The following is a 115,343-nucleotide window of genomic DNA, read 5'->3' as shown; positions in this document are numbered from 1 at the left end:
GACAGGAATATTTTGAGATACAGGCCGTAAAGATTCATAATAAAGACACCCCTTATAATATTCTGGTGGGTTTTCATCACATCGACGATATCGTCAATCAGGAGCTGCGCCAGCAGAAGGAACTGGAGTCTGCCCTGGCTGAGGCAAGGCTGAACAGCGAGATTGTATCCGCCATCAGTAAGATTTATTTTTCCATTTACCGCATCAATTTGGAGGCAGATATCTATGACGAAATTTCCAGTGAGGATGAGTTTCACCGTCTGACGGGTCTTTCCGGAAAAGCCTCCTCGAAAATGAAGGAGCTCTGCAACGCTTTTGTTACACATGAGTATTATGACCGGGTGATGCAGTTCCTTGATCTGTCCACCTTAAAAGAGCGTCTGGCCAATGATGAATCCATCGGCATCGAGTATCTGGCCAAGGACGGCAACTGGCATCTGGCCCGCTTTATCGTTAAAAAACGGGCTTCTGACGGGCACGTCACACATGTACTGTACACCACCCGTCTGATCAGCGACACCAAGCACCGGGAGCAGAACTGGATCGTTATCACAGAAGCCGCCAACAAGGCCAATGCGGCAAAAACCGATTTTCTGTCCCGTATGGCCCACGATATCCGTACGCCCATGAACGCTGTTATGGGCTTCACCGCCATTGCGCGAAACCAGCTGGATAATCCCAAACGCATAGAGGACGCGCTGGATAAGATTCAGATTGCAGGCCATTATCTGCAGCAAATCGTAGACGATGTGCTGGATATCAGCTACATTGAAAGCGGTTCCCTGAAGCTGGACAATGTGGATACCTGTATCACAAAGCTGTTCCACGAGACACTGGAAACCGCAAAACAGATACAGCCCGAAAAGCATCTGCATTTTTCCTGCTCCATCCACGATATCGCATATGAGCATCTCTTTACGGATCCGCTGCGGCTTCAGCAGCTCTATATGAATCTGCTGTCCAACGCAGTGAAATACACTCCCGAGGGCGGCGAAATCCACTTCGAGATTTATGAGGAATTGCAGCCTCACAACCATCAACTGAACCTGATTTCCATTATTCAGGATACCGGCATCGGTATGTCGCCGGAGTTTTTAAAGGAAATGTACGCGAAATTCTCCCGGGCTGTGGACACCCGGGTCAATAAGGTGCGCGGAAGCGGACTGGGTCTGACCATCGTGCGGGAGCTGATGGAGCTGATGCAGGGCACCATCCATGTACAGAGTACGCCGGGCGAGGGAACCTGCTTTAAGCTCACCATTCCGCTTACCTATCTGGATCCCGACGAAGAGCCTGACAAAATCGGACAGAAAAAAGCCCCGGCCGGAGAACTCTGCAGAGGTATGCATCTTCTCATAGCCGAGGACAATGATTTGAATTATGAAGTGGCGTCCGAGCTTCTGGCTCTCCACGACGTCACCTGCGACCGGGCCGAAGACGGCGCCATCTGTGTGGAGCGGTTCAACACAGCCCAGCCCTTTACCTACAACGCGATTCTCATGGATATTCAGATGCCTGTCATGGACGGGCTGGAAGCCACCATGGCTATCCGCACACTGGAGCATCCCCAGGCCAAGTCCATTCCCATCATCGCCATGACGGCCAACGCCTTTACCGATGATGTGAACAGCTGCCTGGCGGCCGGTATGAACCGGCATATGTCCAAGCCGCTGAATATCGATGATTTACTGGAAGTTCTTGCTTCCTACCGCAATTAAATCAAAAATAATTAAAGCACTTCCACCTGACACATTTTCATGGTGGTCAACGCCGCCTCGTGGCTTGCGGGTGTCACGCCCGCACAGCAGGCGGCGATTACTTTCACCGGAGTCTCCGGCAGATAAGCCTTGATGAGCAGCGCGTTGGATACCACGCAAATATCTGTACACAGGCCAATCAGGGTCACTTCCAGTTCTTCCTTTTCCGTCAGCTTTCTGGAGCCGAAGGTGGGCTTGTCGATAATCTCTGCTTCGCCCAGCGCCTTCGCCACCTTTTCGTTAATCTCCCAGCCCTTTGTTCCCTTTACGCAGTGAACCACCGGAAGCTTTTTACCTTCCTGAGTCTCCAGATAGTTCTCCGGATGGGTATCTCTGGTGGCAAATACATCTTTCACGTCGTATTTTCCAATTTCTTCCACTACGTTATCTACGATCTGAACGGCTTCCGCTGTTCCCAGACTTCCGTCGATGAAATCATTCTGCATATCTACTACAACCAGTAATTTCCGCATGCTAAATTCCTCCAAAATACAGTTTTTCATATCCAAGCAGGCTGCACAGCCGGGTCATATAGGGCTGCTCAATCCGCGCTTTCTTCAATACCTCTTCCTGGGCGAAGACCTCTTCCCGGGTTCCGTCAGCCAGCACCCCGCCGTGGGCCATGACAATGACGCGCTCGAAATTCTCCGCCACGAAATCCATATCGTGAAGAATGGCCAGCACGGTCCGTCCCTCTGCCCGAAGCTTCCGGATAATGCCGCCGATGATCTGCCGTCCCTGGTAATCCTGGGCAATGGTCGGCTCGTCCAGAATCAGCACCTTCGTATCCATGGCCAGCACCGACGCAATGGCCACCAGCTTCCGCTCAGACATCTCCAGATCGTAAGGATTCTCATTCGCCAGCTGTTCCAGTCCTACGGTCTTCAGAGCCGCGAGGGCCTTTTTCTTCGCCTCATCCTTACTCATACCGATATTCTCCGGACCAAACATGACCTCGTCCAGCACATGGTATTTGAAAATCTGATCGTCCGGGTTCTGGAACACATAGCCCACCTGGCCTGCCAGCATGGCTACGGTTTTGCCCGCAATGTCCTCACCGCCGTACCAGATGGTACCCCCCACCGGACGCAGCAGTCCTTTTAACAGCTTCACCAGCGTGGTCTTACCGGCTCCATTCTGCCCTACGATGGCGGTGGAGCGTCCATCCAGTGTCAGATTCACACGTTCCAGCACCGGAACCTCCGGCAGATACCGGAACTTCAGATCCTGGATTCGAAAGACCTCCGCTCCTGCTGCCTTGGCCGCTTCCCTCTCTCCACAGCGTTTCGCAAACTCTGTTTCTTCCGGGAAGGCGCTCTTTAATTCCAGCGCGTCCCGCAGCGCCGCCGGATAGCAGCCATTTGCCTTCTTCACGCCAAAGGCCTTACAGATACGCGTATAGGCCGGCGGATTTACGCCATACTCTGCCAGATCCTCCCGGGAAAAGATCCGCTCCGGCGTATCGAACGCAATCTGCTTTCCCTTATGCAACAGCAGGATCTGATCGCAGTACTCCGCCAGCTTTTCCAGTTTCTGCTCCGCCATGATAATGGTAATTCCAGATTTTGCCAGCTTGTCCACCGCTGCAAAGACCTCTTCGCTTCCGGCCGGATCCAGCTGCGATGTGGGCTCGTCCAGCACGATAACCTCCGGCTCCATGGCCAGAATTCCGGCCAGGGCCACCCGCTGCATCTGCCCGCCGGACAGGTCAAAGGGATTGCGCTCCCGGTATTCCCAGATATCCAGAAGCTTCATAACCTCCTCCACGCGGCGGATCATTTCATCCGCCGGTACGCCGTAGTTCTGAAGTCCAAAGGCTATTTCCTCGAAAACGGTTTCTTTGGCTCCGGACAGCTGATTGAAGGGATTCTGAAAGACCAGTCCCACTTTCCGGCACAGCTTCGAAACCGGCGTTTTTCCCGTCTCGATTCCATCCACCAGAAGCTTTCCTCCATACGCGCCCTTGAAAAATCCGGGTACCAGGCCGCTGAAAGCCTGACAGAGCGTGCTCTTGCCGGCTCCGTTCTCGCCCACCAGACCGATGAAGGCTCCCTTTTCTATCTCGAAATTCAGATCGTCCAGCGCCAGACGCTTCGTATTCGGATAACGATATTTTACATGTTCTGCTTTGATATATGTCATAGTATTACCCTCACTGCCACGGAAGCCAGAATCACCGCCGCCATACACAGGCAGAGAATCCGGTCGGAGCCTTTCATTTTATCCTCGCGCAGATAGGTTTTCTTTCCGCCTGCCTCAAAGCCCCGGATTTCCAGCGCGATGGCACGCTCTCTGGTATTGATAAGAGAACTCATAACCACCGGGGAGATAAGCGGCAGGAAGGATTTGGCGCGGGTCACAAGGTTCCCCTCGGTCTCCAGGCCGCGGCTTCTCTGGGCGTCCAGAATCGTATTCATGGTGCCGCTCATCTGCGGTACGATCTGGAATACCGAACTGATAACGTAGCCGATCTTCGGGGAGAAACCGATGCGTTCCATGTCCTCCACCAGCTCCGCGGGCCGGGTGGTCAGCACGAACACCGCAAAGGCAAGCAGCATGTTCAGCACGTTGAGACTGATTCTCACTGCGTACAGAATGCCCTCCCGGTAGAATTTCAGGGGGCCTGCCGCCAGCAGCAAGGTAGCATTTTCATGGTTAAATAATCCGTGGATCAGAAAAATCGTAATCAGAATTGTAAAAGAAAACGCAATCAGTGGAAAAACCTTGCGAATGATTTTTCCACTGAGCAGCATAACAAGACTGATTCCGATGAAGACGCCGAACACCGTAAGCTTTCCTGATATCAGGGAAGCCGCGATGGCTGTGACGATATAGCACAGTTTCGTAAACGGATGCATCCGGGTCAGATAAGTATCCTTGTCCACGTACAGACTGATACTTTTCATCTCATCACTCCTATGTAGTTTTTCATTAATCCAGGCTTTCGATGCCCTCGTTCACATCGTAAAGCGCCGTCAGCTTCTTCGGAAGTCCCTTCAGAATCGCGTAGACGATGAGAACGGTAATGATCTTATCCGGCACATCCACAACCACCTCGTCCAGGAAGGAGCCCAGCGCTACCGGCATACCGCCTGCCTGTGTCGCCGCGAATACAGCGTCGCCCCATACATTTCCGGTGGTGCCGCCCCAGAATATAACGTTCAGCGGAGTGGAAATGCAGACTGCCACCAGACCTGCCACAACAGAAGTCAGGAGCGCTCCGCTGAGCTTTCCCATTCTGCCAAGACGGGCCATAATACCAACTGCGATACCGATGCCAAGACTGGTCAGCGCGTAAATCAGGGTAATGGAATCGCCTGTGGTAAAGCCATAGATCAGGTTATTGGCCGCGCCGCAGATACCGCCGATGATGGGGCCGCCCAGGGCTCCGCCGATACAGGTTCCGATGGAATCCAGCCAGAGCGGAAGCTTCAGTACGGAAGCGAACAGCTTACCCAGATAATTGATTCCGATGCAGGCCGGGATCAGCACCAGGCTTGCGGTTGACAGTTTTGTCTTAAATACGTTACTCATAACACATATCCTCCATTTTCTGACAGGCGCTTAATCCGCCTGTGATATTCTGTAGCATGCTTCCAGCGCTGTGTGAATCTCGTTATGTTCACCCTGCATCATTTTGGAAGCGCCGTCGGTGTAGCTGTTGATATTGTCCTCCAGGCTGTCCTCGTATTCCACGACGGTATTGAGAATCGAAGCGGTATGAACGCCGCGCAGCCGCCCGATGACAAATAAGGCAGCCGTCTCCATGTCTGCTCCCAGCACACCCTTCCCGGACCAGAACGCGTCGATTTCATCCTCCCGATCCGTATAAAAGCTGTCATGGCTGCGGGCCAGTCCCACATGGGCCGGAATTCCTTCCTCCTTCGCTGCCGCCGCGCAGGCACACAGCAGGTCAAAATCCGGAACTGCAGGATAAATCGGATCCAGATAGGTCTTTGACGCGCCCTCGTCGCGCACAGCGCCCTGTACCAGGATCAGATCGCCCAGGCGGATATTCTTCTGCAAGGCTCCGCAGCTGCCGATACGGATGAGATGGGTCACACCCATACGAGTCAGCTCCTCCACGGCGATTCCCATGGACGGACCGCCGATGCCGGTGGACACCGCCAGTACCGGAAGTCCCTTATAGGTTCCCCGGATGCTCTTATATTCCCGGTTAAACGCAAGCTCCTGCACATCCTCCAGCTGCTCTCCGATACGGTCCACCCTGGCCGGATCTCCCGGCAGAATCCCGTAATGGATACCCAGATTATCCGGAAGCTTCAGATGTGGCATCAGTTCCATATGATACGCCCTCTTTCTTCTCTGTCTGTTGTCTGAAACAGTTTTTGCATTGAACATAAAAATAGCACTTTACATGTGTCTTGTCAACTGTAAAGTGCTATTTAAAAGGGCTGCCCGGAATTGGACAGCCCCTTTTCTTTATCTCTCAAGACATTTTTTCAATTCTTCCACGGTCGCCGCAATCTGCGCTGCGCCTGCTTCCGTGAGCTCCTCCCGGCTGCCATAGCCGTAAAGCACGCCGATGCAGGGAAGGCCGTTTTCTCTGGCTCCACGGACGTCATTTTCCCGATCGCCGACCATCACGGCCCCGGACAGGTCATAGCCGCCCGCCTCTATGGCATAGCGGAGCACATCCGCCTTCTCCACCCGGTTTTCGTCCATACTGGCTCCCGCAATCCGATCGAAATACTGTGCCAGCCCGAAATGTTCCATAATCTGAACCGCAAACGCTTCCGGCTTGGAGGTAGCAACGACCAGCTTCCGTCCGGCATCCTTCAGATACGCCGCCAGTTCCCTGATGCCGGGATACACGGAGTTCTCAAACATTCCCTTTTCCACGTAGTATTCCCGGTAATATTCAATACTTTTTTGGCACTGCTCCGGCGTAAAGTTATAATATTTCGCAAAGGATTCCGCCAGCGGCGGACCTACAAATGTATTTAACACGCTGTAGTCCCCCACCTTGATATTCCATTTATTCAGGGCATACGCCACTGAACGAGTGATACCCGGGCCGGAATCTGTCAAGGTTCCATCCAAATCAAAGAAAATCGTCTGATACATGTTATTCTCCTGTGTCGATCTCATCCGTGTCTCCACTGTCTCCGGCATCAATCTCGCCAATTGCCGCAGAACCGTCTGTGGGCGGCTGATTTACCGCGCCGATTACATTGCCCGGATGCAGGCTGCAGGGCTTCGCTACCAGCGGGGAACCGGATACGCTGTTATCCTCCGGAACCAGGGTAATAACCCGGAACTCATGTACCGGGCACGCGTCTGTGGCCAGAGCGCCGCTCTCCACGCAGGCCTCACCGGTTACATGAACGTCACAGTACTCCGTAGGCACAGTTCCCTCCGCAAAGTATTCTGTTTTCACCATACCGTCACAGATGCCGGGAATCGGAAGCTTACCGGACGCCGCGCATACCGTGGCGCTGGTTACGGAGGACGTTTTCGGAAATCCGATATCGGACTGTCCCTCGCTTAATCTGGACATCACTGCCTTCCAGATCTTTTTGTGGTAACTGGTCTCTCCCTTCTTACTGGAGAGCTCGTGGTTATTGTCATAGCCGGCCCAGATACCCGCCGTGTAGTACGGCGTGTAGCCTACGAACCAAACGTCGCGGTTATCCGATGTCGTACCGGTCTTGCCGGCAACGCTCATGCCGCCGAAGTTCACGGCTTTACCGGTACCCGTGGTCACTACATCCTGCATGGCGCTGGTCAGAAGCCATGCGGTACTGTCCTTCAGGACAGTTCTGCTGTAAGCTTCCGTATTATCAATCAGGACATTGCCGTCGTGATCGGTAATCTTTGTGTAGAAAACTGGCTTTTCATAGACTCCGCCGTTGGCGATGGTTGCGTAGGCAGCAGTCAGTTCCACGTTCTTGACGCCATTCGTGATACCACCCAATACCATAGCCTGGGTGTAATCGTTCTTGCCATCCTTCAGCTCTTTCTGCATGGTGGTGATACCCATATTTTCCAGGTAATTGATGCCAAGCGCCGGAGTGATATCCGTAATCGTCTTCACAGCTACGATATTCATAGACTGCTCAATACCTTTCCGGAGAGAAGTCCAGCCCTGATAATTCTCGCCGTTCCAGTTCCGGACCGGACGTCCCTTGCCACCGTCGTAATTATAGGGCGCGTCATACTGGGTAGTCGCCAGCGTCATACCTGCGGAATCCAGCGCTGCCGCGTAGGCCGCCACCACCTTGAAGGTAGAACCGGGCTGACGGGTCGTATCTGTGGCACGGTTCAGGGACAGGCTCTCGGTCTTCTCGCCGCGGCCACCTACAATTCCCTTTACATAGCCTGTGGACTGATCCATCACAACCATGGAAACCTGCGGCTGGATGGTCATATTGATGGTCTCGTAAATCTTGTCGTCGTCCTCCACGATGGATTCTTTGTAGGCGTCGATGTGCGCCTGCGCGTCCTCCTCGCTGTCAAACAGCAGCTCAAACTTCGAGGATTCATTTTCCTTGAAATACTTCTCCATCATCTCTTTGCTGTAGTTGGTCTGCGTGCCGTCCGGCTTCACCACAGTCAGCGCATACTCCAGGCCTATCTTGGCACCTGCCGGATAGTTATCCTCATTGGATGTCTCCTCGTCCATAATCTTCTGGACCTCCGGATCCTGCGCGGTCTCGATGGTCAGGCCGCCGTTGTATACCAGATTATAAGCCTGCTGGGATGTGTATCCCTTGACCTCCTGCAGATCGTTGATCACCTGCGCAATGGTCGCGTCCACATAATAGGAATAGACGCTTGCGCTGCTCTTGGTCTCATTGGTGGTCTGAATGCGGTCATAGACGTCATCCGCCATGGCCTCCTGATATTCTTCCTCGCTGATATCACCGCATTTCTTCATATCCTCCAGTACAATATCCCGCCGCTTGGCATTCTCCTCCGGATCCGTAACCGGATTGTACTTGGTGGGGCTCTTGGTGATACCCGCGATAACCGCAGCTTCAGAGATAGTCAGTTCGCTGACGTCCTTATTGAAATAGCGGTTGGCTGCCGCCTGAATACCCAGAGTATTCTGTCCTAAATTGATCGTATTCAGATAGGCCTCCAGAATTTCATCCTTGGTCATGATCTTCTCAAGCTCCAGAGCCAGATACTGCTCCTGCAGCTTACGCTCAATCTTCTCCACCAGCGTATCCTCGCTCATGAAGTCAAAGACACTGTTCTTCAGAAGCTGCTGGGTAATGGTGCTGGCGCCCTCGGTTTTCTTGAAGCCGCTGGCGATGCCCTTCACGCCCGCTCTGACAATACCCTTCAGGTCAATGCCGTTATGCTCATAAAAGCGCTCGTCCTCTACATCTACAAAAGCTTTCTGCACATGCTCCGGAATATTGTCAATATCCACCCAGACACGATTGGAGCCCGCTGTGATAAGCTCTGCCATTTTATTTCCATCAGAGTCTACCATGACGGACTTGTATCCTCTCGGAATTACACTGGTGCTGTCAATATCCGGCGCATTGTCGATGACTCCCTTGACAATTCCGATTCCGGCGCACAGACCGATCACGCCTGCTGCCAGCAGGCAAACCAGAAATGCTTTTATAAAAATTACGCTGGCCTTTTTACCGGCCTTCGCGGACTTGGAGTGCATAGACTTCTGCTTTTTCGAAGTACTGCGTTTCCCGTAATTCATGTTTTATCCTCCTATACATCCAATCATTATATCAAAAAGTAATGTCAGAATAAAGAGTTATTTGAGAAATTCACAGTTTCTTAAGCATTTCCCCGCGTCTGTCCCTTGTGCGGAGATGCCTGTTTATATTATAATAATATACACTGTAAAAATTTAATATCTGTGACAGCTTTCGACATTCTTTTTTCAGGTATTCCTGTATAATTTTTGAAAACCCGGCACAGCCCGACGCAAAGGAGATTATCATGCAAAAAGAATACCTGATTGAAACCCGTTCTGTCACAGACGAAAAAGGAAACCTGCTGCACCTGAAATATTATCTGATAGAGGAAGAACGGCCCGTATCACCCGCCCCGCTCTATCGGATCTGCATTAAAAAATCACTGACGGAGTCTCCCGGAGTGGAGGAAGCGGAAAGCACGCCGCCCGTATCAGCTTCAGAAAGCCGGGCCCGGGAAATGCTCCGAAGTCTGATAAAAAATGCAGTGACGCCCGTATGTCTTCTGGAAATCGTAGACGATATGATGTCTCTGGAGAGCGGACAGGCTTCCTGAAAGGAAGTAACATGTCAGAAGCATACCGTTTTGCATATGAGGGCGGTGTAGGTGAGCTTGTGGAAAAAAAATCCCGTTTTATCGCCACAGTAACCCCCGTCACCTCTGAAGAAGAAGCCCTTCGCTTCATCGAACAGACAAAGAAAAAATACTGGGATGCCCGTCATAACTGCACAGCCTTTACCATCGGCAGCCGCCACCAGCTGACCCGCTGCAGTGACGATGGTGAACCGGCCGGAACCGCAGGCCGTCCCATGCTGGACGTCCTCTTAAAAGAAGATATTCACAATGTAGCCGTTGTCGTAACCCGCTATTTCGGCGGCACCCTGCTGGGCACCGGCGGACTGGTGCGCGCCTATTCCGGGGCAGTTCAGGAGGGACTTCGAAGCTCCGTGATTCTTACCCGTCAGTCCGGCGTACGACTGGAGATCCGCACCGATTACACAGATCTGGGTAAAATTCAGTATCTGATGGGACAGGAACAAATTCCGACCCTCGCTTCCGATTATACCGATTCCGTCTATCTCGAAGCCCTGGTGCCTGTCAGACAGCTGGAGCCTTTTTGCAATGCCCTGACGGAAGGAACTGCCGGAAAAGTATCGCTCACAAAAGGAGACCCCTGTGATTACGCCCTGAATGGCAGCGAATTACTTCTGCTTAATGAGGGGGAGCCTGTATGAAGACTTGTTCCCCACGGTTCCGAAAAACACTCCCGGTTTTTCTAATCACTGCCGCCCTGGCGCTCTCCCTCTCTGCCTGGGGACTCCGGAAATACCGCTTCTCCCGGCTTGAAGCTCCTCTGAAACCGCTCTGTATCAATGAGCTCTCGGTTTCCAGTCTCGCCACGCAGGTCGGCGGTTCCACGATATACGAGGATTACATCGAGCTCTACAATCCCAATAATAATACAATTTCCCTGGACGGACTGTATCTGTCTGATACCTCCGACTACACGCTGGCCCCGCTGCCCGACGTCACCATAGGACCCGGCGCTCATCTCTGCATCTACGCCGCAGGGCAGGATGGCTCCGTGCCTGAAGGGCAGCTTTCTGTCCCTTTCAGTCTCTCTGAAAACGAAACTATCTCACTGACACGTTTAGAGGAAAATACAGCCGGTACAGCATCCACCATTTTGCTAGATACCGTCTACATCCCCGATTCTATGAAAATCGGAGCTGTCTACGCACGCACGGAAGACGGCGGAGAAACCTTTGCCCAGATGAGACCCTCACCCGGGACTGCCAATCAGGAAGCTGCCCTTGTACTCGAAGATCCCATATTTTCCCAGCCAGGTGGTTTTTATGAAGACACGGTTTCCCTGCAAATCAGTTCTTCCAGCGGCACTACGGTTCATTATACGCTGGACGGAAGCGACCCGACGACGGACTCTCCCCTCTACAGCGGCTCGTTGACACTGATGGATCCCAGCTCTCATTCCGATCGCTATGCCTCCCGCACTGATATCACCGAAGAAGATAGCGGATACCTGCCACCGGATTCTCCGGTCGATAAGGCTGTGGTGCTGCGCGCCGTCGCTTTTGACGCCGCCGGTAATTCCAGCAATATCACTACGGCCACCTATTTTATCGACTTTGATCAGAAGGATGGGTATGAAAATGCTGCTGTGCTTTCTCTCGTGACGGATCCGGACAACCTTTTTTCTTCTGAAACCGGTATTTACGTCCGCGGCGCCCTGTATGATGACGCCATGGAAGCCGGACTCATTTACAACGGCCTTCCATGGACCTATCTGACCGAATACACCAACTATTATCTGGAAGGCGCAGAAGCTGAACGCCCGGTCTATATCCAATTCTTTAACGCCTCCCGGGAAGAGACGCTGGCTCAGGACTGCGGTATACGGATTCGCGGCAATGAATCCCGTCATTTCCCGCAGAAAAGCTTCTCCCTGTACGCCAGAAGCCGCTATGGTTCCTCTTCCTTTTCGCCTGTTTTCTTTGATACGGGCATTTCCTATCCGAATCTGATACTGAACTCCGGCCGTCAGCTAAAGAAGATCTTTTTCTTTTCCCTGGTGGAAGACCGCGATACGGCCATTCAGCAATATACTCCCTGCCAGGTCTTTCTGAACGGCGAGTATTGGGGCATGTATTACCTGATGGAAAAATATTCCTCCGAATATCTTGCAGGACATTACGACGTAGCTCCCGACAATACCCTGCTCGTCAAGGATACCCGCTATGTGGAAAATGGCAGCCCTCAGGATATTGCCCGCTACAAAGAACTCCGCACCTTTCTCGCGGAGCAGAATCTGGCTGATCCGGACGTCTATCAGGAGCTTCTCACCAAAATGGATATGCAGAGCTTCATCGACTGGATGTGTACCAACATCTACATCGCCAACACCGATACCAAGCCTCTGGGTGGAAATGTCCTCACCTGGCAGACACTCACACCGGAAAACGATGCCGAGGGCGACGGACGCTTCCGCTGGATGCTCTACGACCTGGACGACTCCCTGGCTGTCGGAACGGATCTGGCTGCTACCCCAGCCTACGCCTTCGACTCCTTCACCGGACATTCCGCTTACTCCGAGCTGGGTTTTCTGGACGATGATCCCTTGCCCGCCCTCATGAAAAATGAGGACTTCCGCCGCCAGTTTGTCCTGACCTTCCTGGACATGGCCAACGAGAGCTTCCGCTGGGAGCACGTAAAAGCGCTTCTGGAAAATCTTGAAGAACAGCATGCCTGGGCTGACACAGGCTGGATGCGCTGGAACACAGCTCCCCAGACAGGCACCTTCGAAGAACAGACCGCGGAGCTCCACACATTCTTCGAGCACCGTGCCGAATACATCATCCCGATGCTGGCCGAACATTTTGGCCTGCAAGGGCCATTAGTTGACACAACTTTATCTTCTGTTCCGGACAAGCAGGGCAGCATCAAACTGAATACCATCTCCCCGGATCTTTCCGAAACCGACTGGAACGGACAGTATTACACGGATTATCCCATGACCGTAAGGGCGGACTCCGCCAAAGGATATCGGTTTGTACGCTGGGAAGTAGATGGCGGAGAGATTGTTTCCGGTGATGTAAATGATCCGGAAATCCAGGTTCATCTGTCCGGAGACGTCCGCATCACCGCCCATTTTAAGAAAGAAATCAAACTTTTACATGCTAAGGAGTAATGACTTTGAAACAACTATCCCCCCGCCGGAAAACGATCGTCTCCATACAACTCGCCGGTATTACGCTCGGTCTGGCTCTGCTTGTCGTTCTGGGCTTCAAATACCGCACCGTCAGCTACACGGAGCCGGTTCTCTCCCTGAAAATCAATGAAATCTGTGTCGCTAATCCGGGAACTCCGGTCAGCCACGGCGTCACCTACCAGAACTATCTTGAGCTGTACAATCCCACCCGGAAAACCATTTCCCTGGCAGGGCTTCGCGTCGGCACCGATTCCGAAACATCAGATATGCTGCTTGTGGGGGAAATCGCGCCGCATGGCTATGCCTGTATCTATGCTTTGAGCGGAGACGCTCCCGCCCCGGAAGGCAGTCTTGGCATCTCCCTTGATCTCTCCAACGCCAAAACCGTCACAGTCACCTGGGAAGAAATCACTATTCTGACAACCCTGAAGACCGAACCGGCTCTTCCGGTGGATTCCGTCACGCTGCCTGCCTCTCTGACAGCCGGGACCGTTTACGCCCGCACGGAAGACGGCGGAGATGATTTTGCTGAACTGCGCCCCACCCCCGGCTCCTCCAACACAGAGGCACACCGGCTTCTGTCAGAGCAGCCGGTCATCGAGACGCCCAGCGGCTTCTATCAAAACTCCGTCACCGTCTCTATGTCCGTCCCGGATGGGCTCACCATCCGCTATACCCTGGATGGCAGTGTGCCCGATGAAACCTCGCCGGTCTATGACGGCTCTCTGACTTTTACCGATCCCGGCAGTCAGCCCAATGTCTACTCCGCACGGACCGATATCGCAGCCGAGACCACCGCCTATCTTCCGCCCACAGAAGCCGTAGACAAAGCAGTCATCCTCCGCGCCGCAGCCTTTGACGCAGACGGCAATCAGAGCAATCCGGTGACTGCCACCTACTTCATCAATCTGGACCGGAAAGAGGGCTACCAGAATGCCTGGATCGTCTCCCTGATTTCTGAGCCCGACAACCTTTTCTCCGACGAACGTGGTATCTATGTCCGTGGATCTGTCTATGAGCAGGCTCTGCAGGATGGCATCATCTATGAAGAATTCCCCTGGATTGATCTGATGGATTACATGAACTACCACCGGGAAGGCTCTGAGTCCGAGCGGCGCGCGCAGCTGACCATTTTCGACAGCGAGAGCACTGTCCGCATCGATCAGGAATGCGGCATCCGCATACGCGGCAACGCCTCCCGCAGCTTTCCGCAGAAAAGTTTCACCCTGTTTGCCCGCAAACGCTACGGGAACAATACCTTCGCCTCGGTTTTCAGCGATCCGGACGAGACCTGTCCGACCCTGATTCTGAACAACAGCCGTACCCTGACTAAGACCTTTTTCTTCCGTCTGGTGGATGACCGCAACACCGCCGTACAGGAATACCGGCCCTGTCAGCTCTTCCTGAACGGAGAATACTGGGGCATGTACTATCTGATGGAAAAATACTCCGCTGAATATCTGGAAAATCATTATCAGGTACCGGCGTCTGATATTCTGCTCATCAAAGACAGCGAAGAAATCCAATCCGGCAACGCCGAAGACTACACCTGCTGGCAGGAAGTCCTGGACCTCTTCCGGACGGATCTGTCTGATCCGGATAACTACACAGCGCTCCTGGAAAAAGTAGACATCCAGAGCCTCATCGACTGGCTCTGCACCAACATCTACATTGCCAACACCGACACCCGCCCTCTGGGCGGCAATGTCTACACCTGGCGAAGCATAGGCCCCACCGGCGAAGATTACAACGATGGCAAATGGCGCTGGATCCTCTACGACCTGGACGACGCCCTGGCCGTGGGAACCGAATATGAAAATAACGAGCCCTGGAAGATGGACGCCTTCACTGACCACGCAGGCTACTACCCGGCAGGACTTCTGGACACGGAGCCCCTGCCAGGTCTCATGCGGAACGAAGACTTCCGCCGTCAGTTCGTTCAGACCTTTCTGGACATGACCAACGAAAACTTCGATGCAGACCGCGTCAGCACCCTTCTGGACGAACAGAAAGCCAGCACCTCCGACCAGGCAGCCATCAGCTGGCAGCGCTGGAACGCGGAGCTCTGGCATGATACCTACGACGCCCAGATCGAGACCCTGCGCACCTATTTCGAGAACCGCCGCGAAGTCGTCCTCGCCCAGCTGGCCGACCACTTTGACCTGAACGGCGAATTAGTTGACATAACTTTAAATGTTCGCACCGAAGGGAGCGAAGATGAACCCGGCGGCACCGTCACCCTGAATACCCTCACTCCCGACCTGACCACATCCGACTGGACCGGCCAGTACTACACCGATTATCCGGTGTCCTTACAGGCTCTGCATGCCAAGGGGGATCGGTTTGTGCGCTGGGAGATAGAAAATGGGGAGATTGTGTCGGGGGATTCGGAACACAAGAAGATAGAGGTGCAGTTGAACGCGGATACGCGGATCACTGCGGTATTTGAAAAGAAATAATTTAGGTTATGAGGCCCGAGGGGCAGGACAGGGACTTTGTAATTTCCAGTGTACAGCGTTTTATCGGACTGCGTGGGGCACCTGCGGACCTCAAGTCCGTGGGTGGCACACACTGTCCGATAAACGATGAACACGGAAATCACAAAGTCCCTGCCCGTCCGTCTTCTATACCTTACTTCACATTAAACGCCTTAATTCCCGGATAAACCGCTGATTTACCCAATGCCTCCTCGATACGCAGCAGCTGATTGTACTTCGCCACACGCTCACTTCTGCTCGGCGCACCCGTCTTAATCTGGCAGGTATTCAGCGCAACCGCCAGATCTGCGATCGTCGTATCCGCAGTCTCGCCGGAACGATGGGAGGTAACAGCCGTATAACCAGCCTTATGAGCCATCTTGATAGCTTCCAGCGTCTCAGACACAGAACCAATCTGGTTCAGTTTGATCAGAATAGAGTTACCGCAGCCCATCTCAATTCCCTTAGACAGACGCTCCGTATTAGTCACAAACAGGTCATCGCCAACCAGCTGTACCTTGTCGCCCAGACGGGCCGTCAGCTTCTGCCAGCCTTCCCAATCCTCCTCATCCAGACCATCCTCGATCGAAATAATCGGATACTTTTCGCAAAGGTCAGCCCAGTGCTCAATCAGCTGCTCCGCCGTAAATTCTGTACCGGCCTTCGGCAGCTTGTAAAAGCCCCTGCCCTTCTCGCTCTTCCACTCAGAAGAAGCCGCATCCATTGCAATCATGAAATCCTTACCCGGCTCGTATCCGGCCTTCTTTACGGCCTCCAGAATCGTCTCAATAGCCTCTGCGTCAGATTTAAGTGCCGGAGCAAAACCACCCTCGTCACCGACGGATGTGGCCAGCCCTCTCTCTTTCAGGATAGACGCCAGCGCATGGAATACCTCCGCACACCATCTTAGGCACTCCTTAAAGGAAGGCGCGCCCACCGGCATGATCATGAACTCCTGTACATCCAGTCCGGAGGACAGTGCATGGCAGCCACCATTTACAATATTCATCATCGGCACCGGCAGGCGATTGCCATTGATGCCGCCCAGGAAACGATACAGCGGCATATCCAGAGCTGCTGCTGACGCACGGCAGGTCGCGATGGATACGGCCAGAATCGCGTTTGCACCCAGCTTGGACTTGTCCTTCGTGCCGTCCGCCTCGATCATGGCACGGTCTACGGCGTAGATGTCAGAAGCATCCAGGCCTTTGACTGCCTCATTGATAATGGTATTGATGTTCTCTACGGCCTTTGTAACGCCCTTTCCCAGATATCGGCTTTTGTCACCGTCACGCAGCTCCAGCGCCTCAAATTCACCTGTAGAAGCGCCGCTGGGAGCGGTTCCGCGCGCTACGGTGCCATCTGCCAGAGTTACCTCAGCCTCTACCGTCGGATTTCCTCTGGAATCCAGAATCTCTCTTCCCACAACCTTCTCAATCTGTAAAAAATCCATTTTGATAATCTCCTTTCAATATGAATCTCTTTTCGGGCAGAACACCGGAAGATGCAAGGGAGCCACCCGATACATCTTCCCAGTCTCATGGACACAGGAAGGATAATCCAATTCTTCCCAAAGGAGTCTGCCTGATTTATTCACATGCAGTTAGTGTTATCTAACTTCCTGTATCGTAACAGATTCCATTTTTTAAGTCAATGCGCGGATGCCCTTTTCTCATAGTATTGACAAAGATTATCAAATTATTTACTTTGAAAACATCGATTCAAATTTCTGAAACGAAAGCAGCTGCGTGAACAAATAAAAAACAGCAGTCGAATCACATGGGATCCGGCTGCTGCTTTCTTATCTCTCTTTCTTTATCTCTTAATCTGTCCGTAGTAAGCATTCGCACCGTGCTTTCTCAGGAAATGCTTGTCCTGGATAACCTGCGGTGCAGGCTGTACTCTGGCATTCAGGATCTCGGTGCGGCATGCCATCTTGGCAACCTCCTCGAGAACCACTGCGTTGTGAACTGCGTTGGCTGCATCAGTTCCCCAGGTGAACGGTCCATGGTTGGTGCACAGAACACCCGGTACGTGCATCGGATCGATGCCTCTCTCGTTGAAGGTCTCGATGACAACAAGGCCTGTGTTCTTCTCATACTCGCCGTTGATCTCGTCAGCGGTCAGGCTTCTTGCGCAGGGAATCTCGCCGTAGAAGTAGTCTGCGTGAGTGGTTCCGTAGCAGGGAATGCTGCGGCCTGCCTGTGCCCATGAGGTAGCCCACGGAGAATGGGTATGTACCACGCCTCCAATCTTCGGAAATGCTTTGTACAGCTCCAGATGGGTCGGTGTATCGGAAGACGGATTGTAATCGCCCTCTACTTTATTACCGTTCAGGTCGATAACTACCATATCTTCCGGCTTCAGCAGATCGTACTCAACTCCGCTGGGTTTGATTACGAAAAGTCCTTTTTCACGGTCAATTCCGCTGACATTTCCCCATGTATAGGTGATGAGTCCTCTTCTCGGAAGCTCCATATTTGCTTCGTATACCTGTTTTTTCAGTTCCTCTAACACGATTTTTCCTCCTTGAAAATGATACTGCGGACCGCGCTTAGTCGTTTTCTTTCTGATCCAGAAGCTTACGCATGGCAGAATTTGCAAAATGCAGGTCTGCCTTCCAGTCTTCCTTGCCCAGATACCAGAACTCCGTTACATAACGGCGTACGCCCATCTCCCATGCGGTGTCAATCATCGCCGGAAAATCTACCTGTCCCTCTCCGTACATCATGTCGCGAAATTTACCCGGAACAGTTTCTTTCAGATGCATAGCAACCACATGACCGTCACAGCTTCGAAGATCTGCAAGTACATCGGTTCCGTAAGTGATTGCTGCATTATTGATGTTACCACAATCCGGATATACATTCAAGTAAGTGGAATTAATCTTGTCCACATATTTCATGGACTTTTCGCAGGTATTCATGAACTCGGTCTCCATGGTCTCAAAGCCCATGAGTACGCCTGCTCTGGCTGCCATCCGGGCAGCCTTCTTAAGGTTCCGTCCGAAACGCTCTACGGTCTCCGGTGTGGACTCGTCATAATATACGTCGTAGCCTGCCAGCTGAATGATGCGGACGCCCAGGTCGTCTGCCAGCTGAATAGCCTTCTCCATGATCTCCAGGCTTCTGGCCTCTGTCGCCGGGTCGCTGCTTCCCAGCGGGTATTTCCGGTGACCGGACAGACACATGCTGCGAATGGGCAGACCCACCTCATACATGGTCTTTACCAGTTCCAGGCGTTCTTCCTTCGACCAGTCCAGACGGGCCAGCTTCGCGTCGGTCTCATCGATACTGATTTCCACGAAATCGTAGCCTGCCTCTTTGGCCGCCTCCAGCTTCTCTTTCCAGGTCAGCGTGTTCGGCATGGCTTTCTCGTATAATCCAATGCTATATGCTTTCATAATATTTCCTCTCATAGGGAGAGCCCTTACAGGCTCTCAATCTCATAAAACGCGATTTCGTCAATCTCACGGTTGGTGGACAGGATACCCAGCTTGTTGCCCGGTTTCTTGTATACACGGGTATTTGCCGGTCCTACGTTATGATCCAGCACTTCCAGAACATAATCCTTGCCGTCATAGTAGCATGCCATCAGGTCGCGGTCGCCCTTACGGTTGCCGATGATCGCCATGCCCTTGCCCAGGATCTCTGCACCCCAGATACCGTGCAGAAACTCATAGGAGCCCTCAAAGGTTTTCACGCAGGTATACTTGCCGTCTGCCTTCTTGTAAATCTTGATGGTGTCGCCGTGGAACGGTGTCATTACCAGCATCTCATCCTCGCCGTCTCCGTCGAAATCGGCGAAGGTCATATCGCTGGCCGGATCCTCTGTCAGAGTTTCTACGGTCCACTCGCCGCCTTTTTCAGCAGGCGGTGTTACCTTGAAGATGCCGTTCTCGGTTCCCACGATACCGCTCATGACGCCGTCCTTCTCTACGCGGCAATAGCCATGATTCTTCAGCAGATCCTCCTTCAGCGGAACCAGCTTGATCTGGTTGTTCTCGTTGATATCGCTTAAGTCATTCGGAAGCTCGCCGACCCATACCTTACCCGGCATACTCCAGTCGTCCTTGAACTCATGACCAGACTTCAGCGCGCAGGCAATGATGTAGTTTACGCCGCCTCTAGTCAGGATATCGAAACGATGTACGAAGGGCAGGTCTACGATGGTCTTTACTACCCAGTCATTCTTTCCCTTCGGGGAAGCCAGAATGATCTTTGCCTCCTTGGAATCATTCGGTGAATAGAATTTATGGGTAGCAAGGAACTCGCCGTTGCTTCCCGGAATCTGAACCATAGTCATAACTCCGCCCGGCTCGTCCCATACGGTCTCCTCCAGGTTTCCATCCAGGTCAAACAGCAGGCACTTGTTTACCTTCTCTGCTGCTACCAGCATATGCTCTGTTCCGTTGTAGGTCAGCGGACAGATAGAATAGCATTTCTCAAGCTCATGTGTTTTAATCTTATTTACCTTCATTGTCACAATCTCCTAATCTGTAACTGTTCAGTACCTGACCAGTTACCTAATCTACTTGATATACCCAGGTTCCCATTTCTCGAAATTCACAGACCATCTGCGCCGGGGCATTTACGTCCGTGATAATATTTTCTATCTTCTCCGGCGGACAGGATACGCCTCCGGTTCTGACACCGAATTTGGAGCTGTCTGCCAATATATAGGTCGTTCCAGTTACTCTCTGAAACATCATCTGATTCAGATTTACCTCGCTCATCATCTCTGTCACCATACCGATATCCGGACTGATACCCGTACATCCGACAAAGCACTTTTTCGCGGCCACATAAGCCAGACTGTTCTTGGTGAAATCGCCCACCATGGCGCCCTTCTGATAACGGAGTTCTCCGCCCAGAAGCACAATGGTTGCATGGGAAGGATTTTCCTCGTTGATGATATTCCCATTATTGGTGATAATAGTCACATTCCGGCTGGTGATATATTTTACCATCGCAAGGGCTGTGGTGCTGGTGTTCAGAAGAATACTGTCACCGTCTTCCACCAGGCTGGCCGCGTACCTGGCGATCCGTTCCTTTCGAAGCTCCCGGCTGTTCTGGCGCGGAACCTCCGCATTTCCTGTACGCGCTCCTCCATAGAAACGCTCCAGCAATTTATGTTCTTCCAGATACTGGAGATCGCGTCGAATCGTCAGAGGCGATACCTGCAGCTGCTCCGATAAGCTGTTTACAGATACATCTCCGCCATTCCTCACGGTCTCCAGGATTCTCTCTCTTCGACTGTTTACAATTAAACGGCTTGTTTTCACGACGCCACACTCCTTCTCTCTTATTTACCCAAAACTCAAAAGCGCCTCCCCGCGGCCTTCCAGCCACAGGGACGCGCCCTCGTTTTAGTTATTACTCAAGCGGCACTCCGGATGCTTTCAGTTTCTCTTCCATCTCTGCCTGAGACATGACGTTCTTCAGACCGATTACATGGACACCCTTTGCTTCTGCTTCCTTGAACATGGAGATGAAGTTCAGCGGGCAGAATACTACATCAAACTGGGTTGCGGAGCTCTTTCCTTCAGAAAGAGAGCAGTGATGCAGCTTTCCAACCTTGATACCCAGAGACTTTACAACCTTCTCTGTAGTCATCTTCATCATCAGACTTGTTCCGGCGCCGTTTGCGCAGCAAACCAAAATGTTCAACATTGTCGTTTCCTCCTATCGGATTAACTAGTGTATATTTGACGAATCTTTATTCAGCCTTCTTAGCCTTCAGTTCTTTGTATGCTTCCCAGTCCTCAGTCATCAGGAAGTAGCCTTCCTTGTCAGCTCTGTACTGCAGCTGCGGGATAGCCAGCAGGGCAACAATAACGATTGCCAGACCTGCGTAGCTTAAGTACTTCATCAGAACTGTGAATACCGGCCATACAACTGCCCAGTCCCACATACCAAGGTATCCGCCGTATGCTGCCATACCTACCCAGCCTGCGATTAACGCAGAACCGAATACCTGGCACAGACCGGAGATAAACGGCAGGATAAGCGCTGCCTTCAGACCGCCCTTGTTATTAGCATACACCGCGATGGTCGCATTGTCAAAGAAAACAGGTACGAATCCGGCAATTACCAGTACCGGGCTCTTCAGAAGAATCAGAGCGCCGATGGCAAGGAACTGTCCAAGAGCACCAGCCAGGAATCCAAGCGGTACTGCGTTCGGAGAACCGAAACCGTAAGATACTGCACAGTCTACTGCCGGTACGGAACCCGGGAGCCACTTATTGGCAATACCCTGGAAGGAATTGGTCAGCTCTGTTACGAAGGTACGAACACCCAGCTGCAGGATTGCCAGATATACTGCGAAGTTCAGGCAGACAGTCAGGATATAGAACAGGAAGCTCTGTCCTTCCTTCATGAATCCGGCCTCAGTCAGATAATCTCTGCCAAGAACCAGAAGGATTGCTCCAAAGAATACAGTCATCAGAATTGCGGTACATACCATGTTCTCGTTGAAGATGGACATAAAGCCCGGAAGCTCGATATCCTCCAGCTTCTTGGAAGCCTCTTTGCCCTTCTTTACGTCGCGCTCATGCATCTTGCCTGCGATCCAGGAGAACAGTGCTACTCCCATGATCTGCTGATGTCCAAGACAGAAGCCTGCGCCGTCTGTCAGCTCCTGGGTCGGCTTGATGGTCAGGTTGGAGCCTACTGCCCAGTACAGACCAAGTACGATTGCCATTACTACCAGAAGCGCTGTGTTATTGGTAGCCAGTCCCGGCAGTGCGAACAGGATCAGCCAGTAAGCTGTGGAAGCCTGCTGTACCTGTACGTGACCTGTGGTAAACAGGGAACGAAGCTTTGTCACCTTACTGAAACGAACCAGTAAAATGTTGATGATAAACGCAATCAGAAGAAGCATCATAACCTGTGAAAACGGCTTTCCAAATACTTCCTCCACGCCTGCGGTTACCGCGTTCTGTCCGAAATACGGGTCGATAACCATAGCGTCCAGATTGAAACGGTCCTTCAGACCTACCAGCACCGGACGGAAGTTGCTTACCAGTCCGCCGGAACCTGCTGCCAGGATCATGTAACCTACGACTGCCTTGATGGTTCCGCCAAGTACATCATACCACGGTTTCTTCAGCAGAATGTAACCGATCAGTACGATCAGGCCGATCATCCACGCCGGCTGCTGCAGAATGTTCGTAGCAAAATACGACCATGCTCTCATTAAAATATCCATAACTCTTTTCCTCCTACATTTTCCCCTTTATGATAACCGCAGCCCGACCTCACGGGCCGCAGTCAGGTTCTTACTTGTCCAGATACTTCTCCTGAAGCTTCAGCAGATCCTCGGGCCCCTCAGCCTTCAGAAGCTCTGCTACCAGTTCCTCGTTCATCAGCATCTCTGACAGACGCATCATATTATTCAGATGCTGATCCGGATTGCAGGATGCCAGTGTGAAGAACAGCTGAGCGTCCTTTTCCGGGTCGTTCGGGTCAAAGCTGACCGGCTTCTCCAGCTTCATGAAGCCGATGGCTGTCTTATTGACTCCGACTGCACCCTCCTGGGAATGCGGCATCGCAATGTTCGGCATGATTACAATATACGGACCGTACTTGCGGACACACTCTACGATGTCATGGGCATAATTGGATTCTACCGTTCCGTCTGCCTCCAGAGACTTGCAGCTCATGATGATAGCGTCTTCCCAATCCTTCGCTTCCTTGGCAAACAGATAATGCTTCTTTTCTACAAACTCTCTTAACATAATCCTCTTCTCCCTTATTCCAAAGCTTACAGACAGGAACGGAACGGAATGTTCTGGGGATGCTCGAAGCAGTCCTCAAAGCCTCTTCTGTGATGATAGTAAATCTTATCCTTGTCCTGGGGATAGGTGTACTTTCCGCCTACCTGCCAGAAGAACGGATGGAACTTGTACTCGTTTCTGTCCTTCTTGAAATCATACAGCAGCTTAATCTCGTCGCAGTCAGCCTGGAAGTTGGTCCATACGTCCCAGTGAATCGGAACAACAACTTTACACTGCAGGTTCTCTGCCATACGAAGGATATCTACGGAACTCATCTTATCCTGCATACCGATGGGGTTCTCACCGAAGGAACCAAAGGCAACATCGATATCATAATCCTTACCATGCTTTGCAAAGTAAATGGAGAAGTGAGAGTCACCGGAGTGATAGATGTTTCCGCCCGGAGTCTTAACCAGGTAGTTTACTGCCTTATCATCCATATCGGTGGGGCAAACGCCTGTCAGCTCTTCTCTGTTCTCACTGGTATCGTCTGTGGTAACGATACAGGTACGGTCGAAGCTGTCCAGCGCGATAATCTCAAGGTCTTTGATCTTGATGGTGTCGCCCGGTTTTACAGTAATGCAACGGTCTTCCGGAACGCCCCATTTTACCCAGGTCTCTACAGACTTCTTCGGTCCGATGAACGGTACCGGAATCTCTTTTCCGTTCTCATCTGTAGTAGTCATTCCGCTCTGGATAACGTGTGCTGCCCACTCTGCAGACATATGATCCTGATGGTAATGAGTTGCCAGAACTGCATCTACATGCTTGAAAGCGAACGGGTCGATAACGAACGGTACGTTACGAAGGTTCGGCTGCATCAGACGTCCGCCGCACATATTTGCCATCTGATGGCCTGGCTTCATCTTGTTGTCGCCATGGGTTCTCTTACCGTTTCCGCACCACAGGTCGATGGTGATATTGGTGTCAGCCGGTGTCTTAAACCATACGCCGGTACATCCCAGCCACCACATAGCCACGTTTCCGGGAGCTACAACCTCGTTCTCGATATCTTCTACGAGCCAGGTTCCCCACTCCGGGAAGGTGCTTTTGATCCAGCTGTCTCTTGTCATTTCGCTAATCTTGGACATTTTTCAAATCTCCCTTTCTTTGCTTAACTTTATGTTTTTTGGTTCCTTATTTCCTATGGGGTTATCTTACATGACGGTGAAATTTCTTTCAAGTATTTTTATGAATATTTTGCATATTTTATGCTCATTTTATGTCTGTTTTGATACTTTTGTCGTATTGAACAATTTTTATATGTCTATTGTACAGTTATGTAAACATAGATTTGGCACTTTGCATAGAATATTGATAATTTATGAATTTTTTGAACGTTTTAGTTTTATGTATTTCCTCCTGTTTATCTATTTTTACCTATTTTCGAAAGCTTTCACACATTTTTACGACAAATTTGAACGCAAAAAACCCGGTCGTAAAAATCCGACCGGGTTTCGCTTTGCAATTTATTTCACTTTTCTGTCAGGATCTCCATCGCCTTCTGCAGCTGATTGTCCTTCTCCTCCGGTATCACCACTTCATTGGCTACAGCCGGATCCAGTTCCACCTCCACGTCTGGCGCAATGCCGATTCCGTGGATGTTGTTGCCGTTTGGCGTGTAGTACTTGGAGACGGTCAGTTTCACGGCGGTGCCGTCGCTTAAGGGGTAGATCTTCTGGACAATACCTTTGCCGAAGGTCTGAGTGCCCACCAGGGTACCGATGCCATAATCTTTGATGGCTCCGGCAAAGATCTCCGAAGCGCTGGCGCTGTTGCCGTTTACCAGGAGAACCAGCGGTTTGTCGAAATAGTTTTCCACATCAGATTTCATCTCATCCCGGTTGCCGTATTTATCCTCCGTGTATACAATCAGGCCCTCCGGAAGCAGACGATCCAGCATGCTGCAGGCACTGGATACCAGGCCGCCGCCATTATTACGGAGATCGATGATGAGAGCGGTCTCACCCTGATTTTCCAGGTCATCCAGGGCGGCCAGAAACTGATTTACTGTCACGTCGTCGAAGCTGGTCACGGAGATATAACCAATATTGCCATCCAGCAGCTTATGAGTTACGGTAGATATCTCGATCATTCTGCGCTCCACATCGAAGGTCAGATAATCGCTCTCCCCTTCCCGGGCCACAGAGATCGGTATGGTCGTGCCCTCGGCTCCTTTTACTTTGGAGACCACCTTGGTCAGATCCTCACCGGTTACCTCCTCATCATCCACCCTATAGATCACGTCGCCCGGAAGCAGCCCCGCTTCCTCCGCAGGCGATCCCTCGAAGACACGGGTAATGGTAATGATACCGGTGGTCATGTTCTGGCTCATTTCCACGCCAATGCCATAATAGCTGCCATTAGTGGAGTCCATCAGACTCTGGTACTCTTCCTTCGTATAATAAGCGGCATAGGGGTCGTCAAGCCCCACGATCATGCCTTTATACAGATAGTTCTCTACCTGATCCGTGTCGATGTCATTCAGATAATAATTCTGAACCAGTGTCTCAATCTCGGTGATTTTATCCTCTACCTGACTGCTGGTCAGATTCAGTTCGCCACTCTCTGCTTTCTTTTCATCAGATGCTTTGGTAAGTGCATTGCTTCCGGCAAAGATACCGCCCGCCAACAGCACGGTGACGAGTATGCCCACGGCAAAGCCTTTGATAAACTGCTTTTTATTTTCCATAATTCCAGTATACGTCCTTATCTTTTGTCCCATGCATGCCAAAACGTCTCACGAGACGTTGCCTGCAAACAGTCATGATCATCCGCCCACGTATGCCGTTGGGTTTACATAACTTCCGTTCTTAATTACGCCGAAATGCAGGTGGTTGCCGGTGGAATAACCGGTGGAACCCACTGCCGCGATTGCCTGGCCTGCGCTGACGGTCTGGCCTGCGCTCACATACAGCGCAGAACAATGCATATATACGGTAGACAGACTGTTTCCATGGGAAATGACGATGTAATTGCCGGCAGAACTACTATAGGCCGCCGTGGTCACACGCCCGGAGGCTGCCGCTACGATCGAAGCTCCGTAGGATGCTCCGATATCAATGCCCTTGTGGTTGGTCGACGCGCCTGCTGTAGGCTGGGCACGATTGCCAAATCCACTGGTAATTCTCCGACTGCTGGGACAGGGCCATACGAAGCCGGAGGCTCCTCCATCACCGTCACTGGCCTGAGCGTTGGCTGCTGCCGCCGCCGCGATCTGCTGCTCAATCTGATCCAGAAGCTTCTGCTGCTTTGCCAAATCGGCTTTATACTCTTCTGCATTGCTGTTCTCGCTGTCGATCTGATCCTGATAGCTCTGAATCTGGGCTGTCTTGGTCTTGATCAGAGCGTCTACGGTCTTCTTCTGCTCGGAAGCCGCGCCCGCCATGGCGTCCAGCTCTTCTTTTTCAGATTCCAGCTCCTTTTTCTTCTCTTCCACCGCCTGTTTCTGGGCAATGTACTCCTCCAGCATATTCCGGTCGTAGGCCGTCATCTGCTCCGCATAGCTGGACTTATTCAGAAAATCCGCCATACTTTCGGAGGTAAGAAGCAGCTCCAGATAAGAAGGATTTCCATTTTCGTAAAGATACTGAATCCGTTTCTTCATATCCTCATACTGCCGGGCAGCTGTAGCTTCCGCTTCGTCAAGCTCTGCCTCAGCGGTCGAAATCTCTTCTTTTTTCACTTCAATATCCTTATTCAGCTTATCGATCTGCTTCGCCAGATCATTTGCCTCCTGATCAAGCTTGGAAATATAGGTTTCCAGATTACTCTTGCTATTTTCCAGATCAGAAATCTTTTTTTTCGTATTGCTGATGTCAGATTTGATATCCTTGATTTTATCCAGCGTATCCTGCTTCTTATCTTCCAGATCGCCGGTATCGATCTGGTTCGCCGTAGCGGACACCCGCAGGTTCTCATTTGTGAAAATACAGCCAGCTGTAAGCGCAACCACAAGCAGCGCGCTTACCATACGCGTTCTTTTCATTCTATTCTTTATCCTTTTCTATGAGGCATTGTAACGGTTCAGTACCTGACCAGTTACGGAGCACTTACACCTTCAGATGCTTCCGAATCGTAAAGAAGCTACCGAAGAAACCAATGCCTACACCAAGCGCCAAGCCTACCGGAAGCAGAATCCGGAACATATCATTTACCGGAAGGAACTGCAGAAGTCCCGTCAGGGCATTAAATTTGTCTCCCACAAAACCCACCAGCTGTGTATACAGATAATACAGCAGCGTCAGCGGGAAGGCCGCGCCCAGAATACCGATGACAATACCCTCTACCACAAAGGGCGCCTTGACAAAACCGTTGGTGGCGCCGATCAGCTTCATGATCGCGATTTCTTCCTTGCGGACCGCGATACCGATAGTGACCGTGTTGCTGATCAGGAAGACCGATACACACAAAAGCAATATAATCACCGCGATGGAAATATATCCAATCAGCATATTGAAGTTTGTCAGAATATCCGCCACCTGCGCGGACTGGTTAATCTTGCGGACGCCTTCTACACTGCCCAGCCAGTCTACCAGGCTCTGCTGTTCCTCCACATCATTTAAGTAAATCTCATAGTGAGCCTGGTTGGCCAGCGGATTATCGTCCGCAAAGCCCTCCGCCAGCTGAGGATTGTCCTTAAAGTAAATCGCCTTATACTGTTCCCAGGATTCCTCCGCGGATACAAAGACCGCCTCAGATACCTCATCCCGGGCCTGAATCTTCTCACCGATGGCCTGAATCTCCTCATCGGACAGACCTTCATCAAAGAACACAGTTACAGCCACGGATTTCTCCGCCTCCCGCACCATGTACTGGAAGTTCTCTACCACGCAGAAAAAGATTCCGAACAGGAAAATGCAGGCGGACATGGTCGCGATGGACGCAAGAGAGAACATTTTGTTACGCCAGATATTTTTCATGCCCTGCTTCAGGCAGTAGCCGATAGAACTAATTCGCATTCTGTTTGTACCCAGCGTTGCGCTCGTCACTGATAATGACGCCTTTGTTCATAACAATTACCCGCTTCTTCATCTGATCTACAATCTCCTGGTTGTGGGTCACCACCAGAACGGTGGTACCGCGCTCATTGATAGTCTCCAGAAGCTTCATGATTTCCCTGGAATTCTTCGGGTCCAGATTACCGGTGGGCTCGTCGGCCAGAAGAATATTGGGCCGGTTCACCAGGGCTCTCGCCAGAGCCACACGCTGCTGCTCGCCGCCGGAAAGCTGCTTCGGGAATGACTTATACTTCTCCGCCAGTCCCACCAGGGACAGCATCTTCGGCACATTCTTGCGGATATCCTTGCTTGGGGTCGCGATAACCCGCTGGGCGAACGCGATATTTTCATAGACATTCCGGTCCTTCAGAAGACGGAAATCCTGGAACACCACGCCCAGCTTTCTGCGGTACTTGGGGATGGCCTGCGCTTTCATCTTATTCAGATTAATTCCATTTACCTTAATGGTTCCGGAACTGGGCTCCAGCTCCTTCAGAAGCAGCTTAATCAGCGTAGACTTACCGGAACCGCTGTTTCCTACGATAAAAACAAATTCGCCCTTGTCAATATGCAGCGTCACGCCGTTTAAGGCCTGCACGCCCGTGGCATAGGACTTTGTCACATTTTGCATGTCAATCATTTTTTCACTCCTCAGCCGAAGCTTAATAATCCATAGATTCCATGTACTTCATATACTTTACAACCATCAACGCGATCTTGAAGGTAATCGCGTCCTCAAAAACCCGCAGGTCAAGGCCCGTACTCTTCTGCAGCTTGTCAAGCCTGTACACCAGTGTATTGCGGTGGATATACAGCTGTCTGGATGTCTCAGACACATTCAGGCTGTTCTCAAAAAACTTATTGATGGTGGTCAGAGTCTCCTCGTCAAAATCATCGGGAGACTTGCCATCAAAAATTTCCCGGATAAACATCTTGCACAGCGGAATCGGCAGCTGATAAATCAGACGGCCGATACCCAGCGTACTGTAGGCAATAATATCCTTATCATCAAAGAAAATCTTGCCCACGTCAAGAGCCATCCGCGCTTCCTTGTAGGAACGGGACACTTCTTTAATTTCATTCACAATGGTGCCGTAAGCGATATGAACGTGCTCGTCGCCCTCGCTGTTCAGCAGATCACAGATCACCCTGGCCGTACGGTTCAGCTCCGGATACCCCTCATTATCTGCCAACTCCTTGACCACAATGATATTCTTCTCGTCCACAGCTGTGATAAAATCATGGGACTTGGTGCCAAACAGTGTCCGCACATTTTCCAGAGAAGCCGTATCCTTCTCCCGCCCCGTCTCAATGATAAAGACAGCTCTGCGCACCTCAGTCTGGATATGCAGCTTCTTGGCGCGGTTGTAGATATCCACCAGAAGCAGATTGTCCAGAAGCAGGTTCTTGATAAAATTATCTTTATCGAAACGCTCCTTATATGCAACCAGTAAATTCTGGATCTGGAAGACCACCAGCTTGCCAATCATATACGCATCCTCACTTCCGCCGTTCAGCAGAAGAATATATTCCAACTGCGTATCGTCAAAAATCTTAAAAAACTGGAAGCCCTGAATCACCTGGCTGTCCGCCGGAGAATCAATGAAAGCAAGCACAGACCCTGTATAAGCGTCCGCCTCCGGAAAAGTAGACGCAAGAACTTTACCCTCGGTATCAATCACACAAAGATCGATCCGGGTAATTCCTTTGAGACCGTCAATCGTATTCTGCAGTACCTGATTCGAAATCATAACTCTCTCCGCTCCTTTTTTGCATATAGTTTTTGTATTTGTGCATATCGCCAGTCCTTCTCTCATCGCATATCTGGCAAAATTCACAAAAAAACACCCCTGTTTTCTCTAAAACACTAAATACCTAATCTATATATTAATGCAAAACTACAAAATTGAAAAGAGGAAATGCAAAATTTTTATGCATTTCCGCAATTTACCTTCATAAAATCCCCCAGAAATCCCCTATGCATAGTTCACAAAGAAGTATCCGGCAGTTCCCCCTTGCTTTTTCTTACTTCCTATGATAGTTTGAATCGTGGAAAGATCATATTGAAAGGGAATTAAAAAAATGACTGTAACTAGAAAAATGAAATTGCGGGACATTCTGCTCATCACCATCGGAACTGCCCTGATGGCCTTCGCCGTAGCGTCCGTCTTCGACCCGGCAAGCCTCGTCACCGGTGGCTTCTCCGGTCTGGCCATTATCATCCGCCAGCTCACCGAAAAACTGGTGCCCGGCGGCGTCCCGCTGTCCGTCACCAACCTGATCCTGAACGTGCCGTTCCTGCTGCTGGCTGTGAAGCTCAAAGGCTTCCGCTACCTGCTGCGCACCGGCTTCGCCACCGTCATGCTGTCATTCTGGCTGTCCGTCCTTCCGGTCATCCCCATCGCCGAAGGCGACCTGCTGCTGTCAGCCCTCTACGGCGGCCTCATCATGGGTGCCGGCATCGGCCTTGTCTTCGTAGTCCAGGCCACCACCGGCGGCACGGACCTCATCGCCGCCCTGATCCAGCACTTTCTGCCCCACTACAGCACCGCCACCATCATGTGGCTGCTGGACACCTTGATCGTCCTGTTCGGCGCATACCTGTTCGGCATCCAGATGGCCCTCTACGCCATCATTGCCATCTATCTGACTTCCCGCATCGCCGACGGCCTGATAGACGGTCTGAAATTCTCCAAAGCCGCCTTCATCATCACCGAAAAACCCGACGAGCTGTCCCGGATCCTCATGACCGATCTGGACCGCGGCGTCACCGGCATCTCCGCCACCGGCATGTACTCCGGAGACGCCAAGAACATGCTTTTTTGCGTAGTCGCAAAAAAGCAGATTGTCTACCTGAAAGAGCTGACAAAAGAATGCGACCCGAACGCCTTTGTTATCGTGACAGATGTTCGGGAAGTACTCGGAGAGGGCTTCATTGAGCGATAGTGCAATCAAAATCAGGGGCGGGACTTTGTAATTTCCCAGTGTACAGCGTTTTAGCGGACGCTGTGAGACACCTGCGAACCTCGCGTCCGTGGGTGGCACACCGTGTCCGATAAACGATGAACACAGATAACTACAAAGCCCCCCCGTCCGTCATAGATCCCTCCCCTCCCGCATATCCTATAACAATCGAATCCCCCGCAGGAGGGCTTCCCATGAGTTCAAAAACCAAAATCGTCGTGCTCCGCATGAAGGAGCTCATCTACACCGGCATCTTCGTAGCACTGGGCATCCTTCTGATTCTGCTGCTGGTCTACATGTTCGCTCCAAAGGATAAAAAGAACACCGCCACCGCTGACGCTGCATACACCCCCGGCGTCTACACCTCGTCCATCACCCTGGGAGGCAACGCCGTAGACGTAGCCGTCACCGTAAGCGAGACCCGCATCGAAGCCATCGCCTTCAACAACCTAGACGAAACCATCGAAACCATGTACCCTCTGATGCAGCCCGCCCTCGACAACCTGGCGGACCAGATTTGTGAAACCCAGTCCCTGGACGGTCTGGACTACTCCGAAGAAACCCAGTACACCTCCCAGGTAATCCTCGGAGCCGTGGAGCGGGCGCTGGAGAAGGCGAAGTTTCCGTCCGAAGAATAATAATGAATTATGTAAATCATTTATTCTAAAAAAAGAGTGCGCATCTTTGCAAACTCTGCTTGCTTTTATGGAATAGGGAATTCTATCGGAATTTCCTATTCCATAAAAAGGCTGCTGCAGACAGATTCTCTTAAATCTGTCCGCAGCAGCCTTTCCAATATTTCATTCCAATTTAAAACTCAAACACAGCCACTCCATACCCCGGAAGCGGATAAGCAATCGAATAGGGCTGGCCGTCGCACTCGCCGGCCTCGGCCTTGTAGACGGTCGGCTTCTCTACGCCGCTGCCGCCAAACTCTGCCGCGTCGCTGTCCAGAACCAGCTTGTACTGCTTCTTCTTCGGTACGCCCACCCGGTAATCAGGGCGCTCCACCGGCGTGAAGTTGCAGACAAAGAGCAGGTTCTTCTTCCGCGCCTTGTCGAAGCGCATGAAGGAGAAGATACTGCGGTAGCCGTCGTTGGCATTGATCCACTGAAAGCCCTCAGGATGGGTATCCAGCTCGTAGAGAGCCGGATGCTTCTGGTAGAGATGCAGCAGCGCCTTCACAAAGGCCTGAAGCTCCCTGTGCTCGTCCTGTTCCAGCAGATACCAGTCAAGCTCTCTGGCCTCGCTCCACTCCTGAAGCTGGGCGAATTCCTGCCCCATGAACAGCAGCTTCTTGCCCGGGTGACCCAGCATGAACGCGTAAGCCGCCTTCAGGTTCGCGAATTTTTCCTCGTACTCGCCCGGCATCTTATTGATCATGGAGCGCTTCAGATGCACCACCTCGTCGTGGGACAGCACCAGAATATAATTCTCGCTGTAGGCATAGGTCATGGCAAAGGTCATCAGATTATGCGCGCCCTTCCGGAAATAGGGGTCGAGCTTCATATATTCCAGGAAATCGTTCATCCAACCCATATTCCATTTGAAGGAGAAGCCCAGACCGTCGTCCTCGGGTCTGCCCGTCACCATGGGCCATGCGGTAGATTCCTCAGCAATGGTCACCACACCCGGATTGCGGCCCAGCAGCACGGAATTCAGATGCTTGAAGAACTCGATGGCCTCCAGGTTCTTATTGCCGCCGAACTTATTCGGAATCCACTGGCCGGACTCTCTGCCGTAATCCAGGTACAGCATGGAAGCCACCGCGTCCACGCGCAGTCCATCCACATGGAACTCCTCGACCCAGTACAGGGCATTGGCAATCAGGAAGTTCTTCACTTCGTTCATCTCGTAGTTAAATACCTTGGTGCCCCAGTCGGGATGCTCGCCCTTTCTGGGATCCGGATACTCATACAACGGCTGGCCGTCGAAGTCCGCCAGACCATGGGCGTCCTTGGGAAAATGGGCCGGAACCCAATCCAGGACGACGCCAATCTTCTTCTGATGCAGATAATTGATCAGATACATAAAATCCTTCGGGCTGCCGTGGCGGGAGGTGGGCGCATAGTAGCCGGTCACCTGATAGCCCCAGGAGCCGTCGAAGGGATGTTCCGCGATGCCCATCAGCTCCACATGGGTGTACCCCATCTCCAGCACATAATCTGCCAGCTCATGGGCCAGCTCCCGGTAATTATAATACCCGTCCTCATCGGGACCATGGGGATGCTTCTTCCAGGAACCCGGATGCACCTCATAGATGGCCATGGGCTCTTCCTTCGGATCCTTCTTTTTCCGCTTCTCCATCCAGTCCTTGTCCGACCAACGGAAATCCGAAATATCGGATACCTTCGACGCGGTACCCGGACGCCTCTCCGCCTCGGTAGCATAAGGATCGGCCTTGTAAAGCAGACTGTGATCCTGCGCCTCAATCAGATATTTATAGAGGCAGCCAAGCTGTACGCCCGGCACGAACACCTCCCAGATTCCTAATGGATCCAGCCGGCTCATGGGATGGCTTGTCTCATTCCAGCCGTTGAATTCGCCGATGACGTGTACTGTCACCGCATGGGGCGCCCAGACTGCGAAATGCACGCCCTTCTGTCCCTCATGCTCCGTCAGATGCGCGCCCAGCTTCCGGAAAATATCATAGTGATTGCCCTGTCCGAACAGGTACTGGTCAAAATCGCTGATGAAGCAGGATACCTCCGGCTTCTGTGCCGTTGCTGTCCCGGTTTCTGTTGCCTTTACTGCAGCTATTTTCTTCGGTTTATTTCCCTGTGCGGCTCTCTTCGCCGCCTTTTCTGCCTCTCTTACCTTGGCGTCCGCCCGTGTTCTCTTACCCTTCATAATCTCACCCCTATTTAACTATAAATACCGGAATCACTTTCTCACGCCTTCAGCAGTAAATGCTTCAGGCTGATTTAACAAATTACAAATATTGCACTGCCATACGCGGGCATTTCCCAGATAATCCTGCCGTCCTGGAGCTCTGCGTCCGTACCGGTCAGTGCTTCCTGTGCGCCTGATGCGGACACCGGGCAATTGATTTCCATGTGGACCGGGTTCGCATCGTTGTTCACTGCTGTGATTACAGCCTCATTTCCCAGGATTCTGGCAAATGCGTACTGCCTGTTCGTCAGAAGCAGCTCCCGATACACGCCGTCGGTCAGTGCCAGATTCGCCTGACGGATGGCACCCAGTTTACATAACAATCCTTTTAGCTCCGGAATCGGCGGATTGGCCTCCATCTCGGAGAGTACCAGGTGGGGCCGCAGACCATCGTCGCAGGCTCCCTCTTTTCGGCCTTCCACGCCCCACTCGCCGCCGTAGTAGACGGATGGGATACCGGGCAGTGTGTACAGTAACGTGTATACTGACTGTAAAAAGCCCTTTTCCTTTAACTTATTGACGATACGATCTACGTCGTGGTTCTCTACAAAGGAATAGAGTCTGCATCCCTTGTAAATGCCGCCGTTCGCGTCGAACTGCCGTCTTATGGTATGGGCGATTTCGAAATAATTATGATCATTGTGGCCGGAATACAGACCCTTCCACAGCTCATAATTGGTCACCGAATGAAGCGTCTCATCGTTGACCCACCGGGCGTAATCTCCGTGAATCACCTCGCCCATGAGCCAGAAATCCTCCTTTTTCTGACCGGTCACCCAACGCAGCTCCTTCATGAAATCAAACTGCAGGCAGTCTGCACAGTCCAGGCGGATACCGTCGATATCGAATTCGTCAATCCAGAACCGCACCACATCCAGAAGGTAATCCTTCACGCCCCGATCCCAGAGATTCAGGTTCGCCAGTTCGAAGCAGTTGTGCCAGGCCTTGTAGTAAAAGCCGTCGTTGTAATGGGTATTGCCCTCGAAGCTCACGTCCTGATACCAGCAACGGTACGGGGAATTCTCCCGGTTTTTCTGAATATCCCGGAATGCGAAAAATTCTCGGCCGGTGTGATTAAAGACGCCGTCTACCACCACCCGGATGCCATTTTCATGGCAAAGCTTTACGAAATGCTTAAAATCCTCATTGTCGCCCAGGCGGCTGTCCACCTGCTTATAATCCCTTGTATCGTAACCGTGGCTGGTGGATTCGAACAGAGGTCCGATATAGGTCGCCGTGAATCCGCACTCCTTCATGTGCCGCACCCAGTCGTCCAGCTCCCGCAGCCGGTGGGTCACGCCGTCCTCCGTGTGGGTCTTGGGCGCGCCCAGAAGTCCCAGCGGATAAATATGATAAAAAATGGCTTCTTCATACCATTTGGCCATCTTTTTTGTCCTCCCCTTGTAAGTCTCTTTTTTCTGAATCCATTACGAATAAATACCGTGCATGAACTGATGTACCAGCGCTTCGATCTCCTCTTCCGTGATCTGCACATCCTGGCGCTTGCTGATCTCCTGCTTCATGACAATGTAGTACAAAACCAGGCCGATGAAACCGAGGGAAAATTGCCGCTGCCGCCCGTGCATATTGCCCAAGTCCGCTGAAGCGTTGATGAAAACTTCTTCGATCTGCCGCTGCAGGCGGAACACCAGGGGGCGCACGGCCTTATAAGCGTCATTTCCCTTTGCCGAATGGTAGAGCGCCACGAAAAGCGCCGAAAACTTCGGTTCCCGCGCCACAAAGGCCGCCGCTGTCCGGGCCGCCGCACACAGGGTATTCTTCAGGTCGCCATGGTAAGCGCACGCCTCACGAAGCTCCGCCGCAAAGCCCTCGCTCCGGCTCAAAAGTAGCTGTTCCAGAAGACCGTATTTACTTTTAAAATAATAGTACAGCGTCGGCTTCGTCACGCCGGATCGCTCCGCGATCTCCTGGACGCCCACTGCGTCGTAGCCCCTGGTATAAAATAAATCCAGCGCTGTCTCAAGAATGGTTTCCCTGTTGTCCATATGTGTGTCCCTCCGGTAAGAATCCCCTTTCCAGGCTCTTCCGAGATACCAGAATTTCCGCCGGTTCTGTTTCTATTTCCATTATATACCGAGCGGTATAATGCGTCAAGGTTTCCGCCAATCTTTTCCTTTCTTTTTTATATTTCAGAATTTTCCATCAACATTGACTTTCTTTTCTGTATTTTCTATAATGAAAGACAGAGGGAGAGACGTGAATCATCTGTAAGAAAGGATAGTTAGGTATTTATTTATGGTATTATCTGTAACTTTGAATCCCTGCATCGACAAAACCATTTATCTGGATAATCTGGAAATCGGCGCTTACAACCGGGTGAAGAATACCCGCGTAGACCTGTCCGGAAAAGGACTAAATGTGAGCACCGTGCTGAATAACCTGAAAGAAGAAACTATGTGCATGGGACTGAACTTCCGTGAAAGCGGCAATACTCTGGAACATGCCATGACAGCCCGGGGCCTGCAATACTATTTTGTCCGTTCAGAGGGCGCTATCCGAACGAATATCAAGCTTTTTGACCAGTCCAACCACATCATGACTGAGGTCAATGAGGCCGGACCTAACGTCTCCTTCGCTGCCATCGAAAAGCTGGTGGACGAAATTGATGTGCGACTGGATCACACACATATTCTGGTGTTAAGCGGCAGCGTGCCGCCCGGCGTCCCCGCCAATATCTATCAGCGCCTCATCCACCTGGCCCACAAAAAAGATGTCAAGACTGTACTGGACACCACCGGTGAACCGTTCCGGCTGGGACTGGAAGAAAAGCCCTTCCTGATTAAGCCCAACAGCAAGGAATTTGAGCAGGCCTTCAAGAACGAACTGAAAGCCGGCAAGGGTCCCCTCGAGGTTGCCCGCCAAATCGTAGATGGGGGCATCCCCTATGTCTGCATTTCCATGGGCGCCGACGGCGCGCTATTGCTGGATCAGGAGCACACCTACCGGGCGAAAGCCATTCCTGTGGAAGCCAAGGGTCTGACCGGCGCGGGCGACTCCATGGTGGCCGGTATGTGTTATGCCCTCCGGAAGCGCCTGGACACCGCCGATATGCTCCGCTACGCCATGGCCTGTGCGGCCGGTTCTGTACGGCAGGAGGGTACCCTGCTTGCCCGGGAGGCCGACGTGAAGGAACTTCTGCCCCAGGTGGAGCTGGAGATCATTGCCTGATTGAAGTTTGAAAATCATATTCAAAAAACACGTCCGGTTGACATCAGTTCTGTCAGCCGGACGTGTTTTTCTCTAGCCCCAAATGTTAAAATACGCTCCGATAATTCCAATTACAATCATCGCCAGCATCATCACCAACGGACTCACTTTCTTTTTCTTAAGCAATTTCCAAACAATTCCAAACAGTACAAGAGGCAGTAATCTTGGAACAATACCGTCAATCAATGACTGAACAGATGTCACCGCGTCCCCGGTTCCAAAATTAATATTTAAAGCCAAACCAATACTTCCCGCAGACATTGCTCCAGTTACCATCAAACCAATAATGCTGGCCAGAAATGTAAAAGTTTCCATAATACCGGATTTCTGAATTTTTTCTAGGAAGCCTGTTCCTACCTCATATCCTTTAAATGTCATAATATAACGAATAGCCCATGCCGGTATGTTAAATATCAGCAGAAACAGTAATGCTCCCAATGGATTTCCCTGAAGCGCCAGTGTTGTTCCTATACCGGTTGCCACAATACGTAACGTTCCGTGAAACAGCGTATCACCGATAGCCGCCATTGGTCCCATTAAAGCTGTTTTCACATTTACAATGCTAGCCGTATCAAAATTATCCGGATTCTCTGCACGTTTCTCCTCCATAGCCGCACTGATTGCCAACGGAAATGTTACCACATAAGGCGTAGTATTAAAAAACTCCATATGCCGTTTCATACTCTCGCTTAAATCTTTTTTGTCCGGATACAGCTTCTTCAAAATTGGAAGCAATGCAAAACAATATGAGCAGTTACTCTGTCTTTCATAATTCCATGAGTGTTCTGTCGGAACGGAACGCCAGAATATTTTCTTTAAATCAGCCTTTGTAATACGATTCTTCTCAGAACTCATTATCATCTACCTCCTCCTTTGCATTCGCTGCCAATTGCAGATTGCCATGATTTCCAAGTAACATAATCAGAGCTGCAATAATGACTGCAAAAATCGTAATTCCCGTTGTGGAAATTTCCAGATATGCCACCAGAAAATATCCCAGGAAGAAAAACGGCGCTACTTTCTTTCCCCATACCATCTGCGCCAGCATAGCAAAACCTATCGCAGGAATCATTCCACACGCAACACTGATTCCACTCCGTACAAAGTCCGGAACGACATTAAGTGCAGATGTCACTGCATCTGTTCCAAAATAGAACGCACAAAATATAATCGGTGCCATAATAATCGTCGGTATAAAGCCAGATGCCAGTACTGTCCGCTCAAATCCTCTGGTATCTCCCAGTTCTGCGTAATGATCACAGCGATGGCACATTAAAATCAGAATCGGCTGATTCAATACAGTATTGACAACCAGTAACAAGGATGCAATCGGAATTCCCAAGGCCAGAGCTGTCTCCGTGCCTCCTCCGGTTACAATCGCAAATCCGACTCCCAACACGGTTCCAGAAATCATTTCCGGCGGCATACTTGCTCCAATGGAAACCGCTCCGATAAACGCAAGTTCCAATGTAGCTCCCATAATCGCTCCCTGTGCTGGCTGACCCAGCAAAATCCCCAGAATAGTTCCCAATACGATCGGGCGGCGAATATTCGAAGATCCTAAAAACCACTCACACCTTCCCAATATATAAACGAATGTTACGATTAACGCTTCAACAAGCATTGTACCCCTCCTATTCTTTCTATCTCCAATTAAATAAGTGTCATAATATCTGTCTTTGGCTTGGACGGAATCATCTGCACTTCCATATGTACTCCATCCTGCGCCAGTTCACGTACTCTACCCATGTCCTGCTCATCCAGATAAACTCCATCCAGAACCTGTTTTTTCCCAACTGCAAAGCGCGTTGCTCCAATATTCAGCTGTTTGAACCCTGTCTTTTTCAATAACCGATATGCATCTTCTATACTGTCTACCACAATCATCAGATTATATTTATCCGTTACGCCAGAATTCAGGGCTGCGATACTGTCCTCTATAGTCTTAATCACGAGCTTTACACCGCTTGGTTTTGCCATTCTTATAGATGTGAGCAGTAAAGTGTTATCCATAATATGGTCGTTCGCAATCAACAAACAATCTGCCCCCAGATATGGAATCCATGTCATGCCTACCTGACCATGCAGCAGCCGAAAATCCACTCTGAAAAATTTCTCCATTTTTTCACCTTCTTCCTACTAAAAATCAAAGTTGTTTTCTGTATTCTCTGTCATAAGCGTATTACAGTATACACATCCCTCCATTCCCGCCTTTAAAATAAACTGCACTGTTTCTTCCAGCTTTTCATTGTCTCTCCTGCTGAAACATTCCAGAAGCATGCCTAAATTCATGCCCGTCATTAAATGCATCTTTGGATAATCATTTAGTTTCACCAAAAATGCGTTATTCACACTTCCTCCAAATACGTCCGTCACTACCAGCACCTCCTCATTCGGATTCCCCGGTAAAGCTTCTGTAATTGTTTCCTCTAACGATTCTGGACCGACGTAAGCACTCACAATTTTTACATCCTGCTGCTCACCCAAAATAAGTTTTACTGCATCGTACATTCCCATTGCCAGTTTTCCATGACTTGCCAGTATGATCTTACTCATGTTCTTACCTGCCTCTTTTATAATTTTCCGATTTTGCCTGAACCCATTTTTTCATTCCCTTTGCCAATGGATGTAATCTTTTACTGTCAAGTTCTTCACTGGCCAGATACGCAATTTCCTGAAAGAAAACCAATTGGTATAGTGGCTTTATTTGCCATGCTATCTCTTCTTTACAAAACTCTGCCTCCTTTTCCTCAAACCCGACCGTAAATACATGCTCCGTTACCTCTCGACATCCATTTGCTATCGCGCGCATCCTTTCAAACTCCGATTTTTTATCTCCCACCAGAAAAATTGTATAATTAGGGGTTATCTGATAATACGGTCCATGCAAAAATTCTTCCGGATCACAGCAAATACAGGGGATTCTGAGCGTCTCACTTAATTTTAAAGCTCCTTCGCATACCGTTCCCCATGCTGCTCCTCCTCCACATAAAATAACAGTCTGCATGGATAGAAATTCTTTTCTGTGCTTTTCATACAAATCTTTTGTATAGGAAAACATTTTCTCGGAATACCTGGCACACAGAGACAGATGCCTGTACCACTCTTCTGCAGTTTTACTTAAATTCTTTTTCCGCTCTCCCAGTTGAATCGCCAGAAGAAATAAAAATAAGCTCAGAAGAACAACTCCTTTTGTCACATAGCCAACCGTCTCTTCTCCCAGTCCGTAATCATATATTTTCTCTCTATAAAGTCCCATATCGGATTCTGTATGACCTGTAATCCCATACCAACAAATCTGTCGTCTTTCAGCATCGTCCAGCGCTTTCAGAATGTTTGTGCTGTAACCACTCTGTGATATCAAAAGATAACAAGTCTCTGTGTTGCTTTCTTCATATTCCAGAAAGTAAAATGGAGTAATGATGCGAATTTTCATCCCACTCATGGCTTTCATTCCTTCCAGTGCACACAGGGCTGCATTGTAGGAAGACCCGGAAGCTACCATACAGATTTCATGACATCCGCTCTCTGCTATTTTTTCAGAAAGTCCACTGGTAAGAAAGCTTCTTCGTTCTATATTGTTACGAATGCTATCCGGGGCTTCCTGAATATATTCTTCCATTGTTTTATTCATTTTTCGTCCCTTTCTGATTCCCATTTTGAATATAATCATAGATATAAGCGATTTCACCCACTGGTATTTCTATATGATAATGTTCCTCTACTTCCCGGAAACTGTTCTTAAATATCCGTATGAACTCCTTTTGCTTCTCAATAAAGTTTTCCAGTCCAAAATGCGTATCGCAATAAACTTTTGTAACCAACCGCTCCACCATACAACAGGTATGAATATAGAGCGCAACCTGTGTCTTTCCATTCAAGTTCAAATGATACTGATACTCCAGATTTCGTATAGCCTGTTTAATAAAGTCCATCAGTACATTGGGATTCAATATGGTGATATTTTCAATCACATTCTCCAGTGAAAAATTAGTAAGTAAATTCTGATTAAAAACTTCCAGTTCTTTCTCATTGAAGTATCGCCGCAAAATTTGTTTTAACATATCAAAATCCTGAAATGCAACTACGTCCTCCAGCAGAACCTGTGGAACCTCTGCGCCCTGATTTTCCATCGTGCTAACAATAAACAACGGATTATATTCCTGTAAAATCGGATTTCTATCTTTTTCAAGTAATATCACATCTTTATCACAGGCAATCAGCTTTACATCTATTCTTTTCGGAATACTTTTTTCAAACAAACGAAGCACACGTTCTGTCGCATGTTCTCCCGCCTCTGTGGTAAATAGAATTGCGTCCTTTTTTTTCTGACCCACAAGAATTCTATACGTACAGCTGCTGTTTTTACAGGATTCTTTCAAAATCTCCTCCATATTTTCATAGCATACTATCCTGTTGCCAATATCCAAAGCTGTGCGGGTCGACACATTATTCACAATTCCAAGTTGCATCGTTCCCTGAAACTGAAGTTCCTTGACCATCTCCTCCAGGGAGCCCATGTCGACCAGGAGTATCAGATTATCAGCCATTGCGTATTCACGAATATACTTTTGCACATGCTCTGCAATTTCACATGCTTCTACATCAAGCGGCATGTCGATGGCATCAAACACATAAGATTCCAACAATCGATTCACACAGTCTGCTATGGAACTGGCTGTTGCGTAGCCATGTGCTACAATCAGCCCCATTGTCTTTTTTCTATACTCTCCAGGCTTATAAAAATACAGATTCAGAACGAGAAAAATGGTATCCATACCGCATTCATTCAAATCCAGAACCTTATCCAACAATTCCATCAACCGTTCCGAAATTCGTGTTTCCTCTGGAAATTCGTCTCGAAGAAAATCCAGAATTTCTTCTATATCCTGATTGTTCTCTTCCTCCCATTTCTGTTGATTGGTATCCAGATACATTTTTTTATAAGCCAGTGCAGCCAACACCTCTATACAACTTCCCTGAATAACCACATTCAATTTATCCTGGATAACAGCCGCTATATTTCGAACTATCTGACGTACTGAATCCCTTCTTTTGTTATCCGGACGTTTTTCAAAAATAATATGATCGCTACACTGATTCATTGCTTTTAATGCGTATTTCAGAAAATCATTGACTGAAACTTCTCTTTGTTTCATCTGTTTGAAGCTTTCCCGAATCGCTTCATATGCTTCTATTACCACGTCTTTTTGAGAGTTTTGACTGAATTCCTTCAGGGAAAGTATTTTTTTCTCTTCATAGACTGTATTCTGAATCTCCGAGAGCAGTGCCTCAGGCAAATGTTTTGTGTATATAGATACTATGTCTTTGCTGTTTTCCCTGTCTACATTCGCAGTTGCGCAAACGGTCTGGATCGTATCCCGCAATCCATTAATATTCTGTATGTATTCATGTTTCAGTAACACATGATATACCAGATTGGAAAGGCAAATTTCTCTTTGAAGCTTTATTTCCTCCCGTCGGAAAAAGAATTGTACCAGCTGTTCCTTTTCCTTTAATGGTCTCTCTGAAAGCTCTGGTACGTCAATTCGCATAGGGATTGCGTTCAAGAAACGATCCGTAAATTCTTTTTCAGAAACAGAAGACGTGGAAAATAATAATCTTACGTCGCTTTTATACAATTTTCCGTTTTTTCGAAACTGGTAATCATTTTCCAGAAAAATAGCTATTTCATCCTGCTCTTCTACAGGAAGATATTCCGCATCGCACAGAACTAAAATTTCCCGGTCCAGATTTTGCAGACAGCCTGTCTCTCTTTCATTTCCGAAAAGTATCTCATGCATCTCTTCTTTCTTATGCATACAATGAATAAATTGTACTTTCTCTTGAAGATATTCTCCCAGACATGTAATAAGAAAGCTCTTTCCGCTTCCTTCTCTTCCCTGTATAAACACTGCCAGTCCATTAACCGCTGGATATTTTACTGCTGCCTTCAGTCTCCGGATCACTTCTTTCAAAGAACCATCATTTCCTATTACATTGTCAAAATCTTTACCATTTTTCCTGCATTTTGCAAGGCATGCATCCAGTTCCGCCACACTTAAAAACTCTTCCTGTACAAGTGGCACGCCTATCTCCAGATTTATTGCCTGTTTCTCCAGAAATAACACCGGTCGACTCAACACCTTAATCAATTGACCGTTTTTCGACATTTCATTTAAATATTTAGAAATGACAGATCTGGATACATTTAGCTTTTTTCCTATAATTTCTGCAGTTGCCGTTTTTTCCCCATGCTTTAAATATTCGAGAGTTGCTGACCGAATCTCTTCGATCAGCAATTCTCTTGTTTTATTTTCCATAGCGTTCTCCCTTTTTCAAGCATTACCATTATCTACCGGATTTCTATGAAAAATATAACATACTTTTTTTAGTATTCAAACTGCCTATAATATCTGCGGAAGTTTGCATTATGTCCGGTATAATATTCCATCCAGGCAGCCAGTCTGTTTGTGGTCACTGTTTCCATAATGAGTGCGTCTACCAGCGGGGAATATTTTTCTTTTATTCCACTTTCCTTTAAACTGAAATCTGCAAGATCCAAAACGATATGCTTGCCTTCTACTTTCTTCAGAAATTTTTCCACCCTTTCATCCAGCATTCTGTACTTGCCTGTCCCCTTTACCAACACAAACAGGGTATCCTCATCATAAAGTTCCAGTGTGCCATGGAAAAATTCCGGAGATGTCACACACTTTGTCGGAATCCACTGCATTTCTTCCAGTACGCACATGGTAAACATATACACATCTCCCCAGACCTCTCCAGATCCTACCCAGACCTGATACGGTTCCTTATGATATCTATGCGCCCATTCCTTTGCTCTCGGATCAAACTCCTCTGCTGTTTTTACCAGGAATCTGTGTAGATTCGTGTCAATCTCATCTGCAAACTCCTGATAGTCCGGAAAATCTCCTCTCAGTTCCAACAATTTAAACAGGAAATAGTAAAACGGCAGATACATATTTACGAGATTTTTCGCGTCACAGTACACATTATAAGTGGATACCTGAGCAAGCGGCGTATCTGCGTTTCCTGTAATAGAACAGGTCTCAATTCCTGCCTCCTTCAGCTTCTTGACAGCTTCTACCACTTCTTTTGTATCTCCGGATTTGCTTCCGGTTATAACCAAAGAATTCTTTGTCAGTCTTCGGCTTCCTCCTGATGCCAGTATCTCACCTGCAGGCACAATCAGGGTTTCCACATCTGAATAGTCATCTATCATCTTCTGAAGAGACATAAATTTTGCAGTTGTGCCTCCCACACCCATCAATACAATGTTGGAATAACCTCTCTTATGTAATGTTTCTGCCATTACCTCACAGTCATTTCTGCTAGCCACAGCCTTCCGCCCCTGCAGCATATAATCTTCCACGTCAAAATTGTACATATGAACCTCCTCTTTCTTTTGTTAAATCATTTTCTGATATTTCCTGTTCGGTAAGATAAGTATAAAAAATTACACAAAAAAAATCCGATGTGTAACCTGTTTTCCACACATCAGACTTTTTTTGCACATTATTCATCTGTTCTTTACGCTATTGACCACTGTATGAACACTCTATTCTTTAAATTCAGGTCTCATTTCTGTTTCCCTCACAATCCCCGGGAAGGTTTTTAAAAACAGAACCGTCGTCATGGTGGCGGCCAGAATATCCGCAATGGGCTCTGAGAAAAAGGCCGCCTCTGCGGATACCAGCCTGGGAAGTAAAAGCAGTCCGGAAAAATAAATCAGCTTCCGGAAGGCTGAACAGAACAGCGCCCGCCTTACATGGCCGAGAGCCGTCGTCTCATCCACCAGCGGATACTGTACCGCCAGGGGCACAATCATAGCTGTAAATATCTTGATATAACGCACGGAGCGCAGGCGGATCGCCGCGTCCTTCGTAAACATTCCCACATAAAAGGGCGACAGGGTGTAAGTAAACACCATCATCAGGCTGCAGAAGAGCACGCAGAGTCCGGTGATGCACCAAATGGCTTTTCGAATCCGTCCCGCATCACCCCTGCCATAATTAAAGCTGACCACCGGCTGACTGCCCAGGGTAATGCCGCTCATGGGCATGGTAATGAGCAGAAGGTAGCTCTGCACAATGGTGGCGCAAGTAACCAGAATATCGCCCTCGCCCGGACCTCCGTAGCGCTGCAGCACCGTATTCAGCACAATCAGCAGGATACTGTCGCTGGCGATAATCAAAAACGGAGAAAATCCGAAGCTTATGATTTTCCGCATCGTCTGTTTGGCAAAGCCGCCCCAGCCAAGTCTTATGGGCATTCTTTTTCCCCGCAGGCTCACCAGCACAAAGACGGCGGAAGCAAGCTGGGACAAAACTGTCGCAACAGCCGCGCCGGCCACTCCCATATGAAAGCCGAAGATAAAGACCGGATCCAGAACAATATTGAGTACGGCTCCCAGCATGACGGTCACCATACCCAGGCCGGAAAAGCCCTGGGCAATCAGAAAGCTGTTCATGCCCGTGGATAACAACGCAAATACGGTTCCTAACGTATAGATGGTCACATAGGTATTCGCATAAGGAAATGTGGCCTGACTCGCGCCAAACCACATCAGAAATTTTTCTTTTAGGGCCAGAAAACCAAAGGTCAGAAGCACTGACGTCACCAGCAGCATAAAAAAGCTGTTATTCAGAATCTTCTGGGCCTCCCGCTTATCCCCCGCTCCCATCCGCATGGCCATAATCGGTGAACCGCCCAGGCCGATCAGGGACGCGAAGGAGGAAAGAAGCGTAACAATCGGCGCGCAGACGCCCACTCCAGCCAATGCCAGACTTCCCACGCCTGCGCCGATGTACATTCGATCCACGATGGAATACAGGACGCTTACAAACTGTGCCAGCATGGTGGGAATCGCAAGCCGCAGCACCAGCGGGAATATCGGATCCTTTCCCAAATCATTTGTATGTCTCATTTTAAATCTCAAAATCCTTTTCCAGCAAAATGGTATGACCAAACTCATCCAGTCTGCTCTTCTTCACCTTGCCAAAAAGTCCTTTCTTACCGCCCCGGTCAATAGCTTCATCTACCATCTCCTTGACCTCGGCCACATTCACCAGATGATCGCTGGTCTGATTGTTGCCAATCCGGTTGTAGAGGGCCAGCACGGCCATCTCGTCCAGAACGCATTCCTGCTCCAGCGCGTAGGACTCGCCAAAGGCTACCAGCTCTTTGTTGGTAAATACCGGAATGTCAATGGTGCGGGTGAACTTGGCGCCTAGGCTCTCGCAGCGGATAAACAGCTTACGGATCTCATCTTTTTCATCCTCCAGAATAACCAGAAGACCGCCGGTCCTGCGGGTCATGGCATGGGACAGCTGTACAGCTGTCTCGGTCTTCAGCGCGCCTGCCTTTTCGATCAGCAATGCTCCGCCGCCCAGCTTCTGGATGACGCCGGATACATTCTTGCCGTTCAGATTGTCAGCCGGAACCTTGGCCATCTTCGCGCCCTTAATGCGGCGCTGCTTCTGCAGGGCCTTTACGATATCGGCTGCCAACGTGGTCTTGCCGTTACCACTCTCACCGGTAATAACGATATTGCCCAGAAGGGAATCCTCCCGGCGCTCCTTGCGCATGCGATCTTCTTCCAGAAGCGCCGCCAGCTGCTGGTTCATGCCACGCACGGATGTGAAATACGCAAACAGCTTCTTCTGCTCCTCGGAAAGCTGGCCGGAAGGCAGGGTCGCTACGGTCTCTTCCAGATCCTTTTCCAGGTCGTCCAGCATGGGGGAGACGGACTCAGCTTCTACCGGTTCCGGCTCTTCGGTCTGCGGCTCCGGCTCTGCTTCTGCTGTCGGAGTTTCTGTCTCCTCTTCCGTCTGCGGCTGCTCCTCCGGCTCTGTCTCCTCTGTTTCAGTCATGGGGGCTTCTGCTATTGTTCTCGTCTGCTCATTTTTTGTATCCGCCTCTGACGGCGCTTCCAGAATCTCCAGGATCTCCTGCGGCTCTTTCACTGTCTCGACAGATCCCTCGGATTTCTCCTCAGTTTCAGCTTCTGACGGTGCCTCCAGAATCTCCAGAATCTCCTGCGGCTCTTTTTCCGTTTCCACCGGTTTCTCCGGCTCAGCTTTCTCCACAACGGTTACTTCCGGCTTTGGCTCCGCTGCTGCCTTTGCTTCCGGCACAGTCTGCCGCGGCGCGGCGCTCCGCTCAATGGGATCCACATGCACCTTATAGGGATACCGCCCCTCGATCTCCTCAATCAGACGTAGTACCTCTTCCGGCACAGTCTGCTTTACTTCGATATTCAAATCCGGAAGCTGTCCGGTGGCACGCAGGCGCTCCCGCTCTTTTTTCCGTGCTTCATCACGCTTCGCTGCCTCGGCGATGGCTGCCTCGGTCTCCCGCTTCTTCTCTTCCCAGCTGCTCAGCACGTCTTCGATGCTCATCTGGCCGGTGATCTGTTTCTCTACGACACTCTCGTCCGGATCGAAGGTAATCTGTCCGGTATCCGTCTGTCCCAGAAATCCCGAAGGCCTGACAGGCTCTGAAGGCTCTTTCTTCTCCCGCAGAAGTTTATCCGGATCCAGATCCTCAAACTGCTGTGCCTCCCTCACCTCCGGAGCTTCTTGCGGAACCGCGTCTGCCTGCGGTGCTTCCGCTTTCGGCTCCTCCGGCGTCAGTTCCTCCGCCTGCTCCTCCTGATGGCTCTCTTCCTCGATATAATCCTGCACGCCTGCAGCCAACGCCGCCTGCAGGTTCACGGTATTGAACTTGTCTTCCATATTGACCGTCTTGATCTCGATGGACCGGGCGCGCTCCTCGCCCACCATCTGGCGGTACTTTTCCTCCTGGGAAGCAGTCAGCGGCTGAATCTTCCTCTTCAGCTCCATGGCCTTGCGCACATACTCGCCCTCGCTGAACCACAGAATCAGGTCGTCGCACTCCTCCACACACTTGGAAAGCTGACCGTCCTGATAATAAAGCTCCGCCAGCTCGTAAGCCCACTGCTCCTGATATTCCCGGCTCTTATACTCCTCCAGAATCGCGATCTGATCCTCCAGCGCCGCGCCTCTGCCCTTGTAAATCTTATACTTCAACACATATCTGCCCAGATCATGGGGCGCAATCTTCACGAACTCCTTGTAAAGCTCCACCGCCTCATTGTAATCTTCCATCCTGACCGCGACCTCCGCCATCTTGTATACAATCATACGGCCAATGGGCGCGCAGTCATAAGCAATATTCAAAATCTCATAGCAGTCCTCAAAACGTTCCGTATATTCGTAGGCTTCCGCCACTTCCATCAAAAGGCCCACATTGCGGACCTTTCTCCAGTCGATGGAGTCCGCAATCTTCGCCGCCGTCTCATAATTTTTCCTGTCCAGCTGCTTTTCCAACTGTTCTGTCTTTATCTGAAATTCATATTTATCCAACGATATTCACCTCAGTTATTTCCGCACATTCTTAAGCTTTAGTGTATCACAGGGCTGTATGCTTGTCAAAGCAAAACACCCGGAGAAATTCGCCATTTCTCCGGGTGTAACATACTTTTATTCTGTAATTTCTGTAATAGCCAGCGCCAGCGCACCGTCGCCGATATGACAGGATACGCTTAAGGACAGCGGATCCATAAACCCGACCTCGTATCCCGGGAATGCGGCCTCCACCTCGTCGCGGAATTTCAGTGCTTCCGCCTCGTTGTTGGTGTGCGCGATATCCATGTGAACCTTATGGGCCGCCACGCCGCCGAAACGGGTCTCAATGTCCTCCCGGATATGATCAATCATCAGCTGCTTGGCCTGGTGCATGGTGCGGGCCTTGGCGCAGCTGTCCAGCTTCTCGCCCTGGATGGTCAGCACCGGCTTCAGACGGAGCATGGTCCCGATAGCCGCTACTGCCGGGGTCAGACGGCCGCCTTTTTTCAGGTATTTTAAAGTGGCTACGGTGATGTAGATGCTGGAATTCTTTCCGGTTTCTTCCAGGAAATCTTTGATCTCCTGACCGCTTTTTCCATCCTTCACCATGGCAAGGGCTGTGTCCACGGAACGTCTCTGGGTAACAGAAATCCGGTGGTTATTGACTACAAATACTCTGTCTTCATAATCCGCCGCCAGCGCTGCCGCTGTCTGGCAGGAGCCTGACAGGCCGCTGGACATGGGAATCTGTACGATCTCGTCATACTCCTTTAGAAGCTCGTCCCAAAGCTTCAGGATCGCGTGGGGAGACGGCTGGGAGGTCGCGATATCCGCATCTCCTTTCAGCTTCTCGTAAAACTCTTCCTGTGTCAGATTGATTCCTTCAAAATATTCATTTCCATCAATTGTAAAAGGCATCGGCAGCACATGGATTCCCATCTTCTGTGCTTCTTCCTGCGTAATACCACTGTTACTGTCCGTCACAACCGCTATCTTTTTCAACTGGGCTGCCCCTTTCTGTGCTTTCTTTTATTAAGAATACTGCATATACTGATTTTCTTACTGCAAATATCACAAGTATAGCAGTTTGCGCAGAAAAAGGCAAGAAATTACGTTTATTTCCCTTTCCCTTTCATTTCTTCATCTTCGGCTGAAAGATCAGACTGGCCAGGTAGCCGAATACCAGGGCCGCGCTGATGCCCACGGCGCTGGCTTTGAAGCCGCCTTTAAAGATTCCTAAAAATCCATCTGCATCCACGGCCTCTTTGACGCCCTTCCAGAGGACGTTGCCGAAGCCCAGCAGAGGAACCGAAGCGCCTGCACCCGCGAACCTCTGGAAGGGTTCATAGACGCCGACAGCGCCCAGTACCGCGCCGGTGCAGACCAGCAGTACCATAATCCTGCCCGGCATCATCTTCGTCTTTTCCATCAGGATCTGGACCAGGGCGCAGATGAGGCCACCGATAAGAAATGCTTTTACGTAGTCCATAAAATTCATCTCCTTAATCGAAATATGAGTATGCTTTCGAATATCCCGCTGCTTCTAGCAATGTTCTATCACCACCGCGTGGGCGATGCCCGGTACGCTCTGCCCCTCATTAAAGCTGACCGTGGAAAGTAGCGCGCCGGTGGGCACGAAAAGCATCCGCTTCCACTCGCCGCTTTCAATTTTAGGCAGCAGATACGCCGCCAAAGTCACCGCCGAGCAGGCGCAGCCGCTGCCGCCGGAGTGGGTGTCCTGCTTCTCCGGATCGAAGATCAGTATTCCGCAATCCTGATGCCGGGCGGAAATATCGTACCCCCGCTCGGCAGCCAAATCAATCAGAATCTTCTGCCCCACATTTCCCAGATCACCGGTTACAATGGCGTCGTAGTCCTCCGGCTTCCGCCCGAAGTCCGCAAGATGCGCACAGATGGTATCGCAGGCCGCCGGAGCCATGCAGGCTCCCATGTTCATGGAATCCTTCACGCCGTAGTCGATGACCTTGCCCGGCGTGGCTCCGGTAATTTTCGCGTGTCCGCCACTCCCGGACAGTACAAAGGCTCCGCTGCCGGTGACGGTCCAGGTAGCCGATAAGGGACGCTGGCCGCCGTACCCAAGCGGAAACCGAAACTGCTTCTCCGCACTGCCGAAGTGGCTGGAGGTCAGCGCCAGAACGGCCTCAGAATAACCGCCCTGTACGGTCATGGCTCCCAGCATCAGCGCCTCCCCTATGGTCGAGCAGGCCCCGTACAGACCGAACAAAGGCAGCTTCAGATCCATCACGCCGAAAGAGGTGGCAATGAGCTGTCCCAGCAGATCGCCGGAAAAAAGATACCGCACCGGCGGCACACCCGGTCCCGGCAGCTCCGCCGCTTTCCGCATTGCCAGCTGCGCCGCCCGCTTCTGCAGCGCGCTCTCGGCCTCCTCCCAGGTAGCCTGTCCCGCCATCGGATCCGGCTCCGCCTCATCAAAAAGAGCCCCCAGCGGCCCCTCGCTCTCCTTCTTTCCCACCACGCTGGCCGCGCTCACGATCTGCGGCGGTCTCTGGAAGCAGATGCTCTGTTTTCCTACAATCGTATTCATGTATGTCCGCACCTCCGTGTTCCTTTTTTGCTTTCTTATTTGGAAATTATTTTCTCCGAACACGATTATTTTATGCGGGAGGGCAGAAAATAGTACATTTATAACAGATTTTTTTTCTTATGCTTCCCATTCCGCGCCGCCGTTTTGATGAGGGTGGTGTCCACGTCGTCCTCGTAGAGGCGCATTTCCACCTCGATAGGGGTGGGCTCTTTGGTGAGGCGGCGGCCGCCCAGGTGGTTAAAGAAGGCCAGGATGCCCACGGCCAGGCCTAAAGAGTAGGTGAATTCCAGGATGGTGTAGCCGTCCGAGGGCTGGCCGGTCAGGAGTGTGTAGAACTGACGGAACAGCTCGACGGTGGAGACGTCGTTGTTGAAGGCCATGATGGAAAATGCGGATCCGAAGAAGCATAAGATACAGACCAGACTTACCTTCAGGAAGGTCCACAGCTTATTTTCCCTCGGCTTCGTAGAATATTCCGCCACGAAATCCATTTCTCCCAGATTTTGGATCTCCAGGTTCGGGTAAACGGCCTGGATTTTCTCTACCACATCCAGAATGGAAATGACCGTGCGACCGGCACAGGAGCGTCGTCCCGGCTTCACCTCCTGAAAGGCGTAGAGCTTCTCGGTCTTCAGACGGTTCACGATAGTCGGATCCGCGCACTGCATTTCCACAGCTTCGCCCAGGGTCAGGACGCGGTTGTAGGTGCGGACGTTTTTTTCGGGTTTTACGTATAGGATTTCGCTCATGGGGATGCCTCCGTATATCATACTCTCCAGTTATTTTTAACCAGTCAGGATAATTCTATACAGACAACAAATCTTTCTAAAAGAACAGAGTAAAAATAAGAATAATAGAAAGAGTAGATGTTCTTGATACTGAAAGACAATTACTATAAATAAAATAAAGCCCTACCCAAAGGGTTTTTATGTAATAGGGATTTCCAATCGGTTTTCCTATTACATAAAAAATTCAAATTCTAATTTCTGAAAAATTATAAATATCTGATTTATTCTTCCATATACAGCGCCCCGGTCGGGCACACCCGCACGCAGGCCGGGATTTTGCCGGCGCGCTGGCGCTCGATGCAGCCGTCGCATTTCTGGATTTTGCCGTGACGGTCCAGGGAAATGGCCCCCATACGGCAGGCGTTCAGGCACTGGCCGCAGCCGTCGCAGATTGCTGTATCATAAAGTACCAGGCCGCTCTCTGTATCTTTGTACAGGCAGCCGGGCTCACAGGCAGTCACACAGGCCGGTACCCGGCAATGGATACAGGAATCCGAATGGAACCGGAAGCTTACCTGACCGTCCCGGCACACTTCCTCGGTATACACCTGGCGGAACGCCCGCTCGCCCTGCTCCACGTCCGTATTTTTCTCATCCATGCAGGCCATGGCGCAGGCACAGCAGGCCGTGCATTTGCTCCGGTCGAACCGGATGGTTTTCGCGCTCATTCACCGCACCTTCTTTCGTATGCCCACCCGGCTGCTGCGAAAGGCCGGAAAGCCGGAATAGGGATCCACGTTTTCCGGATCCAACAGGGTATTTACGTCCACTTCCGGATAGCCGTGATAGATATACACTGTGCCCGCATCCGCCATATGGGTCAGGTTCGCCTTCAGACTGATGCAGCCAAAGGCTGTATACACTTCCATCTCATTCCCCTGCTGCAAATCAAGTGCTTCCGCGTCCGCCGGATTCAGATCCGCCATGGGCTCCGGCCTGAGGGATCTGGCCCAGGGGACTCCGTGCAGTCTGGAATGCAGCGCGCCGGGCAGCCGGGGACCTGAGCACAGGGTAAACGGATACTTTTCACGCTCGGACTCATCGCTTGGCTCCCGGTAGACCGGCAGGCAGTCCAATCCACAATCTGGATACTTCTTCCTGAGCTTTTCTATTTCCAGAGAATATAGCTCGAATTTTCCGCTGGCCGTCGGGAAGCCCTGTGAAAGCATGCTCCCGGGCACAGGCGGTTTTGCCCCCGGCACCTTCACCGGAAGTTCTTCCGTCAGAAGCTCCTTGTAGGACACGGGCAAATCGGAAATCAGATACCGGATACAGGCTTCCGGCCCTGCAGTCAGGAGCTCGTCCGAAAGCCCTATTTCCCGGGCCAGGTCGCAGATAATCCGGACGTCTGACCTGGACTCATACAACGGCTCAATCACCGGCTGCGTCACCGTCAGATAACCGCCACCCCAGGCCTTCAGCTCACTGCGCTCAAAGGAAGTGCAGACCGGCAGCACGATATCGCAAAGCTTCGCCGTATCCGTCAAAAACAGATCCGTATCCACCAGGAAATCCAGCGTCTTCAACGCTTCCGCCAGCCGGTCGCTGCCCGGCGCTATCCGGTGGTTCAAACCGAAGCCCACCAGCGCCCGAAGCTTATAGGGCTTCTCCTCCCGGATCTGTCTCGCCAGATCCGTAAACTGTGCCTCGTCAATCAACGCATGCCACAGCGGATATTTCTCACCGCCCACCGGCGGCCGATCCAGCTTTTCATTCGCTTTCCCGGCGAATTCCTTTTCCCGGGTGGAAAAGCCTGCTGCCTGATAATTATAACTGAATTGCACCGGAATCTGCCCACCCGGCCGGTCAAAAGAGCCGGTAATGGCCGACAGGGCCATAATCGCCCGATAGCTCTGGAACCCATTCCTGTGATGGGCGATGGGCGCGGCGCTCTCATTGATTGCAAGGGGCAGATTCTGTCCAATGAGTTTCGCTGCCTCTACCACCTGCCCGGCAGGCACACCGGTCAGACGCTCCACCTTCTCCGGTGTAAATTCCTTTACATAGGCCGCATACTCCGAAAAGCCGTAGACATATTTTGATACATATTCCCGGTCATACCAGCCATGTTCCATCAGCTCATGGGCCAATCCCAGCGCCAGCGCCCCGTCCGTGCCGGGATGAGGACGCAGATGCAGATCCGCAAGCCTCAAGGACGCGGGCGTAATCCGGGAATCCACGATGATCACCTTCATGCCCTGCTTTTTCGCCGCTTCTACCCCGGCCGCCGCCAGATTCCGGGAATAATAGGGGTTATAGGCCCAGCCCAGAAACACGCCCGCCCGCTCCACATCCGGCTTGCACATCACATTGCCGGTCACGGTCAGCCATTGCAGAAAGGTGGAAAACATACAGCTGCCGGACTCCGTCATGTAGTTAGGCGTGCCAAACTCATTGGCAAGGCGGTGCAGCCAGGGGCGATACCATTTGGTATAACCGGAGAAAAATACGACTGCTTCGGGGCCGCTCTCCGCCCGGATCTTCAGAAGCTGTTCCGCAATACGGCGGTAGGCCTCCTCCCAGCTGATGGACCGAAATTTCCCGCTGCCCCGTTCGCCCACCCGAAGAAGCGGCGTCTGAATCCGGTCCTTTCGGTACACATACTGCCTGGCCGACAGCCCCTTGGCGCAGAGAAGCCCGTGGTTCTGGGGATGCTCCGCTGTTCCTTCTATTTTCACAATCTGCCCGTCCCTCACATAGGCATCGATGCCACAGTGAAAGGACGGGCAGCAGATATCACAAATCGTCCGTTTGATTTCTTCCATCTAGTTATCCCTTGTAAGTCTCTCTGCTGCTTTTCGGATGCGCTCCAGACCTGCCGTAAGGGTCGCCCTGGCACAGCCGAAATTCAGCCGTACAAACTGTCCGCTCCGCTCCCGGTAGGCATCGCCCATGGACAGCCGCACACCGGCCTTCTGAAAAAAGCCCGGTAATTCCTCTGCCGTAAATCCCAGCCCACTGCAGTCCAGCCAGACCAGAAACATGGCCTCCGGGAAAATGGGGTGAATCTGCGGCAAATAAGTCTTCAGATAATCCAGAAGATAGTCCCGATTGCCCTGTAAGTATGCCACCAGCTGATCCGCATAGGAATCCCCGTATGTGTACGCCGCTTCCATGGCCACCAGGCTCAGGCAGCCAACTCCCGGCGAATTCTTGGCCAGCGCCGTGCGAAACCGCTCCCGCAGTGTCTCATTTTCTATGAAGATCACAGAAGCTGCCGTGCCTGCCACGCTGAAAGTCTTGCTGGGCGAGGTGCAGGTAATCGTCCGCCCGCAGAATTCCTTCGACAGGGACGCCAGCGGAATATGCTTTCTGCCGTCGTACACAATATCACCATGAATCTCATCCGACAGCATCAGTACTCCGTATTTCCCGCAGATTTCCCCGGCTTTTCGAAGCTCTTCCTCTGTAAAGCAGCGCCCCTCCGGGTTCTGGGGATTGCAGAACATCCATATCCGGCAGTCACGGACCTTTTCCTCGAAATCCGCCCAGTTGAATTCATACCGGCCATCCCGAAGCTCCATGGGACTGTCCACGGTCTCTCGGTCATTTTTCTCGATCACCTCAAAAAACGGATCGTAAATCGGCGTATTGATGAGAACCTTGTCCCCCGGCTCCGTAAAGGCCTGCACCGCCGTCGCCATAGCGCAGTCGATGCCCGGCGTCACGGTAATCCACTCCGGCTGTGCCTGGAAGCCATGCCGCCGCAGCTGCCAGGAAGCCGCCGCCTGAAGACAGGACGCGGACGGACGCACATAGCCGTAAATGCCGTGATCCACGCAGGCCCGCAAGGCCTCATTTACCTCATCGGGCGCCGGAAAATCCGTGTCCGCCACCCAAAACGGAAGCAGCATGTCACTGCCGCTTCCGATATATTCCTCGCCCCATTTCGCGCTGTTGTGCCCGATGCGGGAAATGGTGGTGTCAAAATCATATATTTTTCCGCTCATACCTGAATCTCTTTCATCTTTATGAACTCATGATACCACATATCCTGCAGATATGCACGCACCATCTGGCGGACTACATTACGAATCCAAGCACCAGATAAATCACAACCGCAATCGCCGCAAAAGTCAGCGAATATGGCAACTGTGTCTTCACATGAGACACCACGTCACAATCACAGGAAGAGCAGGTCATAACCGTCGTATCGGAAATCGGAGAAGTGTGATCTCCAAATACCGCGCCGCCTGCGATGGCTCCGGTAATCAGCGCCACCGGCACGTTCAGCGTCAGTGCCATGGGCAGCAGCACCGGCATCATAATCGCGATGCTTCCCGCGCTGGTTCCCGTAGAGAAGGAAAGCAGGCAAGTGGCGATAAATGCAAGGGCCGTAAATACCATCGGAGAAATGAGCTGTACCAGCACGCCAGACAGAAACTCCGCGGTTCCAAGCTCACCCAGAAGGTTGCTGAGGGCGTAGGCAAATACCATGATAGCCACGATGCCGGTCATGCTTCCGCAGCCCTGGAAAAAGACGTCCAGAGTCTCGCCAAATTTCATAACCTTGTGGATAGCCAGATCCAACATCAGATACAGGCTTCCGAAGAAAATACCCAGGATCAGTCCAGTCTCACTGTCGCCTGCTGTAAAGAAGTAAACCAGCGCGAAGCCAATCATAATCGCCAGCGGCACCACCAGATAGCGGGCCTTGCCGGTACCCGGATGCTCCACCTCGCCATTCAGCGCGTCTGCGTCCGCGTCCGCAGCGTTCATGTAGGCTTCCTCCGCCTTCTTCATAGGGCCGTACTCAATATGTAACAGGGTAAATACAGCCACGCCCACAACAGCCAGAATACAGTAGAAATTAAATCCAATGCTTCGAATCATCACAGAGGTCGGATCCGCCACGCCCTGCGCTTCAATAAAACTGGCGATATACGGACCGTAGGCCGCGATCGGAATCAGAATAGACATGGGCGTCGCCGTAGAATGCACGATCCACGCCGTCTTCTCCGGAGAGATTTTGAAGGCCTTGGTAAATGGTCTTGCGATGGCTCCGGTGATCATAACGCTCATGGTTCCGTCCAGGAACATCAGCACGCCGATAAGCCAGGTAAACAACTCCGCGCCGATGCGGGACTTGACCACGCTGCGCTTCGCAATCATAAAGTGGGTGAAGCCCTTTAAGCCGCCCGCCTTTTCAATCAGATAGAAGAGCCCGCCCAGCATCAGCAGAATGAAGATAATCGAGGTGCTGGAGTGGCTGGAAAACACGTCCACCATCATATCCTTGGTGCTGACCAGCACGCCGACCACATTGGGATTCAGGATAAAATTGCCCAGAAGCAATGCGATAAAAAGCGCAATAAATACATTTTTGGTCACCAGAGCCAGGATGATGGCTGCCAGAGACGGGAGAATACTATAGATGCCGTAATTCATTCGAAAATTCCTGCCTTTCCTCATTGGTTGCCACTTTGCAGTGGAAAGCTGTGGAGCATCTACACTGCTTTTTTGCTATCATACCTTTATTAACCTACTTTGTCAATAGGTATTCTATAGTATTCCAAGTATTTTCAATACCCAGTATCCTAACCCCAGCATCCAGCTGGTAAAAATGCCATATAGAATTACCGGCCCGGCGATGGTGAAAATCTTGCAGCCGATGCCGAAGACCTGGCCCTCCTTCTGGTACTCGATGGCCGGGGCCGCCACGCTGTTGGCGAAGCCGGTAATGGGAACCAGAGCACCTGCGCCGCCCCATTTGGCAATGGAAGGGAAGATATTAAAGCCTGTCAGCACAGCGCTTAGGAGCACCAGGATCAACGAGCACCAGCTGCCGGCTGTCTCCTTATCAAGACCTACATTCAGGGCATAATTGATAATCCACTGCCCCATGCAGCAGATAATTCCGCCTGTCACAAAGGCCTTCGCCATCTGGCTGCTAAGCTCATGGGTGGGCGTCACATCCTTCACATACTGGTTATACTGCTGCTTCTCCGCCTCGTCCGGCTGCTGCCGCCGGGTTTCCCGGGCTTCGCCGATGGGATTTTGCACTCTCAAATCACTGTCATACGCCCTCAGCAGCTTATGCTTCGGGCTGTCCTGAATAGTTACCAATTCTTTCATAACTGTTTTTCCTCCTAAAATCGGAAATAATAGTACAGAAACGACCCAACCGTCCGTCCCGCCGCCATGGACGCGATCATCAGCCCAAGCCCTCTGCGTAGATCCATCCGTCTGGTAAAAATCGGAACAATATTCACAATCTCTGTCAGCGCCATGGCCCAAGCTCCCACAAAAATTCCGGAAAACAGGCCGAAAATACCGGCACCGGCCTGTCCCAGCGGCAGTACCGTCTGATACACGCTGATTATATTGCCAAGAATAGCCCCCACGGAAATTGCATCCTCATACCAGAAAATATACCGGGCTGTGCGGGTCTGATCCGCAAACTCCGACACCAGTCCCAGCGCTATCATCAGCGCAAACAGGCCTCCCGCCACGCCAACCCCCGCGCTTAAGCCCGTCACCGCCATCAGCGCCTGCTTTCCGATACTCACGCCAGCTCCTCCTGCACCGTCCGGTAGACCAGCGTCCCGTCCGTCACCGGCTCCTCCTTCTCCCGCGCCAGCATATACCATGCCATCCCCGCCGTCACCAGCACCAGCAGCAACACCCACAGCCATACCCGATACTTCGTATGATTCATGGGAGCACACCTCCTTTTTCGAATTCCATTTCTGAAAAATAGTGTGCTTCATTCATAAAAAATTATACATCTTCGCTCCACCAAAAAGCGGGGCTGGAATCGTCGCCAATCACAAATGACAATTCCAGCCCCGTCTTTCGTCCGTTATATATTCACTTTTCAAATACTCGCATTCCGGAACCGCGCCAAAAACTCCTTCGTCTTCTCACTCTCCGGCGCCCCGAAGATCCGCTCCGGCGTCCCTTCTTCCTCGATAACGCCCTCGGACATATAGATCACATGGGTCGATACATCCCGCGCGAAAGCCATCTCATGGGTCACCACCAACATGGTCAGCCCCTGCTTCGCCAGATCCTCCATGACGCTTAAGACCTCGCCCACCATCTGGGGGTCCAGCGCAGAAGTCGGCTCGTCAAAGAGCAGTACCTCCGGCTCCATAGCCAGGGCCCGGGCGATGGCCACACGCTGCTTCTGACCGCCCGACAGCTGCCGGGGCTTGGCATTCAGAAAAGGCTCCATGCCTACCTGTCGCAGATACCGAATCGCACTCTCCCGGGCCTCCTCCGGCTTCTTCTTCGCCACCTTCACCTGCCCGACAATACAATTTTCCAGCACCGTCATATTATTAAACAGGTTGAAATTCTGGAACACCATACCCACCTTGGCACGATAAGCCGGCACATTCACCTTCGGATCCGTGATATCCTGTCCGTGAAACAGAATCGCGCCTCCTCCCGGCTCCTCCAGAAGATTGATGCAGCGGAGCATGGTAGACTTACCGGAACCGGAAGCGCCGATAATGGACACCACATCCCCTTTACATACCTCAAAATCAATATCCTTCAGCACTGCATGATTTCCAAAGCTCTTTTGCAGATGGGAAACCTGCAGAATCCGTTCTTTCTCACTCATTATCCGCGTCTCCCTTCTCCGTCATTTTCCCGGACTGTACGAAGCTGATTGCCGATATCCATGGTATCTACCAGCTCGTAATTGGCGTCGCCGTCCATCCTTTTCTCCACCAGAAGTAAGAGTCTCGAAGTCACCAGGGTCATGGTCAGATATATAGCCATGACGATGGTCGCAGACTCAAAATAGGTATACAACGCGCCCGCCACACTCTTATGTACGAAGAACAGGTCTACAATACTGATAACAGACAATACAGACGTATCCTTAATGTTGATAATCAGGTTGTTGCCTATCTGCGGCATAATATTGCGGATGGCCTGGGGCAGGATGACATTTTTCATAGCCTGCACATGAGTCATACCGATGGCCTTGGCGCCCTCCATCTGACCGGGATCCACGGAAATGATACCGCCCCGGACGGACTCCGCCATATAGGCTCCCGTGTTAATGGATACCACCAGAAACGCGGCGGACCACATTCCCAGCTGAATATTAAATACCTGAGACAGGCCGTAGTAGATAAATACTGCCTGCACGATCATGGGCGTACCGCGGAACAGCTCCACGTAGGCCTTCAGGATGATTTTCACCACCCGCAGAAGCCCTCGCTTCGCGGCACTGTCGCGCTTCTTATCCACCGGAATAGTCTGCACTACGCCGACCACAAAGCCAATCAGACAGCCAATGGCCGTGGATACCAGAGCAATCACCAGCGTCGTTCCAGCTCCCTTCAGATAAGAAGCACCGTAGCGCTGAAGCAGGTATCCGATTCTCCCCAGAAAACTCATATTTGATATGGACATCTTATGTTCACAGCTCCCTTTTATTTTCCTAAAAATGTAACTGCTTCATACGCTCACAGTTACGCCAAACTTTTCTCTGTAAATTTCGCGAAAGGGCGTATTTACGCCCTTTCATTTTTCCATATTTTTACTTTACTCAGACAGCGGCTGTACGGAGATAGCTTCGTCCATCATGCTGTTGAAATCGTCAACGGTCATCGTAGCCAGTACGCTGTTGATACCGTCCAGGAGCTCGGTGTTACCCTTCTGTACAGAGATTCCAATATTGATCTCCTCGTCGGATACCGCGAAATCATCATCTGTATCCGTGAAGTCCAGAAGCTTCAGATCCGGGTAAGCTACGCAGGCCGCCTTTGCGGTCGGCATGTCGGTTACGACCAGATCGGTACGTCCACTCTCCAGAGCTACCAGCATAGCCGGTGCGGATTCCTGTGCAGGCTGGATGTTCGCGTCCTTGAGCTGCGGCAGGCACACATCATACCAGATAGTTCCCAGCTGGGAAGTACAGGTAGCGCCCTCGAAATCAGAAATACCCTTAGCATCTGCCAGCGGTCCGTCGGCCTTTACCAGGCTGACTACAGATGCATAGTAGTACGGGGTAGAGAAATCTACCATTTCCAGACGGTCAGATGTAATGGACTGGCCTGCGATCACGCAGTCTACCGTTCCGGACTGAACAGCCGGTACCAGGGAATCCCAGTCAAGCTTTACGATCTGCAGCTCATAGCCAAGCTCGTCCGCAATCTTCTTTGCCATCATGACATCGTAACCATATGCGTAATCGGAACTGTCATTAATGGGAACGGCTCCGTTGGAATCATCCGGCTGGGTCCAGTTGTAGGGCGCGTAGCCGCACTCCATGGCTACCTTCAGAACCTTCTTCTCTCCTGTGGTATCTGCGGAAGCTGTCTCCTCCGCAGCTTCTGCCTTGGTGTCTGCTGCTGCGGGCTCCTCTGTCTTGGATCCACAGGCTGTCAGGGATACAGCCAGTACAGCGGCTGCGGTCAGTGCGAATAATCTGTTTTTCATAATATGCTCCTCCTTGAATAAAAAAAGGAGTTCCAGAAAGATAGATCCTTACCTTTCTGAAACTCCGTTGTTTCTGGGGACATTATAGCCCGTCAAATGGCAGATTTCAAGTTTTTTTTACGGTTTTTTGCGATTTTTCCATATTTTTCTCTATCCGGCCCGCTTTTTCAGAGCCGTAAGAATCTTTTTTTCCAGTCTGGACACTTGCACCTGGGTCATCCCCAGCTCCCCTGCCACCTGAGCCTGAGTCTTATCGCAAAAGAACCGGAGCACAATCAGCCGCCGCTCCTTCGGCTCCAGCGTGTCCAGAAGCTGGCGGACCAGCATCCGCGTGAGCATCGCTTCCTGTTCGTCCTTTTTCTCCTCCACCCGATCCATGAGGCTCACGCCCTCGCCGTCTCCCTGGTAAATAATTTTGTGCAGGGATTCCACCTCACTGCAGCTGTCATAGGCCTGGGCCAGCTCCTCCGGCTCCACTCTGAGCCTGGCTGCCAGCTCCTCAAGCCCCGGCTCCCCGCCCTGCTCCATCAGAAGCTCTTCCCGAAGTCTTGCGGCCCTCACAGCCAGCTCCTTTAAGGAGCGGCTCACCTTAATGATACTGTCATCCCGGAGAAACCGCCTGATTTCCCCGGCTATCATCGGTACCGCATAGGTAGAGAACCGGACCTCATAGCTCAGATCAAAGCGCTCGATAGCCTTCATCAGACCGATAGCCCCGATCTGGGTCAAATCCTCGGCCTCCGCTCCTCTCCCCAGAAAACGACGGACCACATGGTGGACAAGTCCCATATTTTCCTGTATCAGTGTCTCTCTTGCCTCTTTATCTCCGTCCTGTGATCTGCGAATCAACTCAGCGGTGCGATCCATGGGTCAGTCCTTTCCTCTGCCGATTCGCTTCCGCAGGGTCACGCAGGTGCCTTTTCCCGGCTCCGACTCCACCAGTACTTCATCCATGAAGGCCTCCATAAAGAGGAAGCCCATACCGGATCGCTCAAGCTCCGGCCTGGATGTATACAAAGGTTCCATGGCCTGTCCGATATCCGCGATGCCCACACCCTCGTCCCGCACCCGCAGGGTCAGTAAGTCTCCTTCCAACTCCCCTTCGATAGTAATCGTATGTACCTCCCCCTGATAACCGTGGATGATAGCGTTGGTCACGGCCTCGGAGACCGCTGTCTTCACATCGGCCACCTCTTCTACACTGGGGTTCAGCCGGGCCAGAAAGGCCGCCACAGTCACCCGGGCAAAGGCCTCGTTGGCAGAAATACTGTCAAATTCTACCTTCATTCGATTTGTCATCACTTTGCACCTCCTCGCATTTCTTCCACCGGAATCAGTTTTCTGACCCCGGACAGCACCAGAATCCGCTCTACTCGCTGTCCTACCCGCACAGCCCGCACGGTTCCGCCCAGGGCCTGCATCATTTTATAACGGCCCATCAGCATGCCGATACCGGAGCTGTCGCAGAATTCCGTCTCCGAGAAGTCAAAGACGATTTCCCGTACATCCTTTGCCTGCACCAACTCGTCAGCCCTGCGGCAGATGGCGTCGGCACTGTGGTGATCAAGCTCCATGGGCACCCGGATATACAGGGTCTGTTTCTCCAGCTTCATTCTCTCTTTTCCCATATTTTTACTCCTTTCCATGGAAAATGGGCCGCCCCTGCCAGGCCTTTTCCCGTAAGACAACAAAAAGGACACAGGAACCGACATTTCTGTCAATTCCCATGTCCCTAACTTCAGGGTTTATCATCTGTATCATGTTCTCACGGCTTCAGCAGCAAGTGCTTCAGCCTGTAATGTACATCTTGCATACTATTACTGCTGCGCCGCCTGATCCTGCGCGGCCGTATCCGCTGCCGGATTCTGCGTCGTGGCCTGTGTCTGCGTCGTACTCTGCGTCTGCACCTGACCGCCCAGCCGCGCGATAGCGCTGGTACAATACTTCGCTCTGGATGTTCCGGGGTAATTATCCAGGAACTTCTGGAACATGGCAATGGCCTCGTCATTCTGCTGCAAAGCCTCGTAAGAACGCGCCAGATAGTAAACGGCATAACCGTTGTCGTATTTCTCATCCATGGCCACCACCTGAACCAGGTTGGTCACCGCTTCCTCATAGTTCTTTGCGTCGTAAGCCGCAGCGCCCGCGTCATACAGATTCTTCACATCGTCCGCATGGAGCGCTCCATACATCTGATTATAGATGGCTTTGGCATTATCCGACAGTTCATCTGCTTTGACGCTATCCAGGGCCGTGGTGGCGGTATCCGTATCGCCGGCCTGGAAGCTGGTATACGCGTCAATCAGCATCTCATAGCTGCCGCCGGGGGCTTCCGCCGCGCTCTCCGAGCTGTCGGCTCCCGTGCCGTTCAGTTCGTCTAACTGACTCTGCAGATTATTGATCTCCGTCTGCTTCGCCGTAATCTGATCGCTGTATTCCCGGATCTGCGCCGCAGTCTGGTTACGCACGGATTTCACCTTGGCCGGAACCGCCAGAAACCACATCAGCGCCACGCCCACCACCAGTCCGATGAAAATATTCAGCACCACATTAACGCCTGTATTCTCTTTATATCCTGTCGGCATGATAATGGTCTCATTGCCGCTGGTATAGGAGATAATATCCGGATCTTTACTCTTATTTCCCTTACTCTCTTTCTGTCCCTCGGCTTTTTGTCCGCGGCTTGCGGACTTTCCGACCAGAGTCTCCAGCTCCGCCTGATAATACAGGGAGATATTATCGGTCCTGTCGATGGCCAGCGCCCGTCGAAGCTCCCGTCCTGCCCGCTCGTACTCCTCCGTCTTAATATAAAGGAGCGCCAGCAGCTGATGCGCTTTCACCAGATTCGGATTCAGGGAAAGCACCTTCTTCAACTGGATAACCGCCAGATCCTCACTGCCCTGCTGGCAGTACAGCAGAGACTGATTGTATTTCTTGATAGTCTGGTTAATAGTCTCTAACCGAGCCTGGTTCTCCTGAATTGCCTGAATATACTCGTCAGCGATATTCTTCTCCGGTTCCAGGTTCTTGCTGATAATCCACTCGGTCAGGGCGGATACCACCTCGCCCACCTCATAGTAAATCAGTCCCAGCAGATTTCTTGCCGGTATATTATGCTTATTCAGCTCCAGACTATAACGCAAATCCTCTGCCGCCGCCGACAGGCTCCGCGCCTTCGCCTTTTCCAGTCCCCTATTGTAATAGGTGTTGGACAGCCGGATAATTTTCTCGTATACATGGATCTCTGTTCCGCAGGAGCTGCAGTATCCCGGATCCGTAAGTGTAGCTCCACATTTCACACAGCGCATAGCTTTCTCCTCCGATATCCGCGATCCTAGCTCTGGCGGCGTCCGCCCTTCATCTCTTTCAGCATCTCGTCAAGCAGGTCCGACATGTCCTTCGGCTTGTTCCTGTATACATTATCCTCCACCTGCTCCACTTCCAGGCTCGGATGAAATTTCTTCAGTTCTTCCTCAAAATCAATCATTTGCCGTCCTCCTTGTCCCGTAATATCTTCTTTATGCTTCCTACCAGATACAGGGATCCGACACAGAATAAGATGCCGTCGCCCTTTTCTCTTAATGCCTCTTCAAACGCTTCCTTTACATCCGGAATCGCCTTAATCTCTTTCTGTCCGAACTTCTCAAAGAGTCCTTTAGGCTCCTTCACATTCACGCTGCGATAACCGCCGACCTCAGTCACGATAACACGTTCCAAACGCAGCTCTCTGCAAATGGTCTCGATCATATGACGATAGTCTTTGTCCCCCACCGCTGCGAATAAAAGCGTCACCGGGAAGTCCTTTTCCAGACGTTTTGCAGTCTTTACAAACTCCTCCACGCCTGCTTCATTGTGCCCGCCGTCGATGATAACGCCCGGCAGCACCGTCTCCATTCTGCCCTGCCAGCGCATCTCGGAGATACCCTTGCGGATAATCCCGTCTGTGAACGTGTCACCGCCCTCCATCACACGAATGGCTGTCACAGCTTCCGCAGCATTCTTCATCTGATATTCCGCCACGCTGGTAATCGACAGACTGATACCATCATAATACCCACAATCTATAGAAAAATCAATGCTTTTCTCGGTCGCACCCAAAATCTTATACATATCCGGACGAATACCATAGACCGGCGCATGCATTTCCTTTGCCCTGGCCAGAATCACCTCTTCCGCTTCCTTACAGGACGCGTCATAGACTACCGGAACACCCTCTTTGATAATGCCTGCTTTCTCACCTGCAATGGCCGCCACCGTATGACCCAGATACTCGGTGTGATCGAGGCTGATAGATGTCAGCACTGTGACCAGCGGATGGGCAATGGAATTGGTAGCGTCCAGACGTCCGCCCAGGCCCGTCTCCAACACCAGATACTCTACGCCTGCCTCCCTGAAAATGACCATGCCAATCAAAAACAGCAATTCGAAATAGGTCGGATGTGGATAGCCCTCCTCTTTCATTTCATTGACGCAGTCCATGACCTTCTGAAAGGCCATAAGAAATTCCTCGTCCGACACCTGCTTCTCATCGATGACAAAGCGCTCATTGATGTCTACCAGATGGGGGGAAGTAAAAAGACCCGTGCTTTTGCCCGCCGCATGGAGGATGGAGGCCAGGAAAGAGCATACGGAGCCCTTTCCGTTGGTGCCCGCCACATGCAGGATCTTCATACTGTCTTCCGGACTCCCAAGCCTTTTTAAAAAGGCCCGGGTGTGATCCAGTGAATTTTTCTTTGTGAATTTGGGTGTTTCCTCAATATAATCTACAGCTTCCTGATACGTCATCATTGTGCAGCTCCTGTCCCTTCTGCTTCGCTGTCTGCCGGCGCAGTGCCGGTGGTTTCTTCGCTTCCTGTATCTGTGGTTCCGTCAGTTTCTTCCATGTCGGTGGTATCGCCGCTCTCATTGGTTTCCCCCGTCTCTTCCTCCGCCACCGGAGCCACATACATCATCGTATTGCCTTCGCTCAAGACGCGCTTTGCCTTACCCGGAGCCAGCTGCTTTACCGACACCAGCGCGTCCTCGGTCAGCTTGACCTTCTTCACCTGCAATACATGATTGCTGATAAACTTGGTATTCTGCCACTCGTCGTTGATGTAGATCTTGCTTGCCGTCGTAAAATTACTGCCGAATACATACACCTTATTTTCATCCGGCAGAGAAATCACACGCGTAATCTCCGGCTGATGGATGCCCATCTGCATATCAATGGTCTCGAAAGGCGTGGTGCCGTCGTCACCGTAAGCATATTTCTTGCCATACAGCAGGTCATACTGCAGAAGCTCCATATCCTGTAAGTACCATTTCGTCTTACGGCGGTTCTGGTGGTACTGCATCATGGTTCCGGTATGGATGTTTACCTTATCGAGAACCTCCGCTGCTATCTGGTAAGAGCAGAGGGTCTGATCCACCTTCTCCAGTCCCATATTGTCCACGATCACATAGCTGGTGTCGAAGAGGTAACGGTTCGTCACGTCCTCCACCGTCAGTCCCAGAGTCGGCAGATGGTCGCCGTACATAACAAGCACGTATTTCTCACCGAAATTATCCAGTGCGTCAATCAGATCCGCTACGAACTGATCCATCTCATGGAGCTGGTTTACATAATACTCCCACTGATTGTTCTTCTCTTCGGTGGCCGCGCCGGTCACCTTGATGGCCGGATCCTCCAGCACCTTCTCTGTGGGATACTCGCCGTGTCCCTGTACGGAAATGGTGTAAATAAAGTCCTGACGGGCCGTGGATTTCAGGTTGTCCAGAATCTGATCCACCAGAATCTCGTCCTTCAGCCAGCCGTTGGCTGTGGTATTGGACACATCCATATACTCTTTGGACGTATAAGTATCAAAGCCCAGGTTTTTAAATACGTCCGCGCGGCTGTAGAAGGTTGCCTTATTATTGTGAATCGCATGGGTCGCGTAACCCAGATTCCGCAGGTCATACGCGACGCTTTCGCAGGTCGTCTTCTTCAAAATTGTCTTGTACGGATACTCACCCGGTCCGAAATACCGCAGGTTCATACCGGTGATGGACTCAAACTCCGTATTGGCCGTTCCGGCTCCCACAGACGGTACCTTGTACGCGCCGGAGGAATACTCCTGCATCAGCCGATGGAAATTCGGAATGGGATCCTCAGAAAACTCCAGCCATTCTACGGTCGTCGGATCGAAGAAGGTCTCCAGCTGCAGCATCAGGATATTGGGCTTCTCTGTATCGTTATCCTCGCTCAGCGCTGTCTGCTTGTCATCCTCCACGATCTTGTCAATGGTATCCTTGGAATAATCATAGGGCTCGCTCATACCGGTGGCCAGAAGACTGCAGAAAAAGCAGTAGGGCAGGCCGTAATCCTGGTAAGCAAACGCAATATTTCCAAAATAAGTGGACAGCACTCGCTGCTCCAGGCAGAGCTTCGTGCTTCCCGCAAAGAGCACTGGCACAATAATCACGCCTGCGATGCTTAAAGGCCATTTTATCTTTTTCTGATACTTCGGCGCGAATTTCCACAGAAGAAACAGCACCAGAATCGCCAGCACGACGCCGCCCACCTGGGTAATCAGCTTCAACGGCGACATATACAGACCTACCACGTCCAGCGCGTCGGTAATCAGATGCAGATCCTGTCCGGTAAACGGCGTAACGCGGCTGCTTAGTATCGTTCCGTTCATATAGCCCAGGTATATCCAGAAGGCCGTAATCAGAAGACGCACAAAAATACGTCTCCGGAACAGATACACAAGCATAAAGGTCATGAAAATCATAAAGGTATTATAGGCAAATACCTTCGGACTTCCTGTCATAAAATTCCATGCTTCCAGTGCGGAATGGCGGGACATGGCTTCCATAATGAAATAGATTCCTGCCGACATAACCGCATGAAGCACCAGGGAAAACCGGTTAGCGATAGCTACCGGCTTTTCCATCCGACTGCTGCACCCCTCACTCCATTTTTTCAGGACGGCCGCGCAGCGCCCGATGAATCGCTTCACCACTGCGCCGCAGGCCTTAACCTTTTGTAAAAACTTTTTCATAAATTCCTCTCTATTCTTATTTCACAAGCGCTGCGAGATGTTCTTTCACCTGATTCATCATCTGGGTGTACTTCTCCAGCTTCTCTTTCTCCTCGTCAATCTTGCTCTGGGGAGCCTTGCTGATAAACTTCTCATTGCTCAGCATACCGTTCACACGGGCCAGCTCCTTCGTCAGACGCTCCTCCTCTTTCTTCAGACGCTCAATCTCTTTTTCCAGATCTACCAGCTCCGCAAAGGGCATATAAACGGCTGCGTCCGGAATCAGCGCGGAAACCGCGTCCTCACCGATACCGCTCTTATCCTCCTGAACCGTTACCTGGCTCGCATAGCTTAAGGTACCAAAGAAGGCCTTGCTGCCCTCGAATACCTCCCGCACCTGCGGCTTCTCGGATACTACGATCACGTGAGCCTTCTTGCTGGGCGGTACGTTCATGGAGGAACGCACGTTACGGATAGCGCGGACAGCCTCTTTGATCAGCTCTACCTCGGCCTCTTCCTTTTCGAAGCTCCACTCCTCCTTAAACTCCGGCCACGCGGAAATCATGATGGATTCCTCTCCGGTCAGATTCCGGTAAATCTCCTCAGTGATGAACGGCATATAGGGATGCAGAAGCTTCAGGGCATTGGTCAGAACAGTCTTCAGGGTCCACAGGGCTGCCGCCTTGGTCTGATCCTCTTCATTATAGAGACGGGGCTTCACCATCTCGATGTACCAGTCGCAGAACTCCTCCCAGATGAAGTCGTAGAGCTTCTGGACCGCGATACCCAGCTCAAACTTGTCCATGTTCGCAGTCACATCCTGCGCCAGGGTATTCACCTTGGACAGAATCCACTTGTCCGCGCCGGTGAGCTGTGTGAGATCCATTTCTTTTACGCAAGCTCCAGACCTGCGGTCCGTCGCTGACTGCTCCGTTGAAAATGAATACTCGCTCTGCTCGTGCTCATTTTCCTTCAGAGCAGTCACATTCATCATGATAAAACGGGAAGCGTTCCAGATCTTGTTGGCAAAGTTACGGCTGGCCTCCACGCGCTCCATATAGAAACGCATATCGTTGCCGGGCGCGTTGCCGGTAACCAAGGTGAAACGCAGGGCGTCTGCGCCATACTGATCGATGATCTCCAGCGGGTCGATACCATTTCCCAGAGACTTACTCATCTTCCGTCCCAGGGAATCCCGCACCAATCCGTGAATCAGTACATGATGGAACGGACACTTTCCGGTCTGCTCATAGCCTGAGAATACCATACGGATTACCCAGAAGAAGATGATATCGTATCCGGTTACCAGTACATCGGTGGGGTAGAAGTAATCCAGATCCTCGGTGTTCTCCGGCCAGCCCAGGGTAGAGAAGGGCCACAGCGCAGAGGAGAACCAGGTATCCAGGGTATCCGGATCCTGTGTGAAATGGGTTCCGCCGCACTTGGGGCAGACGGACGGCATCTCGCGGTCTACCACAATCTCACCGCAGTCGTCGCAGTAGTAAGCCGGAATCCGGTGTCCCCACCAGAGCTGACGGGAAATACACCAGTCGCGGATATTCTCCAGCCAGTGCAGATAAGTCTTGTCAAACCGCTCCGGAACGAAGGTCAGGTCGCCATTCTTCACTGCTTCGATAGCCGGCTTTGCCATCTCCTCCATCTTTACGAACCACTGCTGCTTGATCATGGGCTCAACGGTGGTGCCACAGCGGTCGTGGGTTCCTACATTATGGACATGGTCTACCACCTTCACCAGCAGACCCTGCTCCTTCAGTTCCTCTACCATGACCTTGCGGGCCTCGTAGCGATCCATGCCTGCGTACTTGCCGCCGTTCTCATTGATGGTTGCGTCGTCGTTCAGAATATTGATCTCCGGCAGGTTATGACGCTTTCCTACCTCGAAATCGTTGGGGTCATGTGCCGGGGTAATCTTTACTACGCCGGTACCAAACTCCTTATCTACATAAGCGTCTGCGATAACCGGAATCTCACGACCTACCAGAGGCAGGATCACGGTCTTACCTACGATATCTTTATACCGCTCGTCATCCGGGTTTACTGCCAGGGCGCTGTCGCCAAGCAGGGTTTCCGGTCTGGTGGTAGCGATCTCTACAAACTTGTCACTGCCCTTAATCGGATAATTGATATGCCAGAAATGGCCTGCCTGCTCCTCGTGCTCTACCTCTGCGTCAGAGATAGAGGTCTTGCAGACCGGACACCAGTTGATGATACGGGATCCCTTATAGATATAGCCCTTCTTATGCAGGCGCAGGAATACCTCCTGTACGGCCTTGGAGCAGCCCTCGTCCATGGTGAAGCGCTCTCTGTCCCAGTCGCAGGAGGAGCCAATCTTCTTCAGCTGATCTACGATGGTGCGGCCATACTCTTCCCGCCACTCCCAGGTTCTCTTTAAGAAGCCCTCGCGGCCCAGCTCATTTTTATCAATGCCCTCAGATTTCAACTGGTTGATGACCTTGACCTCTGTGGAAATGGACGCATGGTCAGTTCCCGGAATCCACAGAGCATTGTAGCCCTGCATTCTCTTGTAACGGATCAGGATATCCTGCAGCGTATTGTCCAATGCGTGTCCCATGTGCAGCTTTCCTGTGATATTGGGAGGCGGCATGACAATCGTGAACGGTTTTTTACTCCGATCCACCTCTGCATGGAAATACTTTTTCTCCAGCCACTCTCCGTAAATACGATCCTCCATTGCTTTGGGATCGTAGGTCTTTGCCAACTCTTTCATTCTGTTCCTCCTTCATTTTTCTTTCGCTTCTTGAACCAGTCGAAAAAAATAAGCGCCCTCTCTTATCCTGAAAGGGCGCTTGTGCGCGGTACCACCTTACTTTATGAAGCGACACTGCCGCTTCATATCTCTCACCCTTTAACGCTGGTCGGGCGTGAATGGTTAATAAGACCTCCGTTCACCATTCCGGCTCCAAAGCTACCTTCCGCAGGCGACCCTTCCACGACAGCCTCTCAGCCCATGAGCTGTCCTCTCTTTTGACGTGCGTCCCGCGTACTCCTCTTTTTCTCCGCCTTTATGTTATTCTATCCAGTCTAACTGTAGGTAAATATAGCAGTCTTTCCGCGGATTGTCAAGGTTTCCGCACTATTCTTTGCGGATTGTGTACTCGTCGCAGACGGTCCAGTTGTCTACGGTATAGGCGCGCAGATGCAGCTCCGTATCTGTCACATCAAAGCGGATGGCCGTAGGCTCCTGCGCCTGACTCTGGAATACCAGATTTTCGTTGGGTGTCGCTGCCTGATACAGGCTTCCGCTGGACGTTCCGCAGACCACAAACATGGTTCCTTCCGGGTTGACCGCCACCCCGCCTGTGGAATAATCATAATTGTCGTATCTCTCACAGCGCCGGTTTGTGAAAGCAGAACGGGAATAGATGGAATCGTGACCGGTAATCACCAGGTCAATATCATTATCCTCGCAGATATAACCCAGGGAATACCGAAGCTGAGAATCCATGCGTTCCTGATATTTCGCCACACTGCTGTAGGCCGGATAATGCTGGATGATAACACGCCACCGGGTATCCGGGTGCTCGGCGATAACCTTGGGAACATATTCCTCGTGAATGTCCACCGGCTGGTTGGTCGTACTGTTCAGCACGATAAATAATACATTTCCCCGGATGAAATAATAATCTCCATCCTTATCATATTCACTCATACCGTACTTCTCGGAGCGGTTCGGCACATTGAAATGTTCGTAAAAATACGGTCCGCCGCCGTAGCCCAATTCCTCGGAAATCTGTTTGTTGGCCACGTCATGATTGCCAGTCACCGGTACCAGCGGAATCCTGTAGAGTCCCAGATGATCCAGAAAACCGCTGTATTCCTCAGGATTGCCAAACTGGGCTACCTGATCGCCCGTATGCACCAGGAACTGCGCTTCCGGCACATATCTGGTAAGCCGGGTCACCACCTTGTCCCAGTCCTCGATGCTGACCTCTTCCTCCTGATACTGATCCTGACCAATCTGCGCGTCGGAAGTCACCAGGAAAGTAAACCCTTCCTTTGTATCGCCTTCCGGCACGGTGTACCGGTATTCCGGAGACCAGCCGCCCGCGTCATTTCCTACTTTATATGCATAAGTCATGCCCGGCTGAAGTCCGGTCACAGTTGCTTTGTTTACATAATATCCCGGCATAGTCCGGGACGAGCTGCAATCAGCCGTCACCATCTGCAAATCACCATTCTGCACCGTGTACCAGCTGACCTGTCCGGCACTGCTGCTGGGCGACATCCAGTTCAGACGAATCTCCCCGTCCGTTCCGCCCACTTCCAGGCTAAGATATTTAATTGGTGTGGCAGATAACAATGGTTCACTCTCATAATCTGTCACAAAAGTACTTTTCTCCTGCTCCTGACGCGCAGCCTCATCGGCTGCGGACGGATCTGCCGTCGGCTCCGCCTCTGTTGGCGTCTCCGTCACCTCTGTCACCGGTTCCTCTGGCGCATCGTCAGCTTCGCCAGGCGTCTCTATCTTAATTTCCGCATCTGCAGACGCGTCCGCTTTCTTCTGCTTCAGTGTCCAGGCTACCGCGATCACCAATACCAGCAAAATGCCCGCCGTAATCACCGTCCGGATTCCTCCGTTATTCTTTTTCATAAAATCTCTCCTCTTTCGCTGCTGCTTCCTGTCATTTCCCCCTCCACAGCGGATGGGATACTAAATCATACTCTAGCATTATATTCCAGTGAGTTCAAGAAGATACCGGGTTTTTTAAGAATCTTTTGAATTTCTTAAGAAAAAGGCAGGGCCCTATCGGGGCTCTGCCTTTCCCGCAAAATGCGGATAGCTGTTCTTATCGTCGTAATAGTACCAGGTTCTTCCGCAAATCTCCGCCGGATGCTGTGTATCTCCCTCCGGAATCGGCGCTTCCGCATTGCAGATCTCCTGATCGTGCATAAACAGTACGTGGTGTACCGGTTCGTCGAACTGGATAAACCACTCCTCCCAGGGATAGTCCTTCTCCCGAAGCTCCTTCGGCGGAACTGCGTGAATCACATACTCCCGGATTCCTTCTACCGTACAGGGAATCTTCTGCCAGGAATAGGACGCGTACAGCCGGTCCGTCTCCTCCTTCAGGCCACCGAAGATCTCCTCACAGTTGTATCCGAGGGCTTCCAGCTCCTTCTTGATACCCTCCTGCTCCAGTTTTTCCAAAAGCATACCTCATACCTCCTGCTGCATCTGCGATGCTAAAATTTTATTGTAAAACCACTGGTTCTATTATAGCAAAACGGTCCGTGACAGTAAAGCACAGACCGTTTTCTTTCTTCTATTATTTTGCCCTTATTTCACCGCCTGCAGGAAGCCCTCGCACAGATAACTTCCCATCTCCTCCGGGCAGAAATCCCCGGTCCGGTTTTCCTCTCCCAGATACATCACCAGAGAGGTCAGGCTGCCAAGCAGCATATACACCGCCGCCTGCTTCGGGAGCCCCTTCCGGATATAGCATTCCCGCATGCCGCAGTCACACAGCTTTCCCAGAATCATCATGGGCCCCATATCGCCGCACTGCTTGCTTTCCGCAAGCATGCTCTGCAGCTTCTTCATAATATCGTCCTTAGCCGCTCCCGGATGGGCCGACAGGAACAGAAACCTGGCAAATGCCCGCTGCTCCTGCACACACTCTGCCACCCAGTGAAAGCAATAGCAGATCTTTTCTTCAAAGCCCGGAATATTTTCCAGTCTTTCCCAGTTCTCCTCACCCTGGGTCCGGGCGTCGTAGATAATGGCTCCCGCAATGATTTCTTCTTTACAGCTGAAATAATCGTAGGCCGTTCCCTTACCGATACCGGCACGCTTCGTAATATCCGCCACGGTCAGGGCATTGACGTCCGCATTTTCATTCAGAAGCTCCAGGACTGCATCGTAGAGGGCCTTTACCTTGGGCTTCAGCTCAGGCATTGACTTCGTTTTCTGCAGTTCCATGCTTTCTAAGCCTCCATTTCCGCGGTTTTTTCGGCCCCTTTTCTTTTTTATTTCCGTAAGCCATCAGATAGAATACCGGCATTAACAAAAGAATCAGAATCGTAGAGGCAGTCAGACCGCCGATGATAATGATACCCATGCTCTGCATCATTTCCGTTCCGGTTCCCAGTCCCAGAGACATGGGAATCATGGAAATAACGGTAGTCAGCGTAGTAATCAGAATCGGCCGGAGTCTCGTCTTTCCGCTTTCAATCAGCGCGTCCTCCAGTCCCAGTCCTTCCTCATTCATCAGGGCATGGACACCGTCCACATACAGGATACCGTTATTTACCACGATACCCACCAGCATCATGATACCCATCATGGAAATCATAGTCAGCGACTGTCCGGACAGAAAGAGAAGTCCAAAGGAACCAATCAGGCTGAAGGGGATGCTCAGCATGACCATCAGGGAATACTTCGGAGATTCAAACTGCATGGCCATAACCAGGAATACCAGGAACACTGCTGCTGCAATCGCCTTGCCGATGGCCGTAAAGGTCTCTGTCATCATCTCGTCCATGGTGTCCTTGGTCTGTTCCACAGAATCCGGAAGCTTTGTATCTGCCACCAGCTTATCCAGCGCCGCGTCCACTGCGTCCGTATCCTCTGAGACACAGGAGGCGGTAATGGTGGTGGTGTATTTTCCGTCCTGTTTCATGACGGTCTGCTGGGAATCGGTATATTGAAGCGTCGCCATCTCAGACAGGGGTACGCCGCCGACGGAGGCGTCCAGAAGCGCGCTCGCCTTTGTGTAGGTGCCTTCCGGATACTCCAGCATGACACTGTATTCCTCGCCATTTGACGTAATGGTCATAGCCTCGGTTCCGCTGATCATACTGTAGAGCCCCCCTGCTGCCTGTATGGGCGTCATACCGTGGGCCATAGCGTCCAACGGATCAATTACCACCCGGATCTGGGTAGCGCCTTCACCGGCATCCGAGGATACGTTCAACACGCCCGGAATATTCCAGGCCTTTTCCTGAAGGGCAGAAACCGCTTCCTTCAGATCGTCCAGATTGGTTGAAGCCAGGGTTACGCTTCCGCCGCTTGACGTGAGCATCATGGTAGACATCTGGCTGCTGACGGTGATATCCAGCTGTACGCCGGTCATATCCTTCGTCTCCTCCAGCCACTCATCAGCCACCTCCTGGCTGGACATCTTCCGATCCTCCTTCAGATTAACGGAAATGGTTCCGGATCCCTTGGAGGAAGTCAGGGTATAGCTGTCCACATCCTCATGGGCCGCCACCATAGCCTCGATCTCCTGCATTTTTTTATCTACTTCTTCTGCTTTGGTACCGCTGCGGAAGGCAGCCGCCACGGAAATGGTTCCCTCGTCCATGGCCGGCATCAGCTCCACCTTCATCAGACTCACCAGACCGAAGGACATAACTAACAGCACCACCGCCACCAGAACGCTCAGCTTCTTCTTATGTAAGAGCTTCCGCTCCAGCCTGTCATATTTCTCCTTAACCTTATCCAGAAATCCGTTCAGCTTCAGTTCCTTTTTCTCCTGCGGCTTGAAGATACAGAAAAACAGGGGAACCAGAGTCAGTGCGGAAATCAGAGACGCCAGCATGGCGATGATAATCGTATAGCCCAGCTGTCCGAAGATCTGTCCGGTCAGTCCGGTCTGGATACACAGAGGCAGGTATACCACGACTGTGGTAATCGTAGAAGCCACGATAGAGCCTGCCACGCCTCTGGTACCGATTTCCGCAGCCTCCCGAAAGCCCGGCTTTTTATCCTTCGCCCGGAAACAGCTCTCCAGTACCACACTGGAACTGTCTACCATCATACCGATGGCAATCACCAACGCACCCAGCGTAATGATATTCAGTGAAAAGCCTGCCACGGCCATGACAATCACCGTCACCAACAGGGAGATGGGCATGGCGCTTCCTACAATCAGGCTGGCCTTCCCGTCGCCGAAGAAAATAAACAGCACCAGCATAGACAGGATGACACCCATGAGCAGCGTGCTTCCTACTGATTTTACAGCCAGAAGAATCATATCCGACGCGTCGTAGGAGGCTGTCGCCACCAGTCCCGGATGCTCCTTCTGCAGCCGCTCCATGGTCTTTCTGACGTCCCGCACTACTCCCAGGGTACTTGCGCTCTGGTTCTTGGTAACGCTGACCGTCAGGGTTTCCTCGCCATTATAACGGCTGATGCTGTCCGGATCCTTCTGGGACCACTGCACGTCCGCCACATCCGACAGGTGAATCATACTGCCGGTAGCGGTAAACAACGGAATCTCCCGCAGATCCTCTACCGTGGTCACATCCGCCGTGCTGATGGCGCTGATGGACTGCGTACCCTGCTCCAGGGAGCCGATGGGGACTGTAAAATCTGTGGTCGCGATAAACTGGGCGATGCTGCTCATAGTCAGGCCATACTGATTCATGGCCTCCTCGTCCAGCTTCACCTGGATATAATTCTCACGACCGCCGCTGACCTCCACGCTGGCCACCGAGCTTACCGCCTTCAGCTCCGGCACAATCTCATCATTGGCCAGGGAGAGAACGTCGCTGCCATCGGTGGTGCTTAAGGAATACATCATACTGGGCATGGAATTGATATCCATTTTCATAACGATGGGGCTCTGGCAGTCATCCGGCAGAGAACGCTCCACCGAATCCAGCGCCGCGCGCAGATCCAGATACGCGTCGTTGGTATCCACACTGTAATCATACTGCAGGAGAACCATGGAACTGTTCTCCTGGGAATAGGTGGTAACGGAATCCACACCGCTTAAGGCTCCCACCTTGCCTTCTATCTCAGAGCTTACCAGCTCCTCTACGGATTCCGGATCCGCTCCCGGATAAATGGTCATAACCATCATCACCGGCATATCCATATCCGGCATCAGCTCCAGTCTCAGGCCCAGAAGGGACGAGATACCGAATACTGCCAGCGCAAGGACAACCAGAAGGGTCGTGACCGGTCTTTTTAAGGAAAATTTTGTCAGACTCATTTATTCCGCATCCTCCGCCTCTGTTTTCACCACAACCTCTGCGCCGTCTCTAAGCTTGGAGGACCAGGTAGTTACGACCTGGCTTTCCCCGTTTAATCCGTCCGCCACAACCGCCTCGTTATCATTCATCAGGCCCACGGTAATCGGGGTTTTCACAAGCTTTCCGTCCTCCACACAATACACATAGGCGCTGCCTGCGGAGAAATAAATCGCGTCATAGGGAATCACCAGGCTGCTCTCTTCCCTCTGGGTGGTAGCATGCACCTTGACGGACACGCCGCTGGGCAGCTTATCTCCGGATCCGATGACAGAAGCTTTTACCTGGAAAAGACGGGTCTGCGGTCCTGCCATGGTTCCCACCTCCGTGATGGTTCCGGCAAAGGTTTCGCCATTTCGCTCTACCTCAATGGCGTCGCCCACCTGCAGCTCATTCTTGGCCTTCTCTGCCACATTGAAGGTAACAGTCATCGAATCCTTATTGGAAATGACATAGGCCGGGCTGCCCGCAGAAGCCATGGAATCCTTCTCTACGGAAATGGATTCGATCTGACCGGAAATGGGTGCCTTGACGGTGTACATATCCAGCTGATACTGGGCGGACTCCAGGGCTACATTGGCCTGGGCCAGCTGTGCGGAATAGGTGGCATCGGTCTGGGGATAGACCTCATTTTTGGTGATCTCATATGTTTTCTCTGTCGTTTTCAGATTGTCTTTCAGAGTCTCTTTTTGGCTCTTGGTGCTCTCCAGGGCGCTTTCCAGCTGGGATTTACCGGACTGGACCTGAGAGAGGCCGGACTGGGCGTCTGAAAGCTTTCCATCTGCAGTAGTCGCTGCTAATTTTGCTCGGGCTACTTCCAGCTCCTGAGCCTGAATCTCCACTTTCTTGGCCGCCTCTGCTGCTGTATCTACCGGAATATCGACATCATTTTCATCCTTTCCCGGATTCTGAATGGCTTTTAATTCCGCATTTAAGTTATCCAGCTTTACCTGTTCCTGGGCAAGTGCCTGGGTTGCCGCGTCTGCCTGGGCCTTGGCTCCGGTCACCGCCTGACTGAGCTGTGTTTCCTTATCACCCAACTCACTGATCTGGCTCTCCATATCCTTGATGCTGTCCCGCACCTTATCCAGGTTATCCTCCATGGTATCGATGCCCTGCTCGGTCTGATAATTCTGCAGATGCCTGGAACCACCTGTCGCCACGTTGACGCCGGCCTGGGCCTGGCTGTAGGTCGCCTTAGCGTTGTCCATCTGAAGCTGTGCCGCCTCGTCATCGATCTTGAACAGCACATCGCCTTCCTTTACCGTATCACCCACGGAATAATTCACCTGGGTCACGGTTCCGGATACCAGCGGCACCACATAGACCTGCTGCTCCGGGGAGACGCTTCCTATGTAATCAGTATCCAAAGTAACTTCCCCGCTCTGGGGCGTCTGTACTTCCACATTTACCTTTTCTGTTTCGGTCTTCTTGCTGCTGCCGCAGCCTACCATAGATACACTCATAGTCAGCACAAGACCCAGCGCCAGTACGCTCTTATTTTTCATGGTTTTCCTCCTCTTAATCGAATTTCCGACCGACCAGTCGGTCAGAATCTGGATTCATTATATGTCAGGCCGGGTTGTCACGTCAAGAAAAACGAAGGACCGATTTTCTTAAAAATTTGTAAAATAAATTCCCGGGAAATAGAATCCTGCTACGCAGGATTCTCCGCCTACGGCGGGTCGCCTAAGCGACATACTACCTCTCCGCCGCAGTGCGATAATGTTTTTTATGTAATAGGGGATTCCATCGGAATTTCCTATTACATAAGAAAAGACACTGTAACATCCGCTACAGTGTCTCATATTTCTTATATATCCGCCGACCCTTACGCCTGGCTTGCTTCCAGAAATGCGTTCAGTCTTGCTACCAGTGTATCCGGGTCAATGCCGTGAACCATAGCAGCCTCGCCCAGAGACTCCATCTGGTGTGCCGGACATCCTACGCAGTGCATACCCTCGCGCATCAGGATCCCTGCCATGTTCTCGTCTGTCTTCAGTACATCAGCAATCAGCATATCCTTATTTACCTGTGCCATTTGAATTTCCTCCTTATAATACTCAGTATCGTTACCGCCATGCGACGGTATTATTCATGTATAGCGGTACTATTATAATCGAATTCCGAGTATTTTGCAAGGATTTTTTTGTGTAATTTTCGATACAATGCCAAGTTTATAGATTTTTCACTTGTATATTCTACACATTTATTATAAAATACACCTGTACAAGGCTATCGCCTTTTGGCGATACTAACAACATATATCACCTGTGAACGGAGTTTCCGTCCTGCAGGATAATAAAAGGAGGATTTACATCATGGCTTATGTAATTGGTGACGACTGTCAGGATTGTGGCGCATGTGCAGCTGTCTGTCCGGCTGAGGCTATCAGCGAGGGAGACGGAAAGTACGTAATCGATGCAGACGCATGTCTGGATTGCGGTACTTGCGAGGCAGAGTGCCCGCACGGTGCTATCAGCGCAGAGTAATCTGACAAAGAGCAGAAACGAAGGGGACAGACCTACACGGCCTGTCCCTTTTTCTGTCCGAAAAAATTCCATTTTCGCTTTTCTTCTTTTGCAATAGCCGCCTTTTCCTTGCGGCTTTTCTGGGAATTACGGATGGTTTCATCCAGACGGCGGAAGCGCTCGTCCTCACGCTCCTCCTTCATGCGGAGCAGATAATCCATCTCCTTAATCACCTGGCCGCTGACCTGGGTGCTGATTTCACAGCCCATCTTTTCGGTGTGATCCTCCAGCGCCTCCGCAATCAGACGGCTCATAATGCACTGAAACTGCTGCATCCTCTCTTCTCTGGCCGTATCGCCGTCTGCGGATACCGGAATCCCGCTGGCCCGGGCCAGCAGACCCTCCAGCTTCACGTCCCCTTTTTCCAGCTCCGGAAGCAGCTGCTTAATCGCCTTCAGCTGCACCCCGCCATCCTTCAGTCCTTTAATATGCCGGAATAACCGGATATCTTCCTCTGTATAGTAACGGTGGCCCATCTCATTGCGCCCGATGGGAAGCCCCAGTTCCTCTTCCCAATATCGCAGCACATGCGCTTCCACGTCCACCAGCCTGGAAGCGTCGGAAATCATATAGCGTGTCTCGCTCATGGCTCTTCCTCCCCTGTCACTTTGCCGGTTTTCGTCCTATGGAAATGTAATATTTTTCCATATTCAACAGTATAACAGATTCAGAAGAAATTTCAACCATATTTTGGAAATTTTCTAGCCCTTTACGACAGAATCTGATGCTTCTCCATAGGCCTTCGCCGCAGCATCCGCGTCCTCACGCAGCTCCTCCTTTAACGCCTCCTCCTGCATTTTCTGAATCTCCGGGAACATGGAGAGCATAGGCTCCACATCCTTGCAGTGCAGATTTCGCGCCACATAATTCTTCGTACAGCGCATAACCACCGGCGACAGGGTGATAACGCCTATCAGGTTCGGAAGCATCATCAGGCCGTTAAAGGTATCGGAAATATCCCACGCCAGCTGTGCCTTCATCACAGAGCCCGCCAGAACAACAACTGCAAAGACCATCCGGTAAATCTTCGTCGCGCCGGTACCGATCAGATACTCGCAGGCGGTCGCGCCGTAATGGCTCCAGCCAAGCACTGTGGAGTAGGCAAACAGCAGAATCGCAACGGCCACAAAAGCGGAACCCAGAAAACCGAAATGATTGCCGAAGGCGTAGCTCACCAGAGCGCTGGACTCGATGGCCGCGGCCTCGCCGGTCAGCTGGCCTGTGGTCAGATCCAGCGCACCGGAGCTAAGAATCGTCAGCGCCGTCAGCGTACATACAATAATTGTATCCGCGAACACCTCAAAGATGCCCCACATACCCTGGCGCACCGGTTCCTTTACATTGGAGCTGGAATGTACCATAACCGAAGAACCAAGACCTGCCTCGTTGGAAAATACGCCTCGCTTCATACCCATTTTCATGGCCAGGGCGATACCGGAGCCGACGATGCCGCCGCCCACGGATTTCATAGCAAACGCGCCCTTAAAGATTGATACAAACACCGCCGGAATCGTGGAAATGTTCATACCGATGATCACCAGCGTACCCAGCAGATACAGCAGCACCATGAAGGGAACCACTTTCTCGGTAATTGCCGCGATTCGCTTCAGGCCACCGATTACTACCAGGGATACTGCCACGAAAAGGAAGATGCCGGTGGCCAGCTTTGGGATACCGAAGGCTGTATACACATTGCTGACCATGGAGTTGACCTGGCTCATGTTGCCGATACCGAAAGAAGCCAGCAGGCAAAAGCAGGAGAACAGAACCGCCAGGCCTGCACCCAGTTTCTTACAGCCCTTCCTTTCTCCCAGGCCGTCCTTCAGATAATACATGGCGCCGCCGGCCCATTCATCCTTGCTGTTTTTCCGCCGGTACAGGATACCCAGGACATTCTCGGAGTAGTTGGTCATCATGCCAAAGAACGCGATGAGCCACATCCAAAATACCGCGCCCGGTCCGCCGACCGCGATGGCTCCCGCCACACCGACGATATTGCCGGTACCGACCGTAGCCGCCAGTGCTGTACACAGGGACTGGAACTGGGAGATGCTGCGATCCTCCGTGTGCCTTGTGATATTCCGGTCGCTGAAAATGGATCCGATCGTATTCTTCAGCCAGTGCCCCAGATGGGACAGCTGGAAAAATCCAGTCATACTGGTCATCAGCACTCCCGTAAAGCCCAGCAGAATCAGTGCGGGCCAGCCCCATACCACATTATTGACTGCACTATTTACATTGGTAATCATTTCAATCATAGACTCTTCCTCCTCACGCGCGCTAATTTTCCGAAGTTCCACATACAGGAAAGACTCCTGCTCGGAAGGCCTTTTTATATAACAGGAATTTTTCGTTACATAAAAAACGGAGACAGCCTGTATCCGGCTGTCTCCGTTGACATTCCACTGTTTTACTTCCTACGCGATTTTCTATATCTTATCATAGAGGACGCAGGGGGTTCAAGTTACTTTTTCTGTATCTTCCGTGAATTCATCATCCAATTTGAAAATATTTTTGTTATAAATTATATTTCAAAAATATTTTTGTTTTTCTGTAAATATGCGTTCGCTCTGTACGGAATCGCAGTCTATTTTTCCTATATTTTAAGCCGGTACAGAATCTCCGGACTTACGCTCCTACATGGGCGGGCCCGGCTTGAAGTTCTTAAACGTAGTGTACTCGGGCATCCACAGCAGGTTAATGGTGCCGATGGGACCGTTTCTCTGCTTGGCCACGATGACCTCAGCCAGGTTCTTCATTTCCGTGTCCTTATTATAGTAGGAATCACGGTACAGGAACATAACCATATCGGCGTCCTGCTCGATGGCTCCCGACTCACGCAGGTCGGAAAGCATGGGCCGATGATCGGGACGCTGTTCCACGGCTCGGCTAAGCTGAGACAGAGCCACCACCGGCACGTTCAGCTCACGGGCCAGGCTCTTTAGTCCTCGGGAAATATCCGAAATCTCCTGCTGTCTGGAATCAGAGGAGCGTCCTCCGCCGGACATGAGCTGCAGGTAGTCGATCATGATAATTCCCAGCTTATTCTCCAGCTTGTACTTGCGGCACTTGCTACGAAGCTCTGCCAGGGTGATACCAGGCGTGTCGTCGATAATCAGATTGGAACGGGCTACGCCCTCGGCGCCTTCTACCAGGCGTTCCCAGTCTGTATCGGACAGATTACCGTTTCGGAGCTTCTGGGCGTCTACACCGGACTCCATGGAAAGAAGTCGGTTTACCAGCTGCTCCTTGGACATCTCCAGGCTGAAGATAGCGACAGTCTCGCCGCTTCGGAAGGCCATATACTGGGCGATATTCAGAACAAACGCCGTCTTTCCCATAGACGGACGGGCCGCGATCAGAATCAGGTCCGAGGGTTGGAAACCGGATGTCTGGTAGTCCAGATCCTTAAATCCGGTGGCGATACCGGTCACATTTCCCTTGGTGCGGGACGCGATCTCGATCTTCTCAATGGCATTCAGCACTACCTGCTTAATGGGCACGAAATCGCCCGCGTTCCGTCGCTGTACCAGGTCAAAGACCTTTTTCTCGGTCTGATCGAGCACATTTTCCAGAGGCTCGGTACCGGCGTAGCACAGGTTGTTGATCTCATCGTTCAGACGGATCAGTTTGCGCAGGGTGGATTTCTCTGCCACGATATTGGCGTAATATTTTACATTAGCCGAAGTGGGAACCCGCTCCAGAATTTCCCGGACGAATTCCATGCTGCTGACCTCCTCCGGCACATCCCGGGCCCGCAGCTCGTTCTGCAGGGTCACCAGATCCACCGGCTCGTCCCGGCTGAACAGATCCACCATAGCGTCAAAGACTACGCCATACTGCCGCTGGTAGAAATCCTCGCCGGCCAGTATCTCTGACGCCACCAGCACGGCCTCCCGATCCATAAGCATGGAACCGATGACCGACTGCTCCGCCTCGATACTGTGGGGCATCACTCGTTTGATGATTGCTTCTTCCATCTTATGCTTCTCTTACATTCACTTTCAGTTCAGAGGTTACCTTCGGGTGCAGCTTAATCGGAACCATGGTAGTCCCCAGCACCTTGATCGGGCTCGGAAGAACCATTTTCTTCTTATCCAGTTCGATGCCAAGCTGCGCCTTTGCCGCTTCCGCGATCTCCTTGGAGGATACGGAACCGAAGATCTTGCCGCCCTCGCCGGTCTTAATCGTTACGTTGACCTCCATCTCCTTCAGGCGCTCACCGAAAGCCTTAGCCTCCTCGTAAATCTCTTTCGCCACCTTCTCGTCATTGGCTTTCTTAAGCTTCAGGTCATTTAAATTCTTCGGAGTCGCCTCCAGTCCCAGCTTCTTCGCCAGAATGAAGTTTCTTGCGTAGCCGTCGTTTACATCTACTAACTGTCCCTTCTTACCCAGGGACTTTACATCTTCAATCAAAATTACTTTCATTTTAAAATTCTCCTTCCTCATGCAGCTTGTCAATGGTGTGCTTCACAATCTCCAGCGCTTCCTCCACGCCACAGTCCAGCTGGGCACCGGCCATATTCAGGTGGCCGCCGCCGCCCATCCGCTCTGCCAGAAGCTGCACATTCACCTCGTCGATAGAACGGGCGCTCACATAAGTCTTATGCTGATAGTCCGTCAGTACAACGGACGCTTTGACGCCATTGATGTCCAGCAGCTCATTGGCTGCCTGGGCGCCCACGATGGTGGGACTTTCCAGATTCTCATTGGGACAGATGGCGATAGCAAAGCCGTGGTATAGCTCCGCATGGCGCACCGCCTCGGCTCTGGCCTTGTATTCGGTCATGTCGTTCCGGAACATCTTGCGGACACGGGTCACATCCGCTCCGCACCGACGCAGAAACGCCGCAGCCTCGAAGGTCCGCACGCCTGTCTTGCTGGTGAAATTATTTGTGTCGATGATGATACCGCCGTAGAGACAGTCCGCCTCCACCGCCTTGATTTTCAATCCTTCGTCAAAATACTGCAGGATCTCCGCTACCATTTCACAAGCGGAAGACGCGTAGGGCTCGATATAGGAAAGCACCGCATTTTCAATCTGCTCGTTGGTCTGACGATGATGATCCAGCACTACGATGGTGGGCGTCCGGGTCAGAAGCTCCGGACACTCGGTATAGCTGGGCCGGTTCGTATCGACTACTACGAGAACCGTATTCCGGTCAATCATTTCGATGGCCTGCTCGCTGCTTAAGAACATATCCGGCTCGTAGACCGGGTTATCCTCGAAGCAGGATTTCATGGGACGGACGGAGGTGGTCACCTCATTCAGCACTACATAAGCCCGTTTCCCCAGCACCTTGGCCGCCCGGTAGATACCGATGGCCGCGCCGAAGGAATCTGCGTCAGTCTGGCGGTGTCCCATAACCATGACCTTATCGCGGCTCTCAATGAACTCACGCAGCGCGTGGGCTTTCACACGGGCCTTCACACGGGTGGTCTTCTCCACCTGCTGGGTCTTGCCGCCGAAATAGGAGATCTTCTCGCCCTCCCGGATAACAACCTGATCGCCGCCGCGGGCCAGCGCCAAATCAATAGCAATCCGTGCAAACTCGTAATTCTCCGCAAAGGTCTTGCCGGCACAGCCGAAGCCCATACTTAAGGTGACAGCCATTTCATTTCCGATATTGACCGTCTTCACATCCTGAAGAAGCTCAAACTTATTTTCCCGCATGACAGGCAGATCCTTCTCCTGAATGGCTACAAAGTACTTATCCTTCTCAATATTCTTTACGATACCGCCGAAGGATGAGATATACTTGTTGATCTTTCGATCTACCAGCGCCACCAGAAGAGACCGGCGGACTTCCTCTACAGTGTCCAGCGCCTCATCGTAATTGTCCAGGTAAATCAATCCGGCCACCAGCCGCTGCTCCTTGATCATACGGATGTACTTGTTCATCTCGGTCTCATCAAAGAGATACACCGCGATCAGGTAGCTGTCATCCTCCTCCACATCCACGAAGGTATTGTCCTCCATGATGTGATCGAGATACACTCTGCGCACGTCCGCACGGTAATCCCGTTCCTCCGCAGAAAACCGCACGGTCCGGGTATCCTCGAAATCATCCTCCGGAAGCAAATCTACGGTAAACTCCGGAAAGAAGTAGGTGATGGATTTCCGCAGATTCTTTTTTCCCTTCTCACTGGCCGCGAAAAACGCGCTGTTGGCCCACAGCACTTTTCCGTCCTCATCCAACAATGCGTAGGGAATCGCCAGCTCCTTCAAGAGCTTTCTCTGTATCTGCCCGTACTGGGTCGCGAAGGACACCAGCTCCCCGTAGATCTGCGCCCGGTTCTGCACATACAGCACCGTCACAATCACGATATACACCAGCACAAATACGCTCATGGCCACACCGGCTTTCACCGATATGGGATACATACAGAGATTCATCACCAGAAGCAGAATGCTCATCAGAATCGGCCACTGCACGTACCGTTTCAGGCGGCCTTTTAAATGAACCTTTCTTTTCATCTCATTTTCCTCTATACTTTTTTATTTTGTCTGCTTTCTAATGTTCCTATTATAGCACATCCGGGCGGTACTTTACAAGGATAGAGCGCAAATCAGAAACGCCGCCGAATCCTCCCGGATCCGGCGGCGTTTCCTGCAATATGGGTTCTAATCGTATTGCCTGTTATTTATTTCATGAAAAATTTCTGAAGATCTGCTTCTGTGGTGTCTTCACCAATGGTGACAAGCTCGGTGCCGGTCAGGCGGGCGAACATGGCAATGTCGTCTCTGGTCAGCGCGGTGGATACTACGGAGTGGTGAGCGCCGCCTGCGTAGCACCATGCTGCGGTACCGATGGCGAAGTTCGGTTTATGACGGTACATAATTCTGGCTACCGGCAGCTTCGGCATGGGCTTCGGCTGTTTTACAAGCTCGATGTCCGCGCAGATGATGCGGAAGCGGTCGCCCATGTCTACCATGGTTACCTGGATTCCGTCTCCGGTTACACCGTCAAAGATCAGTCTTGCGGGATCCTCTTTTCCGCCGATACCAAGCGGAAGCACGTCGATCTCCGGCTTTGTAGCAGCAAAGGCTACCGGAACCTCCAGCATATGGGAAGCCAGCTCCAGCTCCTGACCCTCGGTCAGGTCATAGGTGTAGTCCTCGATGAAACCGGTTGCTCCCTCGCGTCCCTCTGCCATCTGCATCAGAACTGCGGACAGAGCTGCAATCTTATAATCTCCCTCCGGTCCGAAGCCAACGCCCTTGCCCATCAGGTTCTGTGCCGCGATACCCGGAAGCTGCTTCAGGCCGTGCAGATCCTGGAAGGTGTCCGCAAATGCGCCGATGCCGTTCTCTTTCAGGAACTTCTCGAAGCCAACCTCGTATTTTGCCTGCTCGCGAACAGAATCAATACGGTCTGTCTCCATGGTATACTTATCCGTATACTCCTTCATCTTCGCGTCGATTTCTTCTTCTGTTACCTCATTGATGATGTCTACCACATCGCCCAGCGCATAGTAGTTGCACTCCCAGCCATATTTGATCTGGCTCTCTACACGATCGCCGTCGGTAACTGCCACATGTCTCATGTTATTTCCGAAGGAAGCTACCTTCAGGGACTTGGAGTAGTTGATAGCCTTTGCTACCTGCGCGAATCTCTTGATCTTCGCTACTACGTCGTCATGCTTATAGTATCCTGCAACCACCTCATGGGGAATACCCATTCTTGCTACGATGAAGCCAAACTCACGGTCGCCGTGTGCTGCCTGGTTCAGGTTCATGAAGTCCATATCGATGTCGTCATACGGAAGCTTCTCATTGGCCTGTGTGTGCAGGTGAAGCATGGGCTTTCTAAGCTCCTGCAGTCCCTTGATCCACATCTTGGCCGGGGAGAAGGTGTGCATCCAGGTAATGACGCCGATGCAGTCATCGTCACAGGACGCTTTACGCATATCCTCGATACAAATCTCAGAGGTCTCTACGGTGGGAAGTACTTCCACTGCCGCGATTCCTTCCAGCTTCTCATTCAGGAACTCTGCCATCTCACGGGCGTCTGCCGCTACCTGCTTCAGGCACTCTTCGCCGTACAGATCCTGAGAACCTACTACAAAATAAAGTTTTTTCATTTCTCTTTACCTCCTGAAATATTTACCAACTTTCATGTTCCCGCGCGTCAGGGTTTAATCCTGGCCGCGTATATCCCTGACCGAATTTCCGTCGTTAAACGTAACCGGGAAACGGTGAGAATAGTTTTTTTTCTGCCAGTCCGGATCCTCCATCATGCGGAGCAGATTCCGTGCTGTGACACGTCCCAGATTGTATTTGGGATGGACGACCGATAACACCTTCACATCCCCGCTCTGGGCCAGCTCCGCGTCATCGAAAGAAATCAGTGACATATCATCCGGTACCTTCAGACCTCTGTCCTCCAGGAATTCCATATAGTGCTCGGCCACCTCGTCGTTATAGAGAATCATTGCCGTGCAGTCCTTGGTTCTGCGGTACATCCGCATCAGCCCCTTCTTGCTCAGCTTCTCCTCCATATCCTTGGTGGAATACCAGCGAATCCAATCGTCGTCAAACTTTACGCCATAATCCGACAGGCACTCAATGAAACCCTTATAGCGTTCCATCCCCTGCATATCATCGTATTTGAAAATGCCTCCGATTCTCCGGTGGCCGTTCTGAATCAGAATTTTCGCTGCCTCGTAGCCCGCCCGGGCATCCGACATTTCCACACTGTCAAACTTCTGGTTCGGATAGTGATTATGGATGAACAGAGTCGGTATGTTTCTCTTTCGAATCTCATTGTAGAGACGGATATTCGGGTTTGGGAAGCTGGAACGCGTTCCCTCTATGATGAGCCCGGAAAGGTTGCTGGAGAGCAGTCCTTCCAGATACATAGCCTCATCATTCAAACGGTTTTTCGTCACCGCCACATCAATTTCATAACCCTTTTCCGTCATGACGGATTCAATTCCGTCGTATACTCTCGGGAACAGATAATCGGAAAAATAGCTCAGAATCAGTCCAACCCGCGGCTTTCCCTTATCCTCATTTTTATTTTCATAAGATACATAGGTTCCGCTTCCCTTGACGCGGACGATCAGACCGTCCTCCTCAAGCTGATTCAGCGCCGTCCGTACAGTCTGCCGGGAATACCCGAACTTTTTCTGCAGAATATTTTCCGAGGGAAATTTATCTTTATTTTTGATGACTCCACTCGTAATCAGCGTTCTGCACCAGTTATACAATTTCTGATATTTCAGCAGATCCTGGCTGTGTGCGCTTCCTTTTTTTGACATATCTGTCCCCCGCCTTTTGTCTCGTATTTCCGCCGTAATGATTTATTTGATAACCTGCAGAGACTGACGGTCCGCGAATACAGCCACGAATACCAGGAATACAACGCCCTGAATCAGCTGCATCATCTGTGTGGAGAAGCCCATCATGGTCAGTCCGCTGTTCAGCACAATGTAAAGCAGAGAACCTACAATAATATTCTCAAATCTTACCTTCGCGCCGCCGGAGATCGGCATGCCGCCCAGTACCAGCGCAATCAGGATCTGTGTCTCCAGCTGATTTCCGCCGGAAGAGGTTACAGAACCGACCTTGATAACGTTGATGAATGCGGCGAAACCGGTGATGGCGCCTGCCAGCACATAGATGAGAAACTTCATCTTATCTGTACGGATACCTGAGAACATAGCCGCCTTCTCGCCTGCTCCGATGGCCTTTAAATAGGTTCCGAACTTGGTGAAACGGAACAGTACAAAACCGATAACCAAAACCACTACGGTGCAGATAACCTTCAGCGCTGTGCTGTCATAGTTGATAAGCAGCGCGGAGCCGGTGACCGGCGCATTGGTGGTCAGGTACTTGATAAAGCCTCTGAACAGGAACATGGTACAAATCGTTACGATGAATGATTTAATTTTCCGGCATACATAGAAGTATCCGTTGATGGCCCCGATAGCCGCGCCTGCAGCAATACCGCCTACGATAGCCAGCGGGATGCTGATTTTGGACAGCATACATACTACGATGGATGCGATACCCAGGATAGAGCCCTGGGAGAAGTCCAGGCCGCCCATGGTCATGATAAAGAATACGCCTGTTGCCGCGATCATTGTAACATATACCTGAGAAAGTACAAGAGACATGTTATTCATCATTCTGAAGTTGGTCAGAACGTTGAATACCAGGAATACTACAATCAGTCCTGCGATCGGCAGAAGGGCGCGGATCATCGACATCTTTGATAATTTTTTGAGCTGCTGCTCTTTCTGTTCTGTATTTGTCTTTACTTGATTCTCCATAACTGCCTCCTTATACCATCATCGTAATCAGACTGTTCTCATCCAGCTCCGGACTTCTCTCCAGCTCGCCGCTGAGCTTACCGTCCTTCATGATTATGATACGGTCGCACATACCAATCAGCTCCATCAGCTCCTCGGAAATCATGATGATAGATTTTCCGTTCTTTCTCATCTGGTTCATCAGCTGATAGATATCCTGTTTTACCTTAATATCAATTCCTCGTGTGGGGCTGTCCAGCACGACGATGTCGGAATCCTTTCCAATCCATCTGGCCAGTACAACTTTCTGCTTATTACCGCCGGACAGATCGGATACAAACTGGTCCACATTGACCATCTTGACGGACATCTGCTTCGCGAACTTGTTGGAGAACTCCTTCAGTTTCTTATCGCTGAGCATGTGGGTTTTACCAGCCAGCTCATCCAGCGAGGGCAGACAGATGTTGTCGCCGATGCTCTGATTCAGGACTACGGACTCATTGTCACGATCCTTGGAAGTATACGCGATACTGTGTTTAATTGCAGTCGGGATATCGTTGATCTCGGTTCCGTCCGCCAGAACTACCTTACCCGTTCTGTCATAGGAAGCGCCGAAGATGGCTTTTCCAATCTCATGCATACCGGACTCGGACAGTCCGCCGAAGCCCAGGATTTCACCCTTATGCAGGTCGAAGGATACATCCTCAATGAGTCCCGGAACCGTCACATCTTTTACGGAAAGAACTACTTCGTCGGATACCTTCTCGCCGTAGTCCGCACGGTAGTAATCTCCGGTTACCTCACGGCCTACCATCAGGCGCTTCAGGTCGTCCTCGGTCACATCCGCACTCTTTACGGTGTCAATGTATACACCGTCACGCAGGATGGTGATGGTATCGGATTTATCCAGAATCTCCGGAAGGTCATGGGAGATGAAGATAACGGTATTGCCGCTCTCACGGATACGGTTCATGTGCTTATACAGCTCCTCACGTCCTTCCTGGGAAAGAGCTGTGGTGGTTTCGTCGATGACTACGATCTTGGGATCAAAATAGGTTGCCTTTACAATCTCAACCAGCTTTCTGTCCTCGAAATTGTAATTATCAATGATATCAGAGGCCTTAATTCTGTCGAAACCGTATTTATGAAGAAGTTCGGTGGCCTCTTTGTTCATGGCATTTGTATTCTTGATTCCGAAGTGTACGAAACGGTCCTCATGGCCCAGGAAAATATTTTCCGCTACGGTCAGGCCGGACAGAGTTCCCAGCTCCTGTACGATGATGGATACGCCCTCTTCATTGGCTTCCACCTGGTTCTTCGGATGAATTTCTTTTCCATCCAGTACGAAGGTACCGCTGTCGATGCTGTAGATGCCGGTCAGCATGTTGGTCAGTGTGGATTTACCGGATCCGTTCTCACCAATCAGCGCGTGAACCTCGCCTTTATTTACATTAAATGATACATTCTGTACCGCCTTCGTAATACCGAAGGACTTGCAAAGATTTTTAACCTGTAATCTTACTTCACTCATTGCATTCTCCTCCTTGGATTACTTCACGATTTCGCCCTTGGTTACCTTGGTAGTCAGGGTGATGATAATCAGCAGTGCCAGACCGGTGATAACGTCCTGGATAGCAGTCGGTGCGCCCAGAGCGATAAAACCGAAGAAAATAATATTGATGACAAACTCACCAATGACAATGGCCTGCAGCGGCATACCGTATTTCTTAAACGCCAGACCGAAGAAGCAGCCCATGGTCGGTACGAAGTTACGGCTCATGGAAGCCATACCGGTAACGGCCACCATGGAAGAGCCATAGCTGATGGTCAGGATTGCCATGACGCCCAGGAACGCACCGCTCAGGATGAATGCCAGGACTTTGTATTTATTTACATCGATACCCATGTTCTTGGCAACGAACTCGTTGCTTCCGATGGCGTATGTATATGTTCCGATTTTGGTGTAGTTCAGGAAGATGTAAGCTACCACACAGGCCAGAACTGCCAGGATGATGTCGCCCGGCATCTGTCCGAACATTCGAAGGTTTGCCGGAAGGGTCTGCTCCACGCCGCCTGCGATATAGTTGGCGATGGACTCGTAAATCAGAGCCAGACCGGTGGTAACAATCATGGACGGGATACGGAGCTTTACATAAAAGATACCGTTCAGCACGCCTACGATAGCGCCGCAGATAATGCAGCCTGCAATCAGGCCCACATAACCCAGATTAAACTTTGTTGCAAATACGCATCCCACGATAGCGGAAAGCATGATGTTCGCTCCGATGGAGAAATCGAACATTCCCATTACCATTACGAAATAGAATCCAACCGCGCCCACGGTCGCAATCAGGCTGGCCTGAAAGTAGTTCAGCATGTTGGCTGCGGAACCGAAGTTATGCGGTGACAGTACTTTAAAGATACCCCAGGAAAGTACGACCAGACCCAACAGAATCAGATACCCCTTTGTACTTCCCGACAGCTTTTTAGAACCCATACTCTTTACCTCATTTTTTTGATAATAAGAGCCGGTATCGCCGCGCGACACCGGCTCCTACAAACTCTAAGCCCTTAGAATTTATTTGCCTGCACGAGCTGCTGCGTCCTCGATAGATACCTTAGCAGCTGCTTCCTTCAGTCCTGCCAGATCCAGCTCAGACATAGCTACAAGCTCTTCGTCTGTGTACGGAAGCTGGTCTACGAAGTACTGCTCGTATGCCTTGTAGTCATCTGCAGAGGATACATACAGGTACGGGAACGGAACGTCCTCAAACTTGCCTGCGAAATCTGTGTAGTTACCCTTGATTGCGTTGTAAACCATCATGAACGCGATAAGCGGGTCGCAGTAATGTCCGCCGGACTCACCAGCCATGGAACCGTTCTCAAGTCTCTCTCCCAGGTCCGGAAGGAAGTCTGTGGATACGATGTCGATGTCCTGAGTCTTGCCTGCACGCTCTACAGCTGCGATAGCGCCCTGAAGCGGGTCTCCGCCGCCGCCTGCCGGAATCAGTGCATCCAGGTTCGGGTCTGCTGCCATCAGAGCCTCTGCTGCCTTGGAACCGCCCTCAGAGGTTGTTCCTGCGTACTGCGGCTCAGACAGGGTAGCCTTGTCATCCGGGTTCGCCTCGTTCCATTTCTCAACGCCTGCTTTGTAGCCTTCCCATCTTCCAAGCCAGGTTGCATCTCCCTGCTCCCAGCCAATCAGACCGATGTTTCTGTCGCCCTTCTCAAGAAGGATGTTTACCAGTGCCTCGCCGTTGGCCGGCTCGTCCTCATGAACTGCGCCGATGTAGTAAGCGGAATCGGTAGCCATCTGATAGATGTCTGCGCTGTTGTCCTTGCTGATTACACGGAAGAACTGTGCCAGATATACTTTGTTATCGTTACAGGTCTTGATTGCGGATGTCATCTCTGTATCGGAAGAGTTGCAGATGATGATACCCTGGCAGCCTGCTGCTACCAACTGCTCTACAGAAGCTGTAACCTTCTCGGATACATGTCCCTGGTCAACATACTGTACCTGAACGCCCAGTGCCTTTGCTGCCTCGTCCAGAATCAGCTTACACTGGGAACCGAGTACGTCGGTAGAGGACCAGATGGAAACGCCGATCTTGATATCCTTGTTGTCTGTTGCTGCTGCCGGAGTCTCAGCTGCTGCTGAGCTGGAGCTGTCTGCTGTTGTGGTGTCCTTGGAACCGCCGCAGGCTGTCATTCCCAGAACCGTGGTCGCTGCCAGTGCTGTGGCAGTCACTTTTTTAAAAAGCTTGTTCATGTTTTTTCCTCCCTGTTTTGTTTTTTTCTTGGGTTATGTCCGTAACCTTGTTGATGTTTTTATTATATTCAGGCAGGAAATAACTTGCAATAAAATACAGCAAATTATTTTTACCAAGTTGTATTGTTTTAACCGTTTTATCTTGTTGTTTTTTAACATTCGTTCGCAACATATGGTTATATTAACCAATTTATTTCTCCAACTTCCTTGCTTAACCTCGTCATTTTGTTACTTTTCACCATTTCCCATCTATGTTTGTTGCATTTTTAACACTATTTATAGTACAACTTTATCTGTATTATAACCTGTATTAAATTTGTCTCTTCTTGTCTTTTTCTAAATACAATCTGTAATTTTTTTGCCTTTCTACCCAATTTACAGTACAAAAAAAGGAAGCGCCTCAGCGCTTCCCAAAGCAATCGTCGCACACCTGGAACGGTGATCCCAGCGGCAGCAGCCTGCCGCAGTATTTGCAGCGTGCGATATAATTCTGTTTGCCGCGGGTCAGGTAACTCATGATCCGCATCTCGGTCTTTTCCCGCTGCTTGGCCAGCCATTCCTCGTCCAGCTCCTTCTGCATGCGGCGGGAGAACTGATAGTACAAGTCCAGCTGTTTGTAATAGGTCTCGTACTGGGCGATGCCGCCCTTGCGGTCGCGGTAGAAAGCCGGTTTCTCCAGGGACACATCCGCCGTGTAGGTTCTGCAGTAATCCAGCCAGAGCATGACAACCCGGCGATCCTTGATATCGATAGGGCAGGTGATCATCTTGTATACAAGATGCTTGTTCTCAAAGCCGTCAATCTGGTTCTTGTAACGTTTCGCCTGCTCGTAGAGGTACAGGGCCTCGTCGATGTTCTCTTTGACGAAGGGCTCCGATGGAGTAACAGAGTACCAGATCTTCATCAGTTCATCCAGCGGCGCGTCAATATCCAGCAGCACCTGGGGGAAGCCTAAGTTCACCTGGGTCAGAGGCTCCTCCCCGGCCTCATAGAGGCTCCGGATAAATTCCAGCTCAGTCTCGCCCAGGGCGCTCACATAGCCTTTGTCGTAGATGCCGAAACGGCCCGCCCGGCCTGCGATCTGCTTGACCTCCGGAATCTTCAAAGGACGGCGGCTGACGCCATCGAACTTATCCGTCTGCATGAAGACGATTCGGCGCACCGGCAGGTTCAGGCCCATGCCGATGGCGTCCGTGGCTACGGCCACCTTTGTTTTTCCCTTATTGAACATCCGGGTCTGTCTCCGGCGGATCTCCGGCGGCAGGCTGCCGTAGATGACGCTGGACGCGATACCCGCTTCCTCCAGCCGTCCAGCCACATCCAAAACTGATTTCTTGGAAAATGCAATCAGGGCGTCGCCCTCCTGTACATCATCCGGGAAGGCAAAGGGCCTGTCCTCGCAAATCAGCTCGGTTTTGCGCTCATATCTTCGCACCTCAAAGGTATCGTCGCAAAGCTGAATCAGATGACAGATTACATGCTCCGCCGCCGGGCTCATGCAGATATGAATCTCCTCTGCCCGTAACCCTAAGATCGCTTTCGTCCAGGAATGCCCCCGATCCGTATCTGCCACCAGCTGTGCTTCGTCAATGACTGCAATGTCATAGTTTTCATCAAAATCGGCCATTTCGATGGTAGAAGCTGTCACTCTGCTATTCTCTTCCTCGATGCACTCCTGTCCGGTCCGCATGGTGCAGGGAATCCCAGCGCTGTGCATCTGCTCGTAGACCTCCAGAGCCAGCAGACGAAGGGGACCCAGGTAGGCTCCGTTCTGCGCCTTTTTCAACCGCTCCAGGGCCTGGAAGGTCTTGCCGCTGTTGGTGGGGCCGATATGCAGCACGAAATGTCGGGACAGTTCCCGCACCTCGGCGAACTCCATTTCAGGTCTGGCCGGGACCAGCTCCAGAATTTTATTTTTCACTTTATACTGTCGGAATTTCGGATACAGGGTGAACATGGGCTCCTGGCAGATGGCGCAGGGCATGGTCCGGCGCACCCAGGCCAGGAATTCTCCGTTCAGGCCTTCCTTCTGCTCGGCCAATAGCATACCCAGGTCCAGTTCCATAAGTCTCGGCAGCATTTCTTCATTCAGACTTTTGATCAGTTCTTCCTTATTTCTGCGGTAGGCGTAGGAAGCCGTGTTCTTCAGCTGACGGTGCAGCTCCTCCAGGGTGCGGATGTTGATCTGACCGGGGCGGGCGCTTCGGAGCGTCTTCCGAATCTTGGCGGTGCGCGCCTGCATACCTGCTTCTTTTACCGGCTTCTTGGGCTTTTTGCGCCCTGCCCGCTCGTATTGTTCTATATAAAACTGATTCAGTTTTTTCTTTTGAATCATGTAGTTTCCTCTTTCATAACAAAACCCCGCAGCCAATTTGACTGCGGGGTCTGATTCCCGTAAACGGATTAGTCCATTACGTACGGCATCAGGGAAATGTGACGTGCTCTCTTGATAGCTACAGTCAGAGCTCTCTGGTGCTTTGCACAGTTTCCTGTGATTCTTCTGGGAAGGATTTTTCCTCTCTCAGATACGTATCTCTTTAATTTCGCTACATCCTTGTAGTTAATCTCGTTATTCTCTTTGCCGCAGAATACGCAGACTTTCTTTCTTCTACGTCCCATGCCTCTACGTCTCATGGGAGCGTCGCCTCTATCGGATTTTGTGTAAGCCATGGCTTTTACCTCCTATTATACTCTTATCTCTGTTCCACGATTGTTAGTTAAACGGTAATTCTTCGTCGATGCCATCCGGGATGTTCATGAATCCATCTCCCGCTGCTGCGGAAGGAGCCGGTGCAGACTGGAACGGATTGGAATGATTCTGGGGCTGGAAGCCGCCTGCGTGCTCGCCTGCTGCCGCCTTGCTCTCCGCGAATTCCTGTTCCTCTACAACCACGTCTGTGGTGTAGACCTTCTGTCCGTCACGATTCGTGTAGCTGCCGGTCTGGATACGTCCGGTAATCGCAATTTTCGTGCCCTGACGCAGATATTTCTCAGCAAACTCAGCCTGACGTCCGAATGCTACACAGCCGATAAAATCAGCGGTTGCGTCTCCGTCTCTCCTGAATCTTCTGTCTACTGCCAGTGTATATCTCGCAAATGCGCTCGCATTCTCACCCTGTGAGTAGCGAACATCCGGGTCACGGGTTAAACGTCCCATTAAAATTACTTTATTCATACCAACAATCCTCCACTTTTTCGGTTAAAAACCTTGTCTCTATGCGTCTTTGCGAACACACAGATAGCGGATGACATTCTCCATGATACGAACGTGCTTCTCCACCTCTGCCGGGCAGGTTGCGTCAGCGTCAAACTGGATGAAGTAGTAGTACGCTTCTCTCATGTGCTGGATATCGTAAGCAAGACGCTTCTTGCCCCAATCTTCCACCTCTGTCACTACACCGCCGTAACGAGCGATATACTCTTTCGCTTTCTCTACGGTAGCGGTTCTGACGTCATCCTCTGCCTTTGCATTCACAACTAATGCTAATTCATACTTGTTCATGCTTTTCCTCCTTTTGGTCTCTGGCTTCCTCACTATGGGGGAAACAAGGAATTTTAATAATATATCACGAGGTAATACTATAACATAGATTTTCGCTGAAAGCAAGGACTTTTTCGGAGTTTCTGTGAGTTTTTTTCGGATTTTTCAGCATGTTTTTAATATGCGGGCATTTGTCTTTTCTATCCATTCTTTCTTTACAAATGGGAAGGCTGCCTTTATACTCTAAGTGTTGTTTTATCGTTTTGTCATGTGTTTTGTTATGTGTTTTCTTTATTATAGAAATGTTTTTAAAAATAGGAGAATTTTTATGCGGATCTGGGCAAGGGAATTTAAGAGTAATCATATGTTAATGGATACGGTGGTTGAGGATTTTTCGGATGAGACGCGGACCCATAAAATCTTTAACGCACTGGATGAGATCTGTCACCAGTTTGATCTGAGTAAGCCCATTTGGCTGGAGTCTTGTATTGCGGATTTTAAGCGGACGGCGAAGGTACGGTTTTATCAGGATAGTTTTATTGATCAGATTGAGTTTGATTATCTGGAGGTGCAGGTGATCGAGGAGGATTATTAGAATAGATTAGAACGGACGCCACGGGAAGAAAAAAGGGTTCCCCCTGCGGCGGCAACGCAAATTTTCCGGCATTTTGCACACCCGGCTTATTCGCACCCGATCGGCAAACTCGGCCCTAAAGGGCCTAGAACAGTGCCTCCTTCGGCTGCTGCCAGGGCGTACAAAACGCTCGGAAAATTCACGAACGCCGCCGCAGGGGGGAACCCATTCCCTTTCCCGGGCTGTTTTTCTAAAATCTTCTAAGCTTCTAAGCTCTCCTTCAGCTCTCGCTCCATCTCCCTGCAGGCAATGTCCAGATCTGGATCCAGACTGAAAAGGCCAGCGTTGCCGACAATCAGGATGTATCTGTGTATTACCGAAAATTCTTGAGCGGACCCGGTGCAAATGTCATATTTTTACAGAAATGGCCATCCATAATATCCACGTGGTAGAGTTTCACATAGTGATCCATGATCTCAAACTGTTCTTTCATTTTCCCAGATTCATACACATCAGTGATGGTGCAAATATTGCCATTGTTTTCTCCTGTTTTTATATTCCTTATCCATCCTCAAAAGCAGGTAACTGACTGTTATCAATCAGATCAATCCTGTCATAAACCCAATTCATGTGCAGCATCTTATAAATTAGACTAAATTTCGGATTTTCCTTTACTTTTTTAACATTTTCCACGTTACTTATAAGGTAATTCAAATGACGGTACACATTGCTCCTGTATACAAAATCCTCATTAGAAAAATTAATAAAAATAATCACAGAGACCCGCTCGGTTCTCCATTTCATCGGTTGTTTCAGAAATGTAAAATGAATAAATGGTCGCACAAAAGAATCACTACCCCGCACCAGACAAATTCCATTTTCTATTTCTTGTCCATATGTCTCTATGCTTTTATAAAGTTTCCCTGCTTCTTCCAAGTCCAATGTACAGCTATCGCATAAATGATTAAAAAGTTTTTCATAGTATATGGAACGTTCTTTCACACCATCCAATTCCAATACCCAGTTTTCATCAATAATCTCATCAATATTAAAACTACCCTGCGGTATTTCTGTAATTGCCTGGTATATATTCATTATATTCGAAAATATATTTTGCCCTACACGTACCTGTCTTACATAAGATGCTGCCTCCTCAACCATTATGGTGCTTACCACAATTTCATTTCCTGTAAATTTCATTTGTTTTATCTGGGAGCGCGAACAAACATCAACACTGTCAACCAATCCCCCAAACGCTGTTTTGACGTGGTTAACAAAAAATGCATTTTCTATCCACGTTCCATCATTTACAAGCAATATTTTCTTTTTGGAAGCATAGTCTTCCATCCCTATAGAAAACAGTAACGCAAGCGCTCCTATCTCCTGTTCATTTAAATTACTTTCCGGCAACGCTTTTACCGCTTCATTTACAACATCTACCGCTATGGCCTGGTGACAAAATATATTCTTCAATGTCGGCACATCTTCATAAAGCTTTAGCTTTTCTCTCCAGAACATTCCCGTCAGATGACCCGCCAACATTTCCAGCATTCTTCCCCAATTTTTGAACTTTATCTGAAATTTGTCGTTGATTTTATTCATCATTTGTAAAGCTATATCATACATCTCTTTTGATATTTCATATGCCTCGTATTTTTTCTTACAGCAGATGATGCCCGCCAATAGTTTAACCCGATGTTTTCCCTTTTCTTCAAACACATCATCCGATATCTTACAAATTTTGTCAGCAAATCTGTATTCTGTTCCTAACGTTATTTCTATCTCCGGCTCTTCACTCGTTTCATCATTTATAAAATCAAGGCTTAGATAATCCGTCAAAAAAACTATCGCATTATCTGTTAACTTAATTTGATGTCTCTCCGCTTCTTCTGAAATATTATTTTTCAGTTCGGTTTTCTTTCTCTGCAGTTCCCGCAAGTCCATATGTAACTTTTGCGCTATACTCTCTTCATTTAAAAAAAGACATATGCAATTTCTTTTGGCCACCTCTGTGCCAAGAATATAATATCCTTTATAAGGTGCTGCGCACAATTTTATCCCAAATTTACCCAGCTGCGTCTCCAAGTATCTCACGTCCTGCCGGATAGTATTTGCACTGATAAACAATTCTTCCGACAGTTTTTCCAATGTAATCCGCTTTTCACCAAATAAAAGTCGCTTCAAAATAGCTTGTCTTCTCTTTTTCGCTGTATCATATGGAACAGCCATCATTTGTTTTCGTTCTTTTTGAATAATACTTTTCAAAAATGTATAGTTTTTATGATTTTCTACCTTCAGCCGATAACCCAGGCCACTTTTAGACTCAAGACAGACATTGAATTTCTTCAATGTCTGTCTCAATTCTTTCATGTCCATTTTTACTGTTCTGCCAGAATATTTTATACGTCTAGATAACTCCATTGAGCTAATATAGTCCGTCTGTTCTAACAGAATTTCCAGGTAATCCAACTGTCTGTTTGTTAAGAAGAATTCCTGTTTCATTTTCTCAGTCCATTTTTACATGTACAATCTGTTCTTTTGCTTTTTCTACCAGCGTGTCCAAATCTTTTTCCGTTGCATTTCCCATCACCGCTTCCAAAATCAACGGCAGATTAATTCCGGCAACCACATGTATCCTTTCATTCTCTTGAATCAATTCCAGCGCTTCCCGGCACACGCTGCCGCCAAATACATCTGCAAAAATAATAATTTCTTCCTCTGGAAATTTCTCTATTAATTTATAAAGATTTTCTGGAAATTCTTCCTCACAGTACGCGCAGATTGCATAAAGTTCCTTATATTGTGTAAGCATTTCAACCGTATCTTGAAATCCAGATGCAAGTTTTCCATGCGAAGCTACTATATATTTCACATCTCACTCCTCTATTCTTGTTCCTAATTCTTTTCCCGCCGTGTCATAATGCGCAACAATTGTACTTAAGCCAAGGCTTTCTGCTATCATATAAGACATAACCTGAAATGGAATATGGTTCTCTATTGCGGAAAGATACGGATAGCAAACCTGTTTCCAGGAGATGGCTTTCTCATCCCGTAATTCGCAATTAGAATCACATAAAACAAAACAACCTTCGCTTCGTTCACGACACCATTTTACCAGACGACTCATTCTTTCCATTTCCTGCGGAATCGACGGTGTATAAATAAAAAATTGAACACTTTCATTTGTCACTATCTGGTTTTTTCCATGCATGTATTCCTCGCACTCATATCCTACACACATCTTCAACGAAGTTTCCAATATTTTCAAAGAGCCTTCCAGTGCTGTACCATAATTTTCCCCATATCCAATTACAACCGCATTGGGCTCTTTTAAAAGATATTTTTTATTTGTTTCATACCATTTTAGTGTAGCATCTACTGCGCGCAAGCAAGCCTGGGGGAGCTCAGAAAATTTTTCGCAATATTCTTCATAAACCTGCTCCGTCATTTTTCCAGTTTCATGTGCAGCCTCTATTACCGCCAGCATCAGAGTTGTCACAGACGTAATATGCCCTTTTGTTTCCGGGAAGCTTTCTTCTTCTCCGGAATCTTTTTTTATTACAATATCGCAAATCTCAGCCAGTTTTCCCTCTTCGCGAAGTGTAATACACATGCTCGGAATTCCCAATTCTTTTGCTCGCAGAGCAGCATAATAGGGACCGCTGGTTCTTCCGGATTGCGCCGGGCATATCAAGAACATTTCTTCTTTTTTATATACGCCATTCACATTATATGCCCCATGATAATTGAAAAGGGTAGGCGTTTCTGTCGACACTTCTATTTGCAGCAATTGTTCTATCATGGGTTTTAAAATGACGCTCACATGATACGGTGAACCATGTCCGCTAAAATAAATCCTTTTTACCGGATACTTTTTCAAGTGCTCTACAAAGGGTTTTACAATCTGCTTTCTGTTTTTTAAAAGCCTGTCAATAATTTCTGTCTGTTCTCTGATGTAATCCATCATAATGTCATTCTTCATAATCGTTTCCTCTGTACCCGATTTCCTTTATACTAAAATTCCAAAAGCTCCACAAAGAAGTCCTATTGCCACCAAGCAAATAATAACAATTGCCGCCTTTACATTTTTCTTACGCATAAGCCATGCAATAATCAGTGTCAATGCCAGCGCCGGTAATTTCAGAAGAATATCATCAAATATACTCTGTAATGACACTACAGACTCTCCGATTGTCATCTGTAAACCAAATGTCATGTTGATATATCCTGCCGTCATTGCGCCTACCACTGTCAGTCCTAAAACATATGCCGCTTCCGTAAGTCGCTGAAACAGTCCGTCCTGTCCGAGAATATTCATAAAATTCTCTCCAAGTTTATATCCAAGGGTCACTCCAAACCAATGAGTCAGAATATTCGGGACATTATAAAGTATAACAAATACAATGGGACCAAGAACATTTCCTTCCATGCACAGCGTTGCTCCAACAGAAGCTGATACTACACGAAAACATCCCCAGAAAAATGTATCTCCTATTGCCGACATCGGACCCATCAGAGCTGATTTAACTGCACTGATTGCCGGCCCAAGATTTTTCTCTTTACTGTTTGCGTTCTTCTCTTCCATGGCCAGAACCACACCCACAGGGAAACTGACTACCTGAGAAGTGCAGTTAAAAAACTCCGTATGTCTTTTACATGCTTCACAATAAGCATCCTTGTCATCCTGATAAAGCTTTTTCAGCACTTTTGTCAGAGAAAATTCAAATCCGAGCGCCTGCTGTCTCTCTGCGTTGTAAGAAGCCTCATGACAAAATGTTCTCCAGAACACAGAAATTATATCTTTCTTATTAATCTTTTTTGCCGGATCGATTTCCCCTACTATCTGTTCCTCTACTTCCATTATTCCATTGTCATCATCATCACCGAATAAATCATCCTCTTCTTGCACTGATTCTTTCCCCTCAGACAGGAAAAAATAAATAACTGCAGCCGCTCCTGCAATAACTGTAATAGCCATTACCGGCATTTCCAGATATACTGCTAAAATAAATCCTATAAACATAAACGCCACAAACCGTTTATCCCACATGATATTTAACAGCATAGCAAAACCCAATGCCGGTAACAATCCACTCACTACATTCAGACCGTTCATGATTCCTTCCGGGCAACTGTCTACTAATCTGGAAACCGCATCAGTACCTATCGCAATTGTAATAAATACGACTGAACTGGTAATAAACGCTTTCACAAAACCTGCACCCAAATGAATTGCATTTATTTTTCCAACCTCACCTTTTTCTGCATACTCGTCACATTTATGCATCAGGAAACTAATTGCAACCTCGATTGCCGTTGCAAGGTACGCACAAAGCATACCTGCCGGAATTGAAATTGCCAATGCTACAGAAGCATCTGAATTACTCAAAATAGCAAACGCCGTTCCGATAATTGCGCCCGCTGTAACATCTGACGGCATAGATAAGCCCAGATACATAACACCCATCCATGTCAGTTCCAACGTTCCCGCCATAACCAAACCCATCTGTAAATCTCCAAGCACAAGGCCTGTCAATGTCGCTGTAACCAGCGGACGATTCAACATGGAATCTCCAAAAAATTTGTTACTGCAATACCCAAAATACGCTACCAAGCTCAACAGCAAAGCTTCTACTATCATAATTTTTCTCCCTAGTTAATATATTTTGTAATATCTACTGCCTTTTCCCCCGGAACTGTATAGCATTCCACTTTCGCCCCCAGTTCGATCATCTCTTTAAAATTCTCAACATCTTTGTCATCAACCGCCAGATATTTAGTCAGTAACCGTTTCCCCGGCAAAGTTTTCATTAAAGCCGCATTTACATTCCGAAGCCCCGGAACCCGTCTCACAAGCTCCAATGCATCTTTTGTGTTTTCCACAATCAACTCAATCACAAATTTCGAAGCCTTTGGACCGTTCAAAAAGGCCACTGCCTTATCCATAGACACGATTTCTGTTCTTACGGTTTTCGGAGCTGCCATTTTAATTGCACTAACCTGCACCTTGTTTCCCGCAACTGCATCTCCTACAACCAAAATCATTGTTGCATTTGTCGCCTGTTGCCACAAAACGCCCGTTTGCCAATGCAATAAACGGTAATCAATTCGGAATAATTTAACATTTTCCATCTTTCTTCCCCCTTTTCATTCGTTAATTTGTTTATTTCTTATTGTCTATATTTTATCTTTTTGTTACTTTTAACAAAATAACTAGTTTTGCACCATGGTTCGTGCAATTTGCGATATGCATTTTAATAAAAGCTGTGGTATCTCCATCCAGATCTACCCACAGCTTTCATTTTACTCTGATCTTGCTTATTACGATTTACAAATTCTCTTCCAGTCCCGCTCTCCCTCTTCAATGCGACTAAGGTAGGTCTTCAACTTTTTTACCTTATATCAGCTTCTCCGGATTCAGGCACTCAAGCTCCGGCACGACAAAACGGCCGTCCTTCCGGATCAGGCGGTCATCGAACCAGATCTCGCCGCCCCCAAATTCTTCCCGCTGAATCAGCACCAGATCCCAGTGAATGGCGCTGACGTTGCCGTTGGGCGCTTCGTCGTAGCAGTTGCCTGGAGTCAGGTGAATGGAACCCATGATTTTCTCATCAAACAAGATATCTTTCATGGGCTGAAGGATATAGGGATTCACGCCGATGGCAAATTCACCCACGTAGCGGGCGCCTTCGTCGGTATCCAGAATTTCATTCAGGCGCTCGGTGTTGTTCGCGGTAGCGTTCACGATTTTGCCGTTCCGGAACTCCAGGCGGATGTTCTCGAAGGTGGTGCCCTGGCAGATGGACGGGGTGTTGTAGGTGATGACGCCGTTAATGGAATCGCGCACCGGAGCGGTGTAAACCTCGCCGTCCGGGATGTTCATCTGTCCGTCGCAGGCGATGGCCGGAATGTCCTTGATAGAGAAGGTCAGGTCGGTATCCTTCGCCGTCAGACGCACCTTGTCGGTGCGGTTCATCAGCTCTACCAACGGCTTCATGGCCTCACTCATCTTCGAATAGTCCAGGTTGCAGACATCGAAATAGAAGTCCTCGAAGGCTTCGGTGCTGGTGCCGGAGAGCTGGGCCATGGAATCGTTCGGATAGCGCAGAACCACCCACCGTGTCTTCGGCACCCGGATATTGTGATGAACCGGCGTGGCATACAGAGTCTCATAAAGATGCATTTTCTCCGAAGGGACATCGGAATACTCTGACACATTGTCGCCGCCGCGCACACCGATGTAGCAGTCCATCTTCGACATTTCTGCCGCGTCGATTTCAGCCATCAGGCGAAGCTGTTCTTCCGTGCAGCCCAGCAGCATTTCCCGCTGTACCTTCGGGTTCGTGTAGTGGGGGAAGGGCTGTCCGCCTGCTGCGTACACTTCTTTGATAATCTGCCGCGCCAGATCTTCGGTGGATGGGCCGGTGTAGTGGACATATACCTTATCGCCCGGTTTTACCTTGCAGGAATAATGTACCAGATTTTTTGCTAAGGTTCGGATTCTCTTATCCATAATCATTTTCCTCCTGATATCATAAAGTTTCAAAAGTCTTGTATTCGCAACGAGTAAAATACGCTTCGCGAATTTTACTCGTTATCGCGGCATCTACGTTCCACTTCGGTCAGTGCTGAACAAGCGCCACTGGCGCTTAGCACCGTCAAGGTCTCGTGCAAGCACGGACTTTGACTCGTTGCTCGCGTAAAACGGGAGCCCGCTTTCTGCGCACTCCCGTCTGTCTCGCTTTTACTGTCCACTCTACGCAGCAATTTTTAGTTTTCTGTCTCCGGCAGACACACCAGGAACAAATTACCCAAATCGGCGAACTGCTGGGTACTGTCATTCATGCCGCGCTTGCTGCTTTCACCGGTCAGCGGGTCGGTGACGATGATATTCTGCGGGTCATAGCCGGTAATCAGCTCTGCATTGCTTCCGCCCTCCAACGCCAGTACCGGATAGCCCCGGCTCACATAGCAGAGTACCATGCTCACGGAGCAGCCGGACAGATCGAGCACCCGGTCTCCGGTCTGTTCCGTCAGAATCTCATAGGGCGTATAGCCCTGGGCCAGGTATGCGCCCACGTCGCTGTAGGTCTTCTGGGCGCCCAGCAGAATCTCCAGCGCCGCCTGCAGTGCGGATTCGCCGTCCTTCTGCTGCGGATTGCTCATGGTTCCCAGATCGGTCCGGGTCTTCCGGCCGCCCCGGGTCCACAGGACATTTTGCTGCCGGTCCACGACAACGCCCATATTTTCATTGGCGGTCCGCACAGCCTCATTGGCTCCTGTAAATGCGCCTCCGAAGGTGCCGTCAAAATTGTATACATAGTAACGCAGGTCGGTTGTCTCATTTCCCAGGGCAATGGTTCTGCTGCCCTCGTAGACCACCTGCTTCGGCATCAGGATGCGAAGCTTTCCGCTGCCTCTGGTGCCTGACAGCGCGAAATAGTATTCCTGCTTCTTGGGCTCGCCGGACTTCGTCTCTAAGGATATCTTTTCCACAATCTCCGTGGTTTTATTCGTGATGGGCTCCGGATCCGCCTCCACGTAGCTGCCGTCCGCGCTCCGCTGCACACAGTTCAGGGAAATGCGGTTGCTCTCGATGGAAATGTCGGTCACATATTTGCCCTGGGATTCGTAGTCGAATTCCCGGACCAGCTCGCCCTGCTCATTTTCAATGACGATGCGGCCCATGGGGAACAGCTCATTGCCGGTCAGCCCCTTCTGTACGTCGCTCTGACGGGCCTCTCCATAGATAAAATCAGTTCCCATGAAGCCCAGCGCCCGGATATAATAGCCATCATCCGCCTGTACCTCCCGGCTCTTGCCGGTGTCCAGATTCAGCACGGCCACGTTCCGGGAGGCATACAGGGAATTCTCCTTATGCCAGGCCGCCAGATGGCCGTCCTCAGAAACCATGCCGCTGCCTGAGGCGATGCCGTCCGCCACAGTCTCATACTCCATGGTGTTCAAATCGATGCGATTCACTGCACCATCCAGGAAAATGTAGAACTGACCGTCGTCATTCACATAGGCCATTTCCCCGAGCTTGGACTGAAGCACTGCGAAGGACTCCCGGCTCTCGATAAAGACCCGCTCCTCCACGGAATTGGTCAGCGCGTCATAGGTGTACAGGGCCACGCCGGTCTCGCCCTCGTGGGTGCCCCGGTTCATATAGCCGTACACCAGGAAATCCATGCTGCCGGATTCATCCACCTTCAGGATGCGAATGGCGTGCTCGTCATAGGAGCCCCGGAGGTCATCGCCCTCCCGGAAGCCGAAAACCAGGGACAGCTTGTTCTGGGCCACATCGTAGCACCATAGTTCACCGTTCTGGACGAAGCCAACGATATTTTCCTCGTCATTTTTCCGGTATTCCACCGCCGTATCCAGGATGCCCAGCTCCACGCCCTTTTTCGTGAAAATGTCCAGGGCGGGGTCAAAAACGCGGTCCACCTTCCGGTCGTAATTCAGCAGATACATGCGCTGTGAGGTATAGCGCACCCGATAGGATTCGGTCACCTCGTAGGTTTCGGTCTCCTCCGCGTCGTTGACATAGGTCAACGGATATTCCAGACGCACGGACGTCACCGAGTTGTCTGCCTCAGTCACATAGGTGCGGACGTCTGTTGTGTCCGGCTCCTGCACATCCATGTCGCCCCAGATGAGCTGCTTATATTTGGAATGAATCGACACATGGGCCAGGGATTTATTGCTGATGCTGTCGTCGGATTCCAGATACTGGGCGATGCTGACGGTATTATTTTTGTCGAAAAGGGCGCTGTGAATCTCGTCCACAAAAGCCAGGCATTCGTCCAGATGGTTGTCATTCAGTTTTTTCACATGTGTGTAATAATAGGCCTCCTGCTCCTTCTCAAGACCCAGGCGGATGACCAGAAGGTATTCCCCGCCGTCGTCCAGCAAATCCTTCAGCTTCAGATCCACGGTCAGCATCCGACCCTCGCGGCTGTAATCCGTCAGCTCGCCGTCCTCGATCAGGCGGGTGGTGTCAACACTTCGCACCTCGTAATAGATGTTCTGCACCTTCGCGTCCGGATACTCCACCCGGAAGCTGACGGTCCGATCACTCGGCAGCGGATAAACCGCATCGCGGATGGTGGCGGCGTCCATGCTTTTCGTGTAGCCATGGAGCAGGTTCAGGTCCCGGCCCTGGCGTTCCATGTAGATCAGCGGCAGGGTGGCTTCGGCCATCTCCGCAGTAGAATCTGTATTACCCGTCATCAGGAAATAACTCATACCGGCCACGCCCAGAAGGAAAGCCGCTGCAATGGTCGCAATTCTTATGACTAGCTTTTTCACCGGCTCTCTCCTTTCGCGTTTTCGGTATTTTTTCGTCTGGAACGATAGCTTTCCGCCGGGGATGTTCCTGCGCTCAGAAGCTTCTCCAGAGTAAGGTTTGCGCGCAGAGCTTCCGTGCAGGCCTCAAAGGCTACCGCAGACGCCTCCTCCGCCTTCTTTCCATTCTTCCGCTTCACCGCGCGGATCAGGATGTTCTTCGGCGTATGCTCCATGTCGATAAATTCCAGAATCTGGGTGTCGTAGCCCTGCTGCTCCAGAAGCTCGGCCCTGAGGCCGTCGGTAATCAGGGCGGACATACGCTCTTTCAGGAGGCCATACTTCAGCACCGGGGCCAGGATCTCATTTTCTATCTGCTTATTCAGTTCATGCTGACAGCAGGGGACGGAAAGGATGACGCTGGCGCCCCACCTGACCGCCTTGTACAGGGCGTAATCGGTGGCCGTATCGCAGGCATGCAGCGTCACGACCATGTCCACCCGGGAGCAGCCCTCGTATCCGGTGATGTCTCCCTGGAGAAATGTTAGTTTATCGTAACCATATTTACGGCTGAGCTCACTGCATTTACGGATGACATCTTCCTTCAGATCCAGACCGATGATCCGCACGTCCAGCCCCTGACATTCCCGCAGATAATAATAAATGGCGAAAGTCAGGTAGGATTTACCGCAGCCGAAATCGAGAATCGTCAGTTCCCGGTCTTTCGGCAATGCCGGGAGGATGTCTTCGACAAATTCTAGGAAGCGGTTAATCTGGCGGAATTTATCGTAACGGGCGTGGACGATCTTACCCTCGGGGGTCATGACGCCCAGGTCTACCAGAAAGGGCACCGGACGGCCCTCCTCCAGCAGGTATCTCTTCTTTTTATTATGGGCAAGCGCGGTCCGTTTTACTCCTGCGTCCTGCAGGGCTTCCGGCGCGGCTTTTCCGGCGGTTCCCCGCTTTTCCCTGACCGTGATTTTACCCTTCTTGCTCACCAGGGCTGTCACCTGGCCTGCGGCGGCCTGCAGCTGAAGCTGACAGAAGACATCCGTCATCAGTTCAGCGATTCGGTCTACCGCCTCCACCGGGGGCAGATTTTCGTGAAAGGCCTTGGGCCCGCGGAATGTCTCGAACTGGAATTTCAATTCGTTCCGCAGCAGCACCGGACGGACCCGGGTCTTCAGCTCTTCCCGCCCCTTTCTGGGGGCGCTTAAGGTGATGAGTTCCAGATTTTCATTTAAATATTTTTCCAATAATGCTTTTAATTCTTCCATATGTTATACTTATTTTATCCATTCATTTTTCAGGTTTCCATATCCTTCGGATATGCCGCTTCGCTTTGGATGCCATCCGGCAGGATATAATTCTCACGACATTATATCATAATCTATTTTTAAATACCATTGTAAAATGCGGCTGCCTGTGTTATGATAGGGATAGTTTCGCACTGCGAAGTTCTAAAGCCGTGGGATATATTCCCTGATTTTATATTTTTGAAATGAAAGAGGAGGAGTTACATTATGTTACAGCAGTTATCGATCTATGCGGAAAATAAGAAAGGCACCATGCAGAATATCACCGAGGTGCTGGCCGATGAGAATATCAATATCTGGGGTTCCTGCACCAACGACGGCGCAGAGTACGGCATCAATCGTATGGTTGTTTCTGACCCGCAGAGAGCCATGGAGGCCCTGGAAGCAGTCGGCTACCTGTGCAAGCTTACTTCCGTCATCGGCGTCGAAGTCGAAGACGAGGTTGGCAACCTGAACAAGCTCTTAAAGGCCCTGGCCGAGAGCAACATCAACATCAACTACATCTACCTGTCCTTCAACCGCGCCTCCGGCAAGCCGGTCCTGGTGTTCCAGACCGCGGACACGGCAGAAGTCGAAGTTTGTCTGAAGAATAAGGGATTTTCGGTGGTATAAATCAAATTAAAAGGGAAGCGTCAAAGAACCATTCATGTTCTTCACGCTTCCCTTTTTTCTGCTATGCTCTTTTCATGCGCGTTTCCACCTGCGCCAAAGTCGGCATCGCCGGAATTGCACCCTTTTTCTCCACGCAGAGACTGGCCACCGCATTGCCAAACCTGGCATATTCCACAAGTTCTTCCTTTGCAAGCTCCTGCAGCCGTTTTTCGGAAGTACTGATTTTATATAAAAATCCGCCCCAGAAGGAATCTCCGGCTCCGTTCGTATCGCCTATCCGCTCTGCCTGAAAGCCCGGAACCAGACTTCCGCCGTCTCTGCAATAAATATAGGCTCCATCCCCGCCCATTGTCACTGCGACCACCTTCACTCCCTGGCAACACAGAGCTTCCGCCGCCTTTTTCGCATCCTTCTCTCCTGTCAGGAGCTCCGTCTCTTCGTCTGAAATTTTCATCAGATCCACATACGGAATCAGGCTTCGCATCTGCCGCTTTGCCGTCTCTTCGTCCGGCCACAGGGACGCCCGGTAATTGGGATCATAGGAAATGAGGCTTCCCTTGTTCCGCGCCCTTTTCACTGCGTACAAGGTGGTGTCCCGCGCCGGCTGTGCTGTCAGGGACAGTGAACCCACATGGAAAATATTCGTTCGATCCAGCACGTCAATGTCTATCTCTTCTTTTCGTATCTCTGTATCTGCGCCCGGCTTTCTGGCAAAGGAGAAAGTACGCTCGCCATTTTCCTTTACATCCACAAAGGCCAGCGTGGTAAAATATTCCTTGTCCAAAATCAGGCCGGAGGTGTCCACCTGTTCTTTTTTCAATACCTCGCGCAAGAATTCTCCATGTGCGTCCTTTCCGGCCTTTCCAAGAAACGCTGTATGAGCTCCCAGCTTTCCGGCAGCCACAGCCACATTGGCCGGAGCGCCGCCTGGATTTCTGGCATACAGCATTTGTCCATCCTCATTTACTCCCTGGGAAGTAAAATCAATCAGAATCTCGCCGAACGTTGTAACGTCATAGATAGAACGGCAGACAGAGTCATTCGTATCCGCCAGAATACCCGCGTCCAAAAGCCGAAATAAGATGTTTTCGCACTCCGCCTCATTGTCCGTATGCACATGCAGCTCACCGGTACGGAAATCCGGCATACTTAAGACGCCCAGCATGGATTTGGCGTCCACCACATAGCGGCCGCTGCACAGCTCCGCGTCATAAGGAACAGATTCCGCAATGCTTACCAGCTTTCTCGCATTCTGCATGGTTCCCAGTATTACCTTTGCAATCATTATTTTCCTCCTATGCGAACAGGCTGATCACAATCGCGCAGACCAGACCGGTTACTCCTATAATCGTCTCCATCATGGTCCAGGATTTCAGGGTGGTCTTCTCATCCATTTCCAGTAATGACCCCACCAGCCAAAAACCGGAATCATTCACATGGCTGAATGCGGTAGCTCCGCCATTGATAGCACAGACCATAGCTGCCAGATACACCGGCGGCAGCTCCGCCACGCCGGGCATAGCAGCCATAATCCCTGCCGCCATGGTCATTGCCACCACAGCAGCACCTACCGACGCGCGAATCAGCGCCGCTATCAGAAATGCCACCAGCACCAGCGGAAGGCCGCTCTTCTGAAGAGCCGGTCCGATAATCTCGCCCATACCGCAATCCTGCAGCACCCAGCGGATAATACCTCCTCCGGTGATGACCAGTAGAATCTGACCGGTCGGCCGCAGGGAGCGATCCATAATCTTCTTCAGCTGCTCTCCGTCATAGCCCTGTCTTTTTCCCAGAAAATACATGGCCAGTAAAACCGCGATGATTAACGCCACAAACGGAGTTCCCAGAAACTCAAGTACCGGACGCACCGCATCAATACCTGGAATATAACCTGAAACCGTACTGCATAAAATCAGAATCAGCGGCACCAGAATGATGCACAACACCGTGGAAAATGCCGGAAGCTTCGCCTCCTCTTCCTCCCTCACCTCCTGGATATTCGACGGAAGTCCCGGATTAATCCGGCTGCCGCCGCAATGAGTAATCTTGTCGGCTCTATCATTTTCTTCTCCCCTGTCGTTTTTCTTTACGCGTTTACATACTTATGTACCGTTGCTTTGATTGCGCCCGGTCCTGCAAGCATCTCCCGGAACATCGTTTCAATCTTCTCTCCCACGCCCGCTTTATAAAGATCGATAAAGAACAGACGCTCATTGGAAAGAATCGGTCTCAGCTGATCCGCAAAGGTCTCCGGCCGACCCACTGCAATATCCTTTAACTGCTCCTGCAGCTCCTCATTCATGGGATCCGGCGCCAGCTCGTAGGTATTGCCCGCATCATCGACCGCCAGCATATATCGCAGCCAGCCTGCGATTCCCAGCGGGATGGCTGTCAGGCGGGAAGCGTCGCCGTATTTCTCCACATACGCCTTGATGGTCTCGCCAAAACGGATGCCTACCATCTGGGACACGTCCACTGCCAGACGCAGGTTGGTATCTCCCAGATATTCATTGGGGAAACGATCGTTAAACAATTCATCCACAAAAGCCTGCGGAGAGAGAATTCCCGGATCCTGTACCACCGGAAGACCTTCGTCGTAAGCTACCATACGGGCCATTCTCATCATGTCCGCATCTGTATTCAGCATATGGGCAAATAAGTCATAGCCAAGAGCCACTCCCAGCGGACCGGTAGCGGAATGCACCGGGTTCAGGCATACCGTTACCTTCATGCGCTCTGCCAGGTTGACCGTATGCCGGTCTGCCATATAGACGCCAAAACCTTTCTCCAGAGCCGGACGGCCATTGGGAAAGCTATCTTCGATAACCAGATACTGGGGCTTCTCCGCATTTACGAACGGGGCAATATACGTTTTCTTTCCGGTAATGACCGGCTGCATATCCTCCACACCAAGTGCTTCCAGATCCGCCGCAATCTGCTCGCTGGGACGCGGTGTAATCTTATCGATCATAGTCCAGGGAAAGGCTACGGTCTTCTCGTCGCCGATATATGCCAGGAAAGCTTCGTCTACATAGCCCGCATTCTTCCATTCCTCCGCCATGGTCAGCACCGATCTGCGAAGCTTCGCGCCATTCTGAGAACAGTTATCCATGGAAACCAGAGCCAGTGGATAACTTCCTGCTTTATATCTCTCATACAGCATAGCCGTCACAACAGCCATAGCGCCGACTGCTTTCTCCGGTCCGTTCTGGATATCTGCCTCCACAAACGGGAACCAGCTTCCGTCCGCTTTCTGCAATGCGTAGCCCTTCTCCGTGATAGTAAAGGACACCAGCTGCAGGGACGGATTCACAAAAATCTCTTTCAGCCGATTCCACTGTGCCGGATCGGACGCCTGTGCTTTCACGGCCTCCGCCAGAGATCCCAACACTTTGTAATCTCTGGTTCCGTCTCCGTGAAGAATCACGCTTAAACCCAGGTTGTCATAGGGTACGTAAATTTTATCTACTACATCATAATCAAAGGTTTCCACGCAGGTAAGCCCCCGATCCAACGCTCCCTCCTCCAGAAGTCCGTCCGCAATCCCTCCGATGAAGACACGAAAGATATTGCCGATTCCAAAATGTACCCAGCACGGCGCTTTTTTTGCCTTTTCGGAAACTGCTTCCACATCATATCCCGGAAGCTGGATTCCTGCTTTTTCCCATGCGTTACGATCTTTGATTCCATCCATTGTGAGTTTCATGTTATTCTTCTCCTTTAAATAGTTTATTACGCGTTTTACTTGTGCTTATGTCTTAACTGTAAGTATAGTATATATGTTGCCGATTCATTCGTCTATTGGCAATTACGCCAATCTTTATTTTGATTTTTTGTGGACTTTTACCAGCTTTTTGTTTTATACTGTGATTAAACGTAATACTTACTCTTATCTTGTAATATTATCAGGGGGATTTCATTTTATGAGCGAAAAGGGGTTAACGACGATCAGTCTGAAAAAAATCAACCGTTCCAAGGTCTATCAATATATTTATAAAACTAAGGCTGTGTCCAAGCAGCAGATTGTGCAGGATCTGCAGATGGGTTTATCTACTGTCAGCCAGAATTTGAACCTGCTGGAGGAAGAAGGCCTGATTGAACGGAACGGATATTTTGATTCCACCGGAGGGCGTAAGGCCCATGCTATCCGGATTGTTCCCGATTTTAGGATTTCTATCGGAATCGGTATTTTGAAAAAGATGTTTCATATAACTGCGGTAGATTTATACGGAAATGCACTCTGCACAGAGACCATTCCCCTTCCCTACGAAAACACAGCCGCTTACTATGAACAGGTGTCTGAAAAAATCCTGGATTTTATCGCCCGCCAGAAATATGACTCTGAAAAAATTCTGGGGGTCTCTATTGCTACCCAGGGAATCACTTCTCCGGATCACACAGCCGTAACCTACGGCAGCATTATGGGCAATACCGGTATGCAGGTGGACGATTTTTCCTGTCTGCTTCCCTGGCCCTGCCATCTGGAGCATGACTCCAAATCTGCCACTTTTCTGGAATTGTGGAATCACCCGGATCTTGATGACGCTGTGATTTTCCTACTAAACTGTAATATGGGCGGCGGCATCATCACCAATCACCAGATTCATCAGGGCAGTTCCATGCACAGCGGAACCATCGAGCACATGTGCGTCAACCCGGATGGTCCCTTATGTTATTGCGGAAACCGCGGCTGTCTGGAGACCTACTGCTCCGCCAATTCCCTGGAACAGGCTTCCGGGCTTCCCGTCAAGGAATTTTTTCCTCTCCTGCGGGAAGGGAACTCCCCACAGTTCACACAGCTATGGAAAGATTACCTGAATCA

At 50.7% G+C, this 115,343-nt stretch carries 101 protein-coding genes and 1 other annotated feature (2 of these 102 running past the window's edge); of the genes, 12 read left to right on the top strand and 89 right to left on the bottom strand.

Annotation, left to right across the window (positions count from 1 at the left end):
• Window positions 1–1,718, top strand: partial view of a hybrid sensor histidine kinase/response regulator gene (locus ACESZP_RS08215; RefSeq protein WP_499708727.1) — the 3' portion only. Its footprint begins 913 nt before the window's first position; the window shows 1,718 of its 2,631 coding nt (coding positions 914–2,631); its start codon lies off the left edge, out of view; its stop codon occupies window positions 1,716–1,718.
• An 11-nt stretch (window positions 1,719–1,729) separates the two neighbouring features.
• Here ACESZP_RS08215 and ACESZP_RS08210 read toward each other — a convergent pair whose 3' ends face one another.
• The 7 genes from ACESZP_RS08210 to ACESZP_RS08180 all read right to left on the bottom strand — a co-directional run bounded on the left by ACESZP_RS08210 (window position 1,730) and on the right by ACESZP_RS08180 (window position 9,450).
• Window positions 1,730–2,230 (bottom strand): cysteine hydrolase family protein, encoded by a 501-nt coding sequence (locus ACESZP_RS08210; protein WP_499708726.1) that lies wholly within the window; start codon window positions 2,228–2,230, stop codon window positions 1,730–1,732.
• A gap of 1 nt (window position 2,231) precedes the next feature.
• A complete protein-coding gene (locus ACESZP_RS08205) occupies window positions 2,232–3,899 on the bottom strand; it encodes an ABC transporter ATP-binding protein (protein WP_499708725.1) in 1,668 nt (555 codons plus the stop codon).
• Window positions 3,896–4,663, bottom strand: coding sequence for an energy-coupling factor transporter transmembrane component T family protein (locus ACESZP_RS08200; protein WP_499708724.1), 768 nt, complete (start codon window positions 4,661–4,663; stop codon window positions 3,896–3,898). The genes ACESZP_RS08205 and ACESZP_RS08200 overlap by 4 nt, the downstream gene beginning before the upstream one ends.
• A gap of 25 nt (window positions 4,664–4,688) precedes the next feature.
• Window positions 4,689–5,291: an ECF transporter S component gene (locus tag ACESZP_RS08195; RefSeq protein WP_499708723.1), complete on the bottom strand. Its 603-nt coding sequence runs from the start codon at window positions 5,289–5,291 to the stop codon at window positions 4,689–4,691.
• A 30-nt stretch (window positions 5,292–5,321) separates the two neighbouring features.
• The gene (locus tag ACESZP_RS08190; RefSeq protein WP_499708722.1) at window positions 5,322–6,062 is read right to left on the bottom strand and encodes a nucleoside phosphorylase; all 741 of its coding nucleotides are present in this window, start codon (window positions 6,060–6,062) and stop codon (window positions 5,322–5,324) included.
• A 138-nt stretch (window positions 6,063–6,200) separates the two neighbouring features.
• On the bottom strand, window positions 6,201–6,845 hold the full coding sequence (locus tag ACESZP_RS08185) for an HAD family hydrolase (RefSeq protein ID WP_499708721.1): 645 nt from the start codon (window positions 6,843–6,845) through the stop codon (window positions 6,201–6,203).
• A 1-nt stretch (window position 6,846) separates the two neighbouring features.
• Complete coding sequence (locus tag ACESZP_RS08180; RefSeq protein ID WP_499708720.1) at window positions 6,847–9,450, bottom strand: transglycosylase domain-containing protein; 2,604 nt, start codon at window positions 9,448–9,450, stop codon at window positions 6,847–6,849.
• 245 nt (window positions 9,451–9,695) lie between these two features.
• Between ACESZP_RS08180 and ACESZP_RS08175 the strand changes: the two genes are divergently transcribed.
• From ACESZP_RS08175 to ACESZP_RS08160, 4 genes are read left to right on the top strand one after another with little or no spacing between them, the layout of a single operon-like run.
• Window positions 9,696–10,004: a DUF6514 family protein gene (locus ACESZP_RS08175; RefSeq protein ID WP_499708719.1), complete on the top strand. Its 309-nt coding sequence runs from the start codon at window positions 9,696–9,698 to the stop codon at window positions 10,002–10,004.
• Between the two features lie 11 nt (window positions 10,005–10,015).
• Window positions 10,016–10,684 carry a YigZ family protein gene (locus tag ACESZP_RS08170; protein ID WP_499708718.1) on the top strand — a complete coding sequence of 223 codons (669 nt, stop codon included), beginning with the start codon at window positions 10,016–10,018 and terminating at the stop codon, window positions 10,682–10,684.
• Window positions 10,681–13,155 (top strand): CotH kinase family protein, encoded by a 2,475-nt coding sequence (locus ACESZP_RS08165; protein WP_499708717.1) that lies wholly within the window; start codon window positions 10,681–10,683, stop codon window positions 13,153–13,155. Before ACESZP_RS08170 ends, ACESZP_RS08165 begins: the two co-directional genes overlap by 4 nt.
• Window positions 13,156–13,160: 5 nt before the next feature.
• Window positions 13,161–15,635, top strand: a complete 2,475-nt coding sequence (locus tag ACESZP_RS08160) for a CotH kinase family protein (RefSeq protein WP_499708716.1) — start codon at window positions 13,161–13,163, stop codon at window positions 15,633–15,635.
• A 172-nt stretch (window positions 15,636–15,807) separates the two neighbouring features.
• On the opposite strand, the gene eno is transcribed toward ACESZP_RS08160, so the two are convergent.
• The 14 genes from eno to ACESZP_RS08090 all read right to left on the bottom strand — a co-directional run bounded on the left by eno (window position 15,808) and on the right by ACESZP_RS08090 (window position 30,181).
• Complete coding sequence (gene eno / locus ACESZP_RS08155; protein WP_178038323.1) at window positions 15,808–17,106, bottom strand: phosphopyruvate hydratase; 1,299 nt, start codon at window positions 17,104–17,106, stop codon at window positions 15,808–15,810.
• 362 nt (window positions 17,107–17,468) lie between these two features.
• The gene (locus ACESZP_RS08150; RefSeq protein WP_499708715.1) at window positions 17,469–18,170 is read right to left on the bottom strand and encodes an L-ribulose-5-phosphate 4-epimerase; all 702 of its coding nucleotides are present in this window, start codon (window positions 18,168–18,170) and stop codon (window positions 17,469–17,471) included.
• Between the two features lie 37 nt (window positions 18,171–18,207).
• A complete protein-coding gene (locus ACESZP_RS08145; protein WP_178038325.1) occupies window positions 18,208–19,056 on the bottom strand; it encodes an L-ribulose-5-phosphate 3-epimerase in 849 nt (282 codons plus the stop codon).
• Between the two features lie 26 nt (window positions 19,057–19,082).
• Entirely contained in the window at window positions 19,083–20,132 is a 1,050-nt protein-coding gene (locus ACESZP_RS08140) for a hypothetical protein (RefSeq protein WP_499708714.1), read from the bottom strand.
• A 46-nt stretch (window positions 20,133–20,178) separates the two neighbouring features.
• Entirely contained in the window at window positions 20,179–20,937 is a 759-nt protein-coding gene (locus ACESZP_RS08135) for a DeoR/GlpR family DNA-binding transcription regulator (RefSeq protein ID WP_499708713.1), read from the bottom strand.
• A 91-nt stretch (window positions 20,938–21,028) separates the two neighbouring features.
• The gene (locus ACESZP_RS08130) at window positions 21,029–21,325 is read right to left on the bottom strand and encodes a PTS sugar transporter subunit IIB (RefSeq protein ID WP_349164823.1); all 297 of its coding nucleotides are present in this window, start codon (window positions 21,323–21,325) and stop codon (window positions 21,029–21,031) included.
• Window positions 21,326–21,371: 46 nt separating this feature from the next.
• Window positions 21,372–22,862, bottom strand: a complete 1,491-nt coding sequence (gene ulaA, locus ACESZP_RS08125) for a PTS ascorbate transporter subunit IIC (protein WP_499708712.1) — start codon at window positions 22,860–22,862, stop codon at window positions 21,372–21,374.
• 70 nt (window positions 22,863–22,932) lie between these two features.
• Window positions 22,933–23,391 (bottom strand): PTS sugar transporter subunit IIA, encoded by a 459-nt coding sequence (locus tag ACESZP_RS08120; RefSeq protein WP_158363505.1) that lies wholly within the window; start codon window positions 23,389–23,391, stop codon window positions 22,933–22,935.
• Between the two features lie 26 nt (window positions 23,392–23,417).
• Window positions 23,418–24,521 carry an L-ascorbate 6-phosphate lactonase gene (gene ulaG, locus ACESZP_RS08115; RefSeq protein WP_178038329.1) on the bottom strand — a complete coding sequence of 368 codons (1,104 nt, stop codon included), beginning with the start codon at window positions 24,519–24,521 and terminating at the stop codon, window positions 23,418–23,420.
• A gap of 383 nt (window positions 24,522–24,904) precedes the next feature.
• Window positions 24,905–26,122 carry a S41 family peptidase gene (locus tag ACESZP_RS08110; RefSeq protein WP_499708711.1) on the bottom strand — a complete coding sequence of 406 codons (1,218 nt, stop codon included), beginning with the start codon at window positions 26,120–26,122 and terminating at the stop codon, window positions 24,905–24,907.
• 78 nt (window positions 26,123–26,200) lie between these two features.
• Window positions 26,201–27,418, bottom strand: coding sequence for a murein hydrolase activator EnvC family protein (locus ACESZP_RS08105; protein ID WP_349164820.1), 1,218 nt, complete (start codon window positions 27,416–27,418; stop codon window positions 26,201–26,203).
• 64 nt (window positions 27,419–27,482) lie between these two features.
• Complete coding sequence (gene ftsX, locus ACESZP_RS08100) at window positions 27,483–28,391, bottom strand: permease-like cell division protein FtsX (RefSeq protein WP_499708710.1); 909 nt, start codon at window positions 28,389–28,391, stop codon at window positions 27,483–27,485.
• Window positions 28,381–29,070 (bottom strand): cell division ATP-binding protein FtsE, encoded by a 690-nt coding sequence (gene ftsE / locus ACESZP_RS08095; protein ID WP_499708709.1) that lies wholly within the window; start codon window positions 29,068–29,070, stop codon window positions 28,381–28,383. Before ftsE ends, ftsX begins: the two co-directional genes overlap by 11 nt.
• Window positions 29,071–29,092: 22 nt before the next feature.
• Window positions 29,093–30,181, bottom strand: a complete 1,089-nt coding sequence (locus ACESZP_RS08090) for a helix-turn-helix domain-containing protein (RefSeq protein WP_178038334.1) — start codon at window positions 30,179–30,181, stop codon at window positions 29,093–29,095.
• Window positions 30,182–30,530: 349 nt separating this feature from the next.
• Here ACESZP_RS08090 and ACESZP_RS08085 point away from each other — a divergent pair, with 349 nt between their 5' ends.
• Window positions 30,531–31,376 carry a YitT family protein gene (locus tag ACESZP_RS08085; protein WP_499708708.1) on the top strand — a complete coding sequence of 282 codons (846 nt, stop codon included), beginning with the start codon at window positions 30,531–30,533 and terminating at the stop codon, window positions 31,374–31,376.
• A gap of 212 nt (window positions 31,377–31,588) precedes the next feature.
• Window positions 31,589–32,032 carry an FMN-binding protein gene (locus ACESZP_RS08080; protein WP_499708707.1) on the top strand — a complete coding sequence of 148 codons (444 nt, stop codon included), beginning with the start codon at window positions 31,589–31,591 and terminating at the stop codon, window positions 32,030–32,032.
• 172 nt (window positions 32,033–32,204) lie between these two features.
• On the opposite strand, the gene glgB is transcribed toward ACESZP_RS08080, so the two are convergent.
• The 3 genes from glgB to ACESZP_RS08065 all read right to left on the bottom strand — a co-directional run bounded on the left by glgB (window position 32,205) and on the right by ACESZP_RS08065 (window position 36,292).
• The gene (gene glgB, locus ACESZP_RS08075) at window positions 32,205–34,244 is read right to left on the bottom strand and encodes a 1,4-alpha-glucan branching protein GlgB (protein WP_499708706.1); all 2,040 of its coding nucleotides are present in this window, start codon (window positions 34,242–34,244) and stop codon (window positions 32,205–32,207) included.
• Between the two features lie 74 nt (window positions 34,245–34,318).
• Window positions 34,319–35,671 (bottom strand): alpha-amylase family glycosyl hydrolase, encoded by a 1,353-nt coding sequence (locus ACESZP_RS08070; protein ID WP_499708705.1) that lies wholly within the window; start codon window positions 35,669–35,671, stop codon window positions 34,319–34,321.
• A 42-nt stretch (window positions 35,672–35,713) separates the two neighbouring features.
• Entirely contained in the window at window positions 35,714–36,292 is a 579-nt protein-coding gene (locus ACESZP_RS08065) for a TetR/AcrR family transcriptional regulator (RefSeq protein WP_499708704.1), read from the bottom strand.
• Between the two features lie 250 nt (window positions 36,293–36,542).
• Here ACESZP_RS08065 and pfkB point away from each other — a divergent pair, with 250 nt between their 5' ends.
• Window positions 36,543–37,475 (top strand): 1-phosphofructokinase, encoded by a 933-nt coding sequence (gene pfkB / locus ACESZP_RS08060; protein WP_499708703.1) that lies wholly within the window; start codon window positions 36,543–36,545, stop codon window positions 37,473–37,475.
• Between the two features lie 72 nt (window positions 37,476–37,547).
• On the opposite strand, the gene ACESZP_RS08055 is transcribed toward pfkB, so the two are convergent.
• The 37 genes from ACESZP_RS08055 to ACESZP_RS07875 form a co-directional block, all read right to left on the bottom strand.
• Window positions 37,548–38,369: a PTS system mannose/fructose/sorbose family transporter subunit IID gene (locus tag ACESZP_RS08055; RefSeq protein ID WP_499708702.1), complete on the bottom strand. Its 822-nt coding sequence runs from the start codon at window positions 38,367–38,369 to the stop codon at window positions 37,548–37,550.
• Window positions 38,359–39,138 (bottom strand): PTS sugar transporter subunit IIC, encoded by a 780-nt coding sequence (locus ACESZP_RS08050; RefSeq protein ID WP_178038342.1) that lies wholly within the window; start codon window positions 39,136–39,138, stop codon window positions 38,359–38,361. The genes ACESZP_RS08055 and ACESZP_RS08050 overlap by 11 nt, the downstream gene beginning before the upstream one ends.
• A 29-nt stretch (window positions 39,139–39,167) precedes the next feature.
• A complete protein-coding gene (locus ACESZP_RS08045; protein ID WP_178038343.1) occupies window positions 39,168–39,635 on the bottom strand; it encodes a PTS sugar transporter subunit IIB in 468 nt (155 codons plus the stop codon).
• Window positions 39,636–39,653: 18 nt separating this feature from the next.
• On the bottom strand, window positions 39,654–40,070 hold the full coding sequence (locus tag ACESZP_RS08040) for a PTS sugar transporter subunit IIA domain-containing protein (protein WP_178038344.1): 417 nt from the start codon (window positions 40,068–40,070) through the stop codon (window positions 39,654–39,656).
• Between the two features lie 4 nt (window positions 40,071–40,074).
• Window positions 40,075–41,148, bottom strand: coding sequence for an SIS domain-containing protein (locus ACESZP_RS08035; RefSeq protein ID WP_499708701.1), 1,074 nt, complete (start codon window positions 41,146–41,148; stop codon window positions 40,075–40,077).
• Window positions 41,141–43,837, bottom strand: coding sequence for a PRD domain-containing protein (locus tag ACESZP_RS08030; protein ID WP_178038346.1), 2,697 nt, complete (start codon window positions 43,835–43,837; stop codon window positions 41,141–41,143). The genes ACESZP_RS08035 and ACESZP_RS08030 overlap by 8 nt, the downstream gene beginning before the upstream one ends.
• 68 nt (window positions 43,838–43,905) lie before the next feature.
• Complete coding sequence (locus tag ACESZP_RS08025; RefSeq protein WP_178038347.1) at window positions 43,906–44,925, bottom strand: SIS domain-containing protein; 1,020 nt, start codon at window positions 44,923–44,925, stop codon at window positions 43,906–43,908.
• Window positions 44,926–45,096: 171 nt separating this feature from the next.
• The gene (locus ACESZP_RS08020; protein WP_499708700.1) at window positions 45,097–46,464 is read right to left on the bottom strand and encodes an MATE family efflux transporter; all 1,368 of its coding nucleotides are present in this window, start codon (window positions 46,462–46,464) and stop codon (window positions 45,097–45,099) included.
• 1 nt (window position 46,465) lies between these two features.
• Window positions 46,466–48,925, bottom strand: a complete 2,460-nt coding sequence (locus tag ACESZP_RS08015) for a hypothetical protein (RefSeq protein WP_499708699.1) — start codon at window positions 48,923–48,925, stop codon at window positions 46,466–46,468.
• A 117-nt stretch (window positions 48,926–49,042) separates the two neighbouring features.
• Window positions 49,043–49,909: a DegV family protein gene (locus ACESZP_RS08010; protein ID WP_499708698.1), complete on the bottom strand. Its 867-nt coding sequence runs from the start codon at window positions 49,907–49,909 to the stop codon at window positions 49,043–49,045.
• A 130-nt stretch (window positions 49,910–50,039) separates the two neighbouring features.
• Window positions 50,040–50,396: a SpoVA/SpoVAEb family sporulation membrane protein gene (locus ACESZP_RS08005; protein WP_178038351.1), complete on the bottom strand. Its 357-nt coding sequence runs from the start codon at window positions 50,394–50,396 to the stop codon at window positions 50,040–50,042.
• A 54-nt stretch (window positions 50,397–50,450) separates the two neighbouring features.
• Window positions 50,451–51,473, bottom strand: a complete 1,023-nt coding sequence (locus ACESZP_RS08000; RefSeq protein WP_499708697.1) for a stage V sporulation protein AD — start codon at window positions 51,471–51,473, stop codon at window positions 50,451–50,453.
• A 98-nt stretch (window positions 51,474–51,571) separates the two neighbouring features.
• Complete coding sequence (locus ACESZP_RS07995) at window positions 51,572–52,222, bottom strand: stage V sporulation protein AA (RefSeq protein WP_499708696.1); 651 nt, start codon at window positions 52,220–52,222, stop codon at window positions 51,572–51,574.
• A 260-nt stretch (window positions 52,223–52,482) separates the two neighbouring features.
• Complete coding sequence (locus ACESZP_RS07990; protein WP_499708695.1) at window positions 52,483–52,929, bottom strand: 4Fe-4S dicluster domain-containing protein; 447 nt, start codon at window positions 52,927–52,929, stop codon at window positions 52,483–52,485.
• On the bottom strand, window positions 52,930–55,026 hold the full coding sequence (locus ACESZP_RS07985) for a molybdopterin-containing oxidoreductase family protein (RefSeq protein WP_499708694.1): 2,097 nt from the start codon (window positions 55,024–55,026) through the stop codon (window positions 52,930–52,932).
• Window positions 55,027–56,211 carry a MalY/PatB family protein gene (locus ACESZP_RS07980; protein ID WP_499708693.1) on the bottom strand — a complete coding sequence of 395 codons (1,185 nt, stop codon included), beginning with the start codon at window positions 56,209–56,211 and terminating at the stop codon, window positions 55,027–55,029.
• Window positions 56,212–56,284: 73 nt separating this feature from the next.
• A complete protein-coding gene (locus ACESZP_RS07975; protein WP_499708692.1) occupies window positions 56,285–57,649 on the bottom strand; it encodes a Na+/H+ antiporter NhaC family protein in 1,365 nt (454 codons plus the stop codon).
• 114 nt (window positions 57,650–57,763) lie between these two features.
• Window positions 57,764–58,252: a SpoVA/SpoVAEb family sporulation membrane protein gene (locus ACESZP_RS07970; RefSeq protein ID WP_499708749.1), complete on the bottom strand. Its 489-nt coding sequence runs from the start codon at window positions 58,250–58,252 to the stop codon at window positions 57,764–57,766.
• Window positions 58,253–58,350: 98 nt separating this feature from the next.
• The gene (locus ACESZP_RS07965; RefSeq protein WP_499708691.1) at window positions 58,351–58,770 is read right to left on the bottom strand and encodes a stage V sporulation protein AB; all 420 of its coding nucleotides are present in this window, start codon (window positions 58,768–58,770) and stop codon (window positions 58,351–58,353) included.
• Window positions 58,767–58,919, bottom strand: coding sequence for a hypothetical protein (locus ACESZP_RS07960; RefSeq protein WP_349164794.1), 153 nt, complete (start codon window positions 58,917–58,919; stop codon window positions 58,767–58,769). The genes ACESZP_RS07965 and ACESZP_RS07960 overlap by 4 nt, the downstream gene beginning before the upstream one ends.
• Before the next feature lie 159 nt (window positions 58,920–59,078).
• A complete protein-coding gene (locus ACESZP_RS07955) occupies window positions 59,079–59,831 on the bottom strand; it encodes an amino acid ABC transporter ATP-binding protein (RefSeq protein ID WP_499708689.1) in 753 nt (250 codons plus the stop codon).
• Complete coding sequence (locus ACESZP_RS07950; RefSeq protein WP_499708687.1) at window positions 59,831–60,619, bottom strand: amino acid ABC transporter permease; 789 nt, start codon at window positions 60,617–60,619, stop codon at window positions 59,831–59,833. Before ACESZP_RS07950 ends, ACESZP_RS07955 begins: the two co-directional genes overlap by 1 nt.
• 147 nt (window positions 60,620–60,766) lie before the next feature.
• Window positions 60,767–61,663 (bottom strand): transporter substrate-binding domain-containing protein, encoded by an 897-nt coding sequence (locus ACESZP_RS07945; protein ID WP_499708685.1) that lies wholly within the window; start codon window positions 61,661–61,663, stop codon window positions 60,767–60,769.
• Window positions 61,664–61,813: 150 nt separating this feature from the next.
• On the bottom strand, window positions 61,814–62,530 hold the full coding sequence (locus ACESZP_RS07940; protein WP_178038361.1) for a SigB/SigF/SigG family RNA polymerase sigma factor: 717 nt from the start codon (window positions 62,528–62,530) through the stop codon (window positions 61,814–61,816).
• Window positions 62,531–62,533: 3 nt separating this feature from the next.
• Window positions 62,534–62,962 (bottom strand): anti-sigma F factor, encoded by a 429-nt coding sequence (gene spoIIAB / locus ACESZP_RS07935; RefSeq protein ID WP_178038362.1) that lies wholly within the window; start codon window positions 62,960–62,962, stop codon window positions 62,534–62,536.
• A complete protein-coding gene (locus ACESZP_RS07930; RefSeq protein ID WP_178038363.1) occupies window positions 62,962–63,291 on the bottom strand; it encodes an anti-sigma factor antagonist in 330 nt (109 codons plus the stop codon). Before ACESZP_RS07930 ends, spoIIAB begins: the two co-directional genes overlap by 1 nt.
• A gap of 189 nt (window positions 63,292–63,480) precedes the next feature.
• On the bottom strand, window positions 63,481–64,971 hold the full coding sequence (locus tag ACESZP_RS07925; RefSeq protein WP_499708682.1) for a tetratricopeptide repeat protein: 1,491 nt from the start codon (window positions 64,969–64,971) through the stop codon (window positions 63,481–63,483).
• Between the two features lie 26 nt (window positions 64,972–64,997).
• Window positions 64,998–65,150: a hypothetical protein gene (locus ACESZP_RS07920; protein ID WP_178038365.1), complete on the bottom strand. Its 153-nt coding sequence runs from the start codon at window positions 65,148–65,150 to the stop codon at window positions 64,998–65,000.
• Complete coding sequence (locus ACESZP_RS07915) at window positions 65,147–66,451, bottom strand: bifunctional folylpolyglutamate synthase/dihydrofolate synthase (protein WP_499708680.1); 1,305 nt, start codon at window positions 66,449–66,451, stop codon at window positions 65,147–65,149. Before ACESZP_RS07915 ends, ACESZP_RS07920 begins: the two co-directional genes overlap by 4 nt.
• Window positions 66,448–68,691, bottom strand: coding sequence for an LTA synthase family protein (locus ACESZP_RS07910; protein WP_499708678.1), 2,244 nt, complete (start codon window positions 68,689–68,691; stop codon window positions 66,448–66,450). The genes ACESZP_RS07915 and ACESZP_RS07910 overlap by 4 nt, the downstream gene beginning before the upstream one ends.
• A gap of 16 nt (window positions 68,692–68,707) precedes the next feature.
• Entirely contained in the window at window positions 68,708–71,419 is a 2,712-nt protein-coding gene (locus tag ACESZP_RS07905; RefSeq protein ID WP_499708676.1) for a valine--tRNA ligase, read from the bottom strand.
• Between the two features lie 68 nt (window positions 71,420–71,487).
• Window positions 71,488–71,718: a binding site (T-box leader), on the bottom strand.
• Window positions 71,719–71,785: 67 nt separating this feature from the next.
• Window positions 71,786–73,303: a purple acid phosphatase family protein gene (locus ACESZP_RS07900; RefSeq protein ID WP_499708674.1), complete on the bottom strand. Its 1,518-nt coding sequence runs from the start codon at window positions 73,301–73,303 to the stop codon at window positions 71,786–71,788.
• Between the two features lie 153 nt (window positions 73,304–73,456).
• Complete coding sequence (locus ACESZP_RS07895) at window positions 73,457–73,867, bottom strand: hypothetical protein (RefSeq protein WP_186872732.1); 411 nt, start codon at window positions 73,865–73,867, stop codon at window positions 73,457–73,459.
• Window positions 73,868–73,990: 123 nt separating this feature from the next.
• On the bottom strand, window positions 73,991–74,632 hold the full coding sequence (locus ACESZP_RS07890) for a TetR/AcrR family transcriptional regulator (RefSeq protein WP_499708672.1): 642 nt from the start codon (window positions 74,630–74,632) through the stop codon (window positions 73,991–73,993).
• Window positions 74,601–77,651 (bottom strand): efflux RND transporter permease subunit, encoded by a 3,051-nt coding sequence (locus tag ACESZP_RS07885; protein WP_499708670.1) that lies wholly within the window; start codon window positions 77,649–77,651, stop codon window positions 74,601–74,603. The genes ACESZP_RS07890 and ACESZP_RS07885 overlap by 32 nt, the downstream gene beginning before the upstream one ends.
• Window positions 77,652–79,196, bottom strand: a complete 1,545-nt coding sequence (locus ACESZP_RS07880; RefSeq protein ID WP_499708668.1) for an efflux RND transporter periplasmic adaptor subunit — start codon at window positions 79,194–79,196, stop codon at window positions 77,652–77,654.
• A 323-nt stretch (window positions 79,197–79,519) separates the two neighbouring features.
• Window positions 79,520–79,729 carry a DUF1858 domain-containing protein gene (locus tag ACESZP_RS07875; protein WP_178038371.1) on the bottom strand — a complete coding sequence of 70 codons (210 nt, stop codon included), beginning with the start codon at window positions 79,727–79,729 and terminating at the stop codon, window positions 79,520–79,522.
• A 280-nt stretch (window positions 79,730–80,009) separates the two neighbouring features.
• On the opposite strand from ACESZP_RS07875, the gene fdxA reads away from it, so the two are divergent.
• Window positions 80,010–80,180, top strand: a complete 171-nt coding sequence (fdxA, locus tag ACESZP_RS07870) for a 4Fe-4S ferredoxin (protein ID WP_158365078.1) — start codon at window positions 80,010–80,012, stop codon at window positions 80,178–80,180.
• Window positions 80,181–80,212: 32 nt separating this feature from the next.
• Here the strand turns inward: fdxA and ACESZP_RS07865 are convergent, their stop codons facing one another.
• From ACESZP_RS07865 to rpsF, 16 genes are all read right to left on the bottom strand, one after another.
• Window positions 80,213–80,806 carry a MerR family transcriptional regulator gene (locus tag ACESZP_RS07865; protein WP_178038372.1) on the bottom strand — a complete coding sequence of 198 codons (594 nt, stop codon included), beginning with the start codon at window positions 80,804–80,806 and terminating at the stop codon, window positions 80,213–80,215.
• A gap of 114 nt (window positions 80,807–80,920) precedes the next feature.
• Window positions 80,921–82,477, bottom strand: a complete 1,557-nt coding sequence (locus ACESZP_RS07860; protein ID WP_499708665.1) for an alanine/glycine:cation symporter family protein — start codon at window positions 82,475–82,477, stop codon at window positions 80,921–80,923.
• Window positions 82,478–82,855: 378 nt separating this feature from the next.
• Window positions 82,856–84,199: a replicative DNA helicase gene (gene dnaB / locus ACESZP_RS07855; RefSeq protein WP_178038374.1), complete on the bottom strand. Its 1,344-nt coding sequence runs from the start codon at window positions 84,197–84,199 to the stop codon at window positions 82,856–82,858.
• A 1-nt stretch (window position 84,200) separates the two neighbouring features.
• Entirely contained in the window at window positions 84,201–84,647 is a 447-nt protein-coding gene (gene rplI / locus ACESZP_RS07850) for a 50S ribosomal protein L9 (protein ID WP_178038375.1), read from the bottom strand.
• A 1-nt stretch (window position 84,648) separates the two neighbouring features.
• Window positions 84,649–86,697, bottom strand: a complete 2,049-nt coding sequence (locus tag ACESZP_RS07845) for a GGDEF domain-containing protein (RefSeq protein ID WP_178038376.1) — start codon at window positions 86,695–86,697, stop codon at window positions 84,649–84,651.
• A 167-nt stretch (window positions 86,698–86,864) separates the two neighbouring features.
• On the bottom strand, window positions 86,865–88,304 hold the full coding sequence (araA, locus tag ACESZP_RS07840; protein WP_499708662.1) for an L-arabinose isomerase: 1,440 nt from the start codon (window positions 88,302–88,304) through the stop codon (window positions 86,865–86,867).
• Window positions 88,305–88,358: 54 nt separating this feature from the next.
• Entirely contained in the window at window positions 88,359–89,483 is a 1,125-nt protein-coding gene (locus ACESZP_RS07835) for a GntR family transcriptional regulator (protein ID WP_499708660.1), read from the bottom strand.
• Window positions 89,484–89,525: 42 nt separating this feature from the next.
• Entirely contained in the window at window positions 89,526–90,497 is a 972-nt protein-coding gene (locus ACESZP_RS07830) for an ABC transporter permease (RefSeq protein ID WP_499708658.1), read from the bottom strand.
• A 10-nt stretch (window positions 90,498–90,507) separates the two neighbouring features.
• Window positions 90,508–92,007 carry a sugar ABC transporter ATP-binding protein gene (locus ACESZP_RS07825; protein WP_499708656.1) on the bottom strand — a complete coding sequence of 500 codons (1,500 nt, stop codon included), beginning with the start codon at window positions 92,005–92,007 and terminating at the stop codon, window positions 90,508–90,510.
• 18 nt (window positions 92,008–92,025) lie between these two features.
• Window positions 92,026–92,973 (bottom strand): ABC transporter permease subunit, encoded by a 948-nt coding sequence (locus ACESZP_RS07820; RefSeq protein WP_178038381.1) that lies wholly within the window; start codon window positions 92,971–92,973, stop codon window positions 92,026–92,028.
• Window positions 92,974–93,054: 81 nt separating this feature from the next.
• Window positions 93,055–94,248 (bottom strand): sugar ABC transporter substrate-binding protein, encoded by a 1,194-nt coding sequence (locus ACESZP_RS07815; RefSeq protein ID WP_499708653.1) that lies wholly within the window; start codon window positions 94,246–94,248, stop codon window positions 93,055–93,057.
• Entirely contained in the window at window positions 94,232–94,420 is a 189-nt protein-coding gene (locus ACESZP_RS07810; RefSeq protein WP_499708651.1) for a hypothetical protein, read from the bottom strand. Before ACESZP_RS07810 ends, ACESZP_RS07815 begins: the two co-directional genes overlap by 17 nt.
• Before the next feature lie 228 nt (window positions 94,421–94,648).
• The gene (locus ACESZP_RS07805; RefSeq protein ID WP_499708649.1) at window positions 94,649–96,583 is read right to left on the bottom strand and encodes an SUV3 family DEAD/DEAH box RNA helicase; all 1,935 of its coding nucleotides are present in this window, start codon (window positions 96,581–96,583) and stop codon (window positions 94,649–94,651) included.
• A 68-nt stretch (window positions 96,584–96,651) separates the two neighbouring features.
• The gene (gene rpsR, locus ACESZP_RS07800) at window positions 96,652–96,918 is read right to left on the bottom strand and encodes a 30S ribosomal protein S18 (RefSeq protein WP_158365090.1); all 267 of its coding nucleotides are present in this window, start codon (window positions 96,916–96,918) and stop codon (window positions 96,652–96,654) included.
• Window positions 96,919–96,961: 43 nt separating this feature from the next.
• Window positions 96,962–97,423 (bottom strand): single-stranded DNA-binding protein, encoded by a 462-nt coding sequence (locus tag ACESZP_RS07795; RefSeq protein ID WP_499708647.1) that lies wholly within the window; start codon window positions 97,421–97,423, stop codon window positions 96,962–96,964.
• 39 nt (window positions 97,424–97,462) lie between these two features.
• Window positions 97,463–97,750 carry a 30S ribosomal protein S6 gene (rpsF, locus tag ACESZP_RS07790; protein ID WP_158365092.1) on the bottom strand — a complete coding sequence of 96 codons (288 nt, stop codon included), beginning with the start codon at window positions 97,748–97,750 and terminating at the stop codon, window positions 97,463–97,465.
• A gap of 307 nt (window positions 97,751–98,057) precedes the next feature.
• Between rpsF and ACESZP_RS07785 the strand changes: the two genes are divergently transcribed.
• A complete protein-coding gene (locus tag ACESZP_RS07785; RefSeq protein ID WP_499708645.1) occupies window positions 98,058–98,324 on the top strand; it encodes a hypothetical protein in 267 nt (88 codons plus the stop codon).
• A 352-nt stretch (window positions 98,325–98,676) separates the two neighbouring features.
• Here ACESZP_RS07785 and ACESZP_RS07780 read toward each other — a convergent pair whose 3' ends face one another.
• From ACESZP_RS07780 to ACESZP_RS07740, 9 genes are all read right to left on the bottom strand, one after another.
• A complete protein-coding gene (locus ACESZP_RS07780) occupies window positions 98,677–98,796 on the bottom strand; it encodes a hypothetical protein (protein ID WP_499708643.1) in 120 nt (39 codons plus the stop codon).
• A gap of 68 nt (window positions 98,797–98,864) precedes the next feature.
• Entirely contained in the window at window positions 98,865–100,805 is a 1,941-nt protein-coding gene (locus ACESZP_RS07775; protein ID WP_499708641.1) for a BglG family transcription antiterminator, read from the bottom strand.
• A gap of 4 nt (window positions 100,806–100,809) precedes the next feature.
• Window positions 100,810–101,175 (bottom strand): PTS sugar transporter subunit IIA domain-containing protein, encoded by a 366-nt coding sequence (locus tag ACESZP_RS07770; RefSeq protein WP_178038386.1) that lies wholly within the window; start codon window positions 101,173–101,175, stop codon window positions 100,810–100,812.
• A gap of 3 nt (window positions 101,176–101,178) precedes the next feature.
• Window positions 101,179–102,285, bottom strand: a complete 1,107-nt coding sequence (locus ACESZP_RS07765; RefSeq protein WP_178038387.1) for an SIS domain-containing protein — start codon at window positions 102,283–102,285, stop codon at window positions 101,179–101,181.
• Between the two features lie 27 nt (window positions 102,286–102,312).
• Entirely contained in the window at window positions 102,313–103,944 is a 1,632-nt protein-coding gene (locus ACESZP_RS07760) for a PTS system mannose/fructose/sorbose family transporter subunit IID (protein WP_178038388.1), read from the bottom strand.
• 11 nt (window positions 103,945–103,955) lie between these two features.
• Complete coding sequence (locus tag ACESZP_RS07755) at window positions 103,956–104,435, bottom strand: PTS sugar transporter subunit IIB (protein ID WP_178038389.1); 480 nt, start codon at window positions 104,433–104,435, stop codon at window positions 103,956–103,958.
• A gap of 265 nt (window positions 104,436–104,700) precedes the next feature.
• The gene (locus ACESZP_RS07750) at window positions 104,701–105,816 is read right to left on the bottom strand and encodes an aminopeptidase (RefSeq protein ID WP_499708638.1); all 1,116 of its coding nucleotides are present in this window, start codon (window positions 105,814–105,816) and stop codon (window positions 104,701–104,703) included.
• 257 nt (window positions 105,817–106,073) lie between these two features.
• Window positions 106,074–108,617, bottom strand: coding sequence for a hypothetical protein (locus tag ACESZP_RS07745; protein ID WP_499708636.1), 2,544 nt, complete (start codon window positions 108,615–108,617; stop codon window positions 106,074–106,076).
• Complete coding sequence (locus ACESZP_RS07740) at window positions 108,614–109,870, bottom strand: methyltransferase (protein WP_178039500.1); 1,257 nt, start codon at window positions 109,868–109,870, stop codon at window positions 108,614–108,616. Before ACESZP_RS07740 ends, ACESZP_RS07745 begins: the two co-directional genes overlap by 4 nt.
• A 246-nt stretch (window positions 109,871–110,116) precedes the next feature.
• Between ACESZP_RS07740 and ACESZP_RS07735 the strand changes: the two genes are divergently transcribed.
• Window positions 110,117–110,521, top strand: coding sequence for an ACT domain-containing protein (locus tag ACESZP_RS07735; protein ID WP_178039501.1), 405 nt, complete (start codon window positions 110,117–110,119; stop codon window positions 110,519–110,521).
• 61 nt (window positions 110,522–110,582) lie between these two features.
• On the opposite strand, the gene ACESZP_RS07730 is transcribed toward ACESZP_RS07735, so the two are convergent.
• The 3 genes from ACESZP_RS07730 to ACESZP_RS07720 form a co-directional block, all read right to left on the bottom strand.
• Window positions 110,583–111,806 carry a PfkB family carbohydrate kinase gene (locus tag ACESZP_RS07730; protein ID WP_178039502.1) on the bottom strand — a complete coding sequence of 408 codons (1,224 nt, stop codon included), beginning with the start codon at window positions 111,804–111,806 and terminating at the stop codon, window positions 110,583–110,585.
• 10 nt (window positions 111,807–111,816) lie between these two features.
• Entirely contained in the window at window positions 111,817–112,509 is a 693-nt protein-coding gene (locus ACESZP_RS07725) for a GntP family permease (RefSeq protein WP_499708633.1), read from the bottom strand.
• Window positions 112,510–112,607: 98 nt separating this feature from the next.
• Entirely contained in the window at window positions 112,608–114,227 is a 1,620-nt protein-coding gene (locus tag ACESZP_RS07720) for a mannitol dehydrogenase family protein (protein WP_178039503.1), read from the bottom strand.
• 217 nt (window positions 114,228–114,444) lie between these two features.
• On the opposite strand from ACESZP_RS07720, the gene ACESZP_RS07715 reads away from it, so the two are divergent.
• Window positions 114,445–115,343 carry the 5' portion of an ROK family transcriptional regulator gene (locus ACESZP_RS07715; protein WP_499708630.1) on the top strand. 235 nt of this gene lie beyond the right edge of the window, so the window shows 899 of its 1,134 coding nt (coding positions 1–899); it begins with the start codon at window positions 114,445–114,447; its stop codon lies off the right edge, out of view.

Source organism: Candidatus Dorea massiliensis AP6 (assembly GCF_964245105.1).
Classification (GTDB): domain Bacteria; phylum Bacillota; class Clostridia; order Lachnospirales; family Lachnospiraceae; genus Laedolimicola; species Laedolimicola intestinihominis.
Note: the sequence above shows the minus strand (reverse complement) of the source record. Positions and strands in the feature narration are given on the sequence as shown.

What these genes read in the sequence shown, in the direction of transcription:
- ACESZP_RS08210 (WP_499708726.1), bottom strand. Translation starts at nt 2,230, where the DNA reads ATGCGGAAATTACTGGTTGTAGTAGATATGCAGAATGATTTCATCGAC.
- ACESZP_RS08205 (WP_499708725.1), bottom strand. Translation starts at nt 3,899, where the DNA reads ATGACATATATCAAAGCAGAACATGTAAAATATCGTTATCCGAATACG.
- ACESZP_RS08200 (WP_499708724.1), bottom strand. Translation starts at nt 4,663, where the DNA reads ATGAAAAGTATCAGTCTGTACGTGGACAAGGATACTTATCTGACCCGG.
- ACESZP_RS08195 (WP_499708723.1), bottom strand. Translation starts at nt 5,291, where the DNA reads ATGAGTAACGTATTTAAGACAAAACTGTCAACCGCAAGCCTGGTGCTG.
- ACESZP_RS08190 (WP_499708722.1), bottom strand. Translation starts at nt 6,062, where the DNA reads ATGGAACTGATGCCACATCTGAAGCTTCCGGATAATCTGGGTATCCAT.
- ACESZP_RS08185 (WP_499708721.1), bottom strand. Translation starts at nt 6,845, where the DNA reads ATGTATCAGACGATTTTCTTTGATTTGGATGGAACCTTGACAGATTCC.
- ACESZP_RS08180 (WP_499708720.1), bottom strand. Translation starts at nt 9,450, where the DNA reads ATGAATTACGGGAAACGCAGTACTTCGAAAAAGCAGAAGTCTATGCAC.
- ACESZP_RS08175 (WP_499708719.1), top strand. Translation starts at nt 9,696, where the DNA reads ATGCAAAAAGAATACCTGATTGAAACCCGTTCTGTCACAGACGAAAAA.
- ACESZP_RS08170 (WP_499708718.1), top strand. Translation starts at nt 10,016, where the DNA reads ATGTCAGAAGCATACCGTTTTGCATATGAGGGCGGTGTAGGTGAGCTT.
- ACESZP_RS08165 (WP_499708717.1), top strand. Translation starts at nt 10,681, where the DNA reads ATGAAGACTTGTTCCCCACGGTTCCGAAAAACACTCCCGGTTTTTCTA.
- eno (WP_178038323.1), bottom strand. Translation starts at nt 17,106, where the DNA reads ATGGATTTTTTACAGATTGAGAAGGTTGTGGGAAGAGAGATTCTGGAT.
- ACESZP_RS08145 (WP_178038325.1), bottom strand. Translation starts at nt 19,056, where the DNA reads ATGAAAGCATATAGCATTGGATTATACGAGAAAGCCATGCCGAACACG.
- ACESZP_RS08140 (WP_499708714.1), bottom strand. Translation starts at nt 20,132, where the DNA reads ATGAAGGTAAATAAGATTAAAACACATGAGCTTGAGAAATGCTATTCT.
- ACESZP_RS08130 (WP_349164823.1), bottom strand. Translation starts at nt 21,325, where the DNA reads ATGTTGAACATTTTGGTTTGCTGCGCAAACGGCGCCGGAACAAGTCTG.
- ulaA (WP_499708712.1), bottom strand. Translation starts at nt 22,862, where the DNA reads ATGGATATTTTAATGAGAGCATGGTCGTATTTTGCTACGAACATTCTG.
- ACESZP_RS08120 (WP_158363505.1), bottom strand. Translation starts at nt 23,391, where the DNA reads ATGTTAAGAGAGTTTGTAGAAAAGAAGCATTATCTGTTTGCCAAGGAA.
- ulaG (WP_178038329.1), bottom strand. Translation starts at nt 24,521, where the DNA reads ATGTCCAAGATTAGCGAAATGACAAGAGACAGCTGGATCAAAAGCACC.
- ACESZP_RS08110 (WP_499708711.1), bottom strand. Translation starts at nt 26,122, where the DNA reads ATGGAAAATAAAAAGCAGTTTATCAAAGGCTTTGCCGTGGGCATACTC.
- ACESZP_RS08105 (WP_349164820.1), bottom strand. Translation starts at nt 27,418, where the DNA reads ATGAAAAGAACGCGTATGGTAAGCGCGCTGCTTGTGGTTGCGCTTACA.
- ftsX (WP_499708710.1), bottom strand. Translation starts at nt 28,391, where the DNA reads ATGCGAATTAGTTCTATCGGCTACTGCCTGAAGCAGGGCATGAAAAAT.
- ftsE (WP_499708709.1), bottom strand. Translation starts at nt 29,070, where the DNA reads ATGATTGACATGCAAAATGTGACAAAGTCCTATGCCACGGGCGTGCAG.
- ACESZP_RS08090 (WP_178038334.1), bottom strand. Translation starts at nt 30,181, where the DNA reads ATGATTTCGAATCAGGTACTGCAGAATACGATTGACGGTCTCAAAGGA.
- ACESZP_RS08085 (WP_499708708.1), top strand. Translation starts at nt 30,531, where the DNA reads ATGAAATTGCGGGACATTCTGCTCATCACCATCGGAACTGCCCTGATG.
- ACESZP_RS08080 (WP_499708707.1), top strand. Translation starts at nt 31,589, where the DNA reads ATGAGTTCAAAAACCAAAATCGTCGTGCTCCGCATGAAGGAGCTCATC.
- glgB (WP_499708706.1), bottom strand. Translation starts at nt 34,244, where the DNA reads ATGAAGGGTAAGAGAACACGGGCGGACGCCAAGGTAAGAGAGGCAGAA.
- ACESZP_RS08070 (WP_499708705.1), bottom strand. Translation starts at nt 35,671, where the DNA reads ATGGCCAAATGGTATGAAGAAGCCATTTTTTATCATATTTATCCGCTG.
- ACESZP_RS08065 (WP_499708704.1), bottom strand. Translation starts at nt 36,292, where the DNA reads ATGGACAACAGGGAAACCATTCTTGAGACAGCGCTGGATTTATTTTAT.
- pfkB (WP_499708703.1), top strand. Translation starts at nt 36,543, where the DNA reads ATGGTATTATCTGTAACTTTGAATCCCTGCATCGACAAAACCATTTAT.
- ACESZP_RS08055 (WP_499708702.1), bottom strand. Translation starts at nt 38,369, where the DNA reads ATGAGTTCTGAGAAGAATCGTATTACAAAGGCTGATTTAAAGAAAATA.
- ACESZP_RS08050 (WP_178038342.1), bottom strand. Translation starts at nt 39,138, where the DNA reads ATGCTTGTTGAAGCGTTAATCGTAACATTCGTTTATATATTGGGAAGG.
- ACESZP_RS08045 (WP_178038343.1), bottom strand. Translation starts at nt 39,635, where the DNA reads ATGGAGAAATTTTTCAGAGTGGATTTTCGGCTGCTGCATGGTCAGGTA.
- ACESZP_RS08040 (WP_178038344.1), bottom strand. Translation starts at nt 40,070, where the DNA reads ATGAGTAAGATCATACTGGCAAGTCATGGAAAACTGGCAATGGGAATG.
- ACESZP_RS08035 (WP_499708701.1), bottom strand. Translation starts at nt 41,148, where the DNA reads ATGAATAAAACAATGGAAGAATATATTCAGGAAGCCCCGGATAGCATT.
- ACESZP_RS08030 (WP_178038346.1), bottom strand. Translation starts at nt 43,837, where the DNA reads ATGGAAAATAAAACAAGAGAATTGCTGATCGAAGAGATTCGGTCAGCA.
- ACESZP_RS08025 (WP_178038347.1), bottom strand. Translation starts at nt 44,925, where the DNA reads ATGTACAATTTTGACGTGGAAGATTATATGCTGCAGGGGCGGAAGGCT.
- ACESZP_RS08020 (WP_499708700.1), bottom strand. Translation starts at nt 46,464, where the DNA reads ATGAGACATACAAATGATTTGGGAAAGGATCCGATATTCCCGCTGGTG.
- ACESZP_RS08005 (WP_178038351.1), bottom strand. Translation starts at nt 50,396, where the DNA reads ATGGACTACGTAAAAGCATTTCTTATCGGTGGCCTCATCTGCGCCCTG.
- ACESZP_RS08000 (WP_499708697.1), bottom strand. Translation starts at nt 51,473, where the DNA reads ATGAATACGATTGTAGGAAAACAGAGCATCTGCTTCCAGAGACCGCCG.
- ACESZP_RS07995 (WP_499708696.1), bottom strand. Translation starts at nt 52,222, where the DNA reads ATGAGCGAAATCCTATACGTAAAACCCGAAAAAAACGTCCGCACCTAC.
- ACESZP_RS07990 (WP_499708695.1), bottom strand. Translation starts at nt 52,929, where the DNA reads ATGAGCGCGAAAACCATCCGGTTCGACCGGAGCAAATGCACGGCCTGC.
- ACESZP_RS07985 (WP_499708694.1), bottom strand. Translation starts at nt 55,026, where the DNA reads ATGGAAGAAATCAAACGGACGATTTGTGATATCTGCTGCCCGTCCTTT.
- ACESZP_RS07980 (WP_499708693.1), bottom strand. Translation starts at nt 56,211, where the DNA reads ATGAGCGGAAAAATATATGATTTTGACACCACCATTTCCCGCATCGGG.
- ACESZP_RS07975 (WP_499708692.1), bottom strand. Translation starts at nt 57,649, where the DNA reads ATGAATTACGGCATCTATAGTATTCTCCCGTCTCTGGCAGCCATCATC.
- ACESZP_RS07960 (WP_349164794.1), bottom strand. Translation starts at nt 58,919, where the DNA reads ATGAATCATACGAAGTATCGGGTATGGCTGTGGGTGTTGCTGCTGGTG.
- ACESZP_RS07955 (WP_499708689.1), bottom strand. Translation starts at nt 59,831, where the DNA reads ATGAGTGAGAAAGAACGGATTCTGCAGGTTTCCCATCTGCAAAAGAGC.
- ACESZP_RS07950 (WP_499708687.1), bottom strand. Translation starts at nt 60,619, where the DNA reads ATGAGTTTTCTGGGGAGAATCGGATACCTGCTTCAGCGCTACGGTGCT.
- ACESZP_RS07945 (WP_499708685.1), bottom strand. Translation starts at nt 61,663, where the DNA reads ATGAAAAACAGATTATTCGCACTGACCGCAGCCGCTGTACTGGCTGTA.
- ACESZP_RS07940 (WP_178038361.1), bottom strand. Translation starts at nt 62,530, where the DNA reads ATGGATCGCACCGCTGAGTTGATTCGCAGATCACAGGACGGAGATAAA.
- spoIIAB (WP_178038362.1), bottom strand. Translation starts at nt 62,962, where the DNA reads ATGACAAATCGAATGAAGGTAGAATTTGACAGTATTTCTGCCAACGAG.
- ACESZP_RS07930 (WP_178038363.1), bottom strand. Translation starts at nt 63,291, where the DNA reads ATGGGAAAAGAGAGAATGAAGCTGGAGAAACAGACCCTGTATATCCGG.
- ACESZP_RS07925 (WP_499708682.1), bottom strand. Translation starts at nt 64,971, where the DNA reads ATGCGCTGTGTGAAATGTGGAGCTACACTTACGGATCCGGGATACTGC.
- ACESZP_RS07920 (WP_178038365.1), bottom strand. Translation starts at nt 65,150, where the DNA reads ATGATTGATTTTGAGGAAGAACTGAAGAAATTTCATCCGAGCCTGGAA.
- ACESZP_RS07915 (WP_499708680.1), bottom strand. Translation starts at nt 66,451, where the DNA reads ATGATGACGTATCAGGAAGCTGTAGATTATATTGAGGAAACACCCAAA.
- ACESZP_RS07910 (WP_499708678.1), bottom strand. Translation starts at nt 68,691, where the DNA reads ATGAAAAAGTTTTTACAAAAGGTTAAGGCCTGCGGCGCAGTGGTGAAG.
- ACESZP_RS07905 (WP_499708676.1), bottom strand. Translation starts at nt 71,419, where the DNA reads ATGAAAGAGTTGGCAAAGACCTACGATCCCAAAGCAATGGAGGATCGT.
- ACESZP_RS07900 (WP_499708674.1), bottom strand. Translation starts at nt 73,303, where the DNA reads ATGAAAAAGAATAACGGAGGAATCCGGACGGTGATTACGGCGGGCATT.
- ACESZP_RS07895 (WP_186872732.1), bottom strand. Translation starts at nt 73,867, where the DNA reads ATGCTTTTGGAAAAACTGGAGCAGGAGGGTATCAAGAAGGAGCTGGAA.
- ACESZP_RS07890 (WP_499708672.1), bottom strand. Translation starts at nt 74,632, where the DNA reads ATGGAACTGCAGAAAACGAAGTCAATGCCTGAGCTGAAGCCCAAGGTA.
- ACESZP_RS07885 (WP_499708670.1), bottom strand. Translation starts at nt 77,651, where the DNA reads ATGAGTCTGACAAAATTTTCCTTAAAAAGACCGGTCACGACCCTTCTG.
- ACESZP_RS07880 (WP_499708668.1), bottom strand. Translation starts at nt 79,196, where the DNA reads ATGAAAAATAAGAGCGTACTGGCGCTGGGTCTTGTGCTGACTATGAGT.
- ACESZP_RS07875 (WP_178038371.1), bottom strand. Translation starts at nt 79,729, where the DNA reads ATGGCACAGGTAAATAAGGATATGCTGATTGCTGATGTACTGAAGACA.
- fdxA (WP_158365078.1), top strand. Translation starts at nt 80,010, where the DNA reads ATGGCTTATGTAATTGGTGACGACTGTCAGGATTGTGGCGCATGTGCA.
- ACESZP_RS07865 (WP_178038372.1), bottom strand. Translation starts at nt 80,806, where the DNA reads ATGAGCGAGACACGCTATATGATTTCCGACGCTTCCAGGCTGGTGGAC.
- ACESZP_RS07860 (WP_499708665.1), bottom strand. Translation starts at nt 82,477, where the DNA reads ATGATTGAAATGATTACCAATGTAAATAGTGCAGTCAATAATGTGGTA.
- dnaB (WP_178038374.1), bottom strand. Translation starts at nt 84,199, where the DNA reads ATGGAAGAAGCAATCATCAAACGAGTGATGCCCCACAGTATCGAGGCG.
- rplI (WP_178038375.1), bottom strand. Translation starts at nt 84,647, where the DNA reads ATGAAAGTAATTTTGATTGAAGATGTAAAGTCCCTGGGTAAGAAGGGA.
- ACESZP_RS07845 (WP_178038376.1), bottom strand. Translation starts at nt 86,697, where the DNA reads ATGAAAAGAAAGGTTCATTTAAAAGGCCGCCTGAAACGGTACGTGCAG.
- araA (WP_499708662.1), bottom strand. Translation starts at nt 88,304, where the DNA reads ATGAAAAAACTTTATTTTGTAGTAGGTTCTCAGGATCTGTACGGCGAA.
- ACESZP_RS07835 (WP_499708660.1), bottom strand. Translation starts at nt 89,483, where the DNA reads ATGTCAAAAAAAGGAAGCGCACACAGCCAGGATCTGCTGAAATATCAG.
- ACESZP_RS07830 (WP_499708658.1), bottom strand. Translation starts at nt 90,497, where the DNA reads ATGGAGAATCAAGTAAAGACAAATACAGAACAGAAAGAGCAGCAGCTC.
- ACESZP_RS07825 (WP_499708656.1), bottom strand. Translation starts at nt 92,007, where the DNA reads ATGAGTGAAGTAAGATTACAGGTTAAAAATCTTTGCAAGTCCTTCGGT.
- ACESZP_RS07820 (WP_178038381.1), bottom strand. Translation starts at nt 92,973, where the DNA reads ATGGGTTCTAAAAAGCTGTCGGGAAGTACAAAGGGGTATCTGATTCTG.
- ACESZP_RS07815 (WP_499708653.1), bottom strand. Translation starts at nt 94,248, where the DNA reads ATGAACAAGCTTTTTAAAAAAGTGACTGCCACAGCACTGGCAGCGACC.
- ACESZP_RS07810 (WP_499708651.1), bottom strand. Translation starts at nt 94,420, where the DNA reads ATGTTGCGAACGAATGTTAAAAAACAACAAGATAAAACGGTTAAAACA.
- ACESZP_RS07805 (WP_499708649.1), bottom strand. Translation starts at nt 96,583, where the DNA reads ATGATTCAAAAGAAAAAACTGAATCAGTTTTATATAGAACAATACGAG.
- rpsR (WP_158365090.1), bottom strand. Translation starts at nt 96,918, where the DNA reads ATGGCTTACACAAAATCCGATAGAGGCGACGCTCCCATGAGACGTAGA.
- ACESZP_RS07795 (WP_499708647.1), bottom strand. Translation starts at nt 97,423, where the DNA reads ATGAATAAAGTAATTTTAATGGGACGTTTAACCCGTGACCCGGATGTT.
- rpsF (WP_158365092.1), bottom strand. Translation starts at nt 97,750, where the DNA reads ATGAACAAGTATGAATTAGCATTAGTTGTGAATGCAAAGGCAGAGGAT.
- ACESZP_RS07785 (WP_499708645.1), top strand. Translation starts at nt 98,058, where the DNA reads ATGCGGATCTGGGCAAGGGAATTTAAGAGTAATCATATGTTAATGGAT.
- ACESZP_RS07780 (WP_499708643.1), bottom strand. Translation starts at nt 98,796, where the DNA reads ATGAAAGAACAGTTTGAGATCATGGATCACTATGTGAAACTCTACCAC.
- ACESZP_RS07775 (WP_499708641.1), bottom strand. Translation starts at nt 100,805, where the DNA reads ATGAAACAGGAATTCTTCTTAACAAACAGACAGTTGGATTACCTGGAA.
- ACESZP_RS07765 (WP_178038387.1), bottom strand. Translation starts at nt 102,285, where the DNA reads ATGAAGAATGACATTATGATGGATTACATCAGAGAACAGACAGAAATT.
- ACESZP_RS07760 (WP_178038388.1), bottom strand. Translation starts at nt 103,944, where the DNA reads ATGATAGTAGAAGCTTTGCTGTTGAGCTTGGTAGCGTATTTTGGGTAT.
- ACESZP_RS07755 (WP_178038389.1), bottom strand. Translation starts at nt 104,435, where the DNA reads ATGGAAAATGTTAAATTATTCCGAATTGATTACCGTTTATTGCATTGG.
- ACESZP_RS07750 (WP_499708638.1), bottom strand. Translation starts at nt 105,816, where the DNA reads ATGGATAAGAGAATCCGAACCTTAGCAAAAAATCTGGTACATTATTCC.
- ACESZP_RS07740 (WP_178039500.1), bottom strand. Translation starts at nt 109,870, where the DNA reads ATGGAAGAATTAAAAGCATTATTGGAAAAATATTTAAATGAAAATCTG.
- ACESZP_RS07735 (WP_178039501.1), top strand. Translation starts at nt 110,117, where the DNA reads ATGTTACAGCAGTTATCGATCTATGCGGAAAATAAGAAAGGCACCATG.
- ACESZP_RS07730 (WP_178039502.1), bottom strand. Translation starts at nt 111,806, where the DNA reads ATGATTGCAAAGGTAATACTGGGAACCATGCAGAATGCGAGAAAGCTG.
- ACESZP_RS07720 (WP_178039503.1), bottom strand. Translation starts at nt 114,227, where the DNA reads ATGAAACTCACAATGGATGGAATCAAAGATCGTAACGCATGGGAAAAA.